The following is a 109629-nucleotide window of genomic DNA, read 5'->3' as shown; positions in this document are numbered from 1 at the left end:
AGTCGCCGCGGCCCTGTCGCTCGTCGCGGAGGCGCGAATCCAGAATCAGCAGTTCCTCGATGGCACCGAACTCCGCGGCCTGCGCCACCTGCTCGACCCCGTAGGCGGCCTTCGCCCCCTCGGCGATGCGCTCCATCAGGTCGTCGATGCGCTCGGCCTCGCGGGCGATGCGCGTCTCCTTCTGCACCTCGTCGACCGCGCCGCGCTTCAGCACCTCGTGGACGCCGCGGTCGCCGACGCTCGCGGTGTCGACGGTGGTCATCTTCTCGGCCACCTCGGGGTAGTTGTCGGCGATGTGGTCGCGCGCGTCCTGTTTCGTGAAACCCGGCCCGGCCAGAATCACGGTGTCGGCGTCGACGTGCGACAGCGCCGACCCGAGTTCGTCGAACAGCTCGCTGCGCGGACGAGCGTACTCGCCTTTCCCCGTCGGCGCGGTGAAGGAGGCGTACTCTTCGGTGCCGTACTGCGCGACCGTGTGGATGTACGCCTCGCCCTCCTCGACGGTGGCGATGACGACGTCGGGGTTCTCGGTGGCGCGCTCGGCCTCCTCGATGCGGTCGATCTGGTCCGGTTTGAAGTGTTTCTCGATGGTTATCTCGCCGCGCTCCTCGACGTTGAGCGTGTGGTGGTGGCCGAGTTGGTCCTCGCGAGAACAGCCGACGATGACGCCGCCGACCCGGAGTCGGTTGGCGAAGCGGGCGAACTCGATGTCGTCGATTTCGATGGTGACGTGAAGATGTTCGCGCTCGCCGCCGGTGTCACGCATCTGGTCGTCGGCGCGCTGAATGCGGCGGGTCGTGTCGCCCGAGACGTGGTCTCCGGGTTCGAGTACGTACGAGAGGTGCCAGAGGTCGTCGACGTTCTCGGGAACGAGCGTGATGCGCTCGCGCCCCTCCTCGCCGCGACCACGGCCAGCGATTCGCATGGTTCGAATCTCGCCCTCGGGGGTTAAGGTGGCTTTGCATCGGCGCAGTCACGGCCGCGGGAGTCCGCAGTGACGACGAACTCTTATCCCGGATGACGGGACCACTCCGGTCTGTGCGTTGAAACCAGACTGCGGGTCGCTCCGAGCAACCATCGGAGCGAGGTCGAGGCCGTAGCGCGGTCGCCGCCCGCAGACCGAGACGATGACCGCCAGTTCGCCATACAGTCGTTCCACCGGCGTCAGACCGCGTCGCCTCCGCTCGGTCTACTCGGCCGGAACGCTCTCGGCGCTGACGTGACCGACGAGCGCCGCCGCCGCGGAGCGGGGCCGTCGGTTCTACTTCCTCGTCTCGTCTGTCACCGTCCACTCGGTGTCCTCTCTCCTTTCCCGGGGACCCGATGTCGTCTCGTCGGGACCGGCACTCGGGACGTCGGCTCCCGGGTGACCGTCGGTGTACGCGACGCTCCGTCCGACCTGGACCGCCGCCGACGCCTCGGGTTCGCGCCGTACCGTCTCGGGTTCCGTCCTTCCGTCGTCGTGTTCGGCCGCCAGCGTGGCCCGTGCGGACCGACCGTACACCGAGTGGGCGACAGTTTGCAGGTAGAAGACGGCGACGACACCGACGAGAAACAGCGACAGCGGCAGTCCGAAGAAGACGACGACCAACAGGAGCCCGCTCGCCAGCAACCATCCGGTCGCGTACTCCCGGTCGACGAGGACACGGCCGACGGTCCGCGGTGAGAACGCCGCGGCGAGACGCTCCGTCGCGGCGTAGGTCACGAGTGCCGCTGGGAAGACGTACGCGAAAACCGGCAGGTAGAGGCCGCTGACGAGAGTCGCGAGCGTCACCGAGAGCGCGACGAGACTTTCGCCGACACCTCCGGCGACACCGCGTAGTTGAACCGCCACTGCTATCGTTGCGACGAGGAGCCACAGCACAACTACCGGCAGCAGGTAGACGAAGGCGACGACGTACGTCCGGATTCCGTCCCGGACCAGTCCGCCCCACCGCACGAACGACGGCGCGGCGTCTCGCCCTTCGAGTCCCGCTTGCATCGTCCGCACGTAGTAGCCCCGAAGCAACAGCGACGGCAGAAACACGAACGGAAACGCGAGGACGAGAAACGGGACGGCAGCTACCGCTACCAGCCAGCCGAGCGGCAACGCGAGAGCCAGAAGCGAGAGAACTCCACCGAAAAACAGCGTCTGAACCGCGTCGGCGGTTCGGGCCGGAGCGTTCAGCGCGTCGCGGAACATCTACTCGCACAGTCGGCCCGTCGACACATAACCGTACCTCCGAGCGCGGTCTCCGAAAAAACGAGCGGGTTGACGACGGCCGTCAGATGGCAGCGCGTTCGTCGGGCATCTCGCCGTCGCGCATCTCGACGGGGTGCATCTCACCCCACGCGCGGCCGATGATGTGGTAGCCGGCGACGGCGGCGTAGAACGTGACGAACACGCCGACGACGGTGCCGAGCAGCGGAACGACGTTCAGTGCGCCCGCGACGATACCGGCGACGAGGAAGACGGCGAACGCCATCAGCCACGCCGTCGCGTAGGTCCCGGAGGTGAGCGTCGAGCGGAGCATTCCGGCGTCGAACGCGGCACCCATCCGGTCGGTCTCGGCGTAGTTCGCCAGTCCGGCGGGCAGCGCGTAGACGACGGCGAGACCCGTCACCAAGACGAGGAGCGCGCCGACGAGGCCGAAGAGGCCGCTGACGACGCCGACGTTTCCGCCGTTGGTCGTCAGGCCGGTGAGCACCGCGAACACGACGGCCAAGACCATCGGAACGAGGCCGTACGCGAGCCCGATGGCGAACCCTTTCAGCCCGTCGACGGCCATCTCACCCCACTCGTCGAACGCGGGCGGTTTCTCGTCGCCGCGCATCGACCCGCGGACGACGCGGAGCAGGTAGCCCATGACGAGGAACGTCGGGACGATCAGGAAGCCGAGCAGACTGAGGATCCCGCCGATGAGGACGTTCTTCGCCCAGTCGTCGCTGTTTCGCACGTATGAGAGCGATTCGGTAAACATGATGATTTCCGAGAACCGCCGCGAGTCGCTCCGACGTTCGTTCACGAACGCGACGCTCCTCGTATAGTTCTCAGCCCCTGGATACTCCTCACGAGGATATATCCTTTTCTTCCCGAAAATCGGATTATCTGGGCTTTGAGGCGGTTTACCCCCGGTTTTTACTCGACCATCTCGCTGCCGCCCGGCGGCAGGAACTCCTGTATCTTATCTGCGCTCGCAACTTTTCTAACGAACGACTGGTCGGCGAATCGTTTGCGGAGTTCCCGGTAACACATCTGCGCCATATCGTTCTGTGCGTAGCGACCCGGTCGGACTCGAATCGACGTCTCGGCCTGCGGTTCGATGGCCGAGGGCGGCCCGCCGACGACGCGCGTCTCCGGTTCGCAGGCGATGCCGACGGCGACTTCGGCTTTCACGTCGCGGTAGTACGTCCTGTCGCCGCGAATCACGAACGACCCCTTCTCGACGTACTCGCCGCTCTCGGGCGTCTTCGACACCTGGTCGTGGTTCACCATGTACGCGTCTTCGGCGAAGCGTCCCTCCTTCCAGACGGAGGCGTAGGAGACGGCGAACTGCGCCGCCTCCCGTCTGCTCTGTTCGGGTATCTCCACGTCGCGGGCGGGTTCGCTCGGGCCGGTCGCTTTCAGGATCGTCACCGGACCGCCGCGGGCCTGCGTGTGGAAGAACAGGTCGCCCTTCCCGAGATACTTCTTCACCAGCTCCTCGTTCTGGTCGGCGTTGCGCCCGCCGATGACGAGGAAGTCGTCGCTGGTGCGGAACCAGCGGAACCGCTCGAACCAGTGGTCCTGCTGGCGAATCGGCACCGACTGCCGCGAGAGCCAATCGATCTCTTCGTGTTCGCCGTCCTCGTCGTCGTCGGCCGCCTCGTCCTCGTCGCCCCGTTCCCACTCCTCGCGGCGTTTTTCGAGCGCCTCCAGCTGCTCGCGGGTGTCCTCGATGGCTTCGAGCGCGCCCTGCTTTTTCTCCTCGACGCGCTTTGCCTCCTTGTAGAGCTGGTCGGCGTTCTTCTCGACGCCCATCGACACGTCGAGGGTCACCGTCGTCTCGTCGAGCGCGAGGGTGACGGTCCCGTTCGCACCGTCGACGCCGCGGACGGCCTCGGCCGCCTCGATTCCCTGTTCCTTGCCTTCCTCGAACTTCTCGCCGATTTCGTCCCACGGGACGTCCTGCTCTCGCGCGCCGCGTATCGTCGTCAGAATCTCGTCTACGAGGTCGTAGCGCGCGTACACCTGCTCGGCGCGTTCGCGCTCCTCTTCGGCTTGTTCGTCGAAACCGCTGATAGCGCCCTCCTGCTGCTCGACGATGCGCTGTTTCTTCTCGATCTCCTCCTCGAAATCGGGTCTGCCGGTGTCGCCGGCGGCCCCGCTCCCGCCGGAACCGCCGTCGTCGTCGCTGCGGTCGAGACGGTAGAAGTACTCGTCGAGCGCCTCGTTGAACGAATCGTACGCCTCGGCGTCGAGACCCTCCCGTTCGTGCTCTTCGAGCGGGAACGGCGTCACGTCGGCGACGGCCTCGTCTTCGAGGTAGACGCGCGGGTCGAACTCTCCCTGCGCGAGCTGCTCTCGAATTCGTCCGAGCGCGTCGTAGAGCTTCTCGTACTCCTCGTCGCCTACGTCGGCGATGTCGAGTGTTTTCTCGACGCCCGCGCGACTGCACACCTCCTCGGCGTAGAGTCCGCCGAGGTTCAGTTGCGTCGCCAGCGTTCGGACGACGTCGGTGTCGGAGTCGTCCATCTTGTGCGCGAACGCCTCGTAACGCACGTCCAGCGGGTTGAGCCGCGAACTCGGGAACTCGTACTGACTGCCCGGCGCGACGGTGCGCGATTTGAGTCGAACCGTCGAGAGACTGCTCACTACCTCCCGGTTTTCGTCCAGAACGGCGATGTTTCCTTGACCGAACAGTTCGGCGACGAGTTCGGTGTCGGCGTCCGGCCGCTCGAACTTGAAGACGAGAATCCGGTCGAACTCGAACTGCTCGACGCCCGCGAAGTCAGCGCCCGACAGGCGGTTGCGGAGCATCTTTGCGAAGTTCGGCGGGCGACCGGGTGCGTCGGGAACGTGCTCTGCGGCGGCGACGTGTGCGCGTTTGACGTCGCCGACTTCCACCAGAAGCTCGACGCGGCCGCGGTCGAAATCCCGCATCTTGAGGCGCAGGAGGTCGTCGCCGTACAGGTAGGCCTTGTCGACCTTCGCGCCCTCGTATCGGCGCAGCTCGGTGACGAGCGCGGCGAGGTCGATGCTCGAAAGCTCCCGCTTTGGGTCCATGTCGTTCGATTCCCGCGGCGGCAAAAAAGGCGTGTCGTTCCCGCGACCGCGCTTCGGCGTCTACTCGGTCGTCGCAAAGAACAGCTCGAAGTCACGGTTGCCGAGTTCGGCGACGACTCCCTGCGGCGGTTCGAGGTAGCCGGAGGCGTAGGCGGTGTAGCTGACCCCGCCGTCCAGTGTGACGGGGACGCTCGCCACTACGTCGCCGTCGTTGTTCGGTGTCGCCGCGCGGATCTGCAGGGTGTACTCCGTCGCCGGCACCGGCAGCGGGTCGCTGGCGGTGCCGAAACCGAGGCCGTCGATGAGGGTCAGTTCTGCCTGCCCCTCGTCGGTGAATCGGAGTTGGCTCTCCGGGATGCCCATCACCAGTTGGGGCGGAAGCGTCTGTAGCTGGCGGTTGAGCTGCTCGGACTCGACGACGGCGGTCACGTCGACCGGCGGCGCGTCGGGCGAGGCGTGAACGGCTTGCACGACGGCCAATCTCTGGCGCGGCGGTCCGGAGAGCACCGGCGTGCGCGTCACGAGCGGCTGGATGCTCCCGTCGGTCAACTCACCGACGGCGGCGAACGAGTAGCTCCCCTGCTGGAGAGTGACCTGCCTGTCGATTACCGCCTGATCTCGGCCCGCACCCGTCGGGGTGACGGCAACCTGATGGTTTCCTGTCGGCCCCGAGATGTACGAACTGACCTGCTGGAACTCCAGCCCTTCGAGTACCAGATTACCGTCGACGTAGACGTCGACTGGCGGCGCGTCCGGCACGGCGTGGACCGCTCTGACGCGGGTCGTCTGCTGTTGGGCCGCGGCGGTCTGCGTTCCGGCACCGAGCGCCAGCGCACCTCCGCCGAGGAGTTTTAACGCCGTTCGACGTGACGTGTCTCTCATTTCGAATGTCCTCCAAGAATAATCTGGACGCCAGTCATCAAAAATCTCCTCTCCTTCAAAAACTTTGGAAATTGCGAACGGAGAATTGGTCTTTTGTAACGTTTTTCTGCACAGCTGCACAGACCTTTCACGATGTATGTTCCCGCGAGAGTACGGTTCAACCGACGTCGCGGCGGCCGTTTCGGCTTCGGTCGCTCGCGTCCGCTCGGACGCGGTCAATCGAAAGCGTGTGTCGTCTCCGGGAGAACGTAGACCGATTACAGCCGCTTGCTCACGTACGGCCCGTCCTGGTGGTAGCCGAGCTTCTCGCGGTAGTACTGCCGCACGCCGATGCCCGAAATCACCGAGATCTTCTCGAACCCGGCGTCGGTGGCGATCTCCTCGGCCCTTCGCAGGAGCTTCTTCCCGTACCCCTTGTGCTGCCAGTCGCCTTCCGCGCCGATGCCCGCCTCGCTCCCGTAGACGTGGAGTTCGCGGACGAGCGCCGCGTCTTCGAGTTCGCGGCGTACCGGGTCGCGCGCGGAGAGTTCCGCGCCGCCCTCGGGAGCGGCGTGCGAGTACGAGGGGAAGCGGAGGCGACAGAAGCCGACGAGGAGATCCTGCTCCGTATCCTCGAAACTGATGAACTTCTCCGTGCCGCCGCCGGCCTCGTACGTCATCACGCCGAGTTCCACGTCCTCCGGGTTGGGGTTCGCCTCGTTCATCCCCACCTCGCGGGCGCGGATGTCGTGGAGTTCGATTCCCCTCTCCTCGGCGCGCTGTTCGGCCAACTGACGGAGATTCGACTTCCAGACGCCCGCGTCGATGAAGTCCGCCGGGATGTCGCGCTGGACGCGCTGGAGGCGCGTGTACTTCGGAATCATCCCCATCGCCTCGGCGACGATGTCGGCGGCCTCCTCGTTCGTCAGCGGGTCGTAGTCGTCGCGCCGCCACCGGTCGTAGATACGCGTCCCGCGGACGACGAGCGTCGGGTAGATTTTGAGGTAGTCGGGCCGCCACTGCGGGTTCTCGAACAGTTGACGGAAATCCTCGACGCACATCTCGCGGGTCATCCCCGGCTGGCCGGGCATCATGTGGAAGCCGACCTTGAACGCGGCGTCTCTCAACCTCCTGTTGGCGTCGATGGAGGCTTTGTTGCCGTGGCCGCGGTGCATCTCGCGGTTGATGCGCTCGTACGTCGTCTGGACGCCGACCTCCACCTTGGTCGCGCCCAGATCAAGCATTCTGTCGATCTGCTCGGGGTCGCACCAGTCCGGTTTGGTCTCGAACGTCGTCCCGATGTTCCGAATCCGCCCGGTCTCGTTCTCGGCGATGACGTCCTCCAAGTAGCGGAACTCGACGTCCTCGGGGTCGGGCTTGAACGACTGGTCCTCGGCGGGTGCCGGCTCTTTGTCCAGGTCGTAGTCGTTCATCGCCTCCAGCGCGCGCTTGACGAACCACTCCTGGTAGTCGTGGCTGCGGGCGGTCATCGTCCCGCCCATCAGGATGAGTTCGACCTTGTCGACGGGGTGGCCGATGTGCCGGAGCTGTTCGAGGCGAAGCGTCACCTGGCCGTACGGGTCGTAGTCGTTCTGGACGCCGCGGGCGGCGGCGGGTTCGTGACCCGTGTAGCTCTGCGAGGAGGAGAACTCCGAGGCGGGGCCGCCGGGACAGTACAGACACTTCCCGTGCGGGCACATGTGCGGCGAGGTCATGATGGCGACGGGCGAGACACCCGACGCCGTCCGGACGGGCTTACGCCGGACGACCTCCTTCACGTCGTCTCGGTGCTCGTCTGGCGCGTACTGCAGAATCTCGACGTTCTTCGGTACCTTCGGCGAGGAGAACTCCGAGCAGACGCTGAGTTTCTCGGATTCGAGGTCGTCGCGGTCGATCTCGCCGTCGACGATGCGCCGTGCGAGTTCCGCACACGCCTCGCGGAACGCCTCGGGTTCCTCCTCGGTCGCGTCGGGGCTGTCGGTACTCATCGCGGCTGTGAGACCCCCATGTGGGCGACGAGTCGATTCATTACCTTCGTGTCGTCGGTTTTCGGGGTTAAGGGTGTCGCTCCCGGGGACGACCCCGATTCAGGCGATTCGGACCGCGACGACGTTTCCTCTCCCCATCACCTCGCCCCCCCGGGCCGAGTTCGCTCCTGATGCGCATCTGCCTCCCGACGTCGCCGTCGACCCACGCGCGGAGGTGGATGGGGCGGCCAGCGGCGTCGGGGTCGACGACCGCCACGAGGGATTCGCCGTCGTCGCTCGGATAGCTGTGCAGGTGGTGACCGTGCGCGGGTTCGCCGGGCCGCAACCGTAACAGGTCAGTCCCGGTCACGAGTCCTGAACGGGCGTGACGGCGCAACCGCTGTGGAATCTCGTGAGCGGGTAGCGAGGAGAGATGAGAGGCGGACAGAGACGATTCGAGCGTTACGCGAGTTGCTCGGCGACGGCTTCGACGACGGCTTCCTTCACCTGCTCGCGGCGACCCGAGAGGAACTCGATGCGGCCCTCGCGGATGCCGACGGCCGTGATACCGGCTTCGGGGGCGTGCTCGCGTGCGGCCTCGGCGACCGCGCGGAGGTCCACATCGGCGGTGCTGCGGAGGTAGAGTTCGTCCATGGCGACGCCGATGGTGACGAACGTGTCGCCCTCGCGCTCGCGGCGGTGGAGTTCGTCGAGCAGCAGCGCCGTCGGCGGGAAGTCGAAGCGGTGGGTGTACGCGTCGGTGTCCAACACCGCAAAGTCGACGCCGTCGGCCTCGCGGGACTCGAGGTTCGCCCGCGCCGTCTCGACCTCCGCGTCGAGTTTCAGGCGGAACTGCTCGGAGACGTGGCTCGCGAGGTTGCCCGCGTTCTCGCCGTCGCCGTCGGGGGTGACGCCGTTGTCGAACAGCAGGTCGGTGATGAGTTCGCGCTTGTCCTCGTAGGACTGGTAGTACGCCTCCAGCGCGATGGCCTCGCGGAGTTCGCGGACGTACGTCTCGTCGTAGCCCGCGTCGCTCGCGGCGTCGAGGTACGCCTGCGGGGCGTCCTCCCAGTAGCTGACCGCGGGGAGGTGTCGCAGGTCGCTGCGCACGTCGTCGTTGACGGCGGCCGCGAGGTTGGCGACGAGCGCGCCCGTCGAGAGGTCCGACGCGTCGGCGTCGGCGAGCACCGGCGAGACGAGCACGTCGGTCGACTCCTCGATTTCGGCGTCGACGGCGGCGGCGTCGGCGACGACGCGCTTCGCGCCGTAGATGCTGAGCAGGTCGAGTCCGTCGCTGGATTCGACCGTCGCGCCCGTGCCGACGAGGAGCACGAGCGGGAGTTTCTCGCCGTGACGGTCGCGGTCCTGCAGCATCCGCGTCACGTCGTTGGTCGCGGCGTCCATCCCGTAGACGGCTTCTTCGAGCGGCCGGCGGTCGAAGTAGTGGTACTCGGCGTCGGATTTGGCGTGCTCCTCGCGGATGAGCGGGAGCACCGCGCGTTCGACGGCCGCGCCGGCGACGTAGCCGTCGGCGGTGGTCGTGTGGCGGACGATGATGGGGCGGGACTCGAAGACGGCGCGGCGAATTTCCTCGGCAGCGTCCTGCAACTGGGTCCCGACCGAAACGATGGCGTCGTGGTCGGCCAGCGGCGTCACCTCGTCGGGGCGCGCGCGGCCGCGGAGCGCGTCGTCGAGACGCGACTGGACCGTGTCCGCGTCGTCGCCTTCGAGCGAGACGAGCGCTTCGGTCTCGACCTGAATCTCGTTGTGACGGAGTTCGATCTCGCCGTCGAGGCGAACGACCGACCCGACGTCGACGTCGGGGTAGGCGCGGACGCCCGCCTCGACGAACGCGGCGGCGTCGACGACGCCCGTCTCGTCGCGGACCTCGAAGACGGTCGGTCCGCCGGTCTGTTGGGCGCTGACGACTTCGCCCTCGATGCGAACTTCCTCTCCCACGCGGTCGCCTAACGTACCGATTTCGACGCGCTCGCGGTCAGCAGACGGCTCGGGCTCGGCTTCGTCTCGCTGGTGTCTACTCTCGTTGCTTTCGTTGCTCTTGCCGCTCTCGTTGCTTTCGTTGCTCTTGCCGCTCTCGTTGCTTTCGTTGCTCTCGTCGCTCTCGTCGCGGGACGCGCTGCCGTGTCGAACCGTCGGCGTCTCGACTTCGGCCTCCGCGTCGTCGCTTTCGTCGCTCTCGTCGTCCTCGTGGTCGCCGTCGGCGTCCTGGACGAGCGCGCCGCGGAAGTCGCGTTCGGACTGACGAATCGACCAGCCGAGGTCGATGTTGCCGTTGTCGCGGACGTTCTTCACCTGTACGAAGACGGTGTCGCCCGGCTCCCAGTCGAGACTCTCCAGTCGGCGGTCCAGTTCGCTGCGGTGCAGCAGACCGGTGACGCCCGGCGCGAGGTCGACGAACACGCCGAAGTCGGCGTACCCGTCGACGGCGCCGCTGTAGAAGCGGCCGGGGGTCAGTTGTGAAGCCTCGTTACCGCGGAACTCGAACACCACGTCTTCCTGGTGGCTGTCGCAAATTCGGCCCTCGACGGGCGTGCCGCAAATGATACACGAACCCATTTGCTCGGAGAAAATGGCCCCGCCCTAAAACGGTTGTCGAAAGTCCTCCGCGAGCGAGCGCCCGGCACGTCACCGACGAATCGCCGTACTATGACGAACCTCAGTCCCGCCGAGACCGACATCGACCCCGACGGTGTCGGTCGATTTTTCGGCCCACTCGTCGCTCTCACGGCGTCCCGCCGAGGCCACGACGGCTGTGGCAGTCGCGTCTCGACGCTCAGATGAGCGTCCACGAGCGGAGTAGCTCCTCGACGAGCGCCACGAGCGGGGCCAGTCCACGAAACGCGTAGCCGAAGACGAGCACCGACGGAATCGCCGAGACGAGCGCCGCCCGGAGCAGCGACGTGCGGTGTATCTCGCTGATGCCGATGGCCAGGAGACCGGCCCCGTAGAGCGCGCAGACGACCCGGAGTTCCGGTATCGGGACGCCGGCGAGCACGCAGGGTGCGGTCGCGTACGCGATAGTCTGGACTGTCTCGCTGACGCCCGCGCGGTCGCGGACGGTGAGGACGAGAAGCACCGTCTGCAGCGCCGCCGTCAGGTGAAGCGTCGCGGGCGCGACGAACAGCGCGACGACCAGAAGCACGAGGAGGCTCGTCGCCGCTCGGCTGTCGGCGACGAGCGGAACGAGCTCCGTACCCAGCACGGTACCGCTGGAGAACGCGAGCATCCCGCCGACGAAACAGAGCGCGACTAGCACGCCGAACACCAGCCCTGGAGCCTGGTCGCCGGGGGCGACGCCGTTGCGGAAGAAGCGCCGCGGGCGAATCAGCACCTCGACCCACGCGCGGGCGAGGCCGCGCGGACCGCGGTCGCGTCCGTTCCGGGGGTTCTCCACCCACGTAGTCACGTCTGGACTAGTCGCTCCTGAGGGTATGACAGTTCCGACAGCGCGCCTCGTAGGACTCCTCCGCGCCGACCATGATGGTGGGGTCGTCGACGTGGGCGGGTTCGCCGTCGATGAGTCGCTGGTTCCGCGTCGCCGGTTCGCCGCAGACGGTGCAGATGGCCTGTAGCTTGTCGACGTACTCCGCGAGCGCCATCAACTGGGGGACGGGGTCGAACGGCTCGCCGCGGAACGTCTGGTCGGTGCCAGAGACGATGACGCGGCGGCCGTCGGCGGCGAGCGCCTCGCACACCTCGACCAACGCCTCCGAGAAGAAGTTCGCCTCGTCGACGGCGACGACCTGCTCGCCGTTGAGGTCGTCGAGCATCTGCCAGACACCCTCGCCCTCGTTGTCGACGACGGTCGCCCCCCACTGGCGACCGTTGTGCGATCCGATGGTCGTCTCGCCGTAGCGGTCGTCGATAGCCGGTTTGAACACCGCCACTTCCTGTCCCGCGATCTCGGCGCGGCGGAGGCGTCGCAGCAGTTCCTCGGTCTTTCCGGAGAACATGGAACCGGTGATGAGTTCGACCCATCCGCTCTGGGTGATGGCGTGCATGAACTGTCCTCGGTTCGAGCGAGACCAAAACGATTGTCTTCTCCGTCGGACAGTCGTCGCCTCGCACCGAACCGATAACCGACTCCGCGTGGCACCTGCTCACGTCATGTCGACCACTACGGACCGAGAGCTCTCGGACGTCCGCGGCGCGGTGTACGTCCCCGCGCGGGCCTTCAACGCCTACCAGTTCTGGGAGGAGTACGACCCCGACGAGACCGAGCGCGACTTTCGCCTCGCCAAGCGACTGAACCGCGACGTGCTCCGTCTCTTTCTCAGCTACGAGTACTGGTTCGACGCGCCCCAGTCGATGGAGCGAAACGTCGACAACCTGGTGTCGACCGCCGAGGAGGAGGGGCTTCGCGTCCTCCCTATCCTCTTCGAGAGCGCGGGCGAAGAGCCGACGCGCGAACGCTGCCGTGACCGCGACCCGCACACCGCGTGCGCCGTTCGTTCGCCGTCGCACGACGTCATCAACGACGAGAATCGGTGGAGCGGTCGAAACGGTGGCGGAGGCGACGGCGGTATCTTCTCGGAGGCGAAGCAGGCGCTCGGTCTCGGCCGCGACACCGCACATACCGAGGACGGACGCGACGCCGACGACCGGTTCGGTCGGCAACCGGGTGGTCCGCGCGAGTACGTCGAGTGGTTCGTCGACCGTTACGGCGACGACGACGCGCTGCTCGCGCTCGAAATCATGAACGAACCCGGTGACTGGGACCAACGGCTGAAGTTCGCCCGGCGGATGCTCCGCGTCGCCGACGACCACCGCAACGACCTGCCGCTGACGATGGGCTGTAAAGGTCTCAGATACAACGCGCTGTACGACGACCCCGAACTCGACGTCTTCCAGTTCCACCTCAACCTCCCGCCGACGGCGCGGAAGATGGAAGAACGGATGCGGAAAGCCCGCGAGTTCGCCGACGGCCACGGCAAACCGGTGTGGCTCACGGAGTGGCAGCGCACGCGCGAAGAGCCGCCGAACAAGTTCCTCCCGCACTACGCGTCGCTCGCCGAGACCATCCGCGAGGGCCCCGTCGACGGCGACTTCTTCTGGTCGCTCATGCTGAAACCGGCGTACCTCCCCGACCAACGCGAGAAGGGGCGAATCAACGGCGTCTTCCACCGAGACGGCAGCGTCTACTCGGCTACCGACGCGCGGGCGCTCGCAGGCGACGACTCCCGCGACTTCGAGGAACGGCGACAGCAACCCTCGTGGCTGCCGGCGGACCTCACCCGCGCCGAGACGAACTGAGCGCGCTGCTCGATTACTCCGCCGAGCGCTCGCCCGCGCCGACGTTCTGGTCGCTCTCGAACGTCGGTGGGTCGGGTTCGATGGCCGCGTACTCGACGACGCGCCGTCCAAGCGTGGCGACGCGCGAATCGAGTCGTTCGTCGACGAACTCCCCTTCGCCGAACGCGCCGCTTGCGCGCGGGACGGCGACCTGATGCGGAAGCACCCAGGCGTTGAACGCGCGGCAGACCGACCGGAGGTGTTCGAGCGCCGTCACCGGGAACGCGCCGCCGGCGACGGCGAGCAGCCCCACCGTCTTCCCCTCGAACTCGTCGAACCGGCAGTAGTCGAGCGCGTTCTTCAGTACGCCCGAGTACGACCCGTGATAGACGGGCGTACCGAGCAAGATGGCGTCCGCTTCGCGGAGCGTTCGGCGGAACCGCTCGACGTCACCCGCATTGCGTTCGTCGGCGTTCAGCATCGGGAGGTCGAACTCCCGGAGATCGACCAGTTCGCCGGTTCCACCGGTTTCTTCGACGGCTTCGAGGGCGCGTTGCAGCGACAACCGCGTGTAGCTTCGCTCGCGGAGGCTCCCGCAGACTGCGACGACGTGTGTCGGCATGACGGAGTCTCGGATTCGACGCGACAAAACGGTACGGACGAACACCGACCGTAGACTCATCCGTCTTGACGTCGTCGCCATCCTATGCGAACCGTCTTTCACCTCTCCAGCGGCGACGAGAACGACCACGCGCACGCGCTGGCGAACGTCGAGAACCTGCTCGACGACGAGAGCGTCGACACCGACCACGTCGCCCTCGTGGTCAACGGCGACGCCATCTACCTGCTCACGGAGAGCTCCGCCGCACCCGACCGAATCGCCACGCTCGCCGACTGTGGCGTCGACTTCTGCGCCTGCGGCAACGCGATGGAAACCCGAGATATCTCGACCGAGGACCTACTGGCCGGCGTCGAACGCGTCTCGTCGGGCGTCGGCGAACTCACCCGTCGACAGGCCGACGGCTACGCGTACCTCAAAGTACCCTGAGCGACTTACGCTCTCCGAGTGTCCCGAACCGACGGCTCAGCGCCGGAGACGAACGACGAGTTCATCGCCGTTTGACGCCTCCGAATCGCCGTTGTCAGTGACTTCCACGAGGCCGTCGCTCGCCAGGTCGTCGACCAACCCACGCAACCATTCGCGGCCCGTCTCGCCGCCGTAGTCGACGCGGACGCGGGGGCCGAGCGCGTCGAGCGCGAGTTCGTCGTACTCACCGAGAATCCGAATCACTCGCCCACGCATCTGCCGCCGACTCCCCTCGAAACTCGGCTGGGTCGGGACGTCTGGCGCGGTGAAGTCGCCGGTCTCGTAGGCGTGACACCAGCGCCGCCACGGGCACCCCGACTCATCGCAGGTCGGGGTCTTCGTACAGGCCACGCCACCGAGTTCCATGATCGCGTTGTTCCAGACGCGCGACTCGCCTTCTGGCAGCAGCTCGGTCGCAGCCGCCTCGAACGCCGCGTCGTCGTCCGGCACGTCGAACGCGCGGTGCAGCACGCGCTTGACGTTCGTGTCGACGACGGCGTCGCCGTTGTTGAACGCGAAACTGGCGACGGCGTTGGCGGTGTAGGGCCCGACGCCCATCAGTTCCCGAAGTTCGCCGGGCGTTCGCGGGAACTCGCCGTCGTACTCCGACTCCACCTGATTGGCCGCCTCGTGGAGATACTTCGCACGGTTGTTGTAGCCGAGACTGTGGCTCGACCAGAAGGCGACGACGTCGGCGCGGTCGGCCGCCGCGAGCTCCGAGGCAGCCGGCCAGCGGTCGATAAACGCCTCCCACGCCGGGACGACGCGGTCGAGTTGCGTCTGCTGGCTCATCACCTCTGAGACGAGAATCGCGTACGGGTCGTCGGTCCGCCGCCACGGGTAGTCGCGGTGGTCCGTCTCGTACCACGAGACGAGGGCGTCGCGGACGGGGTCGAGGTCCGTCGGCGCGGCCGGGAGCCGACCGCGGTCGTTCTCGGCGGCGTCGGCCGATTCGTCGGTCATCGTCGATTCGTGGTCGTTCGGCCGTTAAGCGGTGACGGTTCCGCCTCGCGCTCGCCGGGCGAACGTTCGTCGTTCGAGTAGATTCTTTGACACCAACACGAATCAGGGTGAAAGTATATAGTGCATGAGTCGAATCGGCGGCTATGGATTCACGTACCGCTATCCGACTCGGCGTCGCAGTCATCGTCCTTCCGGCGTCGACACTCGTGCTTCTCGCTGCCGGCCCGCTCGGGTGGCTCGTGTTACTCGTCGGCGTCTCGCTCGTCATCTCGGGTGCGCTCGGCGAGCGCGACCGGCTACCGACGCGGCGACCACACGGTTACACCGACTGTCCCGACTGCGGAACGCACAACGTCACCGGCCGCACCGTCTGTCGGGACTGCGGTGCGGGCATCGCCTGAACCGGGTCGCCGCCGAGACGAAGCCGAAAGCGGTAATCGGTCGCCGCGCCACCTGTGTCTGTGAGCCTCGACGACCTCCGCGACGACGTAGATGCCCAGTACGGCGAGTACGGCGACTCGATCTCGCTCGACCTCGACCGAGAGACGAAACACGAGTTAGCGATGCTCGCTGCGGTGTTTGACGGCGACGAGGGCGAACTGCTCCGCCGCGCGGTGCACGCGCTGTTTCAGTCGACCGTCGCCAGCGGCGACCTCGATTTCCACCTCCGGCAGGCGTACGACACCAGCTACGACGAGTATCTCGCCGGGATGACGTACGACGAGATGACGGGCGCGAGCCAGTACCCCGAGCGCGACGACGTGCGTCGGTATCAGATGTAGAAAGCCCTCGACGACCCGCCGGTGTGCGGGTCGTCTCGCCCTTTTCATGTCCGACCAGGCCCACGGGCGCGAGTCGCGCACGGCGGCGCGACACGCGCTGAGCCTCAGCCTCCCCAGCCGACTCCTTCGCTCGCGCTACGGCGCTCGCTCAGTCGCCCACCGGAGCGGCTATGCCGCTCCGAGCCTTCGGTCGCTTCGCTCCCGAAGACCTCGCGCATCTGTCGCGCCCACGCAGGGGCGCTCCGTCGCGCGCCGGTCGGTTGCGTCGCTCTCGTGGCTACGGTTGATAGCTAACAGACGGAGTACCCGCTTTCTCTCCGGTTCGCAGGGCGGCGCTCCGTACACCCGCCTCGACCGCTCCTGCGTCGGTTCTCAGGTCACAGAGCGAGGTTGGCCGCGTTCTCGTTCATAAAGATTCGTTCGCCTCGGCGGTGTCCGGAATCAGTTTGGCGAGTTCGTCGAGCGCGCTCGACGCGCGGCGAACGCTGCGCATCTCTACCCAGTGGCCGAGCAGCATGATGTCGATCAGCGTCACGAGCTCCCAGAAGAATGCCGTGGTCGTCGGGAAGACGACGCTCGCGAGGCTGTAGACGAACGCGACGGAGATGGCCATCGAGATGAGCGTCATCATCCCCGGGGACCGGTCGCGCAGTTCTGGGACCGCCATTCGGAGGAACGGGACGCCGCCGTACCCGAAGACGAGTATCGCAAAAGCCGGATTTATCCACTCGCTACCGGGGAACGCCGGCACCGAGAAGCCGAGCCACTGCTGGAGCATCTCGCTGTAGAGTAACACTGGAATCGACAGCACCGTCGAGACGAAGAAGCGCCGGCGGAACAGCTGTTCGTGGCCGGCGTGCATCCCCCCGTGGTCTCCGTGACCGCCGTGACCGCCGTCTTCTCCATGACCGCCGTGACCGCCGTCTTCTCCGTGACCGCCGTGACCGCCGTCTTCTCCATGACCGCCGTGACCGCCGTCTTCTCCGTGACCGCCGTGACCGTCGTGACCGTCTCCCCCGGATCGACGCCCGACGGTCTCCTCGGCTTCCTCGGCGTCGGCCTCGTCTTCGAGCAACGACTGTTCGATGCGGGACTCGCGCGGTCCGTCGTCCGCGTCCGATGCTTCGTTCTCGCGTCCCCGGTCTCCGTTTCCGCGGTTGGCGTGGTCTTCGTTCCCCGAGTTGTGCTTGTCGTCCATGGGTGTTCCTGTCGGAGGACGTACGCGAGGGAGACAGATGGCAATTGTGTGCTACATCCCGAGTGTTCTCGTCACTGTCCAGTGTCGGTTCGGATGCGATATCGGAACCCGAGCGAACGACGGGACGGGTGGCTCACAGACGGAGTTCGACTTCGACTCGCAGGGCGGCGCTCCGTACACCCGCCTCGACCGCTCCTGCGCCGGTTCTCAGGTCACGGTGTGTGCTGGCCCCATCTCCGAATAAAAAGGTCTGCCCGCTCAGGCCGTCGCTTCGATAGCCTCACCGAGCAGGTCGCAGCCGAGCGAGATTTCGCGCTCGGTCACGTCCAGCGGCGGGAGGATGCGCAGCACCTTGTAGCCGCACGAGAGCGTGAGCAGGCCGCGCTTCAGCGCCGCCTCCTGCACCGCGTCGCGGTGTTCTTTCGTCTCGAACTCGACGGCGAGCATCAGGCCTTTGCCGCGGAGGTCCTCGACGCCCGGCAGGTCAGCGTCGACCATCGTTTCGAGGAACTGTTCGCCGCGCGTGACGGCGTTGTCCATCAGGTCGTACTCCTCGATGGCGTCGAGCGTGAGCGCGCCCTGCAGCGAGGCGACGATGTCGCCCGCGCCCCACGTCGAGGAGAGCCGGCTCTTCTCCGCGGGGAAGATCTCTTTCTTCGAGATGGTCGCGCCGACGCGCAGCGACTTCGCGGCGGTGATGACGTCGGGTTCGATGGGGAAGTGGTCGGAGCCCCACATCTTCCCGGTCCGGCCGACGCCCGACTGAATCTCGTCGGCGATGAGCGTGATATCGTACTCGTCGACGAGGTCCGCGAGCTCCCGCATGAACGCGTCGCTCGGAATGCGGTAGCCGCCCTCGCCCTGAATCGGTTCGAGAACGATGTAGGAGAGCTCTTCAGGGTTGATGTGGCCGCGCTCGGGGTGGAGTTTCTCGCGGAGTCGGGAGGTGTCGTCGACGAAGAAGCCGCAGGAGCAGGTGTCGGGCGAACAGGTCCGGTCGTCGCAGTACGGCATGTCGTGGATACCCGAAATCTCGGGGAACTTTCTTCGATACACTTCCTTCGAGCGGTTCAACGAGAGCGCGCCGAGCGTTCGTCCGTGGAACGCGCCGTCGAAGGTGATACCGTACTTGCCGCCATCGGCGTGGTCGTAGCTGATCTTGATGGCGTTCTCGACGGCTTCCGCGCCGGAGTTCGAGAGGAACACCGTGTCCATCCCGTAGTGGTCGGTGGCGTCGACGAGGCGCTCCATCAGCCCCGCCGGACCCGGAAGCGGGTCGTCGTCGTAGTCGTGACCGCTGGAGACGTAGAAGTCCTGCCCGGCGATCTTCAACGGGTCGACGAGGTCGAACTCCGCTATCGGCTCCATGATCTTGGGGTTGTTGTAGCCCAGCGGCGCGGCGGCGACGTGACTCGTGAAGTCCAAGAGGACGTTACCGTCGACGTCGGTGCAGAACGGTCCCTCCGCGGGGGCGGAGGTGTCCCAGACGAAGTCGTAGACGTACGTACTCGGCGCGGCGCGTTCGCGGTGTCGCTCGGCCCACTGCCGGGCGCGTCGCCCGGGCATCGCTTCGACGCTCGGAGTTGCCGTCTCGCGGTCCATGACCCGCGGTACGGAGACAGATCTGTTAAGAGGTTCGTTACGATTCAGGAAAGATTTGCATCCGGGTTCCGTTCGACAGTCGATTCACCCGAACACCGCGACGACCGCCGTGGTGAGACCGGAGACGACGAGGACGACGACGCTCCAGAGCGCGACCCGTCGGGCGAACGGCTTCGGCCCCGCCGCCGACAGCGCCGCCTTGACGACGATGCTGGACGCCGTCGCCAACAACACGGCGACGACGGCGTCGGGCCCGCCGATGGTTCCGCTTCGGTAGAGGAGGACGGCCGACGTTGTCGCACCCGCAGAGGAGACGAGCCCCGAGGCGAACGCGCTGATGAAAAGCCCCGTCGACCCGAACTCGGCCTGTGCGAGCGCACCCGTGGCGAGGATGAGCAGGAAGACGAACCCGAACGAGAGCGCGTTCTGCAACGAGAACGGACTTTCGAGGTCCATCTCCACGTTCGCCTTCCAATCTGCGACGACGGCGGCGATGGCGACGCTCCCGAGGACGATGACGCCGAGGGGAACGACGGCGGTCGTCAACACCGGACCCGAGGAGTTGAGCGTGAACAGGAGGACGATAGCGAGGTTGCGAACGGCCATCGCGGCGTTGGCGAGCAACACCCCGGCGACGCCGTACGTCGACGCCTCCGGTCGCTGGTTGACGTGGTCTAGCATCGTCCCGACGACGGCCGTCGAGGAGGCGAGACCGCCGAAAAAGCCGGTGACGGCGATGCCGCGGCTGCCGTAGCTTCTGACGACGGCGTAGTTGACGATACCGATGCCCGCGACGGTGACCACCATCAACCACGCGACGCGCGGCTCGAGCGGGACACCGTAGACGTTGATCTCACCCGGCGGCAACAGCGGGTAGACGACGAACGCGAGGATGGCGAACTCCGTCGACGACCGGAGCTCTTCGCGCGAGAGCGCGCCCGCGAAGCCGTGTAGTTCGCGCTTGAGCACGAGGAGAAGCGACGAGACGACGGCGACGGTGACGCCCGCGAGCACGTAGCCAGACGCGACGAGCGCGCCGACACCGTAGGCGACGAGAAGCGAGACCGACGTGGTGAGCGACAGGCCGTCGTCCGCACCGTCGCGGAGGCTCTGTGCGGCGAGCAGTATTCCCTGGACGATGACCAACACGCCGCCGACGGCCAGCAACGCCTCGCCGAGGTTCTCCTCGCGGGCGAGAATCGTGAACACCGCGGCGACGAGACTCGTCAGCGAGAACGTCCGGATACCGGCGGATTTGTCCGACCACTCGCGCTCTAGGCCCAGAAACAGCCCCAGCGCGGCGGCCAGGACGAGACGAGCGACCGTCTCGTCGAGCGAGGCCGGCAACGGACCTCCCGACTGCAGAACCGATAGAGAGAGCATGTCCCGTCTGCTACGCGACCGTCCGTGTTAACTCTCCGGGCGCGACACGTTTTTGCCATCTCCACACAGCCTCTTGGTATGTCGACTGAGAAGGACGTCGATGCCCCGAAGACGGTTCTGGGTATCGCCCGCTCCCGATTCGGCTGGTGGTTCCTCGCGGTCCTCCTGGCTATCGCCCTCTGTTACGTCGTGTACTCCTTCATCGGGACCGTCGTGTTCGGTCTGTTCATCTACTACGCGACGCGACCCATCTTCCGCCGACTCGACAAGCAGATTCACCCGTCGAGTCTCGCGGCCGCCGTCGCCATGTTCGCGCTGGTGTTGCCGGCGCTGGCGCTCGTCGGGTACGCGCTCCTCATCGTCGTCCGTCAGCTCGGCTCGGTGACGGGCAACGGGTTCGACCCCGAGCAGTTCGGACTCGACCCCACAGTCGTCGAACAGCTCACGAACCTGACCGACGTCCAGGCGCTGCTGTCGGGGGATCTCCTCCAGTATCTCACCGCCGAGAACATCCAGTCGGTGTTCGCGTCGCTCGGTTCCGCGGCGGTGACCGTCGCCTTCGTCGGTATCGGTCTCATCCACCTGTTCGTCATGGTCGCGCTGGCGTTCTACCTGCTGCGCGACGACCAGAAACTCGCCGAGTGGTTCCAGTGGCGCATCGCCGACGAGAACAGCGTCGCCGTCGCCTACCTCCGCGCCGTCGACGACGACCTCAACAGCATCTTCTTCGGCAACATCCTCAACGCCGCCGTCACCGGTACCATCGGCGTCATCACCTACTCGGCGTTGAACGCGTTCGCGCCGCCGGGTCTCGCTATCCCCGCGGCGGCGCTCGTCGGACTGTTGGCCGGCGTCGCCAGCCTCATCCCCGTCGTCGGGATGAAACTGGTGTACTTCCCCGTCGCCATCTACATGGCGCTCGCCGCGGTGGTGCCGCCGTCGAACCCCGCCGGCCTCTGGTTCGTCGCCGCTTTCGCCGTCATCTCGTTCGTCGTCGTCGACACCATCCCGGACCTCGTGCTCCGGCCGTACGTCTCGGGGCGTTCGCTCCACGTCGGCGCGGTGATGCTCGCGTACACGCTCGGGCCGCTGCTGTTCGGGTGGTACGGCATCTTCCTCATGCCGGTACTCCTGGTGCTCGTCGTCCACTTCGCGCGAATCATCCTCCCGGAGCTCGTCTCCGGCGAGCCGATTCAGCCGTACGCCGTCGACCCGGGTTGGTTTCCCGGCGACCCGTCCGAGCCACCGACGGCGCAGACGGCCAACGGCGGTGAGGCGGTGCCGTCGGACTCACCCGGGAGAGCTCAGCCGGACCACGTCGGTACGCCCGACGGAGACGACGCGGGCGCTGGAAGTGGCGAAAACGTCGGAGCCGGAGATGAGAGAGGCGAAGACGACGCGGGCGGGTCGGTGACCGACGAGACGCCCGACTCGGAAACGTCCGCGGACGAATCGGCCGGAGAGAGCGATACCACTGCCGAGACGGCTGACGACGAGAAACAGTCGTGACGTAGTCGGCGAGCTCAGTTCTCGACTTCGACTCCGGACTCGGGTTCGCCCTCGGATTCGACGTAGCGGGACTCCCAGTTCGAACGGGCGTTTATCTCGCGTCGCCCACGTCGAGTGAGCGTGTAGTAGTTCGTGCGTCGGTCACGCTGGCCTTTGTCCACCAGTCCTTTCTCGACGAGCGTGTCGAGGTTCGGATACAACCGACCGTGGTGAATCTCCTTCTCGTAGTAATCCTCCAACTCCTCTTTGATGGCGAGACCGTGCGGTTCCTCTAATCCTGCAATCACGTACAGTAAGTCTCGTTGGAATCCTGTCAAGTCGTACATTGGTAACGTCTAATCCGGTATTTCTGTCGGATTGAAATAAGCATATCGACTACCTCTTCACGATACCGTCTCGCAGCGGTTCTGTATTCGGTCTCCCCCATCCCTGCACAGATAACTGAGATGAATTGTTGTCGCCCGTGTGTCGGTCACCCGGCGAATATGTCCGGAAGTCGACCATGGATTTCGACGCCGATTCGTCCCGGATGCGAAGACTCGCGTTTCCGACTCAAAGCGTCTCAGCGGGGGCACTGGGCTTATGCATCGGGCCGACGTACAGTATCCTATGCCGGAAGAAGTACTTTTCAAAACGGAACACCGTCAGCGACGCGCCGACATCGCCAGCTACCTTCGGACCGTCGCGGACAAACTCGACTCGGGCGACTCGATCACGCTCTCGGCGAGCGACCAGTCGGTGACGCTCGACGTCCCCGCACAGCCGACGTTCGAGGTGAAAGCCGAGCGGGAGACGTCGTCGTCGGGCGGCTCCGCCGAACTCAGCGTCGAGTTCGAGTTGGAGTGGGACGAAGGAAGCGACGGCGAGGCGAGCGACGACGGCGAACTCAGCATCGAGTGACGCCGCTCGCCGGACGCGGGTTTTCGCGGCAGACGGACGCGCCGCTCGTGACGTAGTGTAGTAAAAGGAAAGCAAGCCACGCGAAATACCGCGTGGGTGCTTGCCGCCCTGAATTGGTCCCCGCTGACGCTTCGGCCCTCCAAGCGAAGCGTCACAAGTACATATCGCACGTTTTTACTTAAACTTACCGACGACGCGCGAGACCTTCGTTTTCGCTTAGATGTGCTCCTCTTCGAGCACCCAGCCGAGCGCCCGCTTGTAGTAGGTGAACATCTGTTTGACCCGCTCGTGACGCATCTCCTCGTCTTCCAGTTGCGTCTTGAGGAACTCGTACTGTTCTCGGATCTCGGCTTCGTCGCGCATCGTTCGGACGTAGACCGACGAACACCAAAGAACCCCTCCCGCCGAGAGCGACGACGTGGCGTCGGCGGACGAGTCGTCGGCTGTTACCGCGTCACCGTCAGTGCTGACAGCGTGAACGTCACCTCAGTCTGTTTCGTGCGTGCCGCTGTCGGCCCCGACAGCGAGTCGGCCTCGCGGCGAGGTCTCGGGGGTCAGGCCCTCGCGGTGAAGTACTGGTCTTCCCATTCGCGACGTTGTCTGAGCAGTTCTTTGCCCGATTCGGTGATGTCGTAGTAGTTCGTCCGGCGATCGATCGCTCCCTTCTCGACGTACTCCTTCTCGACGAGCACGTCCAGGTTCGGGTAGAGGCGACCGTGGTTGACCTCCGAGTCGAGGTACGACTCCAGTTCGCCCTTTATCTGTTGCCCGGACGGTTTGTCCAGTCCCGCCATCACGTACAGCAAGTCCCGTTGGAAACCACTGAGGTCGTTCATCATCGCGAATAAACTTCAACACCGCACAGTATAGTTCCTCGGAGGCTTACTGAAGAGTGAACGTCAGCTTTCGAAATACGTTTTCGTCACTCTGGCTCGCCGCCGGGGCCGTCTCCGGGCCGTCTCAGACACGCCTCGATTCGTGGAACGGGACCGCAGCCAGTGCTGTTTTCCCTCGCGCGGGCGAAGCACCGCCTATGGAGATTCGGGGACGACGCGAGTGTGCGGAGTGCGGAACTCGCTGGTCGTATTACGAGACGGGCAGCGTCAGTTGCCCCGACTGCGGCAGCATCAGAAGCGTCGGCGTCGACGAACGGAAGCAGCACACCGACTCGGCCGACCCGCTGGAGTTGACCGACCTGAAGGCGACGCTCGCCGACGGCGAGGTGCGAGACGTCGTCGACGACCTGAAACCGCGACTCCGAGAGTACATCAGGAAACGCGGGTTCGTCCGCGAAGGCGAACTCGGTCCGCTGGACGACGAGATTCTCGTCGCGGCGGAGCTGTTGCACGCCGTCGACGTGTACGACCGCTCGCGGGAGACGACCGACGACGAGTACCTCTACGTCCTGCGGCTCGTCAACGGCGTGGAGGCGGGTGACCGGCCCGCACCGGAGGACGTCCCCCGGTCGATGGCGGCCGCCCGCGGGCTCGCGTACGCGACGGTCGTTTCGAAGTACCGCCGCGAGGCGGTGACGTGGCTCGAAGACCACCCCGACGCGGAGGCGCAGTCGACGCTCGGCGCGATACGCGACCACGAGAAGCGCGTCCACGCGCTCGACGGCGACGTTCCGATGACCGACTCGGAGGCGCTGGTTCGCGCGACACAGGAACTCGGCGCGTATCTCGCCACCGACGACCTGGACTCGCTGGCGACGGCGCAAAACAGGCTCTCTCGGTTGGGGTAGGCCGACCCCGTCGGCCCGGCTGACACCTCGTGTCCGTCACTACCGGCGGTACCGGGCGACAGTCGCTCAGGGCAGGTCGACGTCGACGCCGGACTGCTCGCTGGCGGCTTTGACGGTGTTGTACAGGAGCATCGCGCGGGTCATCGGTCCGACGCCGCCGGGGACGGGCGTGATGGCGCTGGCTTTCTCTTTCGCGCTCTCGAACTCCACGTCACCGACGAGTTCGTACCCCTTCTCGGTGTCCGCCTCGACTCGGTTGACGCCCACGTCGATGACGGTGACGCCCTTCGAGAGCATCTCGCCGGTAACGAGTTCGGGGACGCCGACGGCGGCGACGACGACGTCCGCCTGTTCGGTCTTCGCCGCGAGGTCCTTCGTGCGGGAGTGACAGACGGTGACCGTCGCGTTACCGCCCTCGGCCTTCTGAATCAGGAGGTTCGCCAGCGGTTTGCCGACGATGTCGGAGCGGCCGACGACGACGACGTCCTTCCCTTCGGTGTCGACGCCCGTCGACTCGAGGAGCTTCTGGATGCCGTGAGGCGTGCAGGGTTTGAATCGGGCGTCGCCGGCGACGAGGCGGCCGACGTTCTCGGGGTGGAAGCCGTCGGCGTCCTTCTCGGGCGCGATAGAGCGGAGAACGCGACGCGTGTCGACGTGGTCCGGGACGGGCATCTGCACGAGGATACCGTGGACCTCGGGGTCGGCGTTCAGGTCGTCGATGGTGTCGTACAGCTCCTCGGCCGGGGCCTCGGGGTCGAGTTCGACGTGGATGCCGTCGATGCCGACCTCTTCGCAGTCGCGCTGTTTCATCGAGACGTACGTCTCGCTGGCGGGGTCGTCGCTCATCAACACGGTTGCCAGACCGGGCGTGACGCCCGCGTCCGTCAGCGTCGAGATGGCGTCTTGGAGGTCCGCGCGAATCTCGGCGGCGACGGCGGTACCGTCGATTATCTCGGTCATGAGTGAACTGGTGGCCGCCTCTGCCTTCAATGCTCGGATTCGTGTATACTGTCGTTCGTATCGCGTGAAATATATGCACAAACGTGGTGATTCACGAGGTGACTACTCGAACCGATGGGTCGCACGCCGTGAGACTCGTTCGGATGGCGGTGTCGCGTTTTATCACCGTCGTGGCCGTAGTTCGAGGCGATGTACGACACGATTCTGCTCCCGACGGACGGCAGTACTGGGGCACAGCAGGCGGCGAAACACGCCTTCGACCTCGCGCGGCAGTACGGCGCGACGGTCCACGTGCTCTACGTCGCCGACACCCAGCGCGACAGTCTCACCACCGTCGGCACCGAGGTGGTCGACGCGCTCGAAGCGGAGGGCCGGGACGCGGTGTCGGCCATCGCAGAGAGCGACGTCGCCCACGGCATCGACGTCGAGGAAGTCGTCGCCCAAGGCCATCCCGACGAGGAGATCCTCTCGTACGTCGAGGACAACGCCGTCGATCTGGTCGTGATGGCGACACACGGGCGCAGCGGTCTGGGTCGCTACCTCCTCGGGAGCACGACCGAGAAAATCGTCCGTAGTTCGCCCGTTCCGGTGTTCACCGTCCGCGTCGAAGCGTAGCTACGAACAGCTCTCTCCGGCGAGCGACTGTTTCTCGAAACCCCCGTTCGACCGCTCGCGTCACCCCCGTTTCGACGCTCACGAGCATTACCCGTCCGCGGTAGCCGTGTATCTGGTCGCGGCTCCGACGACGACGCAGGTGGTCTCCGCGGGCACCGACACAGTCTCCGAGCGGGTGAACTCCTGCGTTTCGTACGCGCGAAGTAACAATTATGCCTCCCGAGTTACTCGCCGTCGAGAGTCTCGACCTGCCACCAGTCCGCGTAGCCGTCCTCGCCACCAGAACGCTCTGCGTTCTGGTTGGCTCACGAGAGCTCCGCTCCCGCGAACGTCGTGGCACAGCGTCACGTCGAAGCGATAGCCGTCGTGCGTGCTCTCGACGGCGGCGCGTTTACTCGTACAGCGGGTGCGCCTCACAGAGGTCCTGGACGCTCGCGCTCACCTCTTCGAGGACCGCCTCGTCGTCGTGGTTGTCGACGACGCGGTAGATGAGGTCACCGACCTCGGCGGTCGCCTCCTCGTCGAAGCCGCGAGTCGTGAGTCCGGGCGTGCCCGCGCGAATGCCGCTCGGGTTGAACGCCGAGCGCGTCTCGCCGGGGACCGTGTTGGCGTTGAGGACGACGCCGACCGATTCGAGCGCCTCCTCGGCCTCGCCGCCGGTGAGGTCCGGGTGCGACTCGCGGAGGTCGACGAGTACGAGGTGGGTATCGGTGCCGCCGGAGACGACGCCGAGACCGTTCTCTTCGAACGTCTCCGCGAGCGTCTTCGCGTTGGCAACGACGCGCTCTGCGTACTCCTCGAACTCGGGTTGCATCGCCTCGTGGAAGCCGACGGCCTTGCCCGCGATGTTGTGCATGAGCGGGCCGCCCTGCGCGCCGGGGAAGACGGCCGAGTCGATGGCTTTCGCGTGTTCCTCGCTCGTCATGATGATGCCGCCGCGACCCGCGCGGATGGTCTTGTGCGTCGACCCCGTGACGAAGTCGGCGATACCGACCGGCGAGGGGTGGACGTCCGCCGCGACGAGGCCGGTGATGTGGGCGATGTCCGCGAGGTGGTACGCGCCGACGTCGTCGGCGACGTCCTGGATGCGCTCCCACTCCACCGCGCGCGGGTACGCAGAGTAGCCGGAGACGATGATGTCCGGTTCGAACTCGCGGGCCTGCGTTTCGAGCGCGTCGTAGTCGATGTAGCCCGTCTCGGCGTCGACGTGGTACTGTTCGACGTCGTAGAGCTTGCCCGTGAAGTTCGCGGGGTGGCCGTGGCTCAGGTGACCGCCGTGGTTCAGTTCCAAGGAGAGAATCTTGTCGCCCGGTTCGAGCATGGCGAGGTAGACGCCCATGTTCGCCTGCGTCCCCGAGTGTGGTTGGACGTTGACGTGCTCTGCGCCCCACAGCTGCTTCGCCCGGTCGATGGCGAGGCGTTCGACCTCGTCGGCGTACTCGCAGCCGGCGTAGTAGCGAGAGCCCGGATAGCCTTCGGCGTACTTGTTGGTCAGCGCGCTGCCCTGCGCTTGCAACACGGCGCGGCTGACGTGGTTCTCGCTCGCGATCATCGCCAGCGTCTCCTGCTGGCGGGTCACTTCGCCGGAGAGGGCGTCCGAGACCGCCGGATCGACTTCGCGTACGTGCTCGTAGTCCATGTCTGTCGTGGCGGCTGAAATCGCATTAAGTGTGTCCCTCTCCCCACATCTTTCCGCTCTCCGCTCGGCGGACGGCCGCCGTCTCCCTCCCGACGCGGCCGCCGGACGCTTCGCTCTCTGTGACCCCGGACGGCCGACGTCCGACGGTCGCCCGTTCGCTCGTCGGGGGATGGAAAGCGCTCTCAAATCGCCGGTATCGCGCCCTCGGCGACCGAGGAGCGTTTTTGTCCCCCTCCGACAGAGATATACGTTCCCGCTCGTCTATTTGTGTATCCGACATGATTTCGGTGGAGTCGACCGAAGAAGGAATCCGAGCCGTTGACTCCTCGAAGACATCTATCGACGTGGCCACCGAGCGCTGGACGGAGAGGGGCGAGGGGCCGACGGTTCCCCGGGAACCGGACGTCACCGTCTCCGGGACGACGACGGGGTTGCGCTTTCCGCCGGTGTTCGTCGTCGCCGAGACGGCGGGGGGAGACAGCTACGAACTCGCCAGCGAAGTCGGGCCGATACTGCTCCCGCCGGACGAGTACGTCGTCCGCGTCGAGGGCAACGTGCTGGCGTACGTCGCCTTCTCGGGCTCGGCTCGCCTGGAGAAGCCCAACTACGAGGCGTCGATACTCTCGTTTCCGGAGCCGACTTCGGTCACGCTCGGCTTTCGAAGCCGAACCCAAGAGCCGGCCGAGACGGTCGTCGTCCCGCGAACGCCCGAGGGCATCGCGACGGCGCTGTCGCAGTTCCCCTCCGGGCACCGGACGACGACCGCCGACCGGTCGTATCCGACGATGCGCGACCACCCGCCGCGAATCGCCTTCGGCGACACCGTCTCGATTCCGGAGGTCGTCTCCAGGCGTCGCGAGGAGACGGCCATCGAACTGCGCCTCCCTGCCAGTCTCGACTACCTCTTTCCGGCGTCGTCTCTGGCGCACTACCTCGGGGCGAACGTCTCAGTCGAGACCGTCGGGTCGTCCGTCTCGACGACGCCGCGGCTCGAAGCCGCCGGTCGCGTCCACGAACTGCCGCCGCTCCCGTCGTTTCAGTACGAGACGGCGGCCCTGCTCCGGCGGACGTTCCTGCTCGACTGTCTGGTCCGAAACGCGGGGCCGCACGGCACCGACCTCGCGGAGTGTCGGCTGCTCCCGGAACTGTCGCTGGACGCCGACGCGCTGTACGCCGCTCCGGTCGCGGAGCGGCTGAACGCGTATCTGGACGCGCCGTTCGAGCGCATCTCCGAGGAGTTGCCCGAGTGGCACCTCTCGATGTACGTCGAACCGACGATGTCGCACGCGAAGACGCTCCCGCACCTCCTACAGAACGTCCCGAACGTCTTCCTGCCCGAGTCGACGTCGCTCGACGGCGGGGAACGCCTCTCGCGGTCGCTCGACGACTTCTACCGCGGCGTCAAATCGCCGGCCAAGGAGTCCGTCGCCATCGACCTCACGAAGCCGAAACTCGGCCCCGGTCGCACCCACGGCTGGCTCGCCGGCGGCGTCCCCATCGACGTGTTCAAGGGCGTCCCCGAGGCGTACGAGAACCGATTCGACTTCCTGGGCCGCGCCGGCGACTCCATCTCCGTCGTCGCCATCCTCAACGACAGCGGGATGAAAGACGAACACGCCGACGCCGCCCGCATCTACCGCGAACGCGCCGCCGACCTCGACATCGACATCGAAGTGCGCGAGCATCTGACGACTGAGGAACTGGCGACGGTGTTCGAGACGTCGCACGACTTCGTCCACTACATCGGTCACTGCGACCGAGCGGGGCTCCGCTGCCCGGACGGGAACCTCTCGGTATCGTCGCTCTCGGCGTCGAACGCGCAGACGTTCTTCTTGAACGCCTGCGGGTCGTTCCACGAAGGGATCGGCCTCGTCGAGCGCGGGAGCGTCACCGGTGCCGTGACGTTCAACCGCGTCGTCGACAGCCAGGCGGCGAAGGTCGGGACGATGTTCGCTCGACTGCTCGTCCACGGGTTCTGTTTCGAGCGCGCCATGCAGATGGCGCGTCGACGTATCATGACCGGCAAGGATTACGCCGTCGTCAGCGACGGAACGCACGTGCTCGCGCAGTCGGACAACTACGTCTCCTCGGACGCCGTGCTCACTCGCCTCGCCGACGGCCGGTTCGAACTCCGGTACAGCGTCCACTCGCCGTGGGTCAACGGCGGCTACTTCCAGACGCACATCACCCCCGACGACGAGTCGCGGTTGCTCGGGTCGGTGGGCACGTACGTCCTCGACCAGGCCGAACTGTGCGAGTTCTTAGAGCACGCCGAGACGCCCATCGTCTACGACGGCGACATCCACTGGTCCGACGAACTGGCGAACCTACTTCGGTCCTGAGAACTGATTTCCGGGTTACGGACCGGTGGACGTGCTGTGGGCGTTGTACGGCTCGACGAGCATCTCCGCGCCGACGGTCCCCTGTGTCCCGATTCCGAGGAGGAGCGCGATGCAGACCACGAGCACGCGCGGGTGCCGACCGACGAACGTCGTCGCGTACGATACGAGCTGGCTCCGTTCAGAACGGTTGTTTGACATCTACAACGGATATGTAGCATGGGAGTAGTTAACAATTGCGGAAAGTGTAATGGAACAAACAATCTACTTGGTCGAAACCGTTCTCGGGAATTTAGCGAATCCAACCGTCGATTAGCGTTAATATTAAATAATCACCTGTCGTTTATGACCACAGCAATATGGCCTCGAATTTACTCGAAGAGCAGATAGAGGATATTCTCCGTGCCGCCCTGGAAGACGCAGACGACGAACTGTTCATCGTCGATCCGTCGGCCGAAGCGGTCGAGGAGCTCGTCACCGTCGCCACCTCGGTCGACACCGACCTCCCCACCATTCGGATGGTCGCCGACGAGGGCATCCTGAAGGACGTCATGGGCGACTTCATCGTCGCCAGTAACGCCGCCGACCTCATCGACGCCGGCGCGCTCTCGATGCGCACCACCGACGAGGAAATCGACAACGCGCTCCTCATCACCAGCGACGCCGTGATGGCGCTCGTCACCGCGAACGACCGCGTCGCCGCGCTGACGACCGAAGACGCCGAGTTTGTCGAGGCCGCTTTCGAGACGTACGAGACGCTCTGGGAGGAGTCGCCCGACTTCAAACTCCGCACGCCCCCGATTTCGCGCGTCCGCGACACGCTCGGGACCGAAATCGGCGACCAGGCCGAGTCGGACTTCGACGCCGTCCTCGCCTCGCTCGAAACCGCGCGCGGCGACGGCGACGGCCTCGACGAAGTCACTATCAGCCTCCTCGTCGCGGCGAAAAACGACATCCTACTGTACGACATCTCCAAGTGGGGCGAAGACGTCGGCATCGCCTCGAAGGCGACGTTCTCGCGCACGAAGACGAAGCTCGAAGACATGGGTCTCATCGACACGGAGAAGGTCCCCATCGACGTCGGTCGTCCGCGCCTGCGTCTGAAGCTCGGCGACGACCGACTCCGCGGTGCCAGCGGCGACGAACTCGCCAGCGTCGCGATGAGCATGCTCAACTGAACCGACTTTCTCACACCTCGGGGCCGCGCTTCGCGCGACCCGCCCGGTGCAAAAATCGAGAGTGAAAATGCCGCGCGCGAGGCCTTTAGCCGAGCGCACGGTACGGTGGCGCTTACGTCGACAGCGACTGCACTGCCTCCGCGACAGCGACCGTATTCGCCACTGCTCGGTGGTCGCGCCGAAGCTGACGCCGAACGACGCCTTTTCTTTCCTCTCGTCCCTCTGGCGACGCATGCACGTCGGTCTCGTCGGCTCGGGTCCCGCCGCGGAGTCGCTTCGCGCCGCGTTCGCGGACATCGACGCACAGGTCTCGGAGACGACACCCGGTTCTCTCGCCGACTTCGACTTCGGTGCCGTCGTCGCCCCCGCCGGAAGCGACGCGTTCGCGCGGGCGAACGAACTCGCCGACCGGTGGGTCGCCGTCGAGATCGGCGGCGTCGGCGGACGTTCGCTCGCAGACACCGACGCGGCGGTCTCGCTGTTCGACGCCGAGTCGGGCTGTTTCCACTGTCTCCGCGCGCGCGTCGCCTCGAACCTCGACGACGATGCGACGGCCGACCGGCCGCGCGGAGACAGAGCGGCGGTCCGTCTCGCCGGGGCCGTCGCGGGTCGTCGCGCCGTCTCGTTGCTCTCGGGCGACGACGTCGCGGGAACCGTGGTCGACGTTCCCGGCTCCGAACGGGAGTTCCACCCGGTTCCCGGATGCGACTGCGCCGCCCCCCGCGACCGGACGCTCTCGCTCGCCTACTGCGAGACTGACCTCGACGACTCGCTCGCGCGAGCCGAGCGGGCGCTCGACGACCGGGTCGGCCTCGTCCGCACCGTCGGCGAACGCGAGTCGTTCCCCGTGCCGTACTACTTCGCACAGACTGCGGAGACGACCGTCTTCTCGGACGCCCGGGCCGCCGAGTTCGCCGCCGGCGTCGACGCCGACTGGAATCCGGCGTTCATGAAAGCGCTCGGCGAGGCGTTAGAGCGCTACTGCGCGGGCGTCTACCGGAGCGGGGAGTTCGTCACCGCTCCCGAGACGAACCGCGCGAACCCGGTTTCGCCGCGGCGGTTCGTCCGCCCCGATGGCTGGGAGACGGCGGGGAGAGACGAGGCGATTCCGTGGGTCGAGGGAATCGACCTCGACTCCACGGAGCCGGTGTCGCTCCCGGCGGAGTTCGTCCAGTTTCCGCCGCCGGCCGAACGGCACAAACCCGCCATCACGACCGGTCTCGGCCTCGGCAACTCGACGGTCGAAGCCTGTCTCTCGGGGCTGTACGAGGTGCTCGAACGCGACGCGACGATGCTCGCGTGGTACTCGACGTTCGACCCGCTGGAACTCGTCGTCGACGACGACGGTTTCGAGACGCTCGTCGGCCGCGCACGCGCGGAGTCGTTATCGGTGACACCGCTTCTGGTGACGCAGGACGTCGACGTCCCAGTCGTCGCCGTCGCGGTCCATCGCGGGGGCGAGAACGAGGCGAGCGAGGGCGCGAGGTGGCCCCGATTCGCCGTCGGTTCCGGCGCGAATCTGGACGCGACGGCCGCCGCCCGGTCGGCGCTGGCGGAGGCGCTCCAGAACTGGACGGAGCTCCGCGCGATGGGTCCCGAACGTGCCGCCGGCGAGAGCGGCGCGATCGGGGAGTACGCCGACTTCCCGCGGGCGGCGCGTCGGTTCGTCGACGCGACCGGTCGGGTCCGCGCCGCCGACGTGGGACCCGCCGAGTTGTCGGGTGTCGAGGAACTGGAGACGGTCGTCTCGCGGGCGTCGGCCGCCGGTCTCGACACCTACGCCGCGCGGGTCACGACGCCCGACGTGGCGGCGCTCGGGTTCGAGGCGGTCAGAGTCGTCGCGCCGGAGGCGCAACCGCTCTTTACGGGGGAGGCGTTCTTCGGCGAGCGAGCGCGTCGGATACCCGCGGACCTCGGATTCGAGGCGCGACTGGACGCGCCGTTTCATCCGTATCCGTAGCGCCCGTAGTGCCGTATCAGGTGTTCCGTCTCGACGAGTCCTCGGCGTTGGAGAGGCGCTCGCCGTCGCCGGGGAACGTCTCCCAGTCCCGGCCGCTGACGTTCACGTTCGCGGTGCCGCTGGTCTCGTCGAAGACGAGGTGCTGGTGGGGGTAGGCGAACTCCAGCGTCGCGTCGGACTCCTCGAACAGCGTCCTGATGCGCGTCTGGACCTTCGAGCGGACGGTGAGCATCTTGTACGGCTGTTTCGCCCAGTAGCGGAGCGTGAGGAGGACACCGTTGTCGGCGTACTCGTCGAGGTAACACGTCGGCTTCGCCGGGTAGCGGGCGTTGCCGATGCGGATGGCGGGCCCGCCCTCGATGACCTCGTCGCAGTTCTGCGCCGCCCGCTCGATGAGCCGTCGCGCCGTCTCGATGTCGGATTCGTAAGTGACGAGGATGCTGAGCGTGAGACGCGACCGCTCGTCCTCCGCGGAGTAGTTGACCACGTCGCGTTCGCGGATCGAGGAGTTCGGGAGGACGAGAAAGGAGTTGTCGAGGGTGAACATCTTCGTGTACCGAATCGTAATCTCCTCGACGAACCCCCGCTCGCCGGTGTCGAGTTCTATCATGTCGCCGATCTCGTACGGCTGGTCGGCGAGGACGAACAGGCCGTTGATGACGCTGCCGATGATGGGCGCGAGGACGATACCCACCACCGCCGTAAACACCGTCCCGAAGACGAAGATGTCGGGGAAGGTGACGTTGTACGCGCCGAGCGCCACGAACATCGAGAGGAGGACGACGGCGATTCGGATGCCCGAGAGCACTATCTGTGCGACGCTCTGGCGCGCGAACCGCTTTGCGACGGGGCGGCCGAGCAACCGGACGACGAGTTTCGAGAGGTAGACGCCGGCCAGGAGGATGAGAACCGCGAGTGCGAACCGCCAGCCCGGAATCTGCTGGAGCCACTCGGGGACGAGGCTGGCGAGGAGCTTGCCGACGCCCTCCGCGGTGTTCTCGGAGCCGTCGGTGGCCGTCGTCTGCTGGAGGACGGCCGACGAAACCGTCGGTACTCGGCCCGCTATCATTGAGACACGTGACTCAGGCAACGTGAAAAAACGTTGTCCTCCGGCAGCCGAGACGCCGCGCGGCGCGCGGGACGCCGTCGGAGCGACTCGGCTCCGACCGGCCCCGAACCGCCGACGAGACGGTCGGCGAGCGGCGAACCGCTAATAGCCTGCTCGTCGGTATCTGTGATATGGCCGCGCCACAGTCTACAGTGGACTTCCGCATCTCGCACGAAGCCGAACCCAGCGAAACGCTTCTGGCGGGGTTTTCGACGTTCGGCCTCGCCGGACTCACCGCCGTCGACTACCTCGTCGACCATCTCGAACTGAAACAGACGGGCCACGTCACCGCCGCCGGCCTGCCCGCAATCGCGCCGTTCGAGAACGGCCGTCCCCGCCACCACACGCGATTGTTCTCCCGGTCGGACATCGAACTCACCGTGCTCGTCAGCGAACTGTTCGTCCCGGCGTCGGCGGGTAAGACCTTCTCGGACGCGATTCTCGACTGGACGGAGACCACCGACGTCGAGGAAGTCGCCATCCTCTCGGGCGTGCCGGTCCCGCACGGCCCCGAACAGCACCGTACCTTCTACATCGCGACCGACGACTATCGGGAGTCGCGGCTCGCAGGCACTGAGGTCCCGGCGATGGGCAACGGGTTCCTCGACGGCACGAACGCCGCGTTCGTCGAACGCGGCCTCTCGTCACCGCTCGGCGTCTGCGTCTACGTCACGCCCGTCCACGCGCAGGTCCCGGACGTGGAGGCCGCCTTGCGACTCCTCGACACCGTCGACGAGGTGTACGACCTCGGCGTCGATACCGGTCCGCTCGAAACGTTCGCAGAGCGCGTCCGACAGTACTACGGCGAACTGGCCGAACGCATCGAGACCCGCGAGAGCGACACGGCCGAAGACCGGATGTACATGTGAACCCGAGCACGCGCCGGTGAGCGGACCGTTTCGAGCGCGTGCGGACCAGAACGTTGATGACCGAGTGCATCGAACGTTCATTTGAAATTATACAACGTCTTTTCGGAACTGCGTGCTACTCGACCTATAGTAAATCACTTACGTACGGAGTGTGGCCGATTTATCATGGTTGATGACCTGCGGCTCACGATGGAGCGCGTCGGCGAGCGCTTCAACCTCGGCGAGTACGAGATAGACGCGTATCTCGCCGTCTTGGAGCACGGACAACTGACCGCGAGCGAAATCGCCGACCGGACCGACATCCCGCAACCGCGGGTGTACGACACGGTCCGGAGTCTCGCCGACCGGGGGCTCGTCGAACTCCGGGAGTCGCGGCCGATGAAGATCGTCGCGGTCGACCCCGAGAACGCCTTCGGCAACTTCCGGGACTCGTTCACCGAGATGGTCGAGGAACTCGGCGCACGCTACACCGCTCCCGCACGCGAAACCGAGGCTGTCTCGCTCGTCAAGTCGCGGTCGACGATTCTCCGCTACATCGAGGAGGTCATCGACTCCGCGGAGTTCGAACTCGTGCTCTCGCTGACCCCCGACCTCCTCCAGCGGTTCCACGACGACCTGGCCGCGGCGACCGACGACGGCGTGAGCATCGACTTGCTCGTCACGCCCGCCTCGCAAGCGCCCGACCCCGCCGAGTACGACTACAGGGACGTCTGCACCATCGCGCGGAGTCGCCGCGGCATCACGACGCCCGTTCTGGCCGTCGCCGACGGCGAGTACTCCATCTACGCGACGCAGGACGCCCTCCGAGACGACCGCGACCGTTACGGCGTCATCTTCAACCGCTCGGCGCTGGGCTTTCTCATCTCCGGCTTCTTCGGGACCGTCCTCTGGACCACCGCCGAGACGCTCGAAATCGACGGCAAAGACCGCCCGTTCCCCCGGCGCTACGCCTCGATTCGCCGCGCGGTGAAGGACATGCGCGACCTCGACGGCGAGTTCTACGCAACCATCGAGGGCCGCGACATCGAGACCGGCGACCCCGTCGTCGTCGAGGGCCGGGTCGTCGACCTCGCCTTCGAGGACACCGAGGAGGTCGCGTCGCTCGTCGTCGAGACCGAGGACGGGCCCGTCCACGTCGGCGGGTTGGTCGCGGCGCTCGAAGATATCGAAGGCCAGGACATCCGCATCGGTCGTGAGGAACCGCCGGGACGCGCCGAGCGACTCCGCGACGGCGCACAGCGAAGCGTCGACGACTGACTTCCTCGTTCAGAACTCGTACAGCAGTTCGTCGCACGCCGTGCAGGCGAGCACCGCGATGTCGGGCGAATTGTAGACACCCATCGTCCCGCCGCAGCAGTTTCGCACCGTCGTCTCCTCGACGCTCCCGCCGCAGACCGGACACTCCGGCAGAAACATCCGGAGCGGATTCGCCGCCTGCGCGGCCACGCTGTCGTCGACGCCGCGCGACCGGAGCGCTCGAACGGCGGCCGTCTCCGAAATCGCCACCGACTCGGAGAGCCACGTCTTCGCGCCGTCGCTTTCGAGGACGACCCACTCGTCGTCGAGCTCCCACGTCGCCTCCGCGGGCATGGCGTCTGCGGCCGCGGCGGCGAGCGTCTCGCGGTCGCCGTCGCGGAGGGCTCCCATCTCGGCGGTCCACTCGTCGACGAAGGCGTCGGTGAGGTAGAGTTCGCCGTCGTCGGTGAACACGCCCGCCGCGCCGAGTTCGCGGACGAGCGTCTCGCCGTCGACGTCGTCGTCGGCCAGCGCGTCCGAGCGCCGCGCTTCGGCGCCGCTGGCACCGTTCTCGTCGTCCTCGTCACCATCGGTGTCGTTGGTGTCGTCAATGTCGTCGCTACCGGTTTCGACGCCGTCACCGCCGCCGGTGTCCGTCTCCGCATCCGCCCCGGCGCTTCCGCCGACGTCGCCGAGACTGCCGCTACTGTCGCCGAGGTCGTACTTCGGACCGAACTCGACCGGGAGGCGCGCGACGAATTTCGGCGCGAACGTCGGCGTGTACGGCACCGCGTAGCCGCGGAGGTAGACGAGGCCGACGCCGACCGCGCCGACCAGAAGCGAGAGCCCGTACGAGAACGGGGCGAGAAGCAGACAGACGACCGCGATGATGGCTGCGTTGACCCCGGTACACGGCCAGCAGCGTCGTTCGCCCGTGTACTCGGGCCGCCGAACGGTGTCGAACGGTGACATACCGGTGAGTGGTCGCCGGGGTGACTTGAGGGTTCTGCCGCGCGGCCGTCGCTCGATTCGCGGTTCGCCGTCGCCTCCACACTTTTGTCGTTCGTCATCGAACGTCACGGTATGACGGAGATGGAGTACACGAAGCTCGGAACCACGGGGCTGGAGGTCTCTCGACTCTGCCTCGGCTGCATGAACTTCGGGTCGGGCGAGGAGTGGATGATGAACGACGAGGAGGCGAGCATCGAACTCATCCACCGCGCGCTCGATCTCGGCATCAACTTCCTGGACACGGCGAACGTCTACTCGCGCGGCGAGAGCGAGGAGATCGTCGGCAGAGCCATCGAGGGCCGCAACCGCGACGAACTCGTAATCGCCACCAAGGTGTTCGGCGAAATGGGCGACTACCCGAACGGGCAGGGGTTGTCGCGCAAGCACATCCTCGACCAGGCGGAGGCGAGTTTGGAGCGGTTAGGCACCGACTACATCGACCTCTATCAGATTCACCGCTGGGACGAGGAGACGCCCATCGAGGAGACGCTGTCGGCGCTCGACCACCTCGTCGAGACCGGTAAGGTGCGGTACATCGGCGCGAGCACGATGACGAGCTACCAGTTCACGAAGGCGCTGTACAAAAGCGACATCGAGGAGTACGAGCGCTTCACCTGCATGCAACCGGAGTACAACGCGGTGGACCGCCACGAGGAGGCCAATCTGCTACCGGTCTGTGAGGGCGAGGGCGTCGGCGTCATCCCGTGGTCACCGTTGGCAGGCGGCTTTTTGACCGGGAAGTACGAGCGTGACGGTGACATCGAAGAGGGATTGCGCGCGGATATCGACGAGTACACGCAGGACCGATTCACCGACGAAAACTGGACCGTTCTCGACGAGATTCGGCGTATCGCCGACGAGAAAGACGTCTCGCCGGTGCAGGTGTCGCTGGCGTGGTTGCTACACAAACCCGTCGTCACCGCGCCCATCATCGGCCCGCGGAGCATCGACCACCTCGAAGAGAACGTCGAAGCTCTCGACGTGAGTCTCACGGACGCGGAAATGGACCAAATCGAATCGCCGAAGACGCCTCACTGGCCGGTGGCACATAAAAACTGAACCACTACATAACACGCAGAATACCGAGATTGATTCGATGTGGGTCCCATTAACTATGTGAGAAAACGGCGATAGAAGGCTTGTATGGCCCGAATCACACGTGACAGTTAATCCACAACAACAGACGTAGTAACTGTGCCGAAAGTATAAATAAGTCCTATACCAAGAAGTCAAACTGTAATGGTCGATGCTGACTCACATGATAAGTCGAAGCGGCGAAGTAGTGTATCCCGACGACGATTCGTACAGGCTGCCGGCGCTTCCGGCGTCGCAATGGGTCTCGCCGGATGTATCCAGAGCCAGGACGACGGTGGCAACGGTAACGGCAACGGAAACGGCAGCGGGGGCGGCGGCAACAGCGAACAGTTAGATCCCGGGTCGGTAAACAACGACGTCACCATCCAGTGGGCGGCGGACTCGCGCGTCGCGGACAACTCAGACCGTATCATCGAAGCGCTCCGGAGCGCCGGCATGCCGGATAACATCTCCATCGACATCCTCGGTGGCTCGCAGGTGACCGACGACCGGGAGAACCAGTATCAGACGTGGCTCAACTCCGGTCAGGAGGAGCCGACGCTCCTGATGACCGACAGCGGGTGGACGATTCCGTTCATCGTCCGCGACCAGCTACAGAACCTCGGCCAGTCGTTGCCGAGCGATATGGTTTCGACGGTCAACAATAACTACTTCCAAGCCAGCGTCGAAACCGCGAAACATCCCGACTCGGGCGACCTCTACGCGATTCCGCTGTTCCCGGACTTCCCGACGGTTCAGTACCGGAAGGACCTCGTCACGCAGGCCGGCTACGACCCCGAAGGCAACAACTGGGCGACGGAGTCGATGACGTGGAAGGACTTCAACAGCATGATCGCCGACGTCGTCCAACAGAACGACGACGTCCAGATGGGCTTTAACTTCCAGGCGGCGTCCTACGAGGGCCTGTCGTGCTGTGACTTCAACGAGTTCATCACCGGTTGGGGCGGCGCGTACTTCGGCGACCACAGCAACCTGTTCGGTCCGGTCGGCGACCGTCCCATCACGGTCAACGAGGAGCCGGTCCTGCAGTCCATTCGGATGATTCGGACGTTCATCCACGGGCAGAACGACGAGCACTCGCTCGACGGCTACCAGCGGATCTCGCCCGAGGCCGTCCTCCAGTGGCAGGAAGACCCCTCGAAGGCGCCGTTCGACAACGGCAACGCCGTCGCGCTGCGCAACTGGCCGTACTCCATCGTCGAGAACGGCGCGGAGGAGAACTACGGCGAGGACCTCGGCGTGATGCCGATTCCGTACGCGGTGACGCCGGACGAAGCCGAGTACGAGGGTGCCGGCGGCCCGTCCGCCGCGCTCGGCGGCTGGCACATCTCGATGAACCCCAACTCGAGCACCGAGAAGAAGAACGCCGCCGCGGCCGTCATCCAGGCGATGATGACCGACGACTTCAACCTCGCCATGTTCGAGATTCTCGGGTGGATCCCGCCGAAGCCGGAGCTGCTCAACTCGGACCGCGCGTCGAACGTGCCGGTCATCGGCCGCTACCTCGACTCGCTGAAGGTGGCCGGCGAGAACGCGGTGCCGCGTCCGGTCACGGCCGTCTGGTCCCAGCAGTCCGACCAGATCGCCCAAGAGGTCAACGCGACCTACTCGCAGGGCAAATCGCCCGAAGACGCGATGTCGAGTCTGCAGTCCACGCTGGAGCAGATCGAACAGAACGCCTAAGCGCTCGCTTACCAACATTATTATTTGTTACCAATGGCAACAGAACAGGAATCACAGGGGGGTGTCCGCGACAGCTCACGGTCCGGTCCGTACGTCGCCGCAGTCCGCTGGATGGAGAACTTAAGCGAGACGGCGTACGCGTATTTGCTGCTCGTGCCGGCGCTGATACTGCTGCTGGTGATCGCGGTGTACCCGCTCGTCACGACGTTCTGGATGTCGCTGTTCGCCGACGCGCTGTCGGGTTCGGCTAACCTCGGCCAGTTCGTGGGTATCACCAACTACGTCGAGCTCCTGACGAACCAACGGAGCTACGCGCTCCCCTCGGCGTTCATGCCGACGTCGCTGACGCCGAACGGCATCTTCGCCAGTGCGCTCGGCGTGACGCTCGTCTTCACGCTCGTGAGCGTCTTCTTCGAGACCATCATCGGGTTCGGACAGGCGCTCGTCCTCGACCAGGATTTCCGAGGCCGACGCTGGGTGCGGGTTGCCATCATCATCCCGTGGGCGGTGCCGATCGTCATCCAGGGGATGATCTTCTACCTGCTGTTCCAGCCCGGCATCGGCTTCCTCATCGGAACCAGCCAGGACCCGTCGCTACTGAATCAGCTCACGTGGATCGGGACGACGCCGCTGGCGAACACGGTGGACGCGACGAGCATCATCATCGTCGCCGACATCTGGAAGACGTCGGCGTTCATGGCGCTTCTCATCCTCGCCGGACTGCAGAGCATCGACCGCTCGCTGTACGACGTGGCGAAGGTCGCCGGCGCGTCGCAGTGGCAGCAGTTCAAGATGATCACGATGCCGCTCATCATGCCGACGGTGCTGGTCGCGATGCTGTTCCGCACCATCGCGGCGATGCGCGTCTACGGTATCATCGAGACGACGTCCGCCTGCACGACGGTGCCGTCGCTGTCGTGTCTGGTCGTCACGAGCTTCAATCAACGCGCGTACGGGACTGCGGCGTCCGTCGCGTTCATCACAGCCGCCATCATCGGCGTCGCGGTGTCCGTCTACATCGTGAAGTTCGCCGACGCTGAAGGAGGTGGATTCTAATGGGAAGCGAACCACAGTCCGGCGATTCGACGACGACCATCGGCACCAGCGGCGACCGCGAACTGAAACGCGGGCCGTTCAGCCGCTGGGTGAGCAGTTCGATTAAGAACCCCGAACGGACGTACCGCGCGATGTTCTACGTCGTGACGGCGTTCTTCCTGCTTACGACGCTGTTCCCGTTCTACTGGCTGCTCGTGCTGGCGCTGACACCGCCGCGGGCGCTGCAGAACGTGGGTCTCTACCCGCCGGGCGGAACGCTGAACGTCGAGTCGTTCGCCGTCGTGTTCCAGCGCGTGCCGTTCCACATCTTCATGTTCAACAGCTTCGTGTTGGGTATCCTGACGACGGTCATCGTCCTGCTGTTGGCGAGTCTCGCGGGCTACGTCTTCGGCCGCCTCCGGTTCCCCGGACGCGGACCGCTGATGCTCGCCATCCTCGCCATCTCGTACTTCCCGCCGGCGGCGTTCCTGCTGCCGCTGTACGACCTCTTCACGGGGAACGTAGCGATTCCCATCCCCTTCACCGGCCTCGCCGTCGGCTTCCCGGAGCTGTACAACACGCCGGGCGCGATGGTGCTGCCGTTCAGCGCGCTGTTCATGCCGCTGTCCATCTTCATCCTCACGACCTTCTACGGACAGATTCCCGACGGGTTGGAGGACGCCGCCCGCGTCGAAGGGACGACGCGACTCGGCGCGCTGTTCCGCGTCATCATCCCGCTGTCAGCACCCGGGGTGGCGACGGCGGGCGTGCTCACGTTCATCAGCGTCTACAACGAGTTCTTCTTCTCGTTCCTGATGAACAACGGCGAACCCGGCAGCTGGGCCCCGCTCGTCGCGGGTATCATCGGCTTGCAGGGACAGTACGACACGCCGTACCACCTGATGGCGGCGGCGAGCATCATCGGCGTGCTGCCGGTGGCCATCCTGGTCATCGTCGCACAGGAGAAAATCGTCAGCGGCCTCACGGCCGGCGCACTCAAGGAGTAAGACAATGGGAGACGTAAAACTCGAACACGTAACGAAACGGTACGACGACGTAACGGCAGTCGACGACATGAACATGCAAGTCCAAGACGGGGAGTTCGTCTGCCTCGTCGGCCCCTCGGGGTGTGGGAAGTCGACAACCATGGAGATGATCGCCGGCCTCACCATCCCGACGGAGGGGACCATCCATATCGGCGGCCGCGAGGTGACGAACCTCCCGCCGAAGGACCGCGGAGTGGCGATGGTGTTCCAGAACATCGCGCTGTTCCCGCACATGGATGTCTACGACAACATCAGCTTCGGCCTCCGACTCCGCGACTACGAGAAGGAGGAGATAGACCGCCGCGTCGAGCGCGCCTCCGACATCGTCCAGTTGGAGGGGATGCTCGACCGCATGCCCGACGAGATGTCCGGCGGCCAGCGTCAGCGCGTCGCCATCGCCCGCGCCATCGTCCGGAACCCCGACGTGTTCCTGATGGACGAGCCGCTGGCGAACCTCGACGCGAAACTGCGCGTCCACATGCGGACGGAACTGCAGCGCCTGCACAAGGAGCTGGACACGACCATCATCTACGTCACCCACGACCAGGCGGAGGCGATGACGATGTCCGACCGCATCGCCGTCATCGACAGCGGCCAACTCCAGCAGATCGATCCGCCGCTGACCTGCTACAACGAACCGGAGAACCTGTTCGTCGCGGGCTTCATCGGCTCGCCGGCGATGAACTTCCTCGACGGAACCGTCACCCAGCAAGGCTTCGAACACGACACCGGCGTCACCATCGAGTTCGACCCCGCGCAGATGGGCGTCGAAGTCGGCCAAGAGGTGACTCTCGGCGTCCGCCCGGAGGACGTCTACCCGATCAACCAGTCGGAGTCGCTCTCGCACCCCTCGATGAGTATCGACACGACGACGGACGTGCTCGAACCGATGGGTGACGAGATCTTCGTCTACCTGTTGTTGGACGACGACGGGTCGAGCATGGACATGGAGGCGGCACAGCAGAACCAGCTGCTTATGAGCGTCGACCCCGACAGCGACATCGTCGAGGACCAGGAGTTCGACGTCGTGCTCGACCGGAGCCGGATTCACCTCTTCGACACCAGGTCGGGGCGGGCGCTCCAGCACGGCCTTGTCAAGTTGACCAGCGCGGAGAACGTCACCGAGACCGGCGCAGAAACCGACGACTGAACACCACACCCACAGATGGTCACCGAACTCGGACTGCTGTACATCGGGATGGTGACCCTGTTGTTCTTCTTCTGGGCGTACGGCATCGTGTCGTTCGTTTTGGACCTGAAGAACATCATCATCCCCAAAGGGCGGCAGTTCCTACGCGGAAGACGACGCATCAAAGAGCGGAAACAGCAAGAGGAAGAGCGCGAGGAACGCGAGCGTCAGTTGTACTGACAACACGCGGAACGTGACGCTTAACACCTGCTGTAGTAAACGGGTTGTAGAGAATGACTTCGGACACGCCAGTACGGGTCGGGGTGGTCGGCCTCGGTAACATCGGTCACTACCACGCCGACCGGTTGACGGATTTAGGCGCGACGCTCGTCGGCGGCATGGACATCCAAGCCGACGCTCGACGACGCTTCGCCGAGAAGTACGGCGTCGAGGCGTACGACGACAAGTACGAGCTGTTCGACGACGTCGACGCCGTCATCGTAACGACACCGAATCGCTTCCACGAGGAGTACGCCGTCGCGGCGCTAGACGCCGGCATCGACGTGCTGCTGGAGAAGCCGCTCGCGCACAACTTAGAGAGCGCCGAGCGCATCGCCGAGGCCGCCGAGGCGTCGGACGCGCTCTGTATGGTCGGGTTCAACAACCGCTTCGCCAACCCCGTCGAGGTCATCAAGAGCTACCAGCGCGACGGCGAGTTCGGCGAGATGCAACACGTCGAGGCCAACTACGTCCGTCGTCGCGGCATCCCCGGCCGCGGGTCGTGGTTCACCTCCAAGGACATCGCCGGCGGCGGCGCGCTCATCGACATCGGCGTCCACGCTATCGACCTCGCGCTCTACTTCCTCGACTTCCCCGAAATCGTCGAAGTGTCGGGCGTCACCCGCTCGCAGTTCGGCAACCAGGACGACTACGCCTTCGTCGAGATGTGGGGCGAGGATATCGGTCCAGAAGGGTTTGACGTCGACGACTCCGCGAGCGCCTTCATCCGCTCGGTGGACGGTCAGACCATCTCCTTGGAAGTCGCGTGGGCGACGAACCGACCGACGAACGACGAGTTCGTCCTCCGCGGCTCGGAAGCCGGCGCGCGCTTCGACCGCGCGAGTCACGAACTGACGCTGTACGAGACGGGCAAGAACGGCACCGACCACCTGCGCGACACCGACATTCAGACGCAGGCGAACGACACCCACAAATCCGAACAGCGCCTATTCCTCGAAGCCGTCGCCTCCGGGAACCACCCCGAGCGGAACACCGTCGAACAGGGCCTCGCGGTCCAGCGCGTCATCGACGCCATCTACCGCTCCTCGGCGGAGGGGAAAGCGATTCGTCTCGACACCGAGTCCGAAGCGGCACCCGAACTCGACTGAGTCGACCGCCGACTCTCTCAGACGTGCGTGTACACTCCGTCTTCGCGCTCTCTCCCTTCGGTGACATCGCACGCCGGACAACTTCCGATAGCGGCCACTGCATCCACCGTCGGCTGCGTCCTCCTGAAGTTTTATCGACGCCCTGAATGTAACAACAGGCATGGACATCGGAGTACTCACCGTCCCCCTCGGCGGACAGTCGCTCGAAGAAGCGCTCGACTACCTCGACGGCATCGGCGTCTCCGCGGTCGAACTCGGCGTCGGCGGTCACCCCGGAGAGGCGCACGTCGGCCGACGCGAACTGCTCGACGACCAGGATGCGCGGGCCGACCTGCTCGACCTGCTCGACGACCACGGGATGTACATCAGCGCGCTGGCGACGCACAACAACCCGCTGCACCCCGACGAGGAGACGGCCGACGAAGCCGATACCGAACTCCGCGAGGCCATCGAGCTCGCCGACGAACTCGACGTCGACGCAGTCACCTGTTTCTCGGGGCTTCCCGCCGGCGGTCCCGACGACGACGTGCCGAACTGGATCACCGCGCCGTGGCCGACCGAACACGCCGACGCCCACGAGTACCAGTGGGACGTCGCCACCGACTACTGGTCGGGGCTCGCGAACCACGCCGCCGACCACGGGGTCCAGATCGCCATCGAGATGCATCCGAACATGCTCGTCTACGAACCCTCGGGGATGCTGCGTCTGCGCGAAGCGACCAACCAGTACGTCGGCGCGAACTTCGACCCCTCGCACCTGTACTGGCAGGGAATCGACGTGCTCGCCGCCATCCGCTACCTCGGCGAGGCGGGGGCCATCCACCACGTCCACGCGAAGGACACCCGCGTCTACGACGACCGCTCGCGCATCAAAGGCGTCCTCGACACCACGCCGTACACCGAGGAACCCGACCGCTCGTGGCTGTTCCGGACCGTCGGCTACGGCCACGGCGAGGAGCACTGGAAGGATATCGTCTCGACGCTCCGGATGGTCGGCTACGACGGCGCGCTCTCCATCGAACACGAGGACTCGCTCACCTCGTCGCAGGAGGGACTGGAGAAAGCGGTCGAACTGCTCCAGCGGTCGGTGTTCGAGACGACGCCCGGCGAAGCCCACTGGGTGTAGGAATCAGACCGGAGCGAGGAAAACCCTCAGAGTACGCTCGGCAGCTTTTCGGGAAACAGCGTCGCTCCGTTCTCGGTGAACTCCGACAGCGACTTCCAATGGCAGTCGAGCTCCTCGCCGGTGTCGGGTTCGTGGGCCGTAAAGGAGTCCATCTGGTAGGGCCACTGGTGGACGAACTCCGCGCCGTAGACGCGCTGAATCTCGTGACACTCCTCGCCGTCGAGCGTGAACACGTCCTCGAACGTGCCGAGTTCGTGAACTCTCGTCAGTTCGACTTCCAGTTCCTCGCGAAACTCGCGGCGAAGCGCATCGACGCTGTGCTCGCCGTACTCGACGCCGCCGCCGAGCGGGCGGTAGTAGGTACCGGTCTCCGCGGACTCACCCTCGAAGACGAGCAGTTCGTCGTCGCGGCGGACGACGCCGAGGGCGACGACGCGGATACGCCCGTCTCCGGGTGATTCGGCGTCTCGCGGCGTCTCGACGGAGGGCCGGTCGCTCATGCACGGAGAAAGTGCCACCCCCGCAAGAAACTGGCGGATATGAAACCCTAAGCCACCGCCGCGTGAAGGGGGCACATGGCTCTGACAGTCGGTATGCTCGGCTATCGGTTCATGGGACAGGCACACTCGAACGCGCTGGCGCGCCTCCCGATGTTCTTCCCTGACGCGCCCGAGGTGGTCCGTCACACGCTCGTCGGCCGCGACGAGGAGGCGCTTTCGGACGCCGCCGACCGCTTCGGCTTCGAGCACACCGCCACCGACTGGGAGGACGTCGTCGGCGAGGTGGACGTGTTCTACAATCTCGGGCCGAACCACCTCCACGCCGACCCCTCCATCGCGGCGCTGGAAGCGGGTACGCACGTCTTCTGCGAGAAACCGCTCGCGCCGACGCTGGATGAGGCCGAGCGGATGCGCGACGCCGCCGCCGACGCGGAGGGCGTCGCCGGCTGTGCGTTCAACTACCGGTTCATCCCCGCCATCCAGTACGCGAAACGGCTCATCGACGACGGCGAGATCGGCGAGATTCGCCACGTCGACGGGCGCTACATGCAGGACTGGCTCGCCGACCCCGACGCGCCGTGGGCGTGGCGGATGGACAAAGAGCTCGCCGGCAGCGGCGCGCTCGGCGACCTCGGCGCGCACACGGTCGACCTCGCGCGCTTTCTCGTCGGCGAGCAGGCCGGCGACATCGACAGCGTGAGCGGTCACCTCCGAACGTTCGTCGACGAGCGTCCGGTCCCCGGGGAAGACGAGACTCGACCGGTCACCGTCGACGACGCCTACACCGCCGAGGCCGAGTTCGAAAACGGCGCGATGGGGACGTTCGAGGCGTCCCGCGTCGCCACCGGCCACAAGAACGACCACACGATTCGCGTCCACGGGTCGAAAGGGAGCCTGAAGTTCTCGCTCGAACGCATCAACGAGCTCGAACTCCTCAAGGAAGGTAACCGCGGCTACGAGACCATCCTCGTCACCGACGAGTCAGACCCCTACGTCGACCACTGGTGGCCGCCGGGCCACGTCCTCGGCTGGGAGCACACGTTCGTCCACGAGAACTACGAGTTCCTCAGTGCGGCCGACGCGGGCGAGGAGTTCCATCCGTCGTTCGATGACGCCTACGAGGTTCAGCAGGTACTCGACGCCATCGAGCGGAGCGACGAGAGCGGAGAACGGGTTTCGCTCGACTGAAGGGTGGAGCGCTGACGCGAGACGTTTTAGAACGGCGAGCGGGTTCCGCTCGACTAATCTGTCGTGCTCTCTTTCAGTAGTGCCGCGTCTGCTCGTCGGTGATGACCTCGTCGATGAGCGACATCGGCGTCGCGTCGTAGGCGGGGTTGTCGATGGTGAAGCCCTCGGCGGGTTCGAGCATCACCTCGGCGGGCGAGCGGAACTCGTTCTCGAAGCGGAAGCCGTCCTCGATGATTTTCGCGCCGGAGCCGATGATGGTGACGGGAACGCCGACTTCGTTGGCCGCCGCGACCATCGGGAACGTGCCGACGCGGTTGTACAGCACGTCGTCGACGATGCAGTCCATCCCGATGATGACGCGGTCGCACTCGTCTAACACGTAGCCGGACGCGCCGTCGACGATGAGGTGGGCGTCGACGCGGTCCATCGCCCCGAGGGTGCGCGCGGTCTTGCGCCCGAGGTACCGCGGCCGCGCCTCCGTCGTGTACGCCGTCAACTCGATTCCTCCTCTGACGGCCGTTTCGAGGGCTTCGAGGACGGTCGAGGAGTAATCGTGCGTGAGGAACGTCTCGCCGTCCTCGAACGTCTTGGCGGCGGTCTCGGCGGCGCGGCGTTTGCCGCGTTCGATGTCTTCGACGACGCGCTCGATCGTCTCTCGCGTCCGCGTTTTCGCCTCGTCGACCGTGTCGGTCTCGCCGGTGACGCTCTCTGTGACCTCTCGCATCGCGTTGTACAGCGAAGCGTGCGAGGGGTTCGCCCGACGGAGCGCCCCGGCGTTCCGTTCGAGGTCACGCTCGTACTCTTCGAGCGTCGCAAACTCCCTGTCGAGTAGCTCCGAGAGCGCCCGCGTTGCCTTGACGGCGACGACGGAGGAACTGTGGGTCTGCATCTCCCGGATTTCCTCGACCGTCTCGTCTATCATACCGGAACGTCTGCCCCTCAATGCAAAGAGTTTCCGGGAGGCAGAGCGCGGTTCCGCCGCGAGACACAAGTGTCCGGAGGCCCTACGGGACCCGATGAGTTTCACCGTCACCTACTACTGTCCGCACTGTGAGACGCTCATCGAACTCGAACGCGACGAGTATCTCGCGGACAAGACGGTCACGCCGTATCCGTTGGAAGGCTGGGAGTACGCGACCCCCGACGACGCCTACGAGAATGCAGACGGGGTGAAACTCGTCTGCGGGGAGAGCGACGCCCCCTCGGTGACGTTCAGGCCGAAAGGATGGATTCCGGGTGACGGCAGCGACGACGGCGACGAAGACACCGAAGGGCCGGAGGAATCGGGAGGCGACGGCCGAATCGGCTGTGGCCGCACGTTCTACCTCAGCTACGTCAAATACGCCGACGGAGAGGAGCTCGACCCGCGCCGACGGTCGGAGTTCGTCGACATAGCCGGAGACGGCCGAACGGGACCGCGTGGACCCGCTGGACCGCCCGGTCCGGGCGGTTTTTAGCTCCGAGACGTCTGACGACGTACCTAATATATTGGGCAATGGTCGTATGGCATCGGACGTTCTCTTTCAGAACACGATGGATTCCCGAACCCCGAAACGTCGGGTTACCCGACGCCCTCCGCGCATCGAGCGTGGGTTTGCGAACGAGCACGCCGCCGAGTCGAGCGACGCGGAAGTGACGTGTGCGTTCGACGAGGTAGACGGAGAAGAAGCACTCGTCGTTGCAGACATCGGTTGCGACGACGCGTGGATCTCGATGAGCGCGTCCGAATGCGTCTCGGTCGACGCTTGGCGGTGATTTTCGATGTCTGAAACCCACTCACGAAATTACAGCTGTATCTGTTCGAACCTCGAGCAACTGAACTCGCGCGTTCGCATCCCGTCGCGCGAACACGCGCCCGAGCCCGCTCGGTACGACTGAGCGGCGGTCGTTTCGCTCCGACGAACGATTTTTTAGCCTTTGATGTTACAGACCGGATAGGTTCGCGCGACTTTGTCGCCGATGTCCAGCGCGTCGGAGACACGGACGACCTCGTCGACGTCCTTGTAGACGCCCGGGGCCTCCTCGGCGACGGTCGCGCCGCTTTGAGCCTTCACGTAGATTCTGTTCTGGTCGCGGAGTTCCGACTGAACCGTCTCTCCCCAGTACTCCTGCTTGGCGCGAGTCCGACTCATCACCCGCCCCGCGCCGTGGGCCGTCGACCCGAACGACAGCGACAGCGACTGTTCTCCCCCGCACAGCACGTAACTGCCTGCACCCATGCTCCCGGGGATGATGACGGGTTGGCCGACGCCGCGGTACGCGCTCGGTACCTCCGGGTGGTCCGCCGGGAACGCCCGCGTCGCGCCTTTCCGGTGGACGTACAGCTCTCGCTCCTCGCCGTCGACGTCGTGGTGCTCCTTCTTGGCGATGTTGTGCGCGACGTCGTACAGCAGCTCCATCTCCATCGCCTCCCAGTCGCGGTCGAAGACGCGCTCGAACACCTCCCGGGTACGGTGCATCACCAACTGTCGGTTCGTCCACGCGAAGTTGATGGCGGCGCACATCGCGCCGTAGTACGCCTCGGCCAGTTCGCTGCCCGCGGGCGCGGCAGCCAGTTCGCGGTCGGGTAACTCCGCGAGCAGGTCGCCGTGGCGCTTCTCTATCTTCCGGAGATAGTCGTTGCACAGTTGGTGGCCGAGGCCGCGACTCCCGCAGTGGATGAGCACGACGATCTGGTCCTCGGAGAGTCCGTAGGCGTCGGCGACGCCCTCGCGGAACACGTCGGTGACGCGCTGGACTTCGAGAAAGTGGTTTCCAGACCCGAGACTCCCGAGCTGCTTTCGCCCCCTGTTCTTGGCCTTCTCCGACACGGCGTCGGGGTCGGCGTCCGGTCGCCGCCCCTCGTCCTCGCAGTGCAAGAGGTCGTCTTCGACGGCGTACCCCGCTTCGAGCGCCCAGTCGACCCCGCGCTCCAAGACGGCGTCCACCGTGTCGATATCGGATTCGACGACGCCGCCGCCGCCGAGTCCGGAGGGGATCGCCCGGAACAGTTCGTCGACGAGCTCCTCCTCGCGCCCCTGCAGGTCGTCGTAGGAGAGGTTCGTTCGCATCATTCTGACGCCGCAGTTGATGTCGTAGCCGACCGCCCCCGGCGAGATACACCCGTTTTCGGCGTCCGTCGCCCCGACGCCGCCGACGGGGAAGCCGTAGCCCTGGTGTCCGTCGGGCATGCAGAGCGCGTGTTCGGTCATCCCCGGCAGATGCGTCGCGTTCTTCAACTGCTGAAGCGTCTTGTCGTCGCCGATCTGTTCGAGCAACTGTTCGCTGGCGAGGACGCGGGCGGGGACGCGCATCTCTCCCTCCCGCGGGATTTCCCAGACGTTCTCTCGAACCTGTTCGAGACGGATGCCGTCGAACTCGCGCGTCGTCATGTGCCCCCGTAGCACGAGAGTCGGTAATACGTTGTCCCAAGTCGAATCCGCCGACCGTTCACCGGCCGTGAATGTCCGGCCGGCGGTCGGCCTCAGTCGCCGGTCGGTCTCAGTCAGCGGCGACGCTCCGTTCCGAACGAGTCTCTGGCGCCACCCAGGCGTCGAACGAGAACGGTCCGCCCCCGGTGACCAGCAGCGCCGAGACGAGACCGAATAGCGAGATGTGCGCCAGCACGGGGTCGTCGGGCAGTCCGAACAGCGTCGTCGTGAAGAGGCCGAACGCGACGAGCGACGAGGCGCGGGTGAACGCACCGAACAGCAATGCGAGACCGACGACGGCTTCGGCCAGCCCCGCACCGACGACCCACAGTTCGGGGATGACGGGAACGACGGCGGTGAGATTGTACTTCTCCACGACGGCGAGCGCCTCGACGGGGTTCATCAGTTTCTGTGCCACCCCGAGATAGACGAACGACAGCCCCATGCCGACGCGCAGAATCGTCGGGACGAAGGGACGGTACGGGGCGATGCGGCGCTCGAAGGGGACGGCGACGCGCCGGTAGAAGGGGTCGACGCGCGAGTAGAGCGTCCGGTCGTCGTCGGCCATCCGCGCGATGAGCTGGTCGGCGCTCGGGCGGCCGCCCCCCACGAGGACGATGGCGAGAAACGCCGGGACGTACTCGAAGGCCAAGAGGAGTTCGGGTCGGAACATCAGGCCCACGAGATACCCGACGAGGCCGACGGTAGCGGCGAGACGGGTCGCCAACCCGAAGAGCAGCAGAAAGCCGACGGCGACGCCGAACAGACGGGTCGGCGCGGGGACCAGCGGCGTGAAGAAATACCCCGCGAAGCCCGCACCGACCAGCGGAAGGCCGACGCTCAACCGGAGCAACCACGGCAGCAGGTCGCGGTAGTCGTCCATCACCGTACGGAACGCGCGGACGTCGTCGCCGGCGGGTCGGTAGCGGAGATACCCCGCGGCGGCGACGACCACCCCGACACCGGTCCCGAGAACGAGCGCGAGACTCACCGGGTCGGACGCGACGGTCGCCAGCAGACGGACGACGTTGCCCGCGCCGCCACCCTCGACGACGTATTTCACGTGTGCACTCGCAACAGCGGGCGAAACGAGCAACACGACAGTCGCAAACACCGCCTGAACTGCGCGGCGTCTCATACGTGACGATCCGAACCCGACGCTTCTAAAGCCTACGCACGCACCCGCTCTCGCCGGAAAACGAGACGAACGTCCGTGACAGTTACGCGACTCGGACCCCGGACGATGTGGTTTTCGCGTCGAAGCGCCGACGCGAATCGGGGTCACACGTCGAAGACGACGTACGCGCGCCAGCCGTCTGCGGTCTCTTCCAGTCTCATCTCCGAGTAGGTGACGGCTTTCACCTCGCGCGCGCCGAGACCCGCCAGCGGGACGCCGCGAGCGTCGGCGTCGACGACCCACTCGTCGCCGTCGCGGTGGACCGTCGCGCGGTTTTCGACGGGGAGCACCTCCCGGACGTCGCGTTCGTAGATGAGTTCGTCCAGGTAGTCGAACAGCGTCGCGTCCCGACTCTCGGCGCGAACCCGGAGCGAAAAGCGGTTTCCGGTGTCGGGAACCGATTCGGCCATCGCCGCCGCGAGACCGTCGGCGACGGCGGCGAAGACGGCATCGAGCGTTGGCCCCTCCGCGGCGACGGCGACGTCGGCGGTGTGCGAACGCAGTTCGTAGCTCATGTGTCGAACTCCACCGCCGACGTACTACTCGCTATCGTCGCTCGGGGCCATAATCGCGTCTCCGTCACGGTCAGTCGCGTCCCCGTCGGCGTCGGAGCCGAGACCGTCGTTGAGGCTGTCGGTCTCGTCCTCGCCGTTGGTCCGACGCTTCGGTTCGGCGCTCGCCTCTATGGCGGAGAGACTCCGCAGTTGGCTCTCGGAGAGTCCGACGTCCCCCTCGGAGGCCGGTCCGATGGCGACGCCGCTGGTCACGATGGCGCGAATGCCCTCCTCGACGGTCATCTCGACATCGTGGACCTTCGACGTCGGGAGGTGAACGAGATGGCCGCCCACCACCGGGTTCGGTGCCAGCGGGAGAAACATCGTCAGCATCTCGTCGTGGTCGGTGGCGTCGGTGAGTCGCGGCGGCGTCTCGGTGGTGACGAAGCCGAGCGTGTAGACGCCGTCGGCGGGGAACTCGACCAGCTTCACGTCGCGGAAGTTCCGGACGTCGCTTTCGAGGACCACGTCGCTCATCTGCCGGAAACTCTCGTACACAGCCCCGACGCCGGGAACCGCGCCGAGAACGGCGTCGAAGTAATCGACGGCGCGTTCGCCGTACTTCGAGCCCTCGACGACGAACCCGACGAAGAGGATAATTCCGGCGAGAACGACCGGCGTGAGCAGTTCGATAGCCAACTCCCGGTTTACGTATCTGGCCGTCGGAACCTCCGATATCCACGGCAACTGCACGAGGTAGTCCGAGAGTATGTCGAGATACTGTGAGATGGCGTCGAGCGCCACCATGAACACGAAGAGAGTGATGACGAGCGGAATGACGACCGCGACGCCGGAGACGACGGCGTCTGTCAGGCGGTCTCGCACCGTCTTTCGGACCCGTTGGTCGACACGCCGCCGCGACTCGTCCATACGTCCTCTAACGCGTTTGAGCCATTAAATTGCTTCTGCAGGTAAATTACTCTCTGATGGTACTGTCCCCGGGTGACGAAGGTCGGTCGGGGACGGTGGACTTATATCTACCTCAATGCTACGGAGTGGTAGTGAGCGTCAACGTCGAACTGCGCGTCGACAAGCCGGGGCAGTCCACGCACGGAGAGGACGCCTGGGCGCTGAAAGAGCGCATCCGCGAGCGGGAGGGTGTGTTGAAGCAGCGACGCGGCTTCTTCATGGACGCGTATCGACGTTCGCAGACGCATCTGTTATACGAAGACGAACGACTCGTCGGCTTCATCTCGACGCGGCGCGACGGTTACATCCTCTTTCTGGCCGTCGCCCCCGAGATTCGCGGCGAGGGCTACGGTCAACGGCTGGTCGCCACCGTCGCCGACGAACACCGGACGGTCACCTGTCACGCGCGGACGACGAACAGGGCGGCGCTCGACTTCTACGAACACATCGGCTTCGAGATAACCCGCCGCATCGACGACTACTACGAGGACGGCGGCAACGCCTACTATCTCCGACTCGGTGAAGACGGCGGGCTACGCGAGAAATTCTCGGAGTTCGTCCGTCGGTAACGCGGCCGTCGTCGGCCTCCCGGCGGAGGGAGCTAGCACCGCTCGACGGCCAGTTCGACGCTCTCGACCCCGATTTCGGTCTGTATTCGGCGCTCGCGGCCGGTAGTCTAGGCCTCCGAAACTGCTGTGAGCCGCGACGAACCGCGACACGGAGCTGTGATTTCGACGTTGTATCCGGTATTTTTAATAGTCGAACCGGTGGCGTACAGGTTATGAGCGGACGACCCCTCGACGTCCTCGAGGCATCTCTGAACGAGTCGGTCACCGTGCAGTTGAAGGACGGCACCTCGTACTTCGGCACGTTGGCGGGCTACGACCAGCACATGAACGTCGTACTCGAAGCGAGTCTCGACGGCGACGTCTCCGGCGGCCTCGACGTGGAGGAAGTCGAAGACACAACGATTATACGCGGCGATAACGTGGTCACGATAACAGCATGACGGGAGCAGGAACCCCGAGTCAGGGCAAGAAGAACAAGACGACGCACGTCAAATGTCGTCGCTGCGGCGAGAAATCTTATCACGTGAAGAAGAAGGTCTGCTCGTCCTGCGGCTTCGGCAAGTCGGCGAAACGTCGCGAGTACGCGTGGCAGTCGAAAGCGGGCGAGTAAGCCCCGCTTCCTGCGACGATCTTTCTCTCTCAGCAACGTCCCCAGCGGCGGCGCTCCGCGTCTCAGACCGTCCGCACAGAGCGACGGAGCCGTTTGACCTACCCGGCCTCCCGACTCACCTGGCCTCCCGACTCACCCGGTTCGAGCGTCGCCACGGACCCGAGCGAACGAGGAGACTCGACGAGTCGGTGAGTCGGCCGACCGGGCCCGACGACGGCTCCCCGAACCCGACGACGAGTCCTCGAATCCGACGACGGAAGCAGATCCGCCTCTTTCGACCATCGTCGCCACCGCGGAAATATACATAATTGTGCATATCTGTATCCGACAAAAGTCGGAATACAGCACAACCACGGGTGTTTTTACCCGTGGACATCTGACACCCACCTATGCACCAGGGGCGGGATATCCGTCGGGTCGGAGACGGTCTCAACGAAAAGTGCGGTGTCGTCGGCGTGTCGCTCGACGAACGCCAGGCCGCGCGGCCGTTGTACTACTCGCTGTACGCGCTCCAACACCGCGGACAGGAGTCGGCGGGCATCGTCACCCACGACGGCTTCCAACAGCACAGCCACGTGGAGATGGGTCTCGTCGGCGACGTGTTCGACGAGGAGTCGCTCTCTACGCTGGGCGGCACCGCCGGCATCGGCCACGCCCGTTACCCGACGGCCGGCGGCGTCAACAGTTGCTGTGCGCAACCGTTCGCCGTCTCGTTCAAGTCGGGGTCGCTCGGGCTCGCGCACAACGGCAACCTCGTCAACGCCGACGAACTCCGCTCGGAACTCGAAGACCTCGGCCACGCGTTCACCTCGAACGGCGACACCGAGGTCATCGCCCACGACCTCGCCCGGAATCTGCTCGAAGCCGACCTCGTCCGCGCGGTCAAACGCACGATGGAGCGAATCCACGGGTCCTACGCGCTCACCATCAGCCACGACGACACCGTCTTGGGAGTTCGGGACCCCGAGGGGAACCGCCCGCTCTGCATCGGTAAACTCGACGACGGCTACGTCATCGCCTCCGAGTCCGCCGCCATCGACACGCTCGACGGCGAACTCGTCCGCGACGTGCGACCGGGCGAACTCGTCGTCCTCGAAAACGACGGTAGCGGCTTCGACTCCTACCAGCTGGTGGAGAAGGAGAACTCCGCGCACTGCTTCTTCGAGCACGTCTACTTCTCGCGACCCGACTCGGTCATCGACGGGACGCTGGTCTACGAGGTTCGACGGAACCTCGGCCGCGCGCTCTGGGAGGAGAGCGGCGTCGAGACGGACGTCGTGATGCCGGTTCCGGACTCGGGACGTGCCTTCGCCACCGGCTACGCCGAGGCGGCGGGCGAGACGACCGCCGACGGCGAACCTCGCGCGGAAGACGACGACGGCGTCGAGTTCGCGGAGGGGCTGATGAAGAATCGGTACGTCGGACGGACGTTCATCATGCCGACACAGGACGAACGCGAGCGCGCGGTTCGGCTGAAACTGAACCCGATTCGCAGCACGGTGGAAGGAAAGACGGTGACGCTCATCGACGACAGCATCGTCCGCGGCACCACGTCGACGCAGTTGGTGCAGCTGCTGCGCGACGCCGGAGCCGAGGAGGTCCACATGCGCATCGGCGCGCCGCCCATCATCGCGCCCTGTTACATGGGCATCGACATGCACACGCGCGAGGAACTCATCGCCGCGAACCGCTCCGTCGCGGAGGTCCGCGACGAGATCGGTGCCGACAGCCTCGAATACCTCTCTATCGACTCCATCGCGGCGTGTCTCGAACAGTCGCGCGCCGACCTCTGTCTCGGCTGTGTCACCGGCGAGTATCCGTACGACATCGACGGCGAGACGACCGACCGCGACGTCACCCGGCCAGCCATCGGCGCGGAAGCGCCCGCCGACGACTGACGGCTCTCCTACGCTCGGTCACTGTGTGCGTCACTGGCGGCGCTCTCTTGGGCACTCAAAGCGACTTCTCGGGACAGAAACTCCCGTATCGCCGCCGTGAAGAACGCGGGGTCATCGAGGTTGGAGGCGTGTCCCGCACCCGGAACCATCTCGACGGTCGCGTGCGGTATCTCCGACCGGAGTTTCGGGACGTGGCGGCGGAGGAACGGCGGTTCGTGCTCGCCGTACAGCACGAGCGTCGGGGCGGTAATCGCCGAGAGGTCGACAGCGGTCTCGTGGAACGCCGCGAGCGCCCGAATCGCTTTGGCGAACTCGTCGGTCTCCATCTTCGGTCCGGTCTCCCGGATTCGTTCGATGTTCCCGTAGTTGCCGCTGACGCCCTCTCCAGACAGTCGCTTTTGGAACCACACCATCGCTTTCTCGACGCGTTCGTAGCCGATCAGTCGGACCGGCGGAACGGTCGCGCGAAGCAGCACCGAGCGCTGTAGCCACTCGCTTCGACTGAGCAGTTCGGGGGTGAACGTGTCGGCGAGCACGAGGCCCGATATTCGGTCGGCGTGACGGGTCGCGTACACCTGCGCGATACACCCGCCCATCGACAGTCCGCAGAGGACAGGTCGGTCGAGCTCCAGCGCGGTGACGAACGCGTCCAGGTCGTCGGCGAACAGCTCTATCGAGTACCGCGCTCGTTTCGACCCGCCGGTCCGACCGTGGCCGCGAACGTCGTACGCGTAGGTCGTATACTCGTCGCTGAGAGCGTCCATCTGCGGAGTCCACTGGCTGTGGTCGAGAATCGCGCCGTGGGTGAACACGAGCGGCGGGCCCGACCCGCGTCGTTCGTAGTACGTTTCGATGTCGTTCGTCCGCACCGTCGGCATAGACGACTCTACGTCGCTTGCGGGGATAACGTCAGCGAGCAGAAGGGTACGGCCGAACCGCCGTCCGCTCAGTACACGACGTAGAGAAGCACGTAGACGACGTTGCCGAGGACGAACGAGACGAGCCACAGCGCCGCCGCGACGCGTCCGATCTGCTTGTGACGGGTGCCGTAGATCTGCGAGACGGGACGTGTCAGCGCCAACAGCAGTACGTAGTACAGAAGCGGGATGCAGACGATGGCGAGAACGACGTGAATCGCGAGCGTCGGCAGGTAGACCCACTGATCTATTACGGCGGGGCCGGGGAACTCCTGGGTTCCCTGTGAGATGACCTTGTAGAGGTAGAGGACGAGAAACGTACCGAACAGCACGACGGTGGTGAGCATCAGCGTCCGGTGTCTCTCGACGTCGCCGCGACGGATAGAGCGGACGCCGAGGAGTATCGTCCCGATGGCGACGGTGCTGATGACGGCGTTGACGTGCGGAATCGCATCGTACAGCGGTTTCGGGGCCGTCGGAAGCAACACGTCGGGTATCGCACCGAGCGCCGCGCCGAAGACCAACCCGAGCGACACGAGCGTCAGGATGGCCGTCGTCGCCGGGACGTGGTCTCTGACACGAAGTTCCATGCTCGAACTGTGTGTTCGGGCATCAAAACGGTTGCTCTGTCGACGCTCCGTCGTCGGACCGCTCCCCCCGCCAACTCGGCGACGCGTCGGCAGAAAAATCACCACACTGCGAACGGGCGACACGCTGCCGTCGAAAGGAAGGGCTTTTAACGAACCGTGCGAAACGAAGGAGTGCAGCAAGACACGCGCGAGCGTGGGTAGCCAAGCCAGGCCAACGGCGCAGCGTTGAGGGCGCTGTCCTGTAGAGGTCCGCCGGTTCAAATCCGGTCCCACGCATCGCAAGATGCAGGTGCTAACCCCTCAAAGGGACAAGCACCCACGCACAATTCTACCACAACCACACCGAGAAGCGGCGTCTCTATCTCGAGGTACTGAGTTGAGGGTGCAATCCGTAGAGGTCCGCCGGTGAGGAGTCGGTATAACCGACTCCGAACGCCGTCGTGAAGCGCAGTGGAACGACGGAAGTTCAAATCCGGTCCCACGCATCGCAAGGGCGGAACTTCGTTCCGCCACAATCGAGGCGGCACCGCCGCCGAGAACGATGCAGGTGCTAACCCCTCAAAGGGACAAGCACCCACGCACAATTCTACCGAAACTACACCGAAAAGCGGTGGCTCTCGTCGCGCCGAATCAGAGTCACAGAGCGATCTGGCGACGCAGAGACCGACTGCGTGCGGTCCTACGCGGCCGCCGAGTCCCGCTCAGGCACGGGTTTAAATCAGCAGAGCAAGTAAGGCGGGTATGCCCAAGTACTCCACCGGAAGCGGCGGTGGCGGCGGCGACGGCGGCAGTTGCGAACTCTGCGGCACGGAGAGTTCGAAACTCCGCCAGGAGAACGTCGCCGGCGCGACGCTGATGGTGTGTCCCGACTGCGCCAGCCACGGCGAGAACAAGAGCAGAGAGCGAAAACGCCGCGAGCAGTCGCGGGGACGCGACGAGAGCGAACCGAGTCGCAAGAAGCGCGCCGCCCAGCGCACGGCGAAGATGTACGACGCCGGCACGGGCGACTCGAAGCACTGGGAGCAAGAGGGGACCAACTACGAGCGCGACCGTCTCCCGTACCTCGTCCGCAACTACGGCGACCGAGTCGCCGAGGCCCGCGAGGAGAGCGAGTTGACGACGGGCGACCTCGCGGCCGAACTCGACGTCAGCGAGCGTGACCTCGTCGCCGTCGAGGAGGGACGGGCGACCCGCGCGGGCGTCGGCGGCTCCGTCATCCGCAAACTCGAAGACCGACTCGGCATCGACCTGGTCGACGAGTAGCCCCTAACTGTAGATTTTTGTCTGCGTACCGTCTTGGCACGTCTATGTCTACCACGATAGCACCCGCCCACCCCGACGTCCGGACGTTCGAGACGACCGTCGAGGCCGTCGACGGCCGTGAGGTGACGCTCACGGAGACGTACTTCTACGCTGAGAGCGGCGGCCAACCCGCCGACCGCGGAACGCTCGACGGCATCACCGTCACAGACGTGCAGAGTCGAGACGGCGAGGTCGTCCACCTCCTCGACGAACCGCCCGTGTTCGACGCCGGCGACACCGTGGCGGGCCGAATCGACGACGAGTTTCGGACGTACTGCATGCGAGCGCACACGGCGAGTCACGTTCTCTACGGCGCGGGACGCGGCCTCCTGTCTGACCTCGGCTACGGCGGCTTCGATATCGGCTCCGAGAAGGTGCGCGTCGACTTCACCACGACGACCGATATCGACGACGAGACGCTCGTCGAACTCGAACGGCGGGTCAACCGCGTCGTCTGGGAGTCGCGGCCGGTGACGTGGGAGCAGCAATCGCTGGAGGACGCGCTCGACGACCCGAACGTCGCGTTCAACACGAAGACCGAAGAAGGGGTCATGGCCGACGCCGACTCGATTCGCGTCGTCACCGTCGGCGCGGCGACGCGCGAGGGCGGCGACGACCCGTGGGACGTGGCCGCCTGCGGCGGGACGCACGTCTCGAACACGCGCGAAATCGGTCCCGTCGAGGTGCTCGGCCGCTCGAACCCCGGCGAGGGGATGACCCGCGTCGAGTTCGCCGTCGGCCCCGACGCCGTCGAACGCCGCGCGGCGGTGAAGCGCGCTGCGCTCGACGCTTCCCGGACGCTCGGCACGAGCGTGGCGGATCTCTCCGAGTTCGTCGCCAAACTCCAGCGGGATAAAGAGGAGCTGGCCGCCGAGCTGACCGAGGCGAAGACGGCGATGCTCTCAGCCGACCTCGACTCGTTGCCGACCGTCGAGCGCAACGGCGCGACGTGGCGGGTCGGCGTCGTCTCCGGCGTCGGGCCGAACGAGGTCGGCGACGAACTGCAGTCGCGCGTCGGCGACGGGACCGACGCAATCGCGGTCGCGGGCGAACAGGGGTCGACGTTCGTCGTCGTCGCCAGCGACGGCGAGGTGGACGCCGGCGACGTCGTGAGCGAGGTCACCGACGAGTTCGGCGGCGGCGGAGGCGGCGGTCCGACGTTCGCGCAGGGGGGTGGGCTATCGGCGTCGCCCGCCGCGATCGTCGAGTCGCTTCGGGAGCCGTAACACCGGGGCTGCCCGAGGTCGAACCGAACCCGACCGAACCGCGAGTCAGTCATCTTTTTCCATTCGGGACCGAAGCCAATCGTATGGCAACCACACGGGCGGACTCGTCGCTCACCGGCGAGCAGCGAGCCATCCGCGACGTCGTTCGGGAGTTCGCCGTCGAGGAGATTCGACCTACCGCGCGGTCGGCCGACGAGACCGAGACGTTCCCCGAGGAAGTGTGGGACGGCCTGGCCGACCTGGACCTGACGGGCCTCACCGTCCCCGAGGAGTACGGCGGGTTCGACGCCGACCGCACCACCTACAGCATCGTCAACGAGGAGGTCGCCTACGGCCAACTCGCCGTGGCGACGGCGCTGTCGGTGCACTGTCTCGCCACCGAGTGTCTCGCCGCCTTCGGCAACGAGGACCAGAAAGAGCGCTGGCTCCCCGACATGGCCCAGGGCCGTCCGGTGGGGATGTTCGCTCTCTCGGAACCGCAGGCGGGGTCGAACCCCGCGCAGATGGAGACGACGGCCATCCGCGATGGCGACGAGTACGTCATCAACGGCGACAAGCAGTGGATCACGAACGGCGAGCGCGGCGAGGTGTGCATTCTCTTCGCCAAGACCGACCCCGACGACCCCTCGTCCGTGACGCAGTTTCTCGTCCCCAAAGATGCGGGAATCGAGGTCGGTCGGAAGGAGAAGAAACTCGGCCTCCGCGCCAGCGACACGACCGGCCTCAAATTCGACGGCGTTCGCATCCCGGCCGAGAACCGCCTCACCGAGGAGGGAAAGGGCCTCTCGGCGGCGTTCCACATCCTCACCGGCGGCCGCGTCGGCATCGCCGCGCAGGCGGTCGGACTCGCCCAATCGGCGCTCGACGAGGCCCGCGAGTACGCCCACGAGCGCGAGCAGTTCGACAGACCCATCGCCTCCATCCAGTCTATCCGGCACAAGTTCGCCGACATGGCGACGCAGGTCCACGCGTCGCGGCTGATGGTCCGCGAGGCCGCGAGACAGGAGGACGCCGGAGAAGACAACCGCGTCTCGGCGGCGATGGCGAAGTACCACGCCAGCGAGGCGGCCGTCGACGTGACCAACGAGGCGGTCCAGATTCACGGCGGCTACGGCTACGTCACCGAGTTCGACGTCGAGCGCCTCTACCGCGATTCGAAGATCACGACCATCTACGAGGGGACGAGCGAGATACAGAAGGAGATCATCGCCCGCGGCGTGCTCGACGGCTGAGCGAAATCCGACCGAAACCAGTTCGACCGACCGAAGCCGTCTTTTCGGTGGCGAGCACAGTCGTGAGTAGTGACCGCAGACTCCCTCGACCGACTGACGGCGGACGAGTCGGTAGCGTTCGACGGATACGACGCCGTCGTCTACGACCTCGACGGCACGCTCGTCGACCTGCTCGTCGACTGGAACCAAGTCGCCACGGACGCCGAAGCCGTCTTCGAAGACGCCGACGTCGACGCCGCGGGCATGGATCTCTGGACGATGCTCGACGTGGCCGACGAGCACGGCCTCCGCGCCGAGATCGAGGCCGTCATCGCCGGCCACGAGCGCGAGGGCGCGCGCAACTCGACGCGGCTGGCGCTGGCCGACGGCGTCGCCGACCACGCCGTCCCCGTCGGCGTCTGCTCGCTCAACTGCGAGGACGCCTGCCGAATCGCGCTCGACGTGCACGAACTCGCCGACTACGTCGACAGCGTCGTCGGCCGCGACTCGGTGGCGACGCGGAAACCGGACCCGGAACCGCTGTTGGCGACGCTCCGCGGATTGGACGTCGCTCCCGAGAACGCGCTGTTCGTCGGCGATTCCGCCCGCGACGAGCGGACTGCCGAGCGCGCGGGCGTCGCGTTTCAGTACGTCGACGGCGGCCCGTCAGGCGTCTGACTTTCGGCGTCTGACTCCGCCTCGGTCACTCGGGGGCGTCGATAGACTCATCGTCTTCGGCCCTCGTTTTTCCCGACCCGCCGTCGCCCGCCTCGGTCCGCCGCGCGTACGCGTAGGCGGCGAGCGCGACGAGAATCCAGATTATCGCGCCGATGCGGACGGCGAAGGAGACGCGCGACTCCCAGGTCGGCAGCGCGACCGTCGTCGACAACGCGGCGACGACGGGTGCGCCGACGAGAATCGTCGTGACGAACGTCACCTGCATCACCCACCCGAAGTCGACGCCTTCGGGGTCGGACCGCTCGACTGGCTGTGGCACGGTCGATGCTTCGACCCGACCGGCTAATGCGTACCGATTCCGCCGGGTTCCGCGGCGGTTTCGCCGAGTTTCGTTCGGCATCTGCGTCGGTCGTCGACTCAGTCGTCGGCTTCGCCAACCGCCGACTACTCGCCTCCGGCGGCGACCTCGTACAGCGGGTTCCGAACCGTCCCGTGCTCGGAGGCGTGGGGCCGCCCCGCCGCGTCGCCGTACCCGTTGTCGACCATCCGGTTGCGGTTGAGACAGAGCTTCGTGAACTCGGGGCGGAGCATGTCGAACAGCTCGAACCGCGATTCGAGTTCGGGGAACCGCGCCTGATAGTCGAGCACCGCGTCGCGGACCTGCGACCAGAACCGCTCTTCGGGGTAGTCGTGGTGGACCGTGAGCACCTCCGAGACGTAGCGGAGAACGCAGACGAACAAGCCGGCGAAGATGAACTGGCAGAGCCCCTCCGGCGGTTCGGTCCGGAGCACGTCGCGCAACTCGCCGGGGAGCCGCTCCAGTTCGGGCAGCGGCCGGTCGCTGACGTTCACGTCGTCGACGAAGTCTTTGACGGCCAGACGGGTCGGAACGTTCTCGTCGTCGAGCACGAGGATAGTGTTCTCGCCGTGCGGCGAGAAGACGGTGCCGTAGCGGTAGAGGTAGTGCAGAAGCGGCGGCAAGAGGGTAGCAAACAGTTCGTCGAGCCACGCGTCGAGTTCCAACGGCGACCGCTCGACGAGGCGAGAGACGACGGGCGTCCCCTCGCCGTCGACGTGCATCAGCGCCGACAGCGTGACGGGCCGCTCGTCGTCGCGGACGAGGTCGGTGACGCTCTCGCGCCAGACCGCCCCGAGCAGTTCGTCGTACTGGTAGGCGTTGTCGTCGAGTCGGGCGAACTCGGGGTGGTCGTAGTTGAGTCCGGCGATCTCGCCCGGCAGGACGAGTTCGCAGTCGTCGCGGAGGAACGGGTCCTCGTCGCGAATCCGCTTTACGTACTCGGTCACGAGCGGGGCCGCCTCCGTCCGCTCGCCCGGCAGTCCGCGCCAGACGAGCGTGTTGAGGATTCGAAGCGGGAGTTTGACGTTGTGCTTCGCCGGGTCGCTCACGTTGAGGAAGGTCCGGACCGACTGCGCGGGCAGATACTCGTCGTCGCCCGCCCCGAGCGGGACGATGGCGTCGGTCGCGAGTTCCTTCGAGAACAGGTGGACGACCGTGTTCTCCCACTGCCACTCGTGGACTGGCAGGAAGTGGTAGGCGTCGGGGTCCACTCCCCGCTCGTCGAGCACCGCGCGGAACTCGTCGTAGCGCCCGCCGAGTTCGTCGCGGAGCAGTCGTTCGGGCGAGAGCCCGTCGACGGTGCTGAACGTCGCGCGGTCGCGTCGAACCGCCAGCCAGCGAAGTTCGACGGGCCGTTTCATCTCCGGCGCGTACGCCGCGTAGTCGCTGTAGCTGAACCCGATGCGGCCCTTGTTGTACGTTATCCAGGGGTGTCCCGTCATCTCGCCTTCGAGTTCGGCGTACGGCATCGACGCCGGGTCGCGTGCGACGGGTTCGCCGTCACCGGGTCGGTCGCCGACGACTTCTTCGCGGGCTTCGTCCCGTGCTCGGATGTGCGCGTCGGCGAGCAGCGTGTTCCGGTACTCGCGGACGAGGTGGCCGGCGGTCATCTCGTCGGTGCCGATGTGCTCGCGGGCGTCGAGGAGGAATCCGACGGGATCGGTCGCCGGTCGCCACTCGTCGACGGCGTCGTCACCGCCGCCATCGCCGCGTTCGTCCTTTTCGCGCCGCTCGACCGACCCCTCGCGCACTCGGTAGCTGTCCAGCAGTCGCTGCTCGGCGACGAAGCGGTACGTCGCCTCGCCGAGGTCGAGTTCGTATCGAGTCGCGCCGTCGACGGTCTCCGCGACCTCGACGTCGACGAGGTCCTCGTACATGAACTCGGCGAGCATCTTCTCGAGGAGGTCGCGCTCGGCTGCCTCCCAGTTGTCGGTGCTAACTGCATTCCGTAGCGTGTCGTTCATCATTGTCTCTGAGGTCTCTTTTGCGCTGTTTCAGTCGTCGGACGGTGCGTGCTGCTCCGGTCGGAGGAGTTCGCTCACGGGCGAGTTCGAGACGAACCGCTCGGGGCTGAACGCCTGGTAGACGGTGTCGCGGTCGACGGGGTACGGTGAGTCGTCGACGAGTTGGTCGAGGATGACCGCGTTGCGGTAGCAGCCGAGTCCGAGGTCGGGCGCGCCGACGCCGTGGGTGTGCAACTCGGCGTTCTGGACGAAGATGCGGCCCGTCAGCCCGTCGGTCTTTAGAGCGTATCCTCGCTGAACGCGGAACCGCCCGCGGTCGTCGCGGTCGACGTGCGGTTCGAGCGGCGCGAGGAACGCGGGCGTCGGCCGCCGGTAGCCGGTGCCGAGCACCACCACCTCGGTCTCGTGGGCGAAGCGCGTTCCTTTCTCGCGGTGGCGACATCGGAGTCGATACCGACCGTCACCCGCCGGGTCGATATCCGTCACCTCGGTCGCGGCGAGCAGGCCGACGTCGGGGTCGGCGTCGCCGATGCTGCGCTCGTACAGCGTCTCGTATATCTCGTCGCTGGTGTCAGGGTCGATGCCCTTGTACAGCAGGTCCTGCTGGTCGAGGAGGTCGTCGCTCACCGACTGGGGCAGGTCGTAGAAGTACCGCGCGTACTCCGGCGTGAAGTGCTGGAGGCCGAGTTTCGAGTACTCCATCGGGAAGAAGCCGTCCGACCGGGTCAGCCAGTCCAGACGGTACCCGCGGTCGGCCTGCCGTTCGAGGAGGTCCTGGAACACCTCCGCGGCGCTCTGTCCCGACCCGACGACAGTGATCCCCTCGGCGTCGAGCACCCGCTCTCGGTTGTACAGGTACGACGCTGTGTGGAACACGTCCGAATCGGGAAGCGACCCGAACGCCTCGGGAACGTATGGGACGCTTCCCACGCCGACGACGAGGTCGCGCGCGCGGTAGACGCGGTGCTCGCCGCTCTCTGGGTCCTCGGCGCGGACGACGAACGGGCCGTCCTCGCCGCCGCTCACCTCGACGACCCGACGGGAGAACTCACAGGCGTCGACGCGCTCGGCGACCCACTTGCAGTACTCGTTGTACTCCCGGCGCGGGATGTGGAACCGCTCGTAGAAGTAGAACTCGTAGATCCGCCCCGTCTCCCGGAGGAAGTTGAGGTAGCTGTGAGGGTTCGAGGGGTCCGCGAGCGTCACGAGGTCGGCCACGAACGGCACTTCGAGCGTCGCCCCCTCGACGAGCATCCCCTCGTGCCACGCGAACTCGGGTTTCTGTTCGAGGAAGACGGCGTCCAAGTCGACGCCGCCGGTGCCGTTACCGCCGTCGTCGGCCCCGTCGGCGAGCGCCGCGAGGCCGAGGTTGAACGGCCCGAGGCCGACGCCGAGGAGGTCGTACGTGTCGGCCTCGACGGTCTCGGCGTCGTCGTCGGCCTCGGCGTCGTCGGCAGCGCCGCTCATCGCGGGTCCACCTCCGCGTCGACCTCGGGTTCGTCCGCCGACTCGACCGTCGACTCGAAGCGGTCGCGCTCGCAGACGACGAGCAGCGCCGTCTTCTCCTCTTCGGGGAACTCGAACTCCCGAACCGGTTCGTAGCCGCAGCGCTCGAAGACGCGTATTGCGCGCTCGTTTCGCGCGTCGGGTTCGGCGACGACGCGGTCGGTTTCGGGGTGGCGGAACGCGAGCGCGGTCATCGCGCGGAGCAGCGCCGGGGCGTAGCCGTGACCGAGGTACTCCGGCGGGCCGATGAGGAGGTGAATCCCTTGGTCCGCAGGCTCGGCGTCGTAGTGCGCAGCCAGCGGGTCGTCCGCGGCCCAGTACCGCTCGAAGTAGCTCATCGGCACGTGGTCGAGCGACCCGACGTACGGCGTCAGGTGGTCGTCGGCGAGCTTCTCGTCGAGGGCCGCTCGGAAGCGGGGAAGCGAGTGGTTCAACCGCCAGTACGGCAGCACGTGCTCGGAGTTGAGCCAGCGGTGCAGTCGCCCGAGGTCCGCCACCATCGTCGCCGGGCGAAACGACACCATCCGGTCGATGCTGGGGTCGTACCGCTGGTAGTCGTAGGGCGCGGAGACGGTCGCAGCGGGGTCGAGCGTCCGTCCGCGGCCGTGGCCGTGTCCGCGTTCGGTCATCGCGCGCTCGCCCCCCGCTCAGCGACGAGCGGATTCGGAATCTCGGTGTACACCGACTGTTCGTCGAGCGACCCGACGAGTTCGTCCATCTCGCGGAAGCGCGTCCGGAGGTTCGCCTTGCAGGGCAGTCGGCGGTCCGACAGGAGACTCGCGAGCAGCGTCGAACTCTCGCGGTCGAACGCCCGGAGGTCGCGCAGTTCCTCGCGGAGCGCGTCGAGCAGCTCGCGCTCGTCGGCGACGCCGCCGGTACCGAGGGCGTTGACGACGCCGAAGACGTTGTTCAGGACGAGGTAGTACCGAACGCGCTCGTCGGCGACGCTGTCGGGACAGAGGGTGTCGGCGCGCTCGCCGACGCCCGGACAGAGCGCGTCGACCTCGTCGTAGGTCGACTCGCAGAAGTAGTAGCCCTGGTTGTCGCGGTAGTAGAACGCCTCGGGGTAGCCCTCCAACAGCCTGAGAACGCTGTTCTGCTGGTGGGCCTCGACGCCGACGCCGTAGCGCAGATAGAGCCACAGCGCCGGGCGCAGCGAACAGCCGAGATACCGCTCGAACCACTCGCGGGCGACGGCGTCCGTCGAACGTCCCTCTCGCTCGGCGAGCGTGCGGACGATTCGAGCGAGCCGCGAGGGGCCGTCGACGCCGTCCTGACAGAGCGCGACGACGGGCGTCGCGTTCGCGGTTTCGTCGCGGAACGGGTTCTCGCGGAGGACGACCTCGAACCCGGACTCGTCGCCGGTCACGCCGTAGTCGCCGAGGTCGACCGTCAGGTACGCTGGGTCGCGGACGACGTGGAACGTCGGGAAGCGCTCGCGGAGTTCGTCGCCCAGTTCCGTGTCGAGGAGCTCGGCGACGGCCACGCCCCGGTCGAGTTCGGGCCGTTTGTGGGTGCGCTCGGAGTTGGTGATGTTGACCGCCAGCGACCCTTTGTGCATGAACGACGACTCCGGGTGGTAGACGGTCCGGACCGACGTGGTCGGGTAGTACGCCCGCCCGACTCGGCCCAGCGGCTCGACGACGCCGTCGTCGACGGCGGCGCGGAGGCGGTCGTCGTCGAGTAGGTAGTCCGCCTGCCACGGATGTACCGGCAGGAGTGCGTCCGCCGACTCGACGTGCTCGGCGACGAACGAGTCGCTGACCGCGTCGTCGTCGCGCAGTTCCTCGCGGACCCACTCGGCGGCCGACCGGTCGAGCGCCGAGCCCTGGTCGATGAGCGACGGGTCGACGCGGAAGTAGTACAACGGGAACGACCCCTCGAGTTCGGGCGCGTACGTCGAGGCCTCCCGCCGCCGGATGCCCCGGCGGCTCTTCGGCGTCGGGTGGAGCAGATGGCCGTACAGAAGCGACTGCTCGGCCTCTCGGAACGTCGTCTCGAAGCCGTACAGCGAGTCGGTGCTCTCGGCGCGCGCGGCGACGAACCGTTCGATGTTCGCCTTGCTGGAGAGGACGCGCGACAGCAAGTCGTCGCCGGTAGCGGCGTCCTCGCCATCCTCGGTTTCGAGCGCGAGTTCGCGAGTCAACAGCGCGGCGAGCGTCGCGGCGTCGAGCGGAACCGTCTCGCGTCCGCCGGAGCGCATCGACACCGGGAGCGCGAACAGGTGTCGGCCCGTCAGCGACTCGTAGCGGAGCGGGGCGAACAGGTCGAGCCCCTGCTTCGGAAGGGGGACGACGACGACCCGTCCGGCGTCGGTCTCGGCCGGCGCTCGGTCGGCCGGGACGACCTTGTGGGCGTGGGTCTCTCTGAGGTAGCAGTTCAAAAGCGAGTGAACCGTCGCCGACTCCGCGTGCTCTGCGGGCGTCCCGCAGTCGGTGCCGACGGAGGTCATTCGACCGCCTCCGACTCGGCGGCCGCACCGTACTGTTTGACGTTCACGAGGAGGTCGTCGACGTCGGCGGGGGTGGTGTTCGGGTTGAGCAGGGTGAACTTCAGGTGGACGCGTCCGTCGACCTCGGTTCGGGCGACGACGCCTCTCCCCCGGTGTAACAGCGTCCGGCGAACCTGTCGGTTGACGCGGTCGGACCACGCCCCGTCGTCGAGCGTCGGATGGTCCCGGAATGGGACGTAGCGGAAGACGACGGCGTTGAGCGTCGGCTCGGTCACGAGCTCGAACGCCGGGTCCGCGGCGATGCGGGCGGCCACCTCGTCGGCCAAATCGAGGGTGTACTCCACGAGTTCGGCGACGCCCTCCCGACCGAGCGCGCGGAAGGTCACGAGCGGTTTGAGCGCGTCGAAGCGGCGGGTCGTCTGGACCGATTTGGAGACGAGGTTGGGCACGCCCGCCTTGTCGTCGCGCTCTGGGTTCAGGTACGCCTCGTTGCGGGCGATGTACCGGTAGTTCGCACCGTCGCGCAGGAGAAACGCGCCGCAGCTGATGGGCTGGTAGAACAGCTTGTGGAAGTCGACCGCGAGCGAGTCGGCGCGCTCGATCCCCGCCAGTTTGTCGCGGTGGCGGTCGCTCAGCGCGAGCGCTCCACCGAAGGCGGCGTCGACGTGGAACCAGAGGTCGTGTTCGTCGGCGCAGTCGGCGAGCGCGTCGAGCGGGTCGATGCTCCCGAAGTCGGTTGTTCCGGCGGTGCCGACGAGCGCGAACGGTCGCTTTCCGTCGGCTTCGAGTCCGTCGAGCGTCGCCGAGAGCGCCCCGGGGTCGACGCGGAACTCGTCGTCGGTCGACACCGGCACGACCGCGTTCTCGCCGAGTCCGAGGTGCGCCGCCGCCTGTTCGGCGGTGAAGTGGCCGACCTCCGAACAGAGGATTCGCAGCGAGTCGGCCTCGGGGGGTAACCCCTCGGTCTGCGCCCGACGACCCCACGCCTCGTGGACGTACCGGTCGCGGGCGAGGAGCAGTCCGAGGAAGTTCGACTGGGTTCCGCCGCTCGTGAACACACCGTCGGCGGTCGCGTCGTCGCCCGCGACCGCATCGCCGCCGGCGGAGGTGTCGTCGTCGGTCGTGTCGTACCCGAACAGAGCGCACAGCTCCTCGATCATCGCCTCCTCCAACACGGTCGCCGCCGGGCTCTGGTCCCAGGAGTCCATCGACTGGTTCACCGCGGTGAGAAGCGCCTCCGCGACGAGTCCGGAGACCAGCGGCGGGCACTGGAGGTGCGCGACGCACTTCGGATGGGAGACGAGCGCCGAGTTTGCCAGCACCGCGTCCGCGGCCCACTCGACGGCCGCGTCGAGACCGTCCCCTCGCTCGGGCACCGGGTCGAAGTCGTCAAACGCCGCGGCGAGGTCGTCGTACTCGCTACCCGCGTACGGACTCTCGGCCTCGGAGACGGCGGCGCGCACCGCCGCGGCCGCGCGGTTCATCGCGCGTTCGTACCGGGCCGCGCCCGCGTCACTCCCGAGGAACCGAGCGCGTCCGTCGGGGCTCCGGCGGTCGAAGTCGGATTCGCTCACGCCGCCACCTCCGAAACCGCGGCGCTGACGGCTTCCTCGAAGATACGGCCGATGTCGTCGACCTGTTCGCCGGTGACGACGAGCGGCGGGAGGAAGCGGACGGTGGCGCTGTGGCGACCGCCCGTTTCGACGACGAGTCCCCGCTCGAAGCACTCGCGCTGGACCGCGCCCGCGAGCTCTCCGTCGGCGGGTTGCGCGCCGACGGCGTCCGGTTCGGCCTCCGGGTCGACGAACTCGACGCCGAGCATCAGCCCCCGCCCGCGGACGTCGCCGACGGCCGCGAAGCGCTCGTCGGTTCGGTCGAGGTGTCCCTGTAGTCGTTCGCCCATCTCCGCGGCGTGTTCGTCGAGGTCGTTCTCGAGGACGTGTCGAATCGTCGCCCGCCCGGTGGCCATCGCCAGCTGGTTACCGCGGAACGTCCCCGCGTGAGCGCCCGGTTCCCACGCGTCCAGTTCGTCGCGGTAGACGACCACGGACAGCGGGAGACCGCCGCCGACGGCCTTCGAGAGCGTTACGACGTCGGGGACTACGTCGGCGTGTTCGAAGGCGTACGTCGCCCCCGTTCGCCCCAGTCCCGTCTGTATCTCGTCGACCACGAGCGGTACGTCCCGCTCGCGCGTGATGCGCCGAATCTCGCGGAGCCACTCGTCGGGCGCGGGAATCGACCCGCCCTCTCCCTGTACCGGTTCGACGACCATCGCCGCCGGGTCGACGACTCCGCTCTTCGGGTCGTCGAGCAGGTGCTCGACGTAGCGGCTGACAGCCCGATGGTCGCAGTCCTCGCCGAACGGCGGACGATACGCGTACGGATACGGCAGGTGGTGGACGTCGGTCATCAGTCCCGGCACGTCCGCCTTCACTTCGACGTCGCCGGTCAGTCCGAGCGCGCCGTTGGTCATCCCGTGGTACGCACCCTGAAACGCCAGCACGCTTCGGTTGCCCGTGGCCGTCTTCGTCAGTTTCACCGCCGCCTCCACCGCGTCGGTTCCGGCGGGGCTGCAGAACTGCACCCGCGCCGACTCGGCGAACGCGTCCGGGAGGCTGTCGAACAGCGCGTCGACGAACGCCTCCTTCTCCGGCGTCGTCACGTCGAGGGTGTGCAGCGGCCGGTCCTCGCGGAGGAGGCGCTCCATCTCTGCGACCACGTCGGGGTGGTTGTGCCCCAGCGCGAGCGTCCCAGCGCCCGCGAGGCAGTCGTAGTAGACGTTCCCGTCCACGTCCTCGATCTCGACCCCGGCGGCCCGTTCGATGGCGAACGGAAGTCGGCGCGGGTAACTCCGCGCACCGGACTCGCGAGCCGCCTGCTGGGCGAGCAGATCGGCGTTAGAGTCGTTCTCGTAGTCGACTTTCGCCCTCCGCCCGTGAGGCGCGGACTCGTCGGCGAGTTTACTTCTTTCACTCGTCATCCGGAGTTAAGGCTCGCCTAAAACTACAAAAGCGGTTCGATTTTTTGGCATGCCTAAAAATATGTGCGCAGGGGTCGTTCGCGCGGCGCGCGCAAACGCACACAACGGGCGAGGTGTCGGCGGCGAGACGTGACGCTTAACCTCCAGCGTGGGAGTGGTAACGTATGCCAACGGTTCGGGACATCCGCGCGATGGCGGGCGAGGAGACGATTACGATGCTGACGGCGTACGACGCGCCGACGGCCGCAGTCGCCGACGAGGTCGGTATCGATATCCTCCTGGTGGGCGACAGCATGGGGAACACGGCGCTGGGCTACGAGTCGACGCTGCCCGTGACCGTCGAGGAAGTGGCGAGTCGGACGGGCGCGGTCGCCCGCGCCGCCGACGACGCGCTGGTCGTCGCCGACATGCCGTTTCTCTCCTTCGGCGTCGACGAAGCGTCGGGAATCGAGAACTGCGGCCGGATGCTGAAGGAGGCCGACGCCGACGCGGTGAAACTGGAGAGCGGCCCGCACACCGTCGACCTCACCGAGCGACTCGCGCAGTTAGGCATCCCGGTGATGGCGCACCTCGGTCTAACGCCGCAGCAGGTCAAATCCGTCGGCTACGCCCGGCAGGGAACCGACCCCGAAGCGGCCAAGGAGATTCTCGAACTCGCCCACGCCCACGAGGAAGCGGGTGCGTTCTCGCTCGTCCTCGAACACGTTCCGGCGAACCTCGCCACCCGCGTCACCGAGGAGCTAGAGATACCGACCATCGGCATCGGCGCGGGCCCCGACTGCGACGGGCAGGTGCTCGTCGTCGACGACGTGCTCGGGATGAGCGATTACACGCCGCCGTTCGCCACGCAGTTCGGCGACGTTCGCAGCGAGATGGAGTCGGCGATCTCGTCGTACCGCGAGGCGGTGCAGAACGGCGAGTTCCCGGCCGAGGAGCACAGTCACGTGGAAGAAGAGTTAGACGAACTCTACTAGACCCGTCTTTTTCGGCCTCGGGTCGCGCTCTGCGCGACCGCTCGGCGCAAAAATTCGTGGTCGTGAACGCAGTGAACGAACGCTCGAACGATGGGAGGGGAAGGCTGTGATCGTCGGCACCCACGGAAACATTCTCGGGCGAGGCAGCATCACCGCGGATACAACGTATTTACGAGGAGACGTAGCACCGCGTCCGATATTTTCGGCGAAGAGCAGTCCGTCGGTTGCCGCTCAGTTCCGTTACAACCCCCGCTCGCTCAAGAACTCTGCCACCGCGCTGTTGAATGCCGTCGGTTGCTCTAACATCGCCAGGTGCGCGGCGTCGTCGACGGTGACCATCTCGGCGTCGGCAATCTCGTCGGCGAGGAACTCGTGGTACCGCGGCGGCGTCAGTTTGTCGTACTCGCCGACGACGGCCAGCGTCGGCACGTCGATCTCGGAGACGCGGTCGCGCACGTCGAAGCGATGGCAGCTGAGGAAGTCGCGGTGGGTGACTCCCTGTCCGGCCTCGCGCATCGCCTCTCGAGAGAGGTCGAGATAGCGCTCGTCGGAGTCGTGGAACAGGCGGTCGTCGCCGTGCAGAAACTCGACGGCGCGATCGAAATCCTCCTCCAGCCACACGAGCAGGTCGTTGAGGACGGCGAGTTTCGCTCCGGTTCCGGTCAACACGAGCGCGTCCGGGTCGACCGCCCCGCCGAGAGTGGCTAACATCGCCACCGCGCCGCCGAGGGAGTTACCGACGAGCACGCGGCAGTCGGTCTCCTCGACGACGGCGGCGACGTCAGCGACGTACGCCGACAGCGCCTCGTATCCGGCGTCGGCGTCGACGTCGTCGCTCTCGCCGTGCCCGCTCAAGTCCAACGCCGCGACCGGTCGCTCGTCGGCGAGTCGGGACTGCGACTTCCAGACGCCGTGAGAGCCGCCACTGCCGTGGATACAGAGCAGTCCCGCGTTCTCGACGTCGCCGGTGTCACCGCCGGAGACGCGATACGCGGTCTCGCGTCCGTGGTGTATACACGTGTTCATGCGATATGTTTTCGTGGCACTCGTGATAAACGCATCCGTGCGTCGAGTCACCTCGATATCTCTACGCCGCCGGAAGTGACTCGCGGTGGCTACAATCTTGTGGACCGCAATTCCATCGCAGTTGGCCAAACCGGCCGGTGTACTGCGATTGGCCCAAGAAAGATTTAAATAGCTGCATGCCTAACTTGGGGTTAGGAATCACCCAATGAGTGTTCAACAATCATCCGGCGGCGAGCGGTTCATCCGCCGATACGAGTACGACGACAGTTGGGTCATCGCTGCGGAGCTCGGTGTCGCCGATGACGCCATCGACGTAGACGTCGTGGGGACGACGGCCATCGTGGTCGTCGACCACGGCGACCGGGTGTCCGAAACCGAATTCGAGTTCGAGTTACCCGGAACCGACGCAACAGTTGAGACCAACAACGGTGTACTGACCATCACGGTGTCCAAATGAAACTCACAGTCAAACCCCTGAAACAGAAAGACGCCGGTCGCGGACTGGCGGCAATCGACAAGCAGGTCGCCGAGGAGATGGGTCTCGAAGGCGGCGACTTCATCCGCATCGAGGGCCGCGAGAGCGCGGCCATCGCCCGCGTCTGGCCGGGTTACCCGGAGGACCGCGGGTCGGGCGTCATCCGCATCGACGGCCGGCTCCGCCAGCAGGCGAACGTCGGCATCGACGACCGCGTAACCGTCGAGAAGGCGGACGTCCACCCCGCAAAGCGGGTCACCGTCGCGCTCCCGCAGCGCCTCGGCATCCGCGGGAACATCGACGCGCTCATTCGCCGCGAACTCGGCGGCCAGCCCGTCACCACGGGCCAGACGGTGCGCCTCCCGCTCGGCTTCGGCTTCATGTCGAACCAGAGCCAGGCGGTGCCGCTGAAAATCGCGTCGACGCAGCCGTCTGGCACGGTCGTCATCAACGACTCGACGACCGTCGAGATAAGCGAGAAGCCCGCCGAACAGATACGCGAGGGCGCGAGCGGCGGCTCCGGCTCCGGTCCGGACGTGGCCTACGAGGACATCGGCGGCCTCGAGAGCGAACTCGAACAGGTCCGCGAGATGATCGAACTGCCGATGCGACACCCGGAGCTGTTCAAACGCCTCGGCATCGAACCGCCGAAGGGCGTCCTCCTGCACGGCCCGCCCGGAACGGGGAAGACGCTCATCGCCAAGGCCGTCGCCAACGAGATCGACGCCGAGTTCCACACCATCTCCGGCCCGGAGATCATGTCGAAGTACTACGGCGAGTCCGAAGAGCAACTGCGCGACGTGTTCGAGGAGGCCACCGAGAACGCGCCCGCAATCATCTTCATGGACGAACTCGACTCCATCGCCGCCAAGCGCGAGGAGGCGGGCGGCGACGTCGAGCGACGCGTGGTGGCGCAGCTGCTCTCGTTGATGGACGGCCTCGAAGAGCGCGGACAGGTCGTCGTCATCGGCGCGACCAACCGCGTCGACGCCATCGACCCGGCGCTTCGCCGCGGCGGGCGCTTCGACCGTGAGATCGAAATCGGCGTCCCGGACCGCGACGGTCGCAAGGAGATTCTCCAGGTCCACACGCGGAACATGCCGTTGACCGACAACGTCGAACTTGACGTCTACGCCGACAACACGCACGGCTTCGTCGGCGCGGACCTCGAATCGCTCGCCAAGGAGTCGGCGATGACCGCGCTGCGGCGCATCCGCCCGCAGTTGGACCTCGACGCCGAGGAGATCGACGCCGACGTGCTCCAGTCGCTGCAAGTGACGGAAAACGACTTCCGCGAGGCGCTGAAGGGGATCGAACCCTCGGCGCTCCGCGAGGTGTTCGTCGAAGTGCCCGACGTGACCTGGGAGGACGTCGGCGGTCTCGAAGACACCAAGGAACGACTCCGCGAGACCATCCAGTGGCCGCTGGAGTACCCCGAGGTGTTCCAGACGATGGACATGGCCGCCGCGAAGGGCGTGCTGCTGTACGGCCCGCCCGGGACGGGGAAGACGCTGCTGGCGAAAGCCGTCGCCAACGAGTCCGAGTCGAACTTCATCTCGGTGAAGGGCCCCGAACTGCTGAACAAGTTCGTCGGCGAGTCCGAGAAGGGCGTCCGCGAAGTGTTCAGCAAGGCCAGAGAGAACGCCCCGACGGTGGTGTTCTTCGACGAGATCGACGCCATCGCGACCGAGCGCGGCCGCAACAGCGGCGACTCGGGCGTCTCCGAGCGCGTCGTCTCCCAGCTCCTGACCGAGTTGGACGGCCTCGAAGCGCTCGAAGACGTCGTCGTCATCGCCACGACGAACCGACCGGACCTCATCGACTCGGCGCTTTTGCGACCGGGTCGACTCGACCGCCACGTCCACGTGCCCGTTCCAGACGAGGAGGCGCGCCTGAAGATCCTGGAGGTCCACACCCAGCACAAGCCGCTGGCCGACGACGTGGACCTCGACAGTATCGCGCGCCGCACCGACGGCTACGTCGGTGCCGACCTCGAAGCGCTCGCCCGCGAGGCGGCGATGGCCGCCAGCCGCGAGTTCATCCGCTCGGTCAAACGCGAAGAGGTCGACGACTCCGTCGGCAACGTCCGCATCACGATGGACCACTTCGAGGACGCCCTCGAACAGGTCGGTCCGAGCGTCACCGACGAGACGCGCCAGCGCTACGACGAGATCGAACAGCGCTTCGGCACCACCGACATCGAGCGCGACGCCGACGAGATGAGCCGCACGTTCCAGTAATCGACCCCCCAATCGACGGTGCGTCCGACGCGCGACCGTCTTCTTTCCTTCTCTCGTTCGTTGCTCCGTTAGCGGCCGCTCTCGGAGAGTAAACGACAAACGTAAATAATGTTTATTTCACCGGAAACGAGGTGTGTTCCGAGAGCGATGCCACTCCCGATTTCGTGGGTCGCCCTCGTGGAGACTGCTCCGCGCCGACGCGACTTCGGCCTCGGGGCCGACTGGTCGCAACCACGGCGCGGCGAGCGACGACGTGTCCGACCCGAACGGAACCGGTCGTCGTATTAAACAGTTTCTCTTCGCGGACCGTCTCGAAACCGGCGACCCCCGCCCGGACGGACAGCCTCTTTTCCGTCCGTCACCGACGAGTCGGTGTGTCCCGATACCGAGACGTTGGGCTGTTCTTTCTCCTGTCGTCGCTGTGGGGCGGGTCGTTCGTCGCCATCGAAGTCGGATTGGCGGAACTCCCGCCGGTGTTGTTCGCGGCGTTTCGGTTCGACGTCGCGGCGGTGTTGCTGCTCGGGTACGCCGCGCTTCGTATCGACGACCCGATACCGCGAACCCGCGGCGATTTCGGGGCTATCGCCGCCAGCGCGTTGTTCATCGTCGCCGCCAACAACGCGCTGCTGTTCGTCGGGCAGACGCAGACCACCGGGAGCATCGCCTCGATCGTCTACAGTCTCAACCCGATTCTGACGACGGCGTTCGCGGCGCTGTTGGTCGGCGGCGTCGGTCTCAACTCGCGGGGGTACGTCGGCGTCCTCATCGGTCTCGTCGGCGTCGTCATCGTCGCCGGCCCGAAGCCGTCGCTGCTCTCCGGTGACCTCTCCGGCGACGCGCTCGGGGTCGCCATCGTCTTCAGCGCGGCCGTCGCCGTCTCGCTCGGGAGCGTCCTCGTCCGCCGGGCGGACGCGCAGACGTCGAGCGTCGCGCTCACCGCGTGGTCGATGGCGCTCGGTGCGGCCGTCATCCACGCCAGCAGTCTCGCCGCCGAGGGCGTTCCCTCGGTGTCGTTCGGGCCGCGGACCGCTCTCGCGCTGCTGTTTCTCGGCGTGTTCGCCAGTGCGCTCGCGTACTCCATCTACTTCGACCTGCTCGACCGCCAGGGGCCGTTTCAGGCGAACCTCGTCGCCTACGTCGTCCCCGTCGTGGCGACGCTTCTGGGCTGGTCGCTGTTGAACGAGCAGATCACGGCGATGACCGTCGGCGGCTTTTTGCTCGTGTTCGTCGGGTTCGCGCTGGTGAAGTACGACACGCTGACCGCGGAACTGCCGAAGCTACGCGCGGGTGTCCGGTCTGTCGTCGGCCTGTTCCGCTGACGTCGCGAAGTCGGCGTGAGCGCTACGCGTCGATGTCGTCGAGGATGGCCTCGGCGTGGCCTTCCGGCGAGACACCTTCGTAGGCGCGTTCTATGGTCCCCTCCGGGCCGATGACGTACGTGTTCCGGAACACGCCGTCGAAGGTGTTGCCGAACATGTTCTTCTCGCCGTAGGAGTCGTAGGCGGCGGCGACCTCTCCGGACTCGTCGGAGAGCAGTTTGAAAGGAAGGTCGTACTCGTCCGCGAAGGATTCGAGGTCGCTCACCGGGTCGTCGCTGACGCCGAGGACGTGGACGCCCCGCTCTTCGAACGCCTCGATGCTGTCGCGGAAGCCGCAGGCCTCCGTCGTGCACCCGGGGGTGTCCGCCCGCGGGTAGAAGTAGAGCACCACTCGGTCGCCCGAGAACTCGGAGAGCGAAACCGTCTCGCCGTGCTGGTCGGACAGTTCGAAGTCGGGGGCGTCGTCGCCGACTGAGAGCATGGTCGATTCTCGCAGCCTGCGTAAAAACCGTTTGTGGCTTCGGTCGCTCGACTCAGTCCAACCGCTCGGCGGCGTCGCGGGCCAAGAGCGGTTCGGCGTTCGTCGTCGGCAGCGTCACCACGTCCTCGGCGGCGAGATCGTACTCGCGCTCGTCGACGCCGAAGATGGAGCCGACGTCCTGCGTGATGCGGACCGTCGTGCGTTCGATCTCCGCGTCCGCGTCCGTCTCGGTATCGGCGTCGATCGCTCTCTCCGTAGCGGAATCACTCGCAACCGAGGGGTCCGGCGTGTCCGGCGGAACCGGCTGTGAGGAGTCGTCCGTCGTCTCCGCGGACTCGGCCCGGGCGGGCGTCGCCTCCGCGTCGGCCGTCGATGGACCGGGCGAGGACGGCGACGCGCCGGTGTCTGCGTCGTCCGCCGACTCGCCGCTACCACCCATCGCATCGGCGAGAACATCGGTATCGCCACTTTCGGACGACTCCGACCGCGAGTCGCGCGCGTCGGAGACGACGTCCGGCGTCGCGTCCGCGACGGGCCCGATGTCGGCGTTCGACGGCCCGGTCTCCGGCGTCTCCGCGTGCCCCGGGTCGGAGTCGGTGCTCGGGGCTCGTCTGCCTGAGAGGATGTCGAGGACGGTCGATTTGTTCCGGTCGATACGCACGACGAGGTCCTCGAACAGCGCCCGCTCCTCGTTCGTGAAGCCGTCTTCGTCGACGGGCATGTCGGCGGCGGCGAAACTGGCGAGTTTGACCACCTTGCCGACGCGGCGTTCGTACACCGCTTCGACGACCTCTTCGGCCGTCTCTATCTCGTCGGTGAGTTGGCCGACTTCGGGGGAGGAGAAGGGGTCGTCGGCCGCGTCGGCGGCGCGCTTTCGCTCGGCTTTCAGGTCGGCGATGTACTCGGCGACGTCGGCGTAGAAACTGTCGCGGAGCTGCTGGAGGCCGTCCTTTCGGCGCTCTTTCGACTGGACCGTTCTGAGTTCGTCTAAGTTCATTCTCTGGCTTTCTCCGCCGCCCCGCGCGTCATCAGGAAGACGCCGACGCTCTCTGTCACTGTATTCTCTCCCGCTGATAGCTTAGTCGTTTCCCCGCCGACCTCGACGGTGGCCGGTTCGGCCAGTTCCACCGCGATGTCGCGGCGCGTGAACCGCTCGGGAACCGCGTCCCGGAGGGGTTCGAAGCGCTCGACCTCGTCGCGGTCGAGCCGCGTCACGACGAGCGAAGACCCGCCGTGGAGACTCCCCGGTAGGCGGATGAGCCGGCGAACGTCGGTCGTGACGGGTTCGTCGATGGGCGCGGTCTGGTCGGCGACGACGCGCCCGGCGATGGTCTCGGCGAGCAGTCGGAGGCCGGGGCCGCCGGCCTCGACGTTGCCCGCTCGAATCGCGTCGGGGTTGCGCCGAAGCGCCCCGAGAATCGTCTTCGCGCGCCCCTCGCCGATGCCGTCGAACTCCTGGAGGCGTTCGCCGGCGTCCTCGTCGTCCATCGCTTCGAGTTCCTCGACGAACGACAGCAGCGCCTCGTGGGTTCGCTTCCCCCACCCGCCTTCGTTCCGGAGGACGCGGCGGGTCGTCCCGCGCTCGCTACGCGTCGCGACGAGGCCGTTGAAGTCGAGGTCGATGGCGCGGACGTAGTCGACGATTTCGCGGCGGGCCTCGCTGTCGAGTTCTCGCACCGACTCGTCGCGGACGTGGACGTGGTAGCCCCGGCCGCCGGAGAAGACGATCTCCAGTTCCGAGAAGGCGAAGTCGTCTTCCAGAAACGTCAGCAGGCGCAGGAGAGCCTCTTTACACTCCGCGAGCATCTCGGCGTAACCCGCGGCATCGGGGTCGACGCCGGGGAGGTGGTCCGCGTCGAGGTCGAACACGAGGTCCGCACCCTGCCACCCCTTGTCGTCCATCTCGTTGGCTCCGGGGTCGGCGTAGCGCGCCGCCGAGAAGTAGACGTGGCGCGGCGACTCGCGGGCGAGGAAGCCCCCGAGGTCGCCGACGTCGAGCAGCGACTGGTGGCGAACCATCGTCGTGCCGCCGGCGGTCCAGGGGATGTGGCCCCACTCGCGCCGGTCGGCCGCGGGCGGCAGCGTGAGGTCCGCGCTCCGGTAGTAGTCGCCGAAGCGGCCCCGGAGATACTCTCGTGTCCGACGGTTCATTGCGTCACCATCGTTGCGAGGGGGGCGATAAAGGCGTTGTCGTTGTGGCCGAGACGAGTGTCGTCGGCGAGTGAGTGACGACGGCCGATCTCCGCCCTCGGCGGCCGTCCCGCGCGATTCGAACCGTTTTTCTCGTCGCCGACTAACCCACGTAGTTTTTAATACCCGGGCGTGTAGGCGTCAGTACCAACAGCCCGCGGGTAAGTGTGGACGCGACGTGCGGCAGTGCCGCGCACGACACCGAGTCGGAAGCGACCACACGCGGGGACCAGCGACCGACGCGCTGCAAGACGCCGGGGCCGGTGGCCCCCTGACGCCCTCGGATTTACGTGAGCAACCGCAGCCACGCGACGTGGCATTTCAATGCTCTGATAAACCATGGAAATCGAAATCGCAACCATTGGCGGCTACGAAGAAGTCGGTCGGCAGATGACTGCCGTCCGCGCCGGTAACGACGTCGTCGTCTTCGACATGGGTCTGAACCTCTCGCAGGTTCTCATCCACGACAACGTCGAGACCGAGAAGATGCACAGCTTGGACCTCATCGACATGGGGGCCATCCCGGACGACCGCGTCATGTCCGACCTCGAAGGCGACGTGAAGGCCATCGTCCCGACGCACGGCCACCTCGACCACATCGGCGCTATCTCGAAACTGGCGCACCGCTACGACGCGCCCATCGTCGCCAGTCCGTTCACCATCGAACTGGTGAAACAGCAGGTCCAGGGCGAGAACAAGTTCAACGTCAACAACGACCTCGTGAAGATGGAAGCCGGTGAGACGATGTCCATCGGCGACTCCGGCAAGGTCGAACTCGAGTTCGTCAACGTCACTCACTCCATCATCGACGCCATCAACCCCGTCGTCCACACGCCGGAGGGTGCCATCGTCTACGGCCTCGACAAGCGGATGGACCACACGCCGGTCATCGGCGACCCCATCGACATGAAGCGCTTCCGCGAGATCGGCCGCGAGGGCAACGGCGTCCTCGCGTACATCGAGGACTGCACGAACGCCGGTCGGAAGGGCCGCACGCCCTCCGAGTCCGTCGCTCGACGCCACCTCAAGGACGTGATGACCTCCGTCGAGGACTACGACGGCGGTATCGTCGCCACGACGTTCTCCAGTCACATCGCCCGCGTCACGAGTCTCGTCGAGTTCGCCAAGGACATCGGTCGACAACCCGTGCTCCTCGGTCGCTCGATGGAGAAGTACTCCGGCACCGCCGAACGGCTGAACTTCGTCGACTTCCCGGACGACCTCGGCATGTACGGTCACCGCAAGTCGGTCGACCGCACGTTCAAGCGCATCATGAAGGAGGGCAAGGAGAACTTCCTGCCCATCGTCACGGGTCACCAGGGCGAACCGCGCGCGATGCTCACCCGGATGGGCCGCGGCGAGACGCCGTACGAACTCGACGACGGCGACAAGGTCATCTTCTCGGCGCGAGTCATCCCGGAGCCGACCAACGAGGGCCAGCGCTACCAGTCCGAGAAGCTCCTGAAGATGCAGGGCGCGCGCATCTACGACGACATCCACGTCTCCGGCCACCTCCGCGAGGAGGGTCACTACACGATGCTCGACGCGCTGCAGCCCCAGCACGTCATCCCGGCTCACCAGAACCTCAAAGGGCTCGCGCCGTACGTCAGCCTCTGCGAGTCGCAGGGTTACACGCTCGGCCGGGACGTGCACGTGACGAGCAACGGGAACATGATCCAGCTGGTCCAGTGATGTCATCGAACGCGACAGAAGAGCGGGTACTGGCCGCCGTCGGCGAGCGACGCGAGCTCGTCAACGAGGCCATCGACGAGGAGGTGCCCATGGCCGAGCCACAGCGCCTCTACGAAGCCACGCGCTACCTCCTGGAGGCGGGTGGCAAGCGCCTCCGTCCCGCCGTCGCGCTTCTGGCCGCCGAAGCGCTCGCGGACGTCGCCCCGCTGTCGACGGACTACCGCGAGTTCCCGGCGCTCGACGGTCGCAGGAGCGACGCTCCTGCGAGCCAATCAGAAGGGTCGGCTTCTGATGACGAGGGAACCGTCGACGTGATGCGCGCCGCCGTCGGTCTCGAAGTCATCCAGTCGTTCACGCTCATCCACGACGACATCATGGACGACGACGACCTGCGCCGCGGCGTGCCCGCCGTCCACGAGGCGTACGACACGGAGACGGCTATCCTCGCCGGGGACACGCTCTACTCGAAAGCGTTCGAACTCATGACGGATACGGGTGCCAAACCCGAGCGGGGTCTCGAAGCGACCAGACTGCTCGCGACGACCTGTACGCGCATCTGCGAAGGACAGGCGCTCGACGTCTCCTTCGAGCACCGCGACGACATCCTCCCGGACGAGTACCTCGAGATGATAGAGTACAAGACGGCGGTGTTGTACGGAGCGGCGGCGTCGACGCCCGCAGTCCTGATGGGTGCGGACAGAGAAGTCGTCGACGCGCTCTACCAGTACGGCATCGACGCCGGCTGTGCGTTCCAGATTCAAGACGACGTGTTGGACCTCACCGTCCCCTCGGAGGAACTCGGCAAGCAGCGAGGGTCGGACCTCGTCGAGGAGAAGGAGACGCTCATCACGCTTCACGCGCGTCAACACGACGTGGACATCGCCGGACTCGTCGACACGGAGTCGATCGACGAGGTGACCGAGACCGACATCGACGCGGCCGTGGCGGAGCTCGAAACCGTCGGCAGCATCGAGTACGCCCGCGAGATGGCCGAAGACCTTGTCGAACAGAGCAAAGAGCGACTGACGGTGTTGCCGGACAACGAGGCGCGCGGCCTCCTCGAAGACATCGCCGACTACCTCATCACACGCGGCTACTGAGCGTCGACCCTCGGTTTTTGAGGTCGCGTCGGTTACGCGAACAGCCACATCAGCCAGATGTTGTAGCCGGTCAATCCGACGCCGACGAGTGCCAACAGTCCCGGAAGGACGTACGGAAACACCGGATACCCCATCCGCGCCGAGTACTGGCTGATTGCGAGACAGAGACCGAATACGGTGAGTTTGAGGGCGACGAGGCCGGCGAGACCGAACGAATCGAGCGCCGCCAGCATCGCGGGGTTTCCCTCCGTGACGCCCGAAGCGAAGACGACGATGGCGACGGTCGTCACCACGTCGCCGACGCCGTAGCCCGCCGTCGCCGCGATCCACGCCCAGTAGAAGCGTCGCTCGGTGACCGGCGTCCCGTCGAGTGAGAGCCACGTCCGAACGTTCACGCCGGACATTCTCAACCGCTGAGATATATGCTTGTTCGTCTCTGCGAGTCGCGGCTACTCGACGAGAACGGCTCCGCGACGACGGGCAATCCACCGCTGTTTTTACCGGCCGGACGAAACCCGCCGGTAATGGACGACGACCTTCGAGCGCGCGTCGAGGCGGAAGCCGAGAAGCACGCGCTGTTCAACGCCGTGAAGTACGAGAGCGACGCCGACGTCGGCGCGGTGATGGGGCCGCTCATGGGTGAGAACCCCGAGTTCCGCCCGCACGGCGGCGAGATCCCGGGCGTCGTCGGCGGTGTCGTCGCCGACGTTAACGCGATGGACCACGAGACGCGCCGCGAGCGACTCGGCGAACTCGCGCCCGACCTGCTCGAAGACCTCGACAGCGAAGACGAGGAAGACGAGCAGGTGCTCCCGGACCTCCCGAACGTCGACGCGTACGACGAGGTGCGGATGCGCGCCGCGCCGAATCCGAACGGCCCGTGGCACATCGGCCACGCCCGGATGCCCGCGGTCATCGGGACGTACAAAGCGCTGTACGACGGCTCCTTCATCGTCCGCTTCGACGACACCGACCCCGAGACGAAGCGACCGGAGCTCGACGCCTACGACGCCATCTTGGACGACGTCGACTACCTCGGCTTCGAACCGGACGACGTGCTCCGGGCGTCGGACCGCCTCGACATCTACTACGACCACGCCCGCGAACTCATCGAGAAGGGTGGTGCGTACACCTGTTCCTGCTCGGGCGAGGCGTTCTCCGAACTGAAGAACTCGGGTGAACCGTGCCCGCACCGCGGGAAAGACCCCGAGACGACGCTCCGGGAGTTCGAGGCGCTCGTCGACGGCGAGTACAACTCCGGGGAGATGGTGCTCCGCGTGAAGACCGACATCGAACACAAGAACCCCGCGCTGCGCGACTTCGTCGCCTTCCGCGTCATCGACACGCCGCACCCCCGCGAGGAGGCCGAGGAGTACCGCCTCTGGCCGATGCTCGACTTCCAGTCCGGCATCGACGACCACCTGACGGGCGTCACCCACATCATCCGCGGCATCGACCTGCAGGACTCCGCGAAGCGCCAGCGGTTCGTCTACGACTACTTCGGCTGGGAGTACCCCGAAGTCGTCCACTGGGGCCACGTCCAGATAGACGAGTACGGCGTGAAGATGTCCACCTCGACCATCAAACGCCTCATCGAGGAGGGCGAACTCGACGGGTGGGACGACCCGCGCGCACCCACCATCAAGAGCCTCCGTCGACGCGGTATCCGCGGCGAGGCCATCGTCGAGTCGATGGTCGGTCTCGGTACCTCCACGAGCAACGTCGACCTCGCCATGAGCACCGTCTACGCGAACAACCGGGCGCTCGTCGACGACGAAGCTCCCAGATATTTCTTGGTCCGCGACGGGGTCGAGCCGACGACCGACAATGCGCCCGAGGTCGGTCCCGCCGTCGAACTCCCGCTCTCGGGCGGTCCCGACGCGGGTCACCCGCCGCTTCACCCCGACCACGAGGACCGCGGCAGACGCACCGTCCCGGTCGGAGACGCGGTGCTCGTCGAGGAAGCGGACCTTCCCGACGACGGCGAGCGCGTCTGGCTGAAAGGCTACGGTTGCGTCCGCTCCGAGGGCAGCGCGCTCGAATACGTCGGCGACGACATCGACGTGGTGCGCGACGAGGGCGTCGACGTGATTCACTGGACTCCGGCCGAGGAGAACGTCTCAGTGACGATGCGGACGATGGACGGCGACGTGACGGGCCACGCCGAACCGGACTTCGGCGACGCGGCCGTCGACGACGTGGTGCAGTTCGAGCGCGTCGGCTTCGCTCGCGTCGACTCACAGGCCGACGATGAGGCCGTAGCGTACTTCAGCCACGACTGAGGAGCACTCCGATCTCGAAACAGAGAGACGAGAGCGAGCAGGCGACACGACCGGATTCGATTCGCCGACTCCGGGACGCTGTGTCGCACAACCGCGGAACGGCCCGGGGCGATGGGTAGCTCACACCAGTCGGTGGCCCCGTTTTCGTATTTGAACGCTCGGCCGGAACGGTCGTCAGAGAAACACGACGAGGACGAACGCGACGAGCATCAAAAGCGTCAACACGACCTGTATGGCCGCCGAGGCCAACACGCCGACCGTCGCAAACAGCGCCGTCTTGAAACTCGCGTTCGCGTCCTGGTTGCGGTAGAATTCGAGCGCGAAGACGGTTCCGGCGACGCCGAGGATGATTCCGGGCGGCCCGGCGACGAAGAACGCGAGAAAGCCGACGGCGGCCGCGACGAGCGTCGTCGCCGTCGACGCGCCGCCGTATTTGGCGGCGATGGGTCCGGCGAAGTAGTCGAGTACGACGGCAGTGAGTCCGACGAGCGTGAGACCGGCGACGGCCAACGCCCCGGGTTCGCCGAAGTCCGTCGACCACCAGTAGAGATACACACCTGCGAGCGACGTGAGTGCGCCGGGGAGCAACGGCGCGACGCTGCCGACGACGCCGAGAACCAACAGCGCGAGCGCGATCCAGCCGAGAGGTTCCACCATAGTCACCGTACGCGGGCGTCCCTCTTCGGCGTACCGCTCAGGAGCTGTCGGAGAACCGTTCTCGCTCCTCGGCGACGACCGACTCTCCCGCGCCGTAGCGGTCGACGAGCGGTCGAAACGCCGCTCCGAGCGCCCGCATGCACTGACCCGTCGAGACGTAGTCGAGTTCGTCGGCGACAGTGCCCCAGGACCGAGCCTGGAGCGCTTTCCGAACGAGCAGGCGTTCCTCGCGGGGCGAGAGGTCCGCACCCCCGTCGACGAGGTGTGCCAGCGCGAGCCGCCGGAACGCCTCGGGGGCGGCGACGTAGAGACCGGGGCCGTACGACGCACCGACGACGACGCGCCACTCGTGCGCCGAGAACGTCGGGTCGGGTCCCGCGTCGGTCGCTCGCAGCGTCGCCCGGACGACGTCGGCGTCGGCGTCTCCGAGCGGGTCCGAGAGAACGCCGATCGCGCGCTCGCGGAACCACCGCGAGTGTCGCTCGGCGAGCGCGCGGCCGGACTCCGACAGCGGGTTCAGCATGACCGCCGAGTACTCGCCGCTGGTGTCGTTTCGCGTCGTCGAGAGGTGGACCGTCCGATAGCCGTTTTCGCGCCAGAAGGAGAGTAACTCGGGCGTCGCGCCGTAGCCAACGCCGAGCCAGTCGACCCGTTCTCCGAACTCGTCTCGCACCTCGGCGAGCAGCCGAGAGCCGAGTCCGCGAGACCGAGCGGCGTGGTGGGTCGCGATGCGGAGCACGCGGTAGCCGACCGGCACTGCCGCCCCCTCGTCTCGGAGTTGACTCGTCAGCACGTCGGGAATCATGTTCCCCGCGACGCGCTGACCCTCGTACATCCGCCGCCGCGTCGAGTCGGAGAGCCCACCCTCGCGCGCCAACAGCGCGACGGAGACGACGCGCCCGTCGTGCAGCAGCGCCCGGACCGAGAGGTTCGGCGCGTCGAGTATCCGGGCGAGGTCGTTCGGCTCGGTGCGGTAGTGCGCGAGCACGAGCAGGCCGAACAGCTCTCGAAGGAGGTGCTCGTCGGCGAGCAGGTCGTCGGCGTCGAACGCGCGGTACTCGACCGAGTCGGGCGTCGCATCTTCGACGAGTTGGTCGACCGGCGGGCGCGCGTCGAGCAACAGCGCCCGAAACGCCCAGATTTCGAGCGGGTCGCCCGGCGCGTAGCGAATCGGCTCCGCGAGCGTCCCGTTCGAAACCTCGGACTCGCTCTCGTCGAGTCGGTCGCGGAACCGAACGGAGAACCCTCGACCCGCGCCCTCGTAGCCGCGTACGGTCGTAAAGAAGCCGACCGCGGCCGCGTCGAGAAAGTTCGAGAGCAGGCGAACCGGAAGCGCCGCCGCCTCGTCGACGAGTACCACGTCGGGGCTGTCTGCGTCCTCTCCTCCGCCGAGTACCTCGGCGGCGTCGACGGGGGCGGCGAACCGAACCCGGCCCCCGGTCGTGGTCTCGACGCGGTTCTCCCCGCTCCGGTCCCCGTCGTCGGCGCGGCAGTCGAGCGCGTCGACGACTGCGGCGGCACGAACGAACACCTCGCGGGCGCTCCGGAACGCCGGCGCGGTGACGAGTACGTCTTTACCCGCTGCGGCGAGCGCACCCGCGGCGATACCCGCGGCACTCGACTTGCCGCGTCCGCGGTCGGCTTCGACGACGACGGCGTGGCCTGGGTCGCGGAGTACCTCGAGCGCGCGGACAGTTTCCGCCTGGTCGCCGGTGAGACACGCGTCGTACACCGCCTCGGGAAACGTCGCGTTCGCCGGTCTGACCGGTGAGTCGTGGGGGCGAGCGGGCCACGGGTCCGTGAGACCGTCGCGCTCTACGGTCCCGGAATCGACGTCGACGACCGCGACGCCCGGATGTTCCGAGAGCGTCCCGACGAGTCGCCGCCTGAACCGAACTCCCACGTCGTCGGCGTCGAACGGCGGCACCGAGAGGTGGTCGTCGAACCACTCGCGGCGGTCGGGCCACTCGTCGAGCGGCGGCGTCAGGAGCACGAGCAGGCCGCCGCCGTCGACCGCGCCGACGACCTGCCCGAGCGCGTTCGGCGAGAACTTCTCGTGAGCGTCGAGCACGACCGCCTTCCGCGTCCGGCCGAGGAGGTTCGACGCGTGGGTCGGCGCGTAACGCTCGAAGCGAAAGCCCTCGCGCGAGGTGACGATGGTCACGTCGTCGTCGGGGATACCGGCGGCGTCGAGCGCGGTGTAGGCGGCGTCGATGCCGGCGTCGCGGTCGCCGGCGAGCACGAGCAGTCGGCGTTCGTTCGCACGCTCGGCCTCGTCGCGGAGGCGGTCGGCGAGGGCGGCCACGTCCATCGTCCGTACTGGTCGCTTCCGGGTAATGGTGATTTCGTCTATGCGGCGGTGGTTTAGACCGATTCGTCACCGCACCGTTTCTGTCAAATCAATTGCTCTCTCGCTTCTGAAAATCGCCATGCGCCGGCGTACCACGCCCTGTACGCTTTGAAAGCGCTTTTATGGGGCGCTCCGTTACAGATGTGTACAACCTGTTCGAGGTTGATGATGCCCCACGCCATCAGGGACCGACCATCTGGTGTGGGGCGCGAGCCTACGAACAGGGAGGTGAACAACCAATGCCAGTTTACGTCGATTACGAAGTCCCGGCCGACCTCGCCGAGCGCGCTCTCGAAGCGCTCGAGGTCGCCCGAGACACCGGAACGGTAAAGAAGGGAACCAACGAGACGACCAAAGCAATCGAGCGCGGTAACGCCGACCTCGTGTACGTCGCCGAAGACGTCTCCCCCGAGGAGATCGTCATGCACCTGCCCGACCTCGCCGAGGAGAAGGGCATCGCCTACATCTTCGTCGAGACGCAGGACGACATCGGCCACGCGGCCGGTCTCGAAGTCGGCAGCGCCGCTGCCGCCATCGTCGACGCCGGCGAGGCCGACGAGGACGTCGAAGACATCGCCTCGAAGGTCGAGGACCTGCAGTAAGCGACCATGAGCGCAGAAGAGAGTACCAACGACTCGACCTCGGCTGAGGTCATCGAGATCGTTGGCAAGACCGGGATGCACGGCGAGGCCATGCAGGTCAAATGCCGCATCCGCGAAGGCTCGAACCAGGGCCGCATCATCACGCGCAACGTGTTGGGTCCCGTCCGAGAGGGCGACGTGCTCCAGCTCCGCGAGACCCAGCGTGACGCGGACTCCATCGGAGGCCAGTAAGCCAATGCCACAGAACCGAGACTGCGACTACTGCGGCGCGAACATCGAACCCGGAACGGGCACGATGTTCGTCCGCACCGACGGAACCGTCATCCACTACTGCTCCTCGAAGTGCGAGAAGAACGCCGACCTCGGCCGCGAATCTCGCGACCTCGAGTGGACCGAAGCGGGCGGTGCGCCGACGGGAGGCTCCGAGTAATGAGCCACCACAACGAGCGCACGTTCGTGATGGTCAAGCCCGACGGCGTCCAGCGCGGCCTCATCGGCGACATCGTCTCCCGATTCGAAGACCGCGGTCTGAAACTCGCCGCGGCGAAGTTCATGCAGATCGACGAGGACCTCGCCCACGAGCACTACGGCGAGCACGAGGGCAAGCCGTTCTTCGACGGCCTCGTCGAGTTCATCACCTCCGGACCCGTCTTCGCGATGGTCTGGGAGGGCGCGGACGCGACCCGTCAGGTCCGCCGCATGATGGGCGAGACCGACCCCGCCGACTCCGCGCCGGGCACCATCCGGGGCGACTTCGGTCTCGACCTCGGCCGGAACGTCATCCACGGCTCCGACCACGAGGACGAGGGCGCGAACGAGCGCGAAATCAGCCTGTTCTTCGACGACGAGGAACTGCTCGACTACGAGCGCGTCGACGAGCAGTGGCTCTACGAAGACGAAGACCACTAATCTCCGCGTTTTCTCTCGCTTTCCGACCGGCGAGCGACTGCCGCGCTCTCTTCGTTTCTATTCGATGCTGTCCGTCTCGGGCACCTGAGTCTCCAGCATACGAGAGGTTTCAATCGCGGCGCGCAAAGCGATATGCGCACGGCCATCTTCTCTCAGCCTGAATCGGCGGCACCTCACCGCCGCCGGAAGGTCAGCCATGGTCGATATCTCACAACTGTTCGTCCTCTTCGCGATACTCCTGCTCGTCGTTATCGTCGGCTACCTCTTCGTGGTCCTGACCGGCGCGCTGCTGCTCGCGCGGGTCGCGAGCGCACTCACCGCGAGAACGGCCACGGTCGTCCCCGACGAACGAACGCTCGGCGACGTGGAGCGTCACCTCGAATCGCTCGCGCTCGAACGCTACGTCGACGCCGGCGTCGTCCGCGCCGTCGAACCGGAACGACGCCGGCCCGGACGCGGTCCGGCGGCGTACGCCAGAGACCCCGTCGACGGCGTCCGCATCGACGTAGCGATACCGACGCCCCGCTGTCCCGTCGTCAGCGAGTGGTTCCCGCTTCCGGAACGACTCGACGGACGCTCGCGACTCGAAGCGGTCCTCCGGGGATACGACGTCCCCCCGGGGGACCTCTCGGCGTTCCTGGGAACCGAGGTCCCCGTGAGAAAAGGCGCGAGCGGCGAGTGGGTCGTCGACTGGGAGCCGACGCCCCCGGAGTTCGGCGCGCGGACGTTCGTCCGCGAGGGCGTCCGATGGGTCGTCACCCGCCACGAGCGACGCCGGGAATCGAACCGCTGAGTGTCCGCGACCACTCCGTCGGCGACCTGTTTCGCCCGCCGCGACGTTACGACTCCAGCGGACGCTCGGTGCCGCGAACGCTGTCGACGAGGACGTCGCCGCCGTCGCGCTCGGCGAGCCAGAACAGTTTGTAGGCGTCGACGGCGCGTTCGAACTCGATGTCGGGCGCGCGAGTGAGCGAGAACTTGCGGAGCGTCCACTTGAACGCGGCCTCGCGCGCCTTCTCGTCGCAGTCGGACGGGCCGAGTTCCGAGGGGAGCACGAGGACGTCGGCCACCGTCCGGGTCTCCACCTCGGGGAACTCGTCGGCGCGGAGCGCCACCCGCCGCGAGCGGTCGACGCTCGCGGTCACCGTCGCGATTCGGTCGCCGAGGAGGGGTCGCGCCATCGTGACGCGCGCCTCGTAGACGCGGTACGGGTAAGCGACGGCACCGACCCGCCCGTCCGACTCGACCGATGTCCTGGAGATCGCCGGCGCGACGACCGGCAGGTCGACGCGCTCGCGTCGCCCGTCGAGAGGGCCGTCCTGCTTCGCCGTCCCTTCGTCCCCTCCCCCGGCGACGGGGTCGTCCGGCGCGGCCGCGACGTCGACCATCTCACGCCTCCCGACTCTCGTCGGCCGCACCGTCGCCGTCGCGCCAGTACTCCGACGCGGCGACGTGCGCACGGATGTTGTCGGCTTCGGTGACGGCTTTCGGCCGGTCGCGGCCGCCGTCGGTCACGTAGTCGGGCGTCCCGCCGCGCTGGCGCTCGGAGACGACCGCCGACAGCGGTTTCTCGAACACGTCGAAGTCGTCCTCGACGCCCTCGGGCGGTCGAGTGAGAAGCGAGACGACGACCAGCGTGAGCGACGAGAGGACGAACGCCGGGAACAGCCCGTAGACGCCGACGAGACCGTAGAGGAACTCCGAGGACTCCGAGGGCATCGCGTTCAGCATCCCGAGGATGGTCGACAGCTGTGTCCAGGTGACCATCGTCACCGTCCCAACGACCATGCTGGCGACGGAGCCCTCGGCGGTGACGCGCTTCCACCACAGCGCGGCGATGACCGTCGGCCCGATGGCCGCGCCCAACCCGCCCCACGCGTAGTCGAGTACGAGCGTGTAGATGGGCGTCCCGGAGGCGGCGAACGCGAACGCGACGCTCGCGCCGCCGAGCACGAAGGTGACGACGCGGGAGTACCGAACCAGCTGCTCCTCGGTGGCGTCCTCGTTGAAGAAGCCGTGGTAGACGTCCTCGACGACGGCGCTGGTCGCGACGAGCAGCTGGGAGTCGGCGCTCGACATCATCGCCGCGAGCGCGGCCGCGAGGACGATGCCGGCGACGACGCCGGGCAGGAGTTCGAGCGTGAGCCGCGGCATCGCATTGTCGATGTCGGCGACGCCGCCCTGTCCGAAGACGGCGAGCGCGTAGAGGCCGACCAGCGCCGCGCCGATGTAGGCGACGAACATGAACAGCTGCGCGACGAGTGCCGCGGTCCGGACGTTCTTCACGCGGTCGATACCCATGAACCGCACCATGATGTGCGGGTTGCCGGGGACGCCCAGCCCGATGGCGGCATAGCTGATGATGCCGAACAGCGCCGCCCAGCCGGTCAGCCCGGCGGTGATGCTGGTGTACGACGAGCCCGCGGTCTCGGCGACCGCCTCGAACGGGAGCCCGTAGTTGACGAACGCGATGGCCGGGAGGATGATGAACGCGATGAGGATGATAGCGCCCTGGAAGTAGTCGGACCACGCGACGGCGAAGTAGCCGCCGAGGAACGTGTAGCCGATGACGATGACGCCGCCGACGAGGATGCCGACGACGGTGTCGACGCCGGTGAGCACCTCCAACAGCGTCCCGGCGGCGACGATCTGCGCGCCGACGTAACCGCCCTCGAACAGCATGAGGACGACCGAGGAGACGCCCTTGACCATCCCGGTGTCGTCGCCGAGGCGGTACTCGAAGAACGTCGGTAGCGTGACCGCGCGGACGATCTCGGTGTACTTGCGGAGTCGCTTCGCGATACCGGCCCACGCGAACAGGTCGGCCGGAATCATCCCCAGCCCGTTAAAGAAGGCCATGATGCCGGTCGAGTAGGCGTCGCCGGGAACGCCCAGCGTGAGCCACCCGCTCATCTCGGAGGCGCGCTCCGAAAAGCCCGTGACGACGGGGCCGATGCGGCGACCGCCGATGACGTAGTCACCGACGGTGTCCATGAACCGGGAGGAGTACAGACCGATGCCGATCAGTATCAGCAGATACGCCGCGAACGTGACGAGCACCCACGTGCCCGCCGTCCCCGCGATGCCGTCCGCCTGCAGGACGGTCGCGACGCCGCCTGCCGGCGAGAACGCCCCGACTGCGCCGTCAGCTCGCACGGTTGCCCTCCGACTCGTACTGTTCGCGGAGCCGTTTCTCCCGCCGCCCTTCGAGGACGTAGTAGCCCACTAACATCACGAAGAACACGACGAACGGCCCGACTAAGCCGACCCAATCGAGTGTACTCATTGCTAGCATACCGAGCGTGTTGTTCGACGAGGAACAAAAGCTTACGTGGTCGTTCACCTCCTCGGCGCAGCGGACCCGAACCGCCGCGTTCGCCGCTTCGTCGCGCGTTCGTTCCTCCGTTGCACGCTCGCGACGAACGTTTTTCTCACTGCTCGTGGCACCAAACTCGCATGACGCTCAGCGCGCGCAACCGACTCTCGGGGACCATCGAGTCCCTCGAAATCGGCGAGAGCACCGCGGAAGTACAGCTCGAACTGAACGACGGACAGACGGTGGCGGCGGTCATCACTGCGAACTCCGCCGAGCGCCTCGACCTCACGGAGGGCGAGTCCGTCGACGCCGTCGTGAAAGCGACCGACGTGATGATAGACGCCTAACCGCGCGTCGACGGCTCAGTCGGCCGTCGGCACGGGCGCGTCGATATCGATTTCGCCCGCGTCGAGTTCCCTCTCGACTTCGCGGGCGGCGGTGACCATGTTCTCCATCTTGCCGTAGGCGATCTCGCGCGGCAGCAGTTTGAGACCGCAGTCCGGCGAGATGGTGAGCTTCTCCGGCGGGACGACCCTCAGCCCCTGCTTGATGTTCTCCTTTATCTCCTCGATGGGTTCGACTTCGGCGGTGTGGGCGTCGACGACGCCGAGCGCGAGGTCCGGCTCGAAGTCGGGTTCGGTGAACACGTCGATCTGCTCGTAGCCGCCGTTGCAGAGTTCGACGTCGAACTCGTCGATGGGGTAGTCGTTGAGTTCGGGGTAGATGCGCGAGTAGTCGCCGTAGCAGACGTGCAGGCCGATTCGGACTTCCTCGGGGATGCCGTCGGCGATGCGTTCGAGGCACTCGCCGACGATGGCGTGGTCGTCGGGCGTCGTCGCCAGCGCGGGTTCGTCTATCTGGACGTAGCGCGCGCCCGCTTCGACGAGTTTCTCGATTTCGAGGTTGACGAGGTCCGCGAGGTCGTAGGCGAGTTCTTCTTCGTTTTCGTACGCCTCGTTGAACGACCAGTTCGCCAGCGTGTACGGACCCGTGATGGGGACTTTGACCGGTCGAGAGGCGACGTCGCGGGTGAACTCGAACTCGTCGACCAACCACGGTTCGTCGTACTCGACCTCGTCGGCGACGCTCGGCTTGTCGAAGTAGTTGTGACCCCACACCTTGACGGGGCCGTTGAACTCGTAACCGTCGATGCGGTGCGCGAAGAACTCGACCATCTCGTTGCGGCGCATCTCGCCGTCGACGACGGTGTCGAGGCCGGCGCGTTCGTGTTCGTGGGTGATGACCTCCGAGGCGTCGTCGTACGCCTCCGCGAGGTTGTCGGCGTCGAAGCGCGCCTCCTCGTTCTCGGCGAGGTCCTTTGCGCGGTTGAGCCACTTCGGCTTCGGATAGCTGCCGACCACCGTCGTCAGGAGGAAGTGGTCGTTCTCGTGACTCTCCGGGCGGAACTGGGCTCTGTTGTCGGCGTCTCGGCTCATGCTCGCACCTCCGTCTCCTCGCCGCGAGCGAGAGCGACGCCCTCGGCCAAGGCGGCGAGTTTCTCTTGGTACTTGTTCACCGGCAGGTAGAACAGTTCGGTGTTGCTCGTCGCGTAGACGGTGTCGAACTCCTGTGCGGGAATCTGCTCTTGCACCCACTCGATGCGGTCGCGGACGGTCCCGGGCGACTCGACGAGCGTGTTCTGGCCGTCGACGAGGCCGAGCGCCACGCTCTCTTTCGTGCCGTACTCGTTGACGTTGTAGAGCGTCCGCGAGCGGTCGCCCGCCACCACGTCGAAGCCGATGGCGTCGACGTCGGCGTCCATCAGGTGCGCATAGACTTTCTCCTCCAGCGCGCCCCAGTAGCTGTGGACGACGACGTCGGCGTCCGTCGCCGCCGCCACCGTATCGATGGCCTCGCTCGCTCGCGCGTCGAGGTCGTCACCGGGCGCGTTCTCGACGAGCGACGGTTCGAGGAGAAACAGCGTCTCGTGCTCGGGGAACGCCTCGACCTCACCGGCGAGGAACTCGCCGACCGCGTCCAGGAACTCCGCGTCGTCGCCGTAGTGCTCGTCGGTAGCGAGGTCGGCCAGCGAGTACGGCCCCGGGAGGACGGCCTGCAGCGCGTCGTCGCCGCCGAGCAGTTCGCTCGCCGACTCCAGTTCCGCCGCCACGTCGCCGGAGAAGTCGAGCTCGCCGGCGACCTGCGGGTCGCGGTAGAAGTTGTTGTTGTCGTAGTAGCGGACGATGCCGCCCGTCTCGACGTTGTCGTGGACGGTCAACGGGTGCGCGAGGTTGTCGTCCCAGCGAAGTTGCCCCTCGACGATCCGGTCGAGGTTCGCGCCCTGCTGGTCGGCGACGACTTCTTCGCGCGTCTGCTCGTACGCGTCGACGATTTCGGGCCCCTCGTCGCCGCTTATGAGGTCGCCTTTCTGGTGGCCTTTCAACTCCGAGAGCCGCTGCTTCGCCCAGTCGGGCAACGGATGCAGCCCCGGCGTCGTGGCTACGAGTTCGGTCATCACTCCTGGCTAAGAAATGCCGACGCTTAATATTTGCTAATGGGGAAAATGCTCATGAGTTATATCTGGGCTTCCAAGCGCGAGTCAGTCGGTAAGTCGAAGAATCGACAGCGTCTCGAACGGGTACGACTCCTCGACGACCGGTTCGACTTCGAACCCGCGGTTCTCGGCGCGCTGAACCACCTCGTCGTAGCCCGAGAGACTGCTCACGAGAAGTAGCGCCTGTCCACCGTCGGCGAGCACGCGGCCGACGCCGTCGACGAACGGGTCGATGAGTTCTCGGCCGGACTCGCCGCCTGACAGCGCGACTTCCATCCAGTCGCCCCACTCGTTGTCGGGGTCGGTCGGCAGATACGGCGGATTGAAAAGCACTGTGTCGAACGCGCCGTCGGCGAACGGCGAGAAGAGGTCCGCGCGGGCGACGTCGAACCCCTCCCCGCCCGCCGCTCGCAGGTCCTCCGACCTCGCTTTCGCCTGCCGGCAGGCGTGGGGGTTGAGGTCGGAGGCGACGACGTCGGCGTCGGTTTCGGCGGCGACTTTCGCGGCAATCCACCCCGATCCGGTGCCGACTTCGAGCGTTCGTCCGCGGGCGTGTTCGACCGCGGCTTTCGCAAGCAGACCGGAGTCTTCGGCCGGTTGGTAGACGCGCGTTTCGACGCCGCGGCGGTCGGCCAGCGAGTCGCGGGTCGCCGTCTCCGGTTTACCCTTCTCGTCGCCGCTCATCGGCTCTCATCCTCGCTGTTCTCTCGCTGTCCACCGCTCTCGCCGCCGTCGGTGCTGGCGTTCGCCCGCACCGAACGCGACTCGCCGGCGAGTTCGAAGCCGCCCGCCGGCCCCCGGCCCATCAGTTCGCGCACCGGGAACGGGATGTTGATGTCCTCCTCCTCGTAACCGGATTTTACCGCCGAGATGACCGCCGTTCGGGTGCGCCACTTCCGACGAGCGCTGGGGTTGTCTATCCAGGCGCGGACGCCGAGGATGATCCCCGACTCGCCGAACTCCTTGAACACGACCTGCGGCGACGGGACCGACAGGACGTCGTCGAGGTCTTTTACGGCTTCGAGCGCGACCTCGGCGGCGTAGTCGGCGTCCGCGTCGTAGTCGATGCCGACGTCGACTTCGATGCGGAGTCGGCCCTTTCGGGTACGATTGACGATGGCTTTCGCGCTCACGTCGTCGTTCGGAATCATCACGTACTCGCCGTCGAACGTCTGGAGTCGGGTCGACACGATGGAGACGTGAGTGACGATCCCCTCGTTGTCGCCGATTTCGATCCAGTCGCCGATCTCGAACGGGCGCGAGAACATCAACACGAACCCCGCCAGCACCGACCCGAGCGTCTGTCGCGCGGCCATACCGACGACGATACCGAGAAAACCGGCCCCGACCAGCAGGTTGCCGACGTTCTCGGTAAGCAGGCCGATGACGACGAGACCGACGAGCGAGTAGATGCTGACCTGCGTCAGTCGGTAGATGAGTTCGCGCTGGTGTTCGGTGATGTCGCTCGAACCCGCGAACCGTTGGATGAGGCGGCCGATGAACCCGGTGAGCGCGTACGCCGCGCCGATGAGGATGAACGCGAGTGCGACCTTCGGAATCTGGGTGGTGAGGTCGAGATCGCCGTACGCGTTGTTCAACTCGTTCGTCAGCCCCCACGTTCCGATGAGGATGACGATGCCGAGTGTCGAGACGAGCGCGATGACTCCGGAGACCAGAAGCTCCGAGACGTCCCACCCGTGATTGTCGGCCCACCCGTGTGCGCCGCGTCTGAACGCCAACAGGGAGACGGAGATGACGACGGTGACGAGAACCTGTGCCTCGGGGTACGGTTCGGCGTTCGCCAGCCACGGAATCAGCCCGCGCCATCCGGGTTTCTCGACCTGTAGGAGCCAGACGCTATCCATCGCCACCCCCGCGGAACTCGGACGCGATGGCGGCCAGTTCGGCGAACTCCTTCGGCGTCACCTTCCCGGCGCGCTTTCGCAGCAGTTCCTCGGGCGCGGCGTCGACGACGGCGTCTGGGTCCGAAAGTCCCGAGATGTGCGCCGTGTTTCGGATACCGTTTCGGACCGTCTTCCGTCGCTGCGTGAAGATGGCCTTCACGAAGTCTAAGAAGAACTGCTCGTCGTCGACCTCGTAGTCGGGGTCGCGCGGGGTCAGGCGGACGATGGCGCTGTCGACGGCCGGCGGCGGCGAGAACGCCGTCGGCGGCACGGGTTCGACGAGTTCGGCCTCGGCGTAGTGCTGGGTGCTCACCGAGAGGCGGCCGTACTCGGCGGTTCCGGGGTCGGCGACCATCCGGTCGGCGAACTCCCTCTGGAACATCAGTACCATCGCACGCTTCTTCGGCAGCAGTCGGAACGTAATCTCGCTGGAGACGCCGTACGGGAGGTTCGCCACACAGGCGGTGAACTCGGGGAGGTCGACGTCGAGCGCGTCTCCCTCGACGACTGTCAGCGTCCCCGCCTCGATTTCGCCGCGGAACTCCCGTTCGAGAAACGCAGCGAACGTCGGGTCGCGTTCCACGACGGTCACGCGGTCGGCGACGGCCAACAGGCGGTCGGTCAGCGCGCCCGGACCACCGCCGATTTCGAGGACGTGACTCGTGTCGGCTCCGTCGGGGAGGTAGCCGGGGATGCGGTCGAGCACGCGGTCGTCGACCAGAAAGTGTTGGTCGTGGTCGGGGTCGCCGCGAGCGCCGGCGCGTCGAATCAGGGCGTCCGGGTTGCGTCGCTCCGAGCTGTGGGACTGTCCGTCCGACCCAGTCATTGAGCGGAGTTCACGCCGGACGTGGGTAAAGTTCCCGTTCCGATTCGCGGTCGCTCGCTTCGTGGCACCGCTCGGCGAGAGAGGCCGCAGTCGCCCCGTCAGTCGTTCGACCGACGAACGAACGCCTTGTACTTCAGGTCCTCGTCTCGGAGCTCCTCGATGATTCGCTCCGCGAGCACCTCCTTGGGTCGATGGAGGCCTGAGACGCGCTCCTGGAGGTCGTCGAAGTTCTCGAACGGCTGTCGTTTTCGCTGTTCGAGGATGTTGTTTCGCAGCGTCTTGCCGATGCCGGGGAGGAGGTCCAACTGGTGGAGACGAATCGTGATCGGTTGGGCGTCGTCGTAGAAGGTGACGAAGCGTTCCTCGTCGGCGTCGATGATGTCGGCGACGACGTACTCCAGTTCGTTGACCGCGCCGTTCGAGAGGTCGCCGTACTCGACGGTTCGGATACGCTGGATGTGCTCTCGCGCCGAGTTCGGCTCGATAGCGATGCGGTCGCCGATGCTCACGTCGGCGTCGTCGTCGAAGGTGAGTTCGACGAGTCGAAACCGTTCTTCGCCGAGCGCGTACGCTATCGGCTGTTTCTGGTACCGCGGGCGGTCGTCGTCCGATTTCCCGTAGGGGAGATAGTCGAGGACGACTGCGTACTGCGGTCGACTCTCGGCCTCGCCGTCACCGCGCTCGGAACCAGACATAACGGACGTGTACGGCGACGGGCTATTTAAAAAATAGGCCGGCTACGCGTACTTGGCGACGACGTCGAGAATGTCGTCGAGCTCGTCACCGGAGAGCGCGTAGCGCTGCTGCGCGTAGACGGCGCGGAGTTCGTTGCGGTCCTGCGGAAGAAGGTCGGCGATCTTGAACGCGGTCTGTTCGTCGACTTTCTCCTGTTCGAGCAGCTCTTCGACGAGTTCGCGCGACTCTTCCGGGTCGAGGACCGCAAAGCGATTGACGTGCTCGATAGAGCGCGCCAACTCGTAGCGGAGCTCACGCTCCTCGTCGGCCGCCCGCTCCGCTTCGACATCCTGCAGCAGCGGCTTTACCTCCGAGATGGTGAGGTACTCCTCGTCGAGCTTCTCTTTGAATATCGTCATCTACTTCTGCGCGCGGAGGTGCGCCGGGCGCGTGATGACCGTCTTCGCCTTCCCGCCGTCGTTGATCTCGACCTTGAACGCGCGACCCTGTTTACCCAGGACCTCGCCGGTGTGGCCGTTGAAACGCGGGTGGAAACGCCCCTTGCGGACGCTCGGGTCGATGTTGAGGTGGACTTTCTGTCCGACCTCGAACTCCTGAATCGCGCGCTGCGGCGGGGAGGTGCCGCGCTCTCGCGGGTGGTTCGTCAGTTTGCCTCTCGTGCTGCCCTTAAGTGGACCGTTCGAACTCGGCATGGTTGTGGAGTGGGTTACTCACGGTCGGATTATAAAAGACACGCTCCCGCGCCGCGGAAGAGTAAGAGTAACACGCCTCTGCGGTCACCTCTCCGTATGGACGGTAACTCCGAGCCACGAATCGAGACGCGCGCGATTCACGACGGCCAAGAACCGGACCCGGAGACGGGGGCGTTGATGACGCCAATCTACGCGAGCTCCACCTACGAGCAGGACGCGCCGGGCGAGCACCGCGGCTACGAGTACTCGCGTACGGGCAACCCGACGCGAACGGCCTTAGAGGAGAACCTCGCCAGCCTCGAAGGCGGCGCGTACGGTCGCTGCTTCTCCTCGGGGATGGGCTCGATAAACACCGTGCTGAATCTGCTCGAATCCGGTGACCACGTCGTCACCGGCGACGACGTCTACGGCGGGACCCACCGCATCTTCACGCAGGTGTACGAGCAGTACGACGTCGCGTTCGACTTCGTCGACACGACCGACCACGACGCGGTCGCCGACGCGATGCGCGAGGAGACGGCCTTGCTGTGGGTCGAGACGCCGACGAACCCGCTCATGCGCGTCAACGACATCGCGGCGCTCGCCGACATCGCCCACGACAACGACGCGCTCTGCGCCGTCGACAACACGTTCGCGACGCCGTACCTCCAGCGCCCGCTCGAACACGGCGCGGACGTCGTCAGCCACTCGCTGACGAAGTATCTCGGCGGCCACTCCGACGTGGTCGGCGGTGCGCTCGTCACCGACGACGAGGAACTTGACGAGAAGTTCGGCTTCTACCAGAACAGCGTCGGCGCGACGCCGAGTCCGTTCGACTGCTTCCTCGTCCTCCGCGGGACGAAGACGCTGCCCGTCCGGATGGACCGCCACTGCGACAACGCCCGTGAACTCGCACGGTGGCTCGACGACCACGAGGCGGTCGACCACGTCTACTATCCGGGACTCGACTCGCACTCCCAGCACGACGTCGCCGCCTCGCAGATGGACGATTTCGGCGGGATGCTCAGCTTCGAGTTCGACGGGACGCTCGACCAGGCCAGCGCCGTCGTCTCGAACACCGAGGTGTTCACGCTCGCGGAGAGTCTCGGCGGCGTCGAGAGCCTCATCGAACAGCCCGCGCCGATGACGCACGCGGCGATTCCGCGCGAAGAGCGCGTCGCCGCCGGGCTCACTGACAGCCTCATCCGCGTCAGCGTCGGCATCGAACACGTCGACGACCAGAAGGCTGACCTCCAGCAGGCGTTCGACGCGGCGCTCGACTGACGCCGACGGCGGCGGGACCAGAACTCCGAGACGGACGCGGCGCTCGCAGAAGCATCCATCTCTCACTCTGACTGTTCGTTCGTCGCGGCGACGAGCGACGAAGCGAGCGAGAAGTTGATTGTAGCGAACAGACGGCACAGCGATACCCAGGACTCGCGGAGCGGCGCGCCGTGCACTCGCCTTGACCGACTCCGCGACGACTCGTTAACGCATGGGGCTGTCTGGTCCCATCTTCGCTGATAAACACTCGGAGCGGAGCGATGCGGTCGCTGGCGGTGTGGTTCGCGTTAGGTCGTACCGCGAGCGAGGCCGCGAGGCCGAGCGAGCGGCCTTTTTGGTCCGGATTTTTGCGCCGAGCGGTCGCGCGGAGCGCGACCCGAGGCGGAAAAAGGTGGGCGTTTTAGATGCGACCGACGTTCTCGACGGCGACGCTCTCGACGCCTTCGACGGTGGTGAACGCCTCTTCGATGGCTTCCGTGCCGCCGGCGTCGTCGGGGACGATGACTGTCGGCAGGAGGGCGACGAGCCCGAACGCGACTTCGTCGCGCTCGAAACCGTTGATTTTCCCGCCCTCGGGCAGGGCGTCCTCGAGACGCTCCTGCAGTTCGTCGAGGTCGATCTCGGGGCTCTGCGGCATCACTTTCATCTTGGCGGCGACTTTCCCCATGATTACGGCCCCATGAACCCGCAGTCCGGGCACTCGTAGAGGTTGCTCTGTTTGCGGCACTTCGCGCATCGGTAGATGGTCAGCCCGCAGTCCGGGCACTTGAACGACGCCGCGCTCATCCCGGCGATGTTGATACCGCAGGAGACACACTGGCGCTCCTGTCGCTGGTCCGTCTGGCTCATACCCAGACAAACCCGACGCCGACTTTTAACGATTGTCTTTCATTCCCGCCTCGGGGTCGTTCGAGAACCCACAGACGGCGGGCGAGCGGCGACTCAGACGCCCAGAATCAGCGGCCCGACGAGAACGCCCATCAGGTGGACGCGCCGAGTGCGGAGTCGCACCGGAACGAGACCGACGAGCGCCGCGACGAGGAAGACGCCGACGCCGACGAGACCAGCGAACGACCACGAGAGGGCGACCAGAAGCGCGAGTACCGTCGCCGAAATCATCGCGTAGTTCGCCCGTCCGACGACGCGGAGGTAGCCGTCGCCGACGAGTACGACGAGTGCGAATCCCGAAAGCGCGGCGACCGCGGTCGTCGCCAACAGCGCGGGAAGCGTCCCCTCGCCGACGCCGCCCCCGCCGTCTTCGAGGGCGACCATCACGCCGGTTCGGGGCGTCCCGAGCGTGACGAGCGCAAAGAGCGCGAAGACGGTGTTCGACGTGTTCGCGCCGCTCGACGCCACGAGAAACTCCCGTGCACCCTCGCCGTCGATATTCGGCACGAGCGGCAACGACAGCACCGATGCGACGGCCGCGGACACGCCCGGCAGGTAGCCGACGAACGCGCCCGCCACCGACCCCGCTCCGGCGGTCCGCCCGATCTCTCGCCCGGAGAGCGTCAGCGTCGCATCGTCCTGCGGTGGAACGCCGGCACCGTCGAACGCGTCGAGCAGCACCGGCGCGCCGAACAGCCCCGAGAACAGCGGCGCGAGCATCCCGCCGAGCGCCAGCGGGGCTTCGGGCTCCAAATCGAGCGTCGAGACGCCGAGCAGCGCCGCGAGGGCGAAACAGAACGCACCCGCGAGCGCCGCCCGTCGCGACGGTTCGGTGGCCAACAGCACCAGGACGACGACCGCGAGCACGGCCGGGAGATACGCCCGAACGAGCGGATACGCCTCCGTCATCAGCCACGTCACCGGGAGCGCGAGCGGCACCGCCAGCGCGACCGCCAGGACGCTCCCGAGTGCGGAGAGTCGGAGCGCCTCGCGCCCGCGTCCGGCGACGACGAGGCGATGTCCGGGTAACGCCGTCGCCGCCATCGCTGGACCCGGGACGCCGAGCGCGAGCGCGGGGACCACGTCGAGAAACGTGTGGACGATGCCCGCCGCGAGAATCGCCGCTCCGACGGCGGTCTGCGACCCCGGAAGCGTCGGGCCGACCGCCGCCAGTAAGAGCGCGAAGTTGTTCGCGTGGACGCCCGGTACGAGTCCGCTCGCGGTACCGAGGGAGACGCCGCAGGCGACGAACAGGAGTAACTCCGCCGTCGGCGCGAGCGCGAGCGTCGGGCGAACCGAAAGCGGGTCCATCCCCGCGAGTTGGACGCGTCTTCGGATTTAAACGGTCGCGTCGGTACTCGGACGGCGGCGCGGAGAGCACGACGATGCAGTCGCTCACCGGTCGGGTGTCCAAAAAACGCAGGGTGTAGTCGTCGAAACGAGGCGGCGGAGTCGGCTGACGTGTCCGGTTTAACCGAACAGGTTGCCGAGACCCTCGCCGGAGGCCTCTTCGTCTTCTTCGTCTTCCTCTTCGGCTTCGGCTTCCTCGGCCTCGTCCTCGTCCTCGTCGACGGTGTCGAGTTCCTCGGTGTCGGCGGAGCCACCGGCGGGCGCGGCGGCGGGTGCCGCAGCGGCCGTCTCGATGGCCTCTTCGATGTCGACGTCCTCCAGCGCGGCGACGAGCGCCTTGACGCGGGATTCCTCGACATCGACGCCGGCGGCTTCGAGCACCGCGGTGACGTTGTCCTCGTTGATTTCTTCGTCCGTTTCGTTCAGGATGAGAGCTGCGTAAACGTATTCCATTGTTGTATTCTCCGTTGGTGTTGATCAGCCGAACATCGCGCCGAGCGCGTCGCCGCCGTCGTCGTCTTCGTCGTCGTCGCCGGCGTCTTCCTCGGCCGCCTGTTCGGCGTCTGCGTCTTCTTCGTCAGTCGATTCCTCGGACTCCTCGGCGGGTGCCGCGGGCGCTTCCACGCCGCGCAGCTCCTCCGGGAGCGCCTCTTCGTCGTCGATCTGCGCCGCGAGCGCGCGGAGCTGTGCGTCCGCCTTCGTGACGAGATCCGGTACGAGGTCCGGCTCGGCGATGGCGGCGCTGATACCGACGGCCTTCGCCTCGCTCGTCGCCTTGGCGATGAGCATCGGGGCGGTCTGGGTCGTCGGATAGACCGCGTTGACCGAGAGGTTCGTCGCCGCCGAGACGGCGGACTGGATGTCCGCGCGGTACTCGTCGACGTCGATGTCGAGGTCCTCGGGGTCGAACAGTGTGCCCTCGGAGTAGACGGCGCGCAGGTCGAGACCGACCTCTTTCGGCTCGATGCCGAGTTCGCTCAGGACGTTCGCGAGGTCGACGCTGACCTCCCCGCCGGCTTCGAGGACGGTGGAGTCCTCGGTCACCTTGATGGAGCCGTCCATGATGCGCGCTTGCGCGCCCACCTGCTGGAGTTCGCCGACGAACGGACCCGGGTCGACACCCGTGTCACCCTCGGGGATGACGATGTCGTTCGGCGCGACTTCGCCCGCGTTGATGGGTGCGGGCGTCTTCGACGCTTCGAGCTGTTTGTACAGCCCGAACGGGTTGTCGTTCGTGCCGACGAGCGCGACCTGCCCGTCGACGTGGTCGACGAGCTTCTCGAAGCCGCTGTCGACGTCCTCGAGGGCGCGGATGAGCAGCGTGTTGCGGCTCATCCGGACGCTGGCGCTGCCGTGGAGTTCCCGCCGCATGTTCTGTAGCTGGCGGCTGGGAATGCCGGTGACGCCGACGACACCGACCGACGCGAAGTTCTCGACGAAGTCGACGAGTTCGCCGACCTCGTCCTGCTTCCACTGCGGGATGGTCTCCGTCTTGCGGACGGATTCGCTCTCGCTCATCCGGCCACCTCCACGGAGGGCCCCATGGTGGTCTTCACGTAGATGCTGTCGATGTTGAGCGGGCCTTTCTCGAGGTCGGCTTCGAGACGACGCACGATGACGTCGATGTTGTCCGCGATTTCGTCGGCGGACATGGAGTCCGCGCCGACGCGCGTGTGGAACGTGCGCCGGTCGCGGCTTCGAAGCTGCACTGTGTTCTTCATCCGGTTGACAACTTCGACGACGTCGTCGTCCGGCTGCAGCGGCGTCGGCATCTTCCCTCGGGGACCGAGCACGGTACCGAGGTAGCGACCGATGTCCTGCATCATGTTTGCTTCGGCGACGAAGAAGTCCGTTTCGTCCGCCAGGTCCTTGGCGGCGTCGGAGTCGTCACCGAGTTCTTCGAGGTCATCTCCGTCGAGGACGTCGTCTGCGACGTCCTCGGCGCGGAGTGCCGTCTCTCCCGTGGCGAACACCACAATCTGGGTGTCCTGGCCGGTTCCGGACGGAAGGACGATACTCTCGTCGACACGATTCGATGGGTCGTTGAGGTCTAGGTCGCGCAGGTTAACGGCGAGGTCGACCGTCTCGCTGAAGTTGCGAGCCGGTGCCTCGTCGAGCGCGCGAGAGACCGCTTGTACGATAGAGTCGTCTGCCATTATTCACCTCCGTAGTACGCAGGAACTGCTCCTACGGGTCAGTGAAACAGGCGTCTGCCTGTCTCACCGGAACGAGGGTCATCGCGGACTTAAAAGCGTCGAAGCGGGAGTCGCCATGTGTGAGTTGTTCGCAGTCGATAACGGGCGTTCGCGCCGGCCCGCGATATCCGTCTGGAGACACTCGGTGCTGTCCCATACTCCGCTAAAAGGGAGAATATGGCGGTCCTGAGCGTTTTTACCCGTTTTTCATTCTCTTCATCGCCGTACGGTTCCGTACGATGACCCGCGACGACCCATCGACGAGCGAACGCACCGCGACCACCGAAGACGCTGCCGACACGGAGGCTGTCGACACGGAGTCGGCGCGCGGCGTCCGGTTCGACCGCCGAAACTGTCTCCGCCTTCTCGCCGTCGGCGCGGTACACGTCGGCTACAACCGTCCGAACTACCTCGCCACCCGTCACGGTATCACCGGGCAGGCGGAGACGCTCGACCAGATTGCGCGGGCGCTTCGCGGGTTGGCGACCGGGAACTCGGCGTAGCGACCGAAAAGGCACAGTTACAGACAAGCATCGTGCCTTTCCGGCTAGCCTCCCCTCTGTTACCAGATGCTCTCGTCGCCGTGGACGCTCGTTTTGGCAGTCGGCCTCGCAGTCGTCCATCTTGAAGCCGACCGACTTCGCGCCACCGCGCTCGTCTCTCGTCGAGTCTGGATCTCGTTCGCCGGCGGCGCGTCGCTCGCGTACGTGTTCGTCCACGTCCTCCCGGAGCTGAGCGCCGAACAGGAGACGCTGCACGAGTCGAATCTCGGACTCCTCCCCTTCCTCGAACACCACGCCTACCTCGTCGCACTCGGTGGCTTCGCCACCTTCTACGGCCTCGAACGCCTCGCGCAGCGACCGCGACCCAAGGCGGACGAAGACGACGACGAGGGCGACTGGGTGTTCTGGGTTCACATCACCTCCTTCGGCCTCTACAACACCATTATCGGCTACCTGCTCGTCCACCGCATCGACGCCGGCCTCTGGAACCTGCTGTTCTTCTTCTTCGCGATGGGCTTTCACTTCTTCGTGACCGACGCGGGCTTTCGACGCCTCCACGAGCGGCCGTACCACCGCCACGGTCGGTGGCTCCTCGCCGGGGCGGTGCTCGGCGGGTGGACGCTCGGCGAACTCGTCTCCCTCTCGGAGGTCGACCTCGCGTTACTTTTCGCCTTCCTCGCCGGCGGCGTCGTCCTCAACGTCATCAAGGAGGAAGTTCCCGAACACCAGCAGAGCAACTTCGCGGCGTTTCTCGTCGGTGCGGCGGGTTACGCGACGCTGTTGCTCTTCCTCTAAGCTCCGCGAAAAGGGCGTGAAGTGGAACTACGCCGTCGCTTCGTCGGCGAGCACGTCGTCGTACTCGCCGTCGTCGACGCGCTGTTTGAACGTGCGGGCGTTCTCGCCCTCGATAGTGACGCCGAGGGTGACGCAGGTGCCGCCGACTTCCTTGGCGGCGTTTTTCACGTCGTAGGCGAGCAGGTCCGAACTCTTCTGTTCGGCGATCTTCTTGACCTGCTCGACCGAGAGGTCGGCGACGAACTCCGACTGCGGAGTTCCGCTGCCGGTCTCGAAGCCCGCCTCGTCTTTGATGAGCGCCGTAGTCGGCGGCACACCGACGGAGATTTCGAACGAGCCGTCGTCCTCGTAGTCGACGGTGACGGGGACTTCCATGCCGTCGAACGCGTCGGTCTGTTCGTTAATCTCCTGTACGACGGCCTGCACGTCCACCGGCGTCGGGCCGAGTTCCGGGCCGAGCGGCGGACCGGGGTTGGCCTGCCCGCCGGGGACGAGCACTTCGATAGTTCCAGCCATGTTCGGAGTATTCCGGCGACGACTTTTAACGATTGTCTTTCGGCCGCAGACGGTGTGAGGTCGTCACACACGAGGGAGTCGGGCTGAGCCGAGATGCGTGACGACTCTCCTCGACTGCAGACCAAGTACACGACGTTGAGTTCCCCGGCGAGTGCGTTTCGTCATGGGTTCCTGATTTCTCTGCCCGCGACACGGCCGGCTCACCGAGTCGTCGTCGAGTCAAAAGGTGCCGACGTGGAGGGCCGAGTGTCAGCACCGAGGTGCGTAACATCTCCCTGTTGTCCGTTCGACTAATAAGTTTTCTGTGTTCGCCGTTGAATATTTTCCGCCGGATATCGTCGGCGAACTCGCCGACGTAGTCGACCCAGACGCGCTGACCGCACGTCTCGTAGCCGAAGGGGCTGGGGGTGGTGAGCAGAGCGTCTAAGAACTGTCGTCGGCCGCGCTCCAAGCCTGTCGGTCACACACGGCGGGCACGAACGCGACGTGTGCGCCTTCGTTTCCGTGTGGCCGCTCTCGCCCGCCACAACGTCTAAGTTCGTCCTCGTCGGATTATCTACAGCTATGGGAGATTTCACACTACTCGAGATTCACCTGCACGACGGATTCAGCTTCAGTCCCACCAACACCGGCCCGATGTTCGCCGGCAAGGAAGGCGACGCCGACGAACAGAGCGAGGCGATCGACACGAAGGGGACAGTCTCGAAACTGCTCGGCAAACGCGGGCGGGCCACGGGCGACGGCGGCACCAGCGACGGAGTCGACCAGATAGAGACGGCCGCCGACGTGGAGAGCCGCGAGCGCAAGGCGCGCGGCGAGACGACGTCGGAAGCTACCGAGGACGCAGACGAAGATGCGAGCGACTCCGGCGGCAACGGCGGAAAGCTACTCCTCGCGCTCGTGTTGGTCGCCGTCATCGCGGCGGCCGCCAAGAGCCTGATGGGTGACGACGCCGGATTCGACGAACTCGAAGAACTCGACGAACTCAGTGGCGAAGCGTAAGCCCGCGCGGGTCGCCGCGTCGGCGACCGCCGCCGGCGCGACACCATCACACGAAGCGTTTTCTGCCGTGCGCACAGAGTACCCGTATGAATCTCTATCGTAGCGTCCGGGCCGTCGCGGGTGCGTCCGGGACGGGCGTCATCGACTGGGATGCGGTCGCAGACGCCGCGAAAGCCGCCACCGAACCCGGCAGTCTCGACCTCTCGTCGGAGGAACGGGCGGGCTACGCCGACGACGTGCGCGACGCCCGAAGCCGCCTCCGAACGGTCGGCGATGTCGAGTTCGACCTGCCGGAGGCCATCGAAGTCCAGAACCGCCACCACTGGATCGACGCGAACATCCGCACGTTCGAGCGCGTGATGCGCCCGCTCGAAGAGCGCGCCGACGGAATCTTCCCCGGCGTCGCTCGCACCATCAACACGGGGACGATGGCGTTCATGCTCTCGTTTCTCGGCAGCAACGTCCTCGGCCAGTACGACCCGCTCCTCCTCGCCGAAGGCGACGACGACCACGGCCTCTACTTCGTCCACCCCAACATCCGGAAGGTCGCCGACCAGTTGAACGTCGACTACCCCCGTTTCCGCCGCTGGATCGCGTTCCACGAAGTGTCGCACGCCGCGGAGTTCGGCGCGGCCCCGTGGCTCTCGGGCCACCTCGAATCGCGGATGGAGCGCGGCGTCGACGCGCTCACCGAAGGCAGCATCGACCGCGAGGCGTTCCGCGAACTCGACAACGCGATGACGGCCGTCGAGGGGTACGCGGAACTGCTGATGGACCGCGCGTTCGACGACGACTACGAGGACCTGCGACGAAAACTCGACGCCCGCCGTCGCGGCGGCGGTCCGCTCGCGCAACTCGCACGACGCCTCCTCGGCCTCGGCCTCAAGCGCCGTCAGTACGAGCGCGGCGCGCGCTTCTTCGAGTCCGTCGCCGAGGTCCGCGGCGTCGCCGCCGCCAGCAAAGTCTGGGAGAAACCGGAGAA

114 protein-coding genes, 1 tRNA gene and 2 pseudogenes (2 of these 117 only partly in view) are annotated in these 109629 nt (G+C 66.2%); 54 read left to right on the top strand and 63 right to left on the bottom strand.

Translation table 11 applies throughout. From position 1 onward, the window contains the following. The 6 genes from LAQ73_RS13645 to LAQ73_RS13620 all read right to left on the bottom strand — a co-directional run. A protein-coding gene (locus tag LAQ73_RS13645; RefSeq protein ID WP_224268817.1) for an mRNA surveillance protein pelota crosses the window boundary here: on the bottom strand, nucleotides 1-925 show its 5' portion. The gene continues 143 nt to the left of window position 1, outside the view; 925 of the gene's 1068 nt are visible here — the first part of the coding sequence; the start codon lies at nucleotides 923-925; its stop codon lies off the left edge, out of view. A gap of 336 nt (nucleotides 926-1261) precedes the next feature. Then, on the bottom strand, nucleotides 1262-2182 hold the full coding sequence (locus LAQ73_RS13640; RefSeq protein ID WP_224268816.1) for a DUF4013 domain-containing protein: 921 nt from the start codon (nucleotides 2180-2182) through the stop codon (nucleotides 1262-1264). 82 nt (nucleotides 2183-2264) lie between these two features. After that, nucleotides 2265-2960, bottom strand: a complete 696-nt coding sequence (locus LAQ73_RS13635; protein WP_224270769.1) for a DUF4013 domain-containing protein — start codon at nucleotides 2958-2960, stop codon at nucleotides 2265-2267. Nucleotides 2961-3118: 158 nt separating this feature from the next. Continuing rightward, on the bottom strand, nucleotides 3119-5245 hold the full coding sequence (rqcH, locus tag LAQ73_RS13630) for a ribosome rescue protein RqcH (protein ID WP_224268815.1): 2127 nt from the start codon (nucleotides 5243-5245) through the stop codon (nucleotides 3119-3121). A 60-nt stretch (nucleotides 5246-5305) separates the two neighbouring features. Then, a complete protein-coding gene (locus LAQ73_RS13625; protein ID WP_224268814.1) occupies nucleotides 5306-6127 on the bottom strand; it encodes a DUF4397 domain-containing protein in 822 nt (273 codons plus the stop codon). A gap of 257 nt (nucleotides 6128-6384) precedes the next feature. Further along, nucleotides 6385-8094 (bottom strand): tRNA uridine(34) 5-carboxymethylaminomethyl modification radical SAM/GNAT enzyme Elp3, encoded by a 1710-nt coding sequence (locus tag LAQ73_RS13620; protein ID WP_224268813.1) that lies wholly within the window; start codon nucleotides 8092-8094, stop codon nucleotides 6385-6387. 73 nt (nucleotides 8095-8167) lie between these two features. Here LAQ73_RS13620 and LAQ73_RS13615 point away from each other — a divergent pair, with 73 nt between their 5' ends. Next, the gene (locus LAQ73_RS13615; protein ID WP_224268812.1) at nucleotides 8168-8425 is read left to right on the top strand and encodes a hypothetical protein; all 258 of its coding nucleotides are present in this window, start codon (nucleotides 8168-8170) and stop codon (nucleotides 8423-8425) included. Nucleotides 8426-8535: 110 nt separating this feature from the next. On the opposite strand, the gene LAQ73_RS13610 is transcribed toward LAQ73_RS13615, so the two are convergent. Beyond that, nucleotides 8536-10650: a DHH family phosphoesterase gene (locus LAQ73_RS13610; RefSeq protein WP_224268811.1), complete on the bottom strand. Its 2115-nt coding sequence runs from the start codon at nucleotides 10648-10650 to the stop codon at nucleotides 8536-8538. Between the two features lie 90 nt (nucleotides 10651-10740). Between LAQ73_RS13610 and LAQ73_RS17640 the strand changes: the two genes are divergently transcribed. Further along, the gene (locus LAQ73_RS17640; RefSeq protein WP_255634850.1) at nucleotides 10741-10875 is read left to right on the top strand and encodes a hypothetical protein; all 135 of its coding nucleotides are present in this window, start codon (nucleotides 10741-10743) and stop codon (nucleotides 10873-10875) included. Here the strand turns inward: LAQ73_RS17640 and LAQ73_RS13605 are convergent. Beyond that, nucleotides 10868-11500 carry a YIP1 family protein gene (locus LAQ73_RS13605; protein WP_224268810.1) on the bottom strand — a complete coding sequence of 211 codons (633 nt, stop codon included), beginning with the start codon at nucleotides 11498-11500 and terminating at the stop codon, nucleotides 10868-10870. The two genes, LAQ73_RS17640 and LAQ73_RS13605, sit on opposite strands and share 8 nt — an antisense overlap. A gap of 7 nt (nucleotides 11501-11507) precedes the next feature. Continuing rightward, nucleotides 11508-12095, bottom strand: coding sequence for a thymidine kinase (locus tag LAQ73_RS13600; protein ID WP_224268809.1), 588 nt, complete (start codon nucleotides 12093-12095; stop codon nucleotides 11508-11510). 106 nt (nucleotides 12096-12201) lie between these two features. Here LAQ73_RS13600 and LAQ73_RS13595 point away from each other — a divergent pair, with 106 nt between their 5' ends. After that, on the top strand, nucleotides 12202-13347 hold the full coding sequence (locus LAQ73_RS13595; protein ID WP_224268808.1) for a glycoside hydrolase 5 family protein: 1146 nt from the start codon (nucleotides 12202-12204) through the stop codon (nucleotides 13345-13347). 13 nt (nucleotides 13348-13360) lie between these two features. Here the strand turns inward: LAQ73_RS13595 and LAQ73_RS13590 are convergent, their stop codons facing one another. Beyond that, a complete protein-coding gene (locus LAQ73_RS13590; RefSeq protein ID WP_224268807.1) occupies nucleotides 13361-13948 on the bottom strand; it encodes an NADPH-dependent FMN reductase in 588 nt (195 codons plus the stop codon). 84 nt (nucleotides 13949-14032) lie between these two features. Here LAQ73_RS13590 and LAQ73_RS13585 point away from each other — a divergent pair, with 84 nt between their 5' ends. After that, nucleotides 14033-14374, top strand: coding sequence for a DsrE family protein (locus LAQ73_RS13585; protein ID WP_224268806.1), 342 nt, complete (start codon nucleotides 14033-14035; stop codon nucleotides 14372-14374). A gap of 36 nt (nucleotides 14375-14410) precedes the next feature. Here LAQ73_RS13585 and LAQ73_RS13580 read toward each other — a convergent pair whose 3' ends face one another. Beyond that, entirely contained in the window at nucleotides 14411-15376 is a 966-nt protein-coding gene (locus LAQ73_RS13580) for an HhH-GPD family protein (RefSeq protein WP_224268805.1), read from the bottom strand. 143 nt (nucleotides 15377-15519) lie between these two features. Here LAQ73_RS13580 and LAQ73_RS13575 point away from each other — a divergent pair, with 143 nt between their 5' ends. Together LAQ73_RS13575 and LAQ73_RS13570 are read left to right on the top strand one after the other, a co-directional pair. Then, on the top strand, nucleotides 15520-15777 hold the full coding sequence (locus tag LAQ73_RS13575) for a hypothetical protein (RefSeq protein WP_224268804.1): 258 nt from the start codon (nucleotides 15520-15522) through the stop codon (nucleotides 15775-15777). A 60-nt stretch (nucleotides 15778-15837) separates the two neighbouring features. Continuing rightward, nucleotides 15838-16158 carry a ribbon-helix-helix protein gene (locus LAQ73_RS13570; protein ID WP_224268803.1) on the top strand — a complete coding sequence of 107 codons (321 nt, stop codon included), beginning with the start codon at nucleotides 15838-15840 and terminating at the stop codon, nucleotides 16156-16158. Between the two features lie 424 nt (nucleotides 16159-16582). On the opposite strand, the pseudogene LAQ73_RS17765 reads toward LAQ73_RS13570, so the two are convergent. Then, nucleotides 16583-17356: pseudogene (locus LAQ73_RS17765) on the bottom strand (heavy metal translocating P-type ATPase); the annotation flags it as partial. A 37-nt stretch (nucleotides 17357-17393) separates the two neighbouring features. Between LAQ73_RS17765 and LAQ73_RS13560 the strand changes: the two are divergent. Continuing rightward, entirely contained in the window at nucleotides 17394-17600 is a 207-nt protein-coding gene (locus LAQ73_RS13560; RefSeq protein WP_224268802.1) for a hypothetical protein, read from the top strand. 14 nt (nucleotides 17601-17614) lie between these two features. On the opposite strand, the gene LAQ73_RS13555 is transcribed toward LAQ73_RS13560, so the two are convergent. Together LAQ73_RS13555 and LAQ73_RS13550 are read right to left on the bottom strand one after the other, a co-directional pair. Continuing rightward, complete coding sequence (locus LAQ73_RS13555; protein WP_224268801.1) at nucleotides 17615-18958, bottom strand: class-III pyridoxal-phosphate-dependent aminotransferase; 1344 nt, start codon at nucleotides 18956-18958, stop codon at nucleotides 17615-17617. Nucleotides 18959-19042: 84 nt separating this feature from the next. Further along, nucleotides 19043-20341, bottom strand: a complete 1299-nt coding sequence (locus tag LAQ73_RS13550; RefSeq protein ID WP_224268800.1) for an MgtC/SapB family protein — start codon at nucleotides 20339-20341, stop codon at nucleotides 19043-19045. 78 nt (nucleotides 20342-20419) lie between these two features. Between LAQ73_RS13550 and LAQ73_RS13545 the strand changes: the two genes are divergently transcribed. Beyond that, on the top strand, nucleotides 20420-21850 hold the full coding sequence (locus LAQ73_RS13545) for an AI-2E family transporter (RefSeq protein ID WP_224268799.1): 1431 nt from the start codon (nucleotides 20420-20422) through the stop codon (nucleotides 21848-21850). Nucleotides 21851-21864: 14 nt separating this feature from the next. Here LAQ73_RS13545 and LAQ73_RS13540 read toward each other — a convergent pair whose 3' ends face one another. Then, nucleotides 21865-22176 (bottom strand): PadR family transcriptional regulator, encoded by a 312-nt coding sequence (locus LAQ73_RS13540; protein WP_224268798.1) that lies wholly within the window; start codon nucleotides 22174-22176, stop codon nucleotides 21865-21867. Between the two features lie 283 nt (nucleotides 22177-22459). Between LAQ73_RS13540 and LAQ73_RS13535 the strand changes: the two genes are divergently transcribed. Beyond that, nucleotides 22460-22750 carry an amphi-Trp domain-containing protein gene (locus LAQ73_RS13535; RefSeq protein WP_224268797.1) on the top strand — a complete coding sequence of 97 codons (291 nt, stop codon included), beginning with the start codon at nucleotides 22460-22462 and terminating at the stop codon, nucleotides 22748-22750. 216 nt (nucleotides 22751-22966) lie between these two features. Here the strand turns inward: LAQ73_RS13535 and LAQ73_RS13530 are convergent, their stop codons facing one another. Both LAQ73_RS13530 and LAQ73_RS13525 read right to left on the bottom strand, forming a co-directional pair. After that, nucleotides 22967-23113 carry a hypothetical protein gene (locus LAQ73_RS13530; RefSeq protein ID WP_224268796.1) on the bottom strand — a complete coding sequence of 49 codons (147 nt, stop codon included), beginning with the start codon at nucleotides 23111-23113 and terminating at the stop codon, nucleotides 22967-22969. A 191-nt stretch (nucleotides 23114-23304) separates the two neighbouring features. Then, nucleotides 23305-23586 (bottom strand): PadR family transcriptional regulator, encoded by a 282-nt coding sequence (locus LAQ73_RS13525; RefSeq protein WP_224268795.1) that lies wholly within the window; start codon nucleotides 23584-23586, stop codon nucleotides 23305-23307. 197 nt (nucleotides 23587-23783) lie between these two features. Here LAQ73_RS13525 and LAQ73_RS13520 point away from each other — a divergent pair, with 197 nt between their 5' ends. Beyond that, on the top strand, nucleotides 23784-24494 hold the full coding sequence (locus LAQ73_RS13520; RefSeq protein WP_224268794.1) for a DUF7117 family protein: 711 nt from the start codon (nucleotides 23784-23786) through the stop codon (nucleotides 24492-24494). Between the two features lie 66 nt (nucleotides 24495-24560). Here the strand turns inward: LAQ73_RS13520 and folD are convergent, their stop codons facing one another. Next, complete coding sequence (folD, locus tag LAQ73_RS13515) at nucleotides 24561-25454, bottom strand: bifunctional methylenetetrahydrofolate dehydrogenase/methenyltetrahydrofolate cyclohydrolase FolD (RefSeq protein WP_224268793.1); 894 nt, start codon at nucleotides 25452-25454, stop codon at nucleotides 24561-24563. 189 nt (nucleotides 25455-25643) lie between these two features. Between folD and LAQ73_RS13510 the strand changes: the two genes are divergently transcribed. Continuing rightward, nucleotides 25644-26069, top strand: a complete 426-nt coding sequence (locus LAQ73_RS13510; protein ID WP_224268792.1) for a universal stress protein — start codon at nucleotides 25644-25646, stop codon at nucleotides 26067-26069. 391 nt (nucleotides 26070-26460) lie between these two features. On the opposite strand, the gene glyA is transcribed toward LAQ73_RS13510, so the two are convergent. After that, entirely contained in the window at nucleotides 26461-27708 is a 1248-nt protein-coding gene (gene glyA, locus LAQ73_RS13505) for a serine hydroxymethyltransferase (RefSeq protein ID WP_224268791.1), read from the bottom strand. A 278-nt stretch (nucleotides 27709-27986) separates the two neighbouring features. On the opposite strand from glyA, the gene LAQ73_RS13500 reads away from it, so the two are divergent. Beyond that, nucleotides 27987-30050 carry a hypothetical protein gene (locus LAQ73_RS13500; protein WP_224268790.1) on the top strand — a complete coding sequence of 688 codons (2064 nt, stop codon included), beginning with the start codon at nucleotides 27987-27989 and terminating at the stop codon, nucleotides 30048-30050. Between the two features lie 15 nt (nucleotides 30051-30065). Here the strand turns inward: LAQ73_RS13500 and LAQ73_RS13495 are convergent, their stop codons facing one another. Further along, the gene (locus LAQ73_RS13495) at nucleotides 30066-30248 is read right to left on the bottom strand and encodes a hypothetical protein (RefSeq protein ID WP_224268789.1); all 183 of its coding nucleotides are present in this window, start codon (nucleotides 30246-30248) and stop codon (nucleotides 30066-30068) included. A gap of 158 nt (nucleotides 30249-30406) precedes the next feature. Between LAQ73_RS13495 and tbsP the strand changes: the two genes are divergently transcribed. Both tbsP and LAQ73_RS13485 read left to right on the top strand, forming a co-directional pair. Next, entirely contained in the window at nucleotides 30407-31225 is an 819-nt protein-coding gene (gene tbsP / locus LAQ73_RS13490; protein WP_224268788.1) for a transcriptional regulator TbsP, read from the top strand. 232 nt (nucleotides 31226-31457) lie between these two features. Then, nucleotides 31458-33185 carry a YcaO-like family protein gene (locus LAQ73_RS13485; protein WP_224268787.1) on the top strand — a complete coding sequence of 576 codons (1728 nt, stop codon included), beginning with the start codon at nucleotides 31458-31460 and terminating at the stop codon, nucleotides 33183-33185. A 16-nt stretch (nucleotides 33186-33201) separates the two neighbouring features. Here the strand turns inward: LAQ73_RS13485 and LAQ73_RS13480 are convergent, their stop codons facing one another. After that, nucleotides 33202-34254: a mechanosensitive ion channel family protein gene (locus LAQ73_RS13480; protein WP_224268786.1), complete on the bottom strand. Its 1053-nt coding sequence runs from the start codon at nucleotides 34252-34254 to the stop codon at nucleotides 33202-33204. A gap of 170 nt (nucleotides 34255-34424) precedes the next feature. Between LAQ73_RS13480 and LAQ73_RS13475 the strand changes: the two genes are divergently transcribed. Together LAQ73_RS13475 and trmB are read left to right on the top strand one after the other, a co-directional pair. After that, a complete protein-coding gene (locus LAQ73_RS13475; RefSeq protein ID WP_224268785.1) occupies nucleotides 34425-35162 on the top strand; it encodes a proteasome assembly chaperone family protein in 738 nt (245 codons plus the stop codon). A 165-nt stretch (nucleotides 35163-35327) separates the two neighbouring features. After that, nucleotides 35328-36419 carry an HTH-type sugar sensing transcriptional regulator TrmB gene (trmB, locus tag LAQ73_RS13470; protein WP_224268784.1) on the top strand — a complete coding sequence of 364 codons (1092 nt, stop codon included), beginning with the start codon at nucleotides 35328-35330 and terminating at the stop codon, nucleotides 36417-36419. A 9-nt stretch (nucleotides 36420-36428) separates the two neighbouring features. On the opposite strand, the gene LAQ73_RS13465 is transcribed toward trmB, so the two are convergent. Next, on the bottom strand, nucleotides 36429-37370 hold the full coding sequence (locus tag LAQ73_RS13465; protein WP_224268783.1) for a DUF8054 domain-containing protein: 942 nt from the start codon (nucleotides 37368-37370) through the stop codon (nucleotides 36429-36431). A 111-nt stretch (nucleotides 37371-37481) separates the two neighbouring features. On the opposite strand from LAQ73_RS13465, the gene LAQ73_RS13460 reads away from it, so the two are divergent. The 8 genes from LAQ73_RS13460 (at nucleotide 37482) to LAQ73_RS13425 (ending at nucleotide 45911) form a co-directional block, all read left to right on the top strand. Then, complete coding sequence (locus LAQ73_RS13460) at nucleotides 37482-38468, top strand: aldo/keto reductase (RefSeq protein ID WP_345778387.1); 987 nt, start codon at nucleotides 37482-37484, stop codon at nucleotides 38466-38468. Between the two features lie 180 nt (nucleotides 38469-38648). Next, nucleotides 38649-40187, top strand: coding sequence for an extracellular solute-binding protein (locus tag LAQ73_RS13455; protein ID WP_224268782.1), 1539 nt, complete (start codon nucleotides 38649-38651; stop codon nucleotides 40185-40187). 111 nt (nucleotides 40188-40298) lie between these two features. Further along, entirely contained in the window at nucleotides 40299-41243 is a 945-nt protein-coding gene (locus LAQ73_RS13450; protein ID WP_224270767.1) for a carbohydrate ABC transporter permease, read from the top strand. Further along, nucleotides 41243-42229, top strand: coding sequence for a carbohydrate ABC transporter permease (locus LAQ73_RS13445; RefSeq protein ID WP_224268781.1), 987 nt, complete (start codon nucleotides 41243-41245; stop codon nucleotides 42227-42229). Before LAQ73_RS13450 ends, LAQ73_RS13445 begins: the two co-directional genes overlap by 1 nt. Before the next feature lie 4 nt (nucleotides 42230-42233). After that, nucleotides 42234-43418 (top strand): ABC transporter ATP-binding protein, encoded by a 1185-nt coding sequence (locus LAQ73_RS13440; RefSeq protein ID WP_224268780.1) that lies wholly within the window; start codon nucleotides 42234-42236, stop codon nucleotides 43416-43418. A 15-nt stretch (nucleotides 43419-43433) separates the two neighbouring features. Continuing rightward, nucleotides 43434-43637 (top strand): DUF8005 family protein, encoded by a 204-nt coding sequence (locus LAQ73_RS13435; RefSeq protein WP_224268779.1) that lies wholly within the window; start codon nucleotides 43434-43436, stop codon nucleotides 43635-43637. A gap of 53 nt (nucleotides 43638-43690) precedes the next feature. Next, nucleotides 43691-44785 carry a Gfo/Idh/MocA family protein gene (locus LAQ73_RS13430; RefSeq protein ID WP_224268778.1) on the top strand — a complete coding sequence of 365 codons (1095 nt, stop codon included), beginning with the start codon at nucleotides 43691-43693 and terminating at the stop codon, nucleotides 44783-44785. A 160-nt stretch (nucleotides 44786-44945) separates the two neighbouring features. Continuing rightward, entirely contained in the window at nucleotides 44946-45911 is a 966-nt protein-coding gene (locus tag LAQ73_RS13425; RefSeq protein WP_224268777.1) for a sugar phosphate isomerase/epimerase family protein, read from the top strand. A gap of 26 nt (nucleotides 45912-45937) precedes the next feature. Here LAQ73_RS13425 and LAQ73_RS13420 read toward each other — a convergent pair whose 3' ends face one another. Then, on the bottom strand, nucleotides 45938-46411 hold the full coding sequence (locus LAQ73_RS13420) for an NUDIX hydrolase (protein WP_224268776.1): 474 nt from the start codon (nucleotides 46409-46411) through the stop codon (nucleotides 45938-45940). Between the two features lie 75 nt (nucleotides 46412-46486). On the opposite strand from LAQ73_RS13420, the gene LAQ73_RS13415 reads away from it, so the two are divergent. Continuing rightward, a complete protein-coding gene (locus LAQ73_RS13415) occupies nucleotides 46487-47599 on the top strand; it encodes a Gfo/Idh/MocA family protein (RefSeq protein WP_224268775.1) in 1113 nt (370 codons plus the stop codon). A gap of 73 nt (nucleotides 47600-47672) precedes the next feature. Here the strand turns inward: LAQ73_RS13415 and LAQ73_RS13410 are convergent, their stop codons facing one another. Beyond that, on the bottom strand, nucleotides 47673-48521 hold the full coding sequence (locus LAQ73_RS13410; RefSeq protein WP_224268774.1) for an eIF2B alpha/beta/delta subunit family protein: 849 nt from the start codon (nucleotides 48519-48521) through the stop codon (nucleotides 47673-47675). 94 nt (nucleotides 48522-48615) lie between these two features. Here LAQ73_RS13410 and LAQ73_RS13405 point away from each other — a divergent pair, with 94 nt between their 5' ends. Then, entirely contained in the window at nucleotides 48616-49056 is a 441-nt protein-coding gene (locus LAQ73_RS13405) for a DUF7969 family protein (protein ID WP_224268773.1), read from the top strand. Between the two features lie 46 nt (nucleotides 49057-49102). Further along, complete coding sequence (locus LAQ73_RS13400) at nucleotides 49103-49354, top strand: DUF7556 family protein (RefSeq protein ID WP_224268772.1); 252 nt, start codon at nucleotides 49103-49105, stop codon at nucleotides 49352-49354. Between the two features lie 155 nt (nucleotides 49355-49509). Here LAQ73_RS13400 and LAQ73_RS13395 read toward each other — a convergent pair whose 3' ends face one another. From LAQ73_RS13395 to LAQ73_RS13380, 4 genes are all read right to left on the bottom strand, one after another. Continuing rightward, nucleotides 49510-50970: an RtcB family protein gene (locus LAQ73_RS13395; RefSeq protein WP_224268771.1), complete on the bottom strand. Its 1461-nt coding sequence runs from the start codon at nucleotides 50968-50970 to the stop codon at nucleotides 49510-49512. 109 nt (nucleotides 50971-51079) lie between these two features. Further along, complete coding sequence (locus tag LAQ73_RS13390; protein ID WP_224268770.1) at nucleotides 51080-52147, bottom strand: DoxX family protein; 1068 nt, start codon at nucleotides 52145-52147, stop codon at nucleotides 51080-51082. Nucleotides 52148-52290: 143 nt separating this feature from the next. Beyond that, nucleotides 52291-52701, bottom strand: a complete 411-nt coding sequence (locus tag LAQ73_RS13385; RefSeq protein WP_224268769.1) for an archease — start codon at nucleotides 52699-52701, stop codon at nucleotides 52291-52293. Nucleotides 52702-52725: 24 nt separating this feature from the next. Then, on the bottom strand, nucleotides 52726-53610 hold the full coding sequence (locus LAQ73_RS13380) for a DUF502 domain-containing protein (protein ID WP_224268768.1): 885 nt from the start codon (nucleotides 53608-53610) through the stop codon (nucleotides 52726-52728). Nucleotides 53611-53741: 131 nt separating this feature from the next. Between LAQ73_RS13380 and LAQ73_RS13375 the strand changes: the two genes are divergently transcribed. The 4 genes from LAQ73_RS13375 to purF all read left to right on the top strand — a co-directional run bounded on the left by LAQ73_RS13375 (nucleotide 53742) and on the right by purF (nucleotide 56726). Next, complete coding sequence (locus LAQ73_RS13375) at nucleotides 53742-54218, top strand: GNAT family N-acetyltransferase (protein WP_224268767.1); 477 nt, start codon at nucleotides 53742-53744, stop codon at nucleotides 54216-54218. Nucleotides 54219-54430: 212 nt separating this feature from the next. After that, nucleotides 54431-54658 carry an LSM domain-containing protein gene (locus LAQ73_RS13370; RefSeq protein ID WP_224268766.1) on the top strand — a complete coding sequence of 76 codons (228 nt, stop codon included), beginning with the start codon at nucleotides 54431-54433 and terminating at the stop codon, nucleotides 54656-54658. Continuing rightward, entirely contained in the window at nucleotides 54655-54828 is a 174-nt protein-coding gene (locus LAQ73_RS13365; protein WP_117595117.1) for a 50S ribosomal protein L37e, read from the top strand. The genes LAQ73_RS13370 and LAQ73_RS13365 overlap by 4 nt, the downstream gene beginning before the upstream one ends. A 389-nt stretch (nucleotides 54829-55217) precedes the next feature. Continuing rightward, nucleotides 55218-56726: an amidophosphoribosyltransferase gene (purF, locus tag LAQ73_RS13360; protein WP_224268765.1), complete on the top strand. Its 1509-nt coding sequence runs from the start codon at nucleotides 55218-55220 to the stop codon at nucleotides 56724-56726. Between the two features lie 8 nt (nucleotides 56727-56734). Here the strand turns inward: purF and LAQ73_RS13355 are convergent, their stop codons facing one another. Then, nucleotides 56735-57604, bottom strand: a complete 870-nt coding sequence (locus LAQ73_RS13355) for an alpha/beta fold hydrolase (protein ID WP_224268764.1) — start codon at nucleotides 57602-57604, stop codon at nucleotides 56735-56737. Nucleotides 57605-57672: 68 nt separating this feature from the next. Beyond that, entirely contained in the window at nucleotides 57673-58233 is a 561-nt protein-coding gene (locus LAQ73_RS13350; protein WP_224268763.1) for a DUF420 domain-containing protein, read from the bottom strand. 191 nt (nucleotides 58234-58424) lie between these two features. Here LAQ73_RS13350 and LAQ73_RS13345 point away from each other — a divergent pair. From LAQ73_RS13345 to LAQ73_RS13325, 5 genes are all read left to right on the top strand, one after another. After that, a tRNA-Leu gene (locus tag LAQ73_RS13345) sits at nucleotides 58425-58509 on the top strand. Between the two features lie 465 nt (nucleotides 58510-58974). Next, a complete protein-coding gene (locus tag LAQ73_RS13340) occupies nucleotides 58975-59496 on the top strand; it encodes a helix-turn-helix domain-containing protein (protein ID WP_224268762.1) in 522 nt (173 codons plus the stop codon). A gap of 44 nt (nucleotides 59497-59540) precedes the next feature. Then, nucleotides 59541-60761 (top strand): alanyl-tRNA editing protein, encoded by a 1221-nt coding sequence (locus LAQ73_RS13335; protein WP_224268761.1) that lies wholly within the window; start codon nucleotides 59541-59543, stop codon nucleotides 60759-60761. An 83-nt stretch (nucleotides 60762-60844) separates the two neighbouring features. Next, the gene (locus LAQ73_RS13330) at nucleotides 60845-61993 is read left to right on the top strand and encodes an acyl-CoA dehydrogenase family protein (protein ID WP_224268760.1); all 1149 of its coding nucleotides are present in this window, start codon (nucleotides 60845-60847) and stop codon (nucleotides 61991-61993) included. A 69-nt stretch (nucleotides 61994-62062) separates the two neighbouring features. Then, the gene (locus tag LAQ73_RS13325; protein WP_224268759.1) at nucleotides 62063-62650 is read left to right on the top strand and encodes an HAD family hydrolase; all 588 of its coding nucleotides are present in this window, start codon (nucleotides 62063-62065) and stop codon (nucleotides 62648-62650) included. A 25-nt stretch (nucleotides 62651-62675) separates the two neighbouring features. Here LAQ73_RS13325 and LAQ73_RS13320 read toward each other — a convergent pair whose 3' ends face one another. From LAQ73_RS13320 to LAQ73_RS13290, 7 genes are all read right to left on the bottom strand, one after another. After that, entirely contained in the window at nucleotides 62676-62915 is a 240-nt protein-coding gene (locus LAQ73_RS13320) for a DUF5822 domain-containing protein (protein ID WP_224270766.1), read from the bottom strand. A 179-nt stretch (nucleotides 62916-63094) separates the two neighbouring features. Further along, nucleotides 63095-64972, bottom strand: coding sequence for an IucA/IucC family protein (locus LAQ73_RS13315; RefSeq protein WP_224270765.1), 1878 nt, complete (start codon nucleotides 64970-64972; stop codon nucleotides 63095-63097). A gap of 30 nt (nucleotides 64973-65002) precedes the next feature. Continuing rightward, nucleotides 65003-66439 carry a lysine N(6)-hydroxylase/L-ornithine N(5)-oxygenase family protein gene (locus LAQ73_RS13310; protein WP_224268758.1) on the bottom strand — a complete coding sequence of 479 codons (1437 nt, stop codon included), beginning with the start codon at nucleotides 66437-66439 and terminating at the stop codon, nucleotides 65003-65005. Then, entirely contained in the window at nucleotides 66436-67107 is a 672-nt protein-coding gene (locus tag LAQ73_RS13305) for a GNAT family N-acetyltransferase (RefSeq protein ID WP_224268757.1), read from the bottom strand. The genes LAQ73_RS13310 and LAQ73_RS13305 overlap by 4 nt, the downstream gene beginning before the upstream one ends. Next, the gene (locus tag LAQ73_RS13300) at nucleotides 67104-68930 is read right to left on the bottom strand and encodes an IucA/IucC family protein (protein ID WP_224268756.1); all 1827 of its coding nucleotides are present in this window, start codon (nucleotides 68928-68930) and stop codon (nucleotides 67104-67106) included. The genes LAQ73_RS13305 and LAQ73_RS13300 overlap by 4 nt, the downstream gene beginning before the upstream one ends. Further along, nucleotides 68927-70414 carry a pyridoxal phosphate-dependent decarboxylase family protein gene (locus LAQ73_RS13295; protein ID WP_224270764.1) on the bottom strand — a complete coding sequence of 496 codons (1488 nt, stop codon included), beginning with the start codon at nucleotides 70412-70414 and terminating at the stop codon, nucleotides 68927-68929. The genes LAQ73_RS13300 and LAQ73_RS13295 overlap by 4 nt, the downstream gene beginning before the upstream one ends. A gap of 86 nt (nucleotides 70415-70500) precedes the next feature. After that, nucleotides 70501-71910 carry a diaminobutyrate--2-oxoglutarate transaminase gene (locus tag LAQ73_RS13290; RefSeq protein WP_224268755.1) on the bottom strand — a complete coding sequence of 470 codons (1410 nt, stop codon included), beginning with the start codon at nucleotides 71908-71910 and terminating at the stop codon, nucleotides 70501-70503. A 164-nt stretch (nucleotides 71911-72074) separates the two neighbouring features. On the opposite strand from LAQ73_RS13290, the gene panB reads away from it, so the two are divergent. After that, entirely contained in the window at nucleotides 72075-72884 is an 810-nt protein-coding gene (gene panB, locus LAQ73_RS13285; RefSeq protein ID WP_224268754.1) for a 3-methyl-2-oxobutanoate hydroxymethyltransferase, read from the top strand. 240 nt (nucleotides 72885-73124) lie between these two features. Here panB and LAQ73_RS13280 read toward each other — a convergent pair whose 3' ends face one another. Further along, complete coding sequence (locus LAQ73_RS13280; protein ID WP_224268753.1) at nucleotides 73125-73910, bottom strand: alpha/beta fold hydrolase; 786 nt, start codon at nucleotides 73908-73910, stop codon at nucleotides 73125-73127. Between the two features lie 205 nt (nucleotides 73911-74115). Here LAQ73_RS13280 and LAQ73_RS13275 point away from each other — a divergent pair, with 205 nt between their 5' ends. The 3 genes from LAQ73_RS13275 (at nucleotide 74116) to LAQ73_RS13265 (ending at nucleotide 77944) form a co-directional block, all read left to right on the top strand. Then, nucleotides 74116-74367, top strand: coding sequence for an Hsp20/alpha crystallin family protein (locus LAQ73_RS13275; RefSeq protein ID WP_224268752.1), 252 nt, complete (start codon nucleotides 74116-74118; stop codon nucleotides 74365-74367). Continuing rightward, nucleotides 74364-76625 carry a CDC48 family AAA ATPase gene (locus LAQ73_RS13270; RefSeq protein ID WP_224268751.1) on the top strand — a complete coding sequence of 754 codons (2262 nt, stop codon included), beginning with the start codon at nucleotides 74364-74366 and terminating at the stop codon, nucleotides 76623-76625. Before LAQ73_RS13275 ends, LAQ73_RS13270 begins: the two co-directional genes overlap by 4 nt. 374 nt (nucleotides 76626-76999) lie before the next feature. After that, nucleotides 77000-77944 carry a DMT family transporter gene (locus LAQ73_RS13265; RefSeq protein ID WP_224268750.1) on the top strand — a complete coding sequence of 315 codons (945 nt, stop codon included), beginning with the start codon at nucleotides 77000-77002 and terminating at the stop codon, nucleotides 77942-77944. Between the two features lie 22 nt (nucleotides 77945-77966). Here LAQ73_RS13265 and bcp read toward each other — a convergent pair whose 3' ends face one another. The 3 genes from bcp to priS are packed head-to-tail and all read right to left on the bottom strand — an operon-like array spanning nucleotide 77967 to nucleotide 80576. Continuing rightward, complete coding sequence (bcp, locus tag LAQ73_RS13260; RefSeq protein WP_224268749.1) at nucleotides 77967-78425, bottom strand: thioredoxin-dependent thiol peroxidase; 459 nt, start codon at nucleotides 78423-78425, stop codon at nucleotides 77967-77969. Nucleotides 78426-78477: 52 nt separating this feature from the next. Continuing rightward, nucleotides 78478-79422 (bottom strand): DNA replication complex subunit Gins51, encoded by a 945-nt coding sequence (locus LAQ73_RS13255; protein ID WP_224268748.1) that lies wholly within the window; start codon nucleotides 79420-79422, stop codon nucleotides 78478-78480. After that, nucleotides 79419-80576 (bottom strand): DNA primase small subunit PriS, encoded by a 1158-nt coding sequence (priS, locus tag LAQ73_RS13250; RefSeq protein WP_224268747.1) that lies wholly within the window; start codon nucleotides 80574-80576, stop codon nucleotides 79419-79421. Before priS ends, LAQ73_RS13255 begins: the two co-directional genes overlap by 4 nt. Nucleotides 80577-80954: 378 nt before the next feature. On the opposite strand from priS, the gene LAQ73_RS13245 reads away from it, so the two are divergent. Together LAQ73_RS13245 and idsA3 are read left to right on the top strand one after the other, a co-directional pair. Continuing rightward, nucleotides 80955-82307 carry a ribonuclease J gene (locus tag LAQ73_RS13245; RefSeq protein WP_224268746.1) on the top strand — a complete coding sequence of 451 codons (1353 nt, stop codon included), beginning with the start codon at nucleotides 80955-80957 and terminating at the stop codon, nucleotides 82305-82307. Next, nucleotides 82307-83407, top strand: coding sequence for a geranylfarnesyl diphosphate synthase (gene idsA3 / locus LAQ73_RS13240; protein ID WP_224268745.1), 1101 nt, complete (start codon nucleotides 82307-82309; stop codon nucleotides 83405-83407). The genes LAQ73_RS13245 and idsA3 overlap by 1 nt, the downstream gene beginning before the upstream one ends. A 32-nt stretch (nucleotides 83408-83439) precedes the next feature. Here idsA3 and LAQ73_RS13235 read toward each other — a convergent pair whose 3' ends face one another. After that, on the bottom strand, nucleotides 83440-83802 hold the full coding sequence (locus LAQ73_RS13235; RefSeq protein ID WP_224268744.1) for a DUF5658 family protein: 363 nt from the start codon (nucleotides 83800-83802) through the stop codon (nucleotides 83440-83442). A 129-nt stretch (nucleotides 83803-83931) separates the two neighbouring features. Here LAQ73_RS13235 and LAQ73_RS13230 point away from each other — a divergent pair, with 129 nt between their 5' ends. After that, entirely contained in the window at nucleotides 83932-85689 is a 1758-nt protein-coding gene (locus tag LAQ73_RS13230) for a glutamate--tRNA ligase (protein WP_224268743.1), read from the top strand. A 174-nt stretch (nucleotides 85690-85863) separates the two neighbouring features. On the opposite strand, the gene LAQ73_RS13225 is transcribed toward LAQ73_RS13230, so the two are convergent. Together LAQ73_RS13225 and tmcA are read right to left on the bottom strand one after the other, a co-directional pair. Continuing rightward, the gene (locus LAQ73_RS13225) at nucleotides 85864-86343 is read right to left on the bottom strand and encodes a DUF456 domain-containing protein (RefSeq protein WP_224270763.1); all 480 of its coding nucleotides are present in this window, start codon (nucleotides 86341-86343) and stop codon (nucleotides 85864-85866) included. Between the two features lie 40 nt (nucleotides 86344-86383). Beyond that, on the bottom strand, nucleotides 86384-88657 hold the full coding sequence (gene tmcA / locus LAQ73_RS13220; RefSeq protein ID WP_224268742.1) for a tRNA(Met) cytidine acetyltransferase TmcA: 2274 nt from the start codon (nucleotides 88655-88657) through the stop codon (nucleotides 86384-86386). 278 nt (nucleotides 88658-88935) lie between these two features. Here tmcA and rpl7ae point away from each other — a divergent pair, with 278 nt between their 5' ends. The 5 genes from rpl7ae to LAQ73_RS13195 all read left to right on the top strand — a co-directional run bounded on the left by rpl7ae (nucleotide 88936) and on the right by LAQ73_RS13195 (nucleotide 91000). After that, nucleotides 88936-89298, top strand: a complete 363-nt coding sequence (gene rpl7ae, locus LAQ73_RS13215) for a 50S ribosomal protein L7Ae (RefSeq protein ID WP_224268741.1) — start codon at nucleotides 88936-88938, stop codon at nucleotides 89296-89298. A gap of 6 nt (nucleotides 89299-89304) precedes the next feature. Next, on the top strand, nucleotides 89305-89529 hold the full coding sequence (locus tag LAQ73_RS13210) for a 30S ribosomal protein S28e (RefSeq protein WP_058582947.1): 225 nt from the start codon (nucleotides 89305-89307) through the stop codon (nucleotides 89527-89529). 4 nt (nucleotides 89530-89533) lie between these two features. Beyond that, nucleotides 89534-89728, top strand: a complete 195-nt coding sequence (locus LAQ73_RS13205; protein WP_224268740.1) for a 50S ribosomal protein L24e — start codon at nucleotides 89534-89536, stop codon at nucleotides 89726-89728. Then, on the top strand, nucleotides 89728-90207 hold the full coding sequence (gene ndk, locus LAQ73_RS13200) for a nucleoside-diphosphate kinase (RefSeq protein WP_224268739.1): 480 nt from the start codon (nucleotides 89728-89730) through the stop codon (nucleotides 90205-90207). Before LAQ73_RS13205 ends, ndk begins: the two co-directional genes overlap by 1 nt. Nucleotides 90208-90403: 196 nt before the next feature. Then, nucleotides 90404-91000 (top strand): hypothetical protein, encoded by a 597-nt coding sequence (locus LAQ73_RS13195; RefSeq protein WP_224268738.1) that lies wholly within the window; start codon nucleotides 90404-90406, stop codon nucleotides 90998-91000. 46 nt (nucleotides 91001-91046) lie between these two features. Here LAQ73_RS13195 and LAQ73_RS13190 read toward each other — a convergent pair whose 3' ends face one another. The 3 genes from LAQ73_RS13190 to LAQ73_RS13180 form a co-directional block, all read right to left on the bottom strand. Continuing rightward, the gene (locus tag LAQ73_RS13190) at nucleotides 91047-91595 is read right to left on the bottom strand and encodes a hypothetical protein (protein ID WP_224268737.1); all 549 of its coding nucleotides are present in this window, start codon (nucleotides 91593-91595) and stop codon (nucleotides 91047-91049) included. Between the two features lies 1 nt (nucleotide 91596). After that, nucleotides 91597-93201, bottom strand: a complete 1605-nt coding sequence (locus LAQ73_RS13185) for a sodium/proline symporter (RefSeq protein ID WP_425601132.1) — start codon at nucleotides 93199-93201, stop codon at nucleotides 91597-91599. A 151-nt stretch (nucleotides 93202-93352) separates the two neighbouring features. After that, a complete protein-coding gene (locus LAQ73_RS13180; RefSeq protein ID WP_224268735.1) occupies nucleotides 93353-93502 on the bottom strand; it encodes a hypothetical protein in 150 nt (49 codons plus the stop codon). 161 nt (nucleotides 93503-93663) lie between these two features. Between LAQ73_RS13180 and LAQ73_RS13175 the strand changes: the two genes are divergently transcribed. Next, nucleotides 93664-93870: a TOBE domain-containing protein gene (locus tag LAQ73_RS13175; RefSeq protein ID WP_224268734.1), complete on the top strand. Its 207-nt coding sequence runs from the start codon at nucleotides 93664-93666 to the stop codon at nucleotides 93868-93870. Between the two features lie 15 nt (nucleotides 93871-93885). Here LAQ73_RS13175 and LAQ73_RS13170 read toward each other — a convergent pair whose 3' ends face one another. From LAQ73_RS13170 to LAQ73_RS13135, 8 genes are all read right to left on the bottom strand, one after another. Beyond that, nucleotides 93886-94959: a methionine synthase gene (locus LAQ73_RS13170; protein ID WP_224268733.1), complete on the bottom strand. Its 1074-nt coding sequence runs from the start codon at nucleotides 94957-94959 to the stop codon at nucleotides 93886-93888. Then, nucleotides 94956-95978: a 5-methyltetrahydropteroyltriglutamate--homocysteine methyltransferase gene (locus tag LAQ73_RS13165; RefSeq protein WP_224268732.1), complete on the bottom strand. Its 1023-nt coding sequence runs from the start codon at nucleotides 95976-95978 to the stop codon at nucleotides 94956-94958. The genes LAQ73_RS13170 and LAQ73_RS13165 overlap by 4 nt, the downstream gene beginning before the upstream one ends. Before the next feature lie 84 nt (nucleotides 95979-96062). Then, nucleotides 96063-96701, bottom strand: a complete 639-nt coding sequence (locus LAQ73_RS13160; protein WP_224268731.1) for a HemK2/MTQ2 family protein methyltransferase — start codon at nucleotides 96699-96701, stop codon at nucleotides 96063-96065. Next, on the bottom strand, nucleotides 96698-97882 hold the full coding sequence (locus tag LAQ73_RS13155) for a mechanosensitive ion channel family protein (protein ID WP_224268730.1): 1185 nt from the start codon (nucleotides 97880-97882) through the stop codon (nucleotides 96698-96700). The genes LAQ73_RS13160 and LAQ73_RS13155 overlap by 4 nt, the downstream gene beginning before the upstream one ends. Beyond that, complete coding sequence (locus LAQ73_RS13150; RefSeq protein ID WP_224268729.1) at nucleotides 97875-98747, bottom strand: 16S ribosomal RNA methyltransferase A; 873 nt, start codon at nucleotides 98745-98747, stop codon at nucleotides 97875-97877. Before LAQ73_RS13150 ends, LAQ73_RS13155 begins: the two co-directional genes overlap by 8 nt. 98 nt (nucleotides 98748-98845) lie before the next feature. Further along, a complete protein-coding gene (locus LAQ73_RS13145) occupies nucleotides 98846-99442 on the bottom strand; it encodes a DUF655 domain-containing protein (RefSeq protein WP_224268728.1) in 597 nt (198 codons plus the stop codon). A gap of 42 nt (nucleotides 99443-99484) precedes the next feature. After that, the gene (locus tag LAQ73_RS13140) at nucleotides 99485-99841 is read right to left on the bottom strand and encodes an RNA polymerase Rpb4 family protein (RefSeq protein WP_224268727.1); all 357 of its coding nucleotides are present in this window, start codon (nucleotides 99839-99841) and stop codon (nucleotides 99485-99487) included. Next, a complete protein-coding gene (locus LAQ73_RS13135) occupies nucleotides 99842-100135 on the bottom strand; it encodes a 50S ribosomal protein L21e (protein ID WP_224268726.1) in 294 nt (97 codons plus the stop codon). It abuts the gene before it with no gap. A 96-nt stretch (nucleotides 100136-100231) separates the two neighbouring features. Here LAQ73_RS13135 and LAQ73_RS13130 point away from each other — a divergent pair, with 96 nt between their 5' ends. Continuing rightward, complete coding sequence (locus LAQ73_RS13130) at nucleotides 100232-101398, top strand: cystathionine gamma-synthase (protein ID WP_224268725.1); 1167 nt, start codon at nucleotides 100232-100234, stop codon at nucleotides 101396-101398. A 400-nt stretch (nucleotides 101399-101798) separates the two neighbouring features. Here the strand turns inward: LAQ73_RS13130 and LAQ73_RS13125 are convergent, their stop codons facing one another. From LAQ73_RS13125 to LAQ73_RS13100, 6 genes are all read right to left on the bottom strand, one after another. After that, nucleotides 101799-102065, bottom strand: coding sequence for an elongation factor 1-beta (locus tag LAQ73_RS13125; RefSeq protein ID WP_224268724.1), 267 nt, complete (start codon nucleotides 102063-102065; stop codon nucleotides 101799-101801). A gap of 2 nt (nucleotides 102066-102067) precedes the next feature. Then, on the bottom strand, nucleotides 102068-102247 hold the full coding sequence (locus LAQ73_RS13120) for an HVO_2753 family zinc finger protein (protein ID WP_224268723.1): 180 nt from the start codon (nucleotides 102245-102247) through the stop codon (nucleotides 102068-102070). A gap of 93 nt (nucleotides 102248-102340) precedes the next feature. After that, nucleotides 102341-103597 (bottom strand): tripartite tricarboxylate transporter permease, encoded by a 1257-nt coding sequence (locus LAQ73_RS13115; protein ID WP_224268722.1) that lies wholly within the window; start codon nucleotides 103595-103597, stop codon nucleotides 102341-102343. A 159-nt stretch (nucleotides 103598-103756) separates the two neighbouring features. Continuing rightward, nucleotides 103757-104089 (bottom strand): 50S ribosomal protein P1, encoded by a 333-nt coding sequence (gene rpl12p, locus LAQ73_RS13110; RefSeq protein WP_224268721.1) that lies wholly within the window; start codon nucleotides 104087-104089, stop codon nucleotides 103757-103759. Between the two features lie 24 nt (nucleotides 104090-104113). Next, entirely contained in the window at nucleotides 104114-105154 is a 1041-nt protein-coding gene (locus LAQ73_RS13105; RefSeq protein ID WP_224268720.1) for a 50S ribosomal protein L10, read from the bottom strand. Beyond that, nucleotides 105151-105792, bottom strand: a complete 642-nt coding sequence (locus LAQ73_RS13100; protein WP_224268719.1) for a 50S ribosomal protein L1 — start codon at nucleotides 105790-105792, stop codon at nucleotides 105151-105153. Before LAQ73_RS13100 ends, LAQ73_RS13105 begins: the two co-directional genes overlap by 4 nt. 278 nt (nucleotides 105793-106070) lie before the next feature. Here LAQ73_RS13100 and LAQ73_RS13095 point away from each other — a divergent pair, with 278 nt between their 5' ends. Both LAQ73_RS13095 and LAQ73_RS13090 read left to right on the top strand, forming a co-directional pair. After that, on the top strand, nucleotides 106071-106334 hold the full coding sequence (locus LAQ73_RS13095) for a DUF302 domain-containing protein (protein WP_224268718.1): 264 nt from the start codon (nucleotides 106071-106073) through the stop codon (nucleotides 106332-106334). Nucleotides 106335-106400: 66 nt separating this feature from the next. Next, the gene (locus tag LAQ73_RS13090) at nucleotides 106401-107129 is read left to right on the top strand and encodes a hypothetical protein (protein WP_224268717.1); all 729 of its coding nucleotides are present in this window, start codon (nucleotides 106401-106403) and stop codon (nucleotides 107127-107129) included. A gap of 27 nt (nucleotides 107130-107156) precedes the next feature. Here LAQ73_RS13090 and LAQ73_RS13085 read toward each other — a convergent pair whose 3' ends face one another. Both LAQ73_RS13085 and LAQ73_RS13080 read right to left on the bottom strand, forming a co-directional pair. Further along, nucleotides 107157-107645: a 50S ribosomal protein L11 gene (locus tag LAQ73_RS13085; protein WP_224268716.1), complete on the bottom strand. Its 489-nt coding sequence runs from the start codon at nucleotides 107643-107645 to the stop codon at nucleotides 107157-107159. 331 nt (nucleotides 107646-107976) lie between these two features. After that, nucleotides 107977-108096: pseudogene (locus tag LAQ73_RS13080) on the bottom strand (M42 family peptidase); the annotation flags it as partial. 113 nt (nucleotides 108097-108209) lie between these two features. Here LAQ73_RS13080 and LAQ73_RS13075 point away from each other — a divergent pair. Together LAQ73_RS13075 and LAQ73_RS13070 are read left to right on the top strand one after the other, a co-directional pair. Further along, nucleotides 108210-108647, top strand: a complete 438-nt coding sequence (locus LAQ73_RS13075; protein ID WP_224268715.1) for a hypothetical protein — start codon at nucleotides 108210-108212, stop codon at nucleotides 108645-108647. A gap of 86 nt (nucleotides 108648-108733) precedes the next feature. Further along, on the top strand, nucleotides 108734-109629 hold the 5' portion of the coding sequence (locus tag LAQ73_RS13070; RefSeq protein WP_224268714.1) for a zinc-dependent metalloprotease. It continues 61 nt past the right edge of the window; only the first 896 of its 957 coding nucleotides appear in the window; the start codon lies at nucleotides 108734-108736; its stop codon lies off the right edge, out of view.

The sequence above is a fragment of the Haloprofundus salinisoli genome, from assembly GCF_020097815.1.
Lineage (GTDB): Archaea > Halobacteriota > Halobacteria > Halobacteriales > Haloferacaceae > Haloprofundus > Haloprofundus salinisoli.
Note: the sequence above shows the minus strand (reverse complement) of the source record. Positions and strands in the feature narration are given on the sequence as shown.

Bases quoted from the DNA above. Each gene is read 5' to 3' on its own strand.
- LAQ73_RS13640 (WP_224268816.1), bottom strand. From the start codon at position 2,182: ATGTTCCGCGACGCGCTGAACGCTCCGGCCCGAACCGCCGACGCGGTT.
- LAQ73_RS13635 (WP_224270769.1), bottom strand. From the start codon at position 2,960: ATGTTTACCGAATCGCTCTCATACGTGCGAAACAGCGACGACTGGGCG.
- rqcH (WP_224268815.1), bottom strand. From the start codon at position 5,245: ATGGACCCAAAGCGGGAGCTTTCGAGCATCGACCTCGCCGCGCTCGTC.
- LAQ73_RS13625 (WP_224268814.1), bottom strand. From the start codon at position 6,127: ATGAGAGACACGTCACGTCGAACGGCGTTAAAACTCCTCGGCGGAGGT.
- LAQ73_RS13620 (WP_224268813.1), bottom strand. From the start codon at position 8,094: ATGAGTACCGACAGCCCCGACGCGACCGAGGAGGAACCCGAGGCGTTC.
- LAQ73_RS13610 (WP_224268811.1), bottom strand. From the start codon at position 10,650: ATGGGTTCGTGTATCATTTGCGGCACGCCCGTCGAGGGCCGAATTTGC.
- LAQ73_RS17640 (WP_255634850.1), top strand. From the start codon at position 10,741: ATGACGAACCTCAGTCCCGCCGAGACCGACATCGACCCCGACGGTGTC.
- LAQ73_RS13600 (WP_224268809.1), bottom strand. From the start codon at position 12,095: ATGCACGCCATCACCCAGAGCGGATGGGTCGAACTCATCACCGGTTCC.
- LAQ73_RS13595 (WP_224268808.1), top strand. From the start codon at position 12,202: ATGTCGACCACTACGGACCGAGAGCTCTCGGACGTCCGCGGCGCGGTG.
- LAQ73_RS13590 (WP_224268807.1), bottom strand. From the start codon at position 13,948: ATGCCGACACACGTCGTCGCAGTCTGCGGGAGCCTCCGCGAGCGAAGC.
- LAQ73_RS13585 (WP_224268806.1), top strand. From the start codon at position 14,033: ATGCGAACCGTCTTTCACCTCTCCAGCGGCGACGAGAACGACCACGCG.
- LAQ73_RS13580 (WP_224268805.1), bottom strand. From the start codon at position 15,376: ATGACCGACGAATCGGCCGACGCCGCCGAGAACGACCGCGGTCGGCTC.
- LAQ73_RS13575 (WP_224268804.1), top strand. From the start codon at position 15,520: ATGGATTCACGTACCGCTATCCGACTCGGCGTCGCAGTCATCGTCCTT.
- LAQ73_RS13560 (WP_224268802.1), top strand. From the start codon at position 17,394: ATGGCAATTGTGTGCTACATCCCGAGTGTTCTCGTCACTGTCCAGTGT.
- LAQ73_RS13555 (WP_224268801.1), bottom strand. From the start codon at position 18,958: ATGGACCGCGAGACGGCAACTCCGAGCGTCGAAGCGATGCCCGGGCGA.
- LAQ73_RS13550 (WP_224268800.1), bottom strand. From the start codon at position 20,341: ATGCTCTCTCTATCGGTTCTGCAGTCGGGAGGTCCGTTGCCGGCCTCG.
- LAQ73_RS13545 (WP_224268799.1), top strand. From the start codon at position 20,420: ATGTCGACTGAGAAGGACGTCGATGCCCCGAAGACGGTTCTGGGTATC.
- LAQ73_RS13540 (WP_224268798.1), bottom strand. From the start codon at position 22,176: ATGTACGACTTGACAGGATTCCAACGAGACTTACTGTACGTGATTGCA.
- LAQ73_RS13535 (WP_224268797.1), top strand. From the start codon at position 22,460: ATGCCGGAAGAAGTACTTTTCAAAACGGAACACCGTCAGCGACGCGCC.
- LAQ73_RS13530 (WP_224268796.1), bottom strand. From the start codon at position 23,113: ATGCGCGACGAAGCCGAGATCCGAGAACAGTACGAGTTCCTCAAGACG.
- LAQ73_RS13525 (WP_224268795.1), bottom strand. From the start codon at position 23,586: ATGAACGACCTCAGTGGTTTCCAACGGGACTTGCTGTACGTGATGGCG.
- LAQ73_RS13520 (WP_224268794.1), top strand. From the start codon at position 23,784: ATGGAGATTCGGGGACGACGCGAGTGTGCGGAGTGCGGAACTCGCTGG.
- folD (WP_224268793.1), bottom strand. From the start codon at position 25,454: ATGACCGAGATAATCGACGGTACCGCCGTCGCCGCCGAGATTCGCGCG.
- LAQ73_RS13510 (WP_224268792.1), top strand. From the start codon at position 25,644: ATGTACGACACGATTCTGCTCCCGACGGACGGCAGTACTGGGGCACAG.
- glyA (WP_224268791.1), bottom strand. From the start codon at position 27,708: ATGGACTACGAGCACGTACGCGAAGTCGATCCGGCGGTCTCGGACGCC.
- LAQ73_RS13500 (WP_224268790.1), top strand. From the start codon at position 27,987: ATGATTTCGGTGGAGTCGACCGAAGAAGGAATCCGAGCCGTTGACTCC.
- LAQ73_RS13495 (WP_224268789.1), bottom strand. From the start codon at position 30,248: ATGTCAAACAACCGTTCTGAACGGAGCCAGCTCGTATCGTACGCGACG.
- tbsP (WP_224268788.1), top strand. From the start codon at position 30,407: ATGGCCTCGAATTTACTCGAAGAGCAGATAGAGGATATTCTCCGTGCC.
- LAQ73_RS13485 (WP_224268787.1), top strand. From the start codon at position 31,458: ATGCACGTCGGTCTCGTCGGCTCGGGTCCCGCCGCGGAGTCGCTTCGC.
- LAQ73_RS13480 (WP_224268786.1), bottom strand. From the start codon at position 34,254: ATGATAGCGGGCCGAGTACCGACGGTTTCGTCGGCCGTCCTCCAGCAG.
- LAQ73_RS13475 (WP_224268785.1), top strand. From the start codon at position 34,425: ATGGCCGCGCCACAGTCTACAGTGGACTTCCGCATCTCGCACGAAGCC.
- trmB (WP_224268784.1), top strand. From the start codon at position 35,328: ATGGTTGATGACCTGCGGCTCACGATGGAGCGCGTCGGCGAGCGCTTC.
- LAQ73_RS13465 (WP_224268783.1), bottom strand. From the start codon at position 37,370: ATGTCACCGTTCGACACCGTTCGGCGGCCCGAGTACACGGGCGAACGA.
- LAQ73_RS13460 (WP_345778387.1), top strand. From the start codon at position 37,482: ATGACGGAGATGGAGTACACGAAGCTCGGAACCACGGGGCTGGAGGTC.
- LAQ73_RS13455 (WP_224268782.1), top strand. From the start codon at position 38,649: ATGGTCGATGCTGACTCACATGATAAGTCGAAGCGGCGAAGTAGTGTA.
- LAQ73_RS13450 (WP_224270767.1), top strand. From the start codon at position 40,299: ATGGAGAACTTAAGCGAGACGGCGTACGCGTATTTGCTGCTCGTGCCG.
- LAQ73_RS13445 (WP_224268781.1), top strand. From the start codon at position 41,243: ATGGGAAGCGAACCACAGTCCGGCGATTCGACGACGACCATCGGCACC.
- LAQ73_RS13440 (WP_224268780.1), top strand. From the start codon at position 42,234: ATGGGAGACGTAAAACTCGAACACGTAACGAAACGGTACGACGACGTA.
- LAQ73_RS13435 (WP_224268779.1), top strand. From the start codon at position 43,434: ATGGTCACCGAACTCGGACTGCTGTACATCGGGATGGTGACCCTGTTG.
- LAQ73_RS13430 (WP_224268778.1), top strand. From the start codon at position 43,691: ATGACTTCGGACACGCCAGTACGGGTCGGGGTGGTCGGCCTCGGTAAC.
- LAQ73_RS13425 (WP_224268777.1), top strand. From the start codon at position 44,946: ATGGACATCGGAGTACTCACCGTCCCCCTCGGCGGACAGTCGCTCGAA.
- LAQ73_RS13420 (WP_224268776.1), bottom strand. From the start codon at position 46,411: ATGAGCGACCGGCCCTCCGTCGAGACGCCGCGAGACGCCGAATCACCC.
- LAQ73_RS13415 (WP_224268775.1), top strand. From the start codon at position 46,487: ATGGCTCTGACAGTCGGTATGCTCGGCTATCGGTTCATGGGACAGGCA.
- LAQ73_RS13410 (WP_224268774.1), bottom strand. From the start codon at position 48,521: ATGATAGACGAGACGGTCGAGGAAATCCGGGAGATGCAGACCCACAGT.
- LAQ73_RS13405 (WP_224268773.1), top strand. From the start codon at position 48,616: ATGAGTTTCACCGTCACCTACTACTGTCCGCACTGTGAGACGCTCATC.
- LAQ73_RS13400 (WP_224268772.1), top strand. From the start codon at position 49,103: ATGGCATCGGACGTTCTCTTTCAGAACACGATGGATTCCCGAACCCCG.
- LAQ73_RS13395 (WP_224268771.1), bottom strand. From the start codon at position 50,970: ATGACGACGCGCGAGTTCGACGGCATCCGTCTCGAACAGGTTCGAGAG.
- LAQ73_RS13390 (WP_224268770.1), bottom strand. From the start codon at position 52,147: ATGAGACGCCGCGCAGTTCAGGCGGTGTTTGCGACTGTCGTGTTGCTC.
- LAQ73_RS13385 (WP_224268769.1), bottom strand. From the start codon at position 52,701: ATGAGCTACGAACTGCGTTCGCACACCGCCGACGTCGCCGTCGCCGCG.
- LAQ73_RS13380 (WP_224268768.1), bottom strand. From the start codon at position 53,610: ATGGACGAGTCGCGGCGGCGTGTCGACCAACGGGTCCGAAAGACGGTG.
- LAQ73_RS13370 (WP_224268766.1), top strand. From the start codon at position 54,431: ATGAGCGGACGACCCCTCGACGTCCTCGAGGCATCTCTGAACGAGTCG.
- LAQ73_RS13365 (WP_117595117.1), top strand. From the start codon at position 54,655: ATGACGGGAGCAGGAACCCCGAGTCAGGGCAAGAAGAACAAGACGACG.
- purF (WP_224268765.1), top strand. From the start codon at position 55,218: ATGCACCAGGGGCGGGATATCCGTCGGGTCGGAGACGGTCTCAACGAA.
- LAQ73_RS13355 (WP_224268764.1), bottom strand. From the start codon at position 57,604: ATGCCGACGGTGCGGACGAACGACATCGAAACGTACTACGAACGACGC.
- LAQ73_RS13350 (WP_224268763.1), bottom strand. From the start codon at position 58,233: ATGGAACTTCGTGTCAGAGACCACGTCCCGGCGACGACGGCCATCCTG.
- LAQ73_RS13340 (WP_224268762.1), top strand. From the start codon at position 58,975: ATGCCCAAGTACTCCACCGGAAGCGGCGGTGGCGGCGGCGACGGCGGC.
- LAQ73_RS13335 (WP_224268761.1), top strand. From the start codon at position 59,541: ATGTCTACCACGATAGCACCCGCCCACCCCGACGTCCGGACGTTCGAG.
- LAQ73_RS13330 (WP_224268760.1), top strand. From the start codon at position 60,845: ATGGCAACCACACGGGCGGACTCGTCGCTCACCGGCGAGCAGCGAGCC.
- LAQ73_RS13320 (WP_224270766.1), bottom strand. From the start codon at position 62,915: ATGCAGGTGACGTTCGTCACGACGATTCTCGTCGGCGCACCCGTCGTC.
- LAQ73_RS13315 (WP_224270765.1), bottom strand. From the start codon at position 64,972: ATGAACGACACGCTACGGAATGCAGTTAGCACCGACAACTGGGAGGCA.
- LAQ73_RS13310 (WP_224268758.1), bottom strand. From the start codon at position 66,439: ATGAGCGGCGCTGCCGACGACGCCGAGGCCGACGACGACGCCGAGACC.
- LAQ73_RS13305 (WP_224268757.1), bottom strand. From the start codon at position 67,107: ATGACCGAACGCGGACACGGCCACGGCCGCGGACGGACGCTCGACCCC.
- LAQ73_RS13300 (WP_224268756.1), bottom strand. From the start codon at position 68,930: ATGACCTCCGTCGGCACCGACTGCGGGACGCCCGCAGAGCACGCGGAG.
- LAQ73_RS13295 (WP_224270764.1), bottom strand. From the start codon at position 70,414: ATGAACCGCGCGGCCGCGGCGGTGCGCGCCGCCGTCTCCGAGGCCGAG.
- LAQ73_RS13290 (WP_224268755.1), bottom strand. From the start codon at position 71,910: ATGACGAGTGAAAGAAGTAAACTCGCCGACGAGTCCGCGCCTCACGGG.
- panB (WP_224268754.1), top strand. From the start codon at position 72,075: ATGCCAACGGTTCGGGACATCCGCGCGATGGCGGGCGAGGAGACGATT.
- LAQ73_RS13280 (WP_224268753.1), bottom strand. From the start codon at position 73,910: ATGAACACGTGTATACACCACGGACGCGAGACCGCGTATCGCGTCTCC.
- LAQ73_RS13275 (WP_224268752.1), top strand. From the start codon at position 74,116: ATGAGTGTTCAACAATCATCCGGCGGCGAGCGGTTCATCCGCCGATAC.
- LAQ73_RS13270 (WP_224268751.1), top strand. From the start codon at position 74,364: ATGAAACTCACAGTCAAACCCCTGAAACAGAAAGACGCCGGTCGCGGA.
- bcp (WP_224268749.1), bottom strand. From the start codon at position 78,425: ATGCTCTCAGTCGGCGACGACGCCCCCGACTTCGAACTGTCCGACCAG.
- LAQ73_RS13255 (WP_224268748.1), bottom strand. From the start codon at position 79,422: ATGAACTTAGACGAACTCAGAACGGTCCAGTCGAAAGAGCGCCGAAAG.
- priS (WP_224268747.1), bottom strand. From the start codon at position 80,576: ATGAACCGTCGGACACGAGAGTATCTCCGGGGCCGCTTCGGCGACTAC.
- LAQ73_RS13245 (WP_224268746.1), top strand. From the start codon at position 80,955: ATGGAAATCGAAATCGCAACCATTGGCGGCTACGAAGAAGTCGGTCGG.
- idsA3 (WP_224268745.1), top strand. From the start codon at position 82,307: ATGTCATCGAACGCGACAGAAGAGCGGGTACTGGCCGCCGTCGGCGAG.
- LAQ73_RS13230 (WP_224268743.1), top strand. From the start codon at position 83,932: ATGGACGACGACCTTCGAGCGCGCGTCGAGGCGGAAGCCGAGAAGCAC.
- tmcA (WP_224268742.1), bottom strand. From the start codon at position 88,657: ATGGACGTGGCCGCCCTCGCCGACCGCCTCCGCGACGAGGCCGAGCGT.
- rpl7ae (WP_224268741.1), top strand. From the start codon at position 88,936: ATGCCAGTTTACGTCGATTACGAAGTCCCGGCCGACCTCGCCGAGCGC.
- LAQ73_RS13210 (WP_058582947.1), top strand. From the start codon at position 89,305: ATGAGCGCAGAAGAGAGTACCAACGACTCGACCTCGGCTGAGGTCATC.
- LAQ73_RS13205 (WP_224268740.1), top strand. From the start codon at position 89,534: ATGCCACAGAACCGAGACTGCGACTACTGCGGCGCGAACATCGAACCC.
- ndk (WP_224268739.1), top strand. From the start codon at position 89,728: ATGAGCCACCACAACGAGCGCACGTTCGTGATGGTCAAGCCCGACGGC.
- LAQ73_RS13195 (WP_224268738.1), top strand. From the start codon at position 90,404: ATGGTCGATATCTCACAACTGTTCGTCCTCTTCGCGATACTCCTGCTC.
- LAQ73_RS13190 (WP_224268737.1), bottom strand. From the start codon at position 91,595: ATGGTCGACGTCGCGGCCGCGCCGGACGACCCCGTCGCCGGGGGAGGG.
- LAQ73_RS13185 (WP_425601132.1), bottom strand. From the start codon at position 93,201: ATGGACACCGTCGGTGACTACGTCATCGGCGGTCGCCGCATCGGCCCC.
- LAQ73_RS13180 (WP_224268735.1), bottom strand. From the start codon at position 93,502: ATGCTAGCAATGAGTACACTCGATTGGGTCGGCTTAGTCGGGCCGTTC.
- LAQ73_RS13175 (WP_224268734.1), top strand. From the start codon at position 93,664: ATGACGCTCAGCGCGCGCAACCGACTCTCGGGGACCATCGAGTCCCTC.
- LAQ73_RS13170 (WP_224268733.1), bottom strand. From the start codon at position 94,959: ATGAGCCGAGACGCCGACAACAGAGCCCAGTTCCGCCCGGAGAGTCAC.
- LAQ73_RS13165 (WP_224268732.1), bottom strand. From the start codon at position 95,978: ATGACCGAACTCGTAGCCACGACGCCGGGGCTGCATCCGTTGCCCGAC.
- LAQ73_RS13160 (WP_224268731.1), bottom strand. From the start codon at position 96,701: ATGAGCGGCGACGAGAAGGGTAAACCGGAGACGGCGACCCGCGACTCG.
- LAQ73_RS13155 (WP_224268730.1), bottom strand. From the start codon at position 97,882: ATGGATAGCGTCTGGCTCCTACAGGTCGAGAAACCCGGATGGCGCGGG.
- LAQ73_RS13150 (WP_224268729.1), bottom strand. From the start codon at position 98,747: ATGACTGGGTCGGACGGACAGTCCCACAGCTCGGAGCGACGCAACCCG.
- LAQ73_RS13145 (WP_224268728.1), bottom strand. From the start codon at position 99,442: ATGTCTGGTTCCGAGCGCGGTGACGGCGAGGCCGAGAGTCGACCGCAG.
- LAQ73_RS13140 (WP_224268727.1), bottom strand. From the start codon at position 99,841: ATGACGATATTCAAAGAGAAGCTCGACGAGGAGTACCTCACCATCTCG.
- LAQ73_RS13135 (WP_224268726.1), bottom strand. From the start codon at position 100,135: ATGCCGAGTTCGAACGGTCCACTTAAGGGCAGCACGAGAGGCAAACTG.
- LAQ73_RS13130 (WP_224268725.1), top strand. From the start codon at position 100,232: ATGGACGGTAACTCCGAGCCACGAATCGAGACGCGCGCGATTCACGAC.
- LAQ73_RS13125 (WP_224268724.1), bottom strand. From the start codon at position 102,065: ATGGGGAAAGTCGCCGCCAAGATGAAAGTGATGCCGCAGAGCCCCGAG.
- LAQ73_RS13120 (WP_224268723.1), bottom strand. From the start codon at position 102,247: ATGAGCCAGACGGACCAGCGACAGGAGCGCCAGTGTGTCTCCTGCGGT.
- LAQ73_RS13115 (WP_224268722.1), bottom strand. From the start codon at position 103,597: ATGGACCCGCTTTCGGTTCGCCCGACGCTCGCGCTCGCGCCGACGGCG.
- rpl12p (WP_224268721.1), bottom strand. From the start codon at position 104,089: ATGGAATACGTTTACGCAGCTCTCATCCTGAACGAAACGGACGAAGAA.
- LAQ73_RS13105 (WP_224268720.1), bottom strand. From the start codon at position 105,154: ATGAGCGAGAGCGAATCCGTCCGCAAGACGGAGACCATCCCGCAGTGG.
- LAQ73_RS13100 (WP_224268719.1), bottom strand. From the start codon at position 105,792: ATGGCAGACGACTCTATCGTACAAGCGGTCTCTCGCGCGCTCGACGAG.
- LAQ73_RS13095 (WP_224268718.1), top strand. From the start codon at position 106,071: ATGACCCGCGACGACCCATCGACGAGCGAACGCACCGCGACCACCGAA.
- LAQ73_RS13090 (WP_224268717.1), top strand. From the start codon at position 106,401: ATGCTCTCGTCGCCGTGGACGCTCGTTTTGGCAGTCGGCCTCGCAGTC.
- LAQ73_RS13085 (WP_224268716.1), bottom strand. From the start codon at position 107,645: ATGGCTGGAACTATCGAAGTGCTCGTCCCCGGCGGGCAGGCCAACCCC.
- LAQ73_RS13075 (WP_224268715.1), top strand. From the start codon at position 108,210: ATGGGAGATTTCACACTACTCGAGATTCACCTGCACGACGGATTCAGC.